Here is a 110,825-nt window from a genome sequence, read left to right as displayed (position 1 = left end):
TCGAAATAGGGCGCCAGTTCGATCCGTTCCAGCTTCAGCGACAGCGAGTCGCGGTGCGCGTTGGTGATCAGCGCCACGCGCTTGCCGGCCCGGCGCAGGGCGGCGAGGAAGGTATCGGCGTGCGGACGCAGCGAGATCAGGTGCGCCACCTCATGCTTGAGTTCGCGGATCGACAGGTCCAGTTCCCGGCTCCAGAAATCCAGGCAGTACCAGTTGAGCTGGCCGGCGTGTTCGCGGAACAGCGGCTCGAGCACGGCGTCGGCTTCGGCGCGACTCAGGCCGTTGCGTTCGGCATAGCGCTGGGGCAGGTGTTCCAGCCAGAAGTGGTTGTCGAAGTGCAGGTCGAGCAGGGTGCCGTCCATGTCGAGCAGCACGGTGTCGATGGCGGACCAGGGCAGGGTGGGCATGGCGGCTCTTGTCGCGGTTCGTCGCGATCGATGCGGAAATCTGTCGCTTCCCATCAATCTCCGACAGGGATAATCGGAAAAGCCGGGGTATGATAACCCGCCGGCTTCGCCAAGGAGTTATCCACATGCGTCAGAAACCCACCGTACTCGCCAGCGAGATCGTCGCGAAGAGCCGACTGTTCGCTGTCGAGGAGTTGCAACTGCGCTTCAGCAATGGCGTCGAGCGCACCTACGAGCGTCTGGTCGGCAAGGGCCAGGGCTACGGTGCGGTGATGGTGGTGGCCATGCTCGATGCCGAGCACGCGGTGCTGGTGGAGGAATATTGCGCCGGGGTCGACGAATACCAGTTGTCGCTGCCCAAGGGCCTGGTCGAGCCGGGCGAGGACATCCTCGCGGCGGCCAACCGCGAACTCAAGGAAGAAGCGGGCTACGGGGCCCGGCAACTGGAGCACATCACCGAACTGTCGCTGTCGCCGGGCTACATGAGCCAGCGCATCCAGGTGGTGCTGGCGCGCGATCTCTACGAGGAGCGCCTGCCGGGCGACGAGCCGGAGCCGATGGGCGTCGATCGCATCAGCCTGCGCGAACTCTCGAGCCTGGCCCAGCACGCCCAGTTCAGCGAAGGCCGCGCCCTGGCCGCGCTGTACCTGGTGCGCGACCTGCTCACCCAGCGCGGCGAGTACCAGGCATGAGGCCGGTGCCTTGGGGCGAATTGGTGGCGCTGGTGCGGCGCGCCGGCGAGGCGATCCTGCCGCACTGGCGCGCCGACGTGGCGGTGCGCTCGAAGGCCGACGAATCGCCGGTGACTGCCGCCGACCTGGCCGCGCACCATATATTGGAGGCGGGATTGCGGGCGCTGGCGCCGGACATTCCGGTGCTTTCCGAAGAGGATTGCGAGATACCGCTGAGCGAGCGCGGCCACTGGCGGCGCTGGTGGCTGGTGGACCCGCTGGACGGCACCAAGGAGTTCATCTCCGGTAGCGAGGAGTTCACCGTCAACGTGGCCCTGGTCGAGGATGGCCGGGTGCTGTTCGGCCTGGTCGGCGTGCCGGTGAGCGGCCGCTGCTACTACGGTGGCGCCGGTCTTGGTGCCTGGCGCGAGGAGGCCGATGGCCGCGCGCAACCGATCAGTGTGCGCCTGGAGCCCGAGGAGGCCTTCACCGTGGTGGCCAGCAAGCGCCACGGCAGCCCGGCCCAGGAGCGCCTGCTGGATGGCTTGAGCGAGCGCTTCGGCGACCTGCGGCGAGCCAGCATCGGCAGTTCGCTGAAGTTCTGCCTGCTGGCCGAGGGCGCTGCCGACTGCTATCCGCGCCTGACGCCAACCTCGCAATGGGACACGGCCGCCGCCCAGGGTGTGCTGGAAGGCGCCGGCGGCGAGGTGCTCGACCTGCATGGCGCGCCATTCACCTACGAGCCGCGCGAGGACTACCTCAACGGCTCATTCCTGGCCCTGCCGCGCGCTGCCGAGTGGCGCAACGAGCTGATCCAACTGGCGCGCGCGCTGCACTGAAACGAAAGAGCTGGTCGAACCCTAATGCTGTTTTCTGATCTGTTTTCTGGTCTCTATGGGAGATTACGATGTTTTGCCCGCTCGGGCTGACAGAAAACATGCAAATAGCCCGCAGCAGATGACTGACAGCGGGATTCGGTAGTGGCTCACCAAATATTCACTTTGGTGAACGGCATGACCGCATGAGCGGGGCTTTTCGTTGAGCTGTCGGCCGGTGCCGATAGGGGTGGCGCCTGAGTAAGTTCCTGTGTGATTTTTTCCGAAGCCTGGGGAGGATCATGGGCTCCATGAAAACTCCATCGTAATCGCACACGGGGAGAGCATGTAGAGCGTAGAGTTCTCGCGTTTGCGGGAGGGCACTATGCCAACATATCCATCGATCTATCGTTTTCGTGTTTTAGCTGCGGCTGTGATGGCGAGCGTATCGATTTATCTATTCTCAGCTTCGTTGGGCATGGATGTTTTAAAAAGTTATGAGGTGTTGGCAGATATCTATCCTGAGAATATGAATGACTATGCTTCAAGACTGACCGCTGAAGAGAAATTTCAGGATGAGCTGCTCCGGCAGCTTACCGATAAGATCTATCTGGAGCGGTATTCGATTTGTGCGCTTATTTTGGCGCTCGCTATATTCTTCCTGCCATCTCCGGTAGTCGTGAGGAGAAGTCGTGTGCTTTTGGTTTTTCTCTATTTGGCGACTCCAGCTTCCATTGTGCTTTCAGAAGTTTTAGCAACCTCTTTGAGTCTGGATAGAATGCTGTATCCAACGTGGAGGGACAATATAGTAGTTTCCTGGTTTATCTCTTGCGCGGTCGCCTTTGCCGTCTGTTTTATGCTCCTGCCGTTGCTGATTCTAGGTTGGCGGAGAACCTCTGGAGGACTGATATTTCGCAGTAAGACCACACAGGTGTTGAGTGGAATTCTTCTTGCGGTTTGGCTGGTAGGATTTGCCTGCTCTTTTTTCAGTGGGGATTATGAGGCAATGCTTCCCCTATGGCTGGGGTTCGTATTTTTTTACTATGTACTTTCCTCCAGCGATGAGAAAACACCTGTCAATAAATAGGTGTTTCGAGGGCTATTAGAACGGATATCCAGTGCCTGATAACTCAATGGGAGCTTCACCGTGGAACTTGATGTCAAAATTGGCCGATCCGTGCTTTTTCAGCTCCGTCAGGAACCTCGTCGCTGTTTGTTCATCCATGGGACGCTGGAAGTCCAGATCGGCATCGTACCCGTGAACTTCCAGCGGCTGTCGGTGAAACGCTGGAACTGGCCATCACCTGATCCAGCGCATCCAGATAGGCTCGCCGAGTGGCGCAGCGAGCTGATCCAACTGGCGCGCGCTGCACTGAAACGAAAAGGCCCGGTCTTCTAGCCGGGCCTTTGCCGTTGTGGCGGCGCTCAGTCGAGCATGTCGCTGAAACGCGCGTCCTTCTTGTATACCAGCGGCTGGCTGAAGCCGGGCACCGTCACCTGTTCGGCGCTGACCTCGATGGCGTGCTCGTCGATCAGGTCCTGGCCGAAGTTGTAGATGATCTCCAGGTCGCCCTGCAGCGCGCGCTGGTCGTAGGCGCGGGCGGCGGCGCGGGTCTGCTCGCGCTTCTCGACGTAGGCGGCGAAGGCCGCTTGGCCATGGCGCTTGCGCAGCATCTTCTCGGCGATTCGCGGCGACAGCACCACGCCGCTGGCGTTGTTGCCGCCGAAGCCCTTGGAGTTGATGAAGCACACCTCCAGCGGCTTGTCCTGGCGCATGTCGCGATTGGAGATGCTCAGGCGCTGCTGATGGACGTCGTCGGCGACCTTGTCGATGGTCTTGATCCCAGGGAGGATGCCGTACTTGAAGGTGCCTAGGGCGGAGATCAGCTGGTCGGCGCTGGCGGTGGCCAGGGAGTGGCCGACGTAGGCCTTCACCGCGGTGACCGGCCAGCCGTCGATGCCGAAGGCGCTGGCCACGCGGTCGAGGATTTCCGATTCGGTGACCCGGTTGGCCGGCGTGCTGGAGCCGTGAGCGTGGACGAAGCTGGCGTGGCGCACGGTGTCCAGGCCGACGATCTGCACCGCGCTGGCCACCGCCTTGGCTACCGTCAGGTAGTTGCCCGGGCCGGGGGCGGAGATGGACTTCTTGAAACCGTCGGCGTTGATGAACACGTCGGTCACCGCGCCGTGGATATCCGCGCCCAGGCGCAGGGCCAGTTCGTCGTCCATCAGCACTACGTATTGGCTGGACTCGGCCAGGGTGAAGCCGCAGTTCTCGCCGAACGGCCGGCTGGCGCGGCGGAAGTCCACGTCGTCGCGGCCTTCGATCAGGCGCAGGCCTTCTTCGGTGGCCAGTGCGCCCATGGCGCTGTAGCCCTCGATGCACTCCGGCAGGATCGGCGCCTCGCTGTTGCCGACGATGACCACCCGGGCCTGGCCGCTGGTGATGACGTCGATACCCTTCTGCAGGTTGTAGAGGAAGGTGGCGCAGGCGCCTGTGATGCTGCCGGTCATGCCGACGCTGCCGAGCACGTAGGCATTGATGAAATCGGTGGGCATGCTGTTGAAGCCCAGCGGCAGTTGCTTGGCCGAGACCCGGTGGCCCTTCAGGCGGGATTGCATCAGGCCGCCGAAACCGTTGTCGTCGAGCTGGCTCATGATGCTGCCGGAGAACACCGCGATCTCGTCGGGCTGGACGTTGTCGACGATGGTCTTCCAGTCGATGCCGGTGGAGCGGATCGCGTCGGTCGCGGCGACCACCGACATCTGCAGGCCGCGCGGGTGGAAGCGCGAGTTGTACAGCTCGCCCGGTTCGAAACCGGTGGGCAGCTGGCCAGCGGACTTCACCGTCAGCGCACGGTAGCTGTCGACCTTGAACTCGCAGCGCTCGTGGATGCTCACCAGTACCTCGCCATCCTCCGCGGGAGCGATCGACCAGTTGGCCGGCAGCGGCTCGGGCAGTTGCTTGGGCGAGGCCTTGAAGGTCAGCGCCTGGCCTTCGGCAGGGGACAGCTCGAGGACCTTGTGCCAGTGGACTGCATCCGGGTCGAGGTACTGCGGTTCGATGCGTCGCACCAGGGTAGAGGCGAAGATGCGTTCGGCGTAGCGCCGCTCGATGTCCTCCGGGGACATCGGCGTGCCGTCTTCGGCCAGGTAGCGGCCGCCTTCGGCCTTGACCAGTTTCATCATGACCGCCAGGCCGGCTAGGGTTTCCTGGCGCGCCTGCGGGTCCATCGATTCGATGACCATGCGACGGAAGCCGTGGTGGAAGGAACTACGGCCTGCTGCGTTGTAGCCACCGAAACCAACAATGACCGGTAGTCGAGACATCACTCAGAAACTCCTTCGAATAGTCGTTCGCGTGCCGGGCTGCTGCCTGGTCCGGAGCGGGAAGCGCGTGGCGGCGATGGCGGCCTTTCCCGTCGGCGAGGCGAGCTTCACGGACCCGGGCACGAGCCAGTGGCCGTTGAAATGATCAGGGTGACTATGCTGACGTGAATCATGACTATCGAGTCACGTATTTTCCTACTGAATACCGCGTTGCGTGGGCTTTCCACAAGTGCTGGCGGTCTGCCGTGGGGGGATTGACGCCCATGGCCGGGCTGTTGGCAGAGGTGGTGCGTGGGCGAGTGTTGCGGGACTTGCTTGAAAGTCCGCGCGCAGAGGCGCGGCGCCGGGGCGTCCGCGGAGGCGGCGGATGACGCGTGGCGTTATCCGCCCTTCGCCCGATGCCGGCGGAGGAGAATGAAGAAGGGCCGCGAAGCGGCCCTGGGGGGGTATCAGCGGTACTCGATGCCCGCCTTGCGCGTGCTGACCCGTGTTCCCGCCTTGCCCTCGGTGATCGCGACGATGTCCGCGAGCGAACCGATCACCGCGTCCTTGCCGGTGGCGCGGGCGAACTCGATGGCGGCCTGGACCTTCGGTCCCATGGAGCCGGCGGCGAAGCCGAGGCGCTCCAGTTCGTCCGGGTGGGCCTGGGCGATGGCCTTCTGGGTCGGCTTGCCCCAGTCGACGTAGGCCGCGTCGACGTCGGTGGCGATGATCAGGATGTCGGCCACCAGCTCCTGGGCCAGCAGCGAGGAGCAGAGGTCCTTGTCGATCACCGCCTCGACGCCGCTGAGCTTCTTCCCGGCCTCGTCGTACATGGTCGGGATACCGCCGCCGCCAGCGCAGATGACGATGGTGCCTTTCTCCAGCAGCCACTTCACCGGGCGGATCTCGAAGATCCGCTTCGGCCGCGGGCTGGGCACCACGCGGCGGAACTTGTCGCCGTCCGGGGCGATGCTCCAGCCCTTCTCGGCGGCCAGGCGCTCGGCTTCTTCCCTGGAGTAGACCGGGCCGATCGGCTTGGTCGGGTTCTGGAACGCCGGATCCTTACCGTCCACCTCGACCTGGGTGAGGATGGTGGCGAACGGCACTTCGAACGGCAGCAGGTTGCCCATCTCCTGTTCGATCATGTAGCCGATCATGCCCTCGGTTTCCGCGCCGAGGACGTCCAGCGGGTAGGGCGAGACCTGGTCGTAGGCGGCCCCCTGGAGGGCCAGCAGGCCGACCTGGGGGCCGTTGCCGTGGGCGATCACCAGCTCGTTGCCGGGCGCCACCTTGGCGATCTGTTCGGCGGCGATCCGCACGTTTTCCCGCTGGTTGTCCGCGGTCATGGGTTCGCCACGGCGTAGCAGGGCATTACCGCCCAATGCGACGACGATACGCATATCGGTTACCTCCGGAAGGCGGCTGCGCCCGGCCGCGTGGGCCGGGGCGCAGGAGCGCGGTCAGATGTCGGCGAGGGTCGAGACGAGGATCGCCTTGATGGTGTGCATGCGGTTCTCGGCCTGCTCGAAGGCGATGTTGTAGGGCGACTCGAAGACGTCCTCGGTCACCTCGATGCCGTTGGCCAGGTTCGGATACTGCTCGGCGATCTGCTTGCCGACCTTGGTCTCGCTGTTGTGGAACGCCGGCAGGCAGTGCATGAACTTGGCCCGCGGGTTGCCGGTGGCCTTCATGATCTCCATGTTGACCTGGTAGGGCAGCAGTTCCTTGATCCGCTCGCCCCAGGCTTCCACCGGCTCGCCCATCGACACCCAGACGTCGGTGTGGACGAAGTCCACGCCCTTCACGGCTTCCTTCGGATCCTCGGTGAGGGTCAGCTTGGCGCCGCTTTCCTCGGCGAATTTCTTGCACTGGGCGACGAACTCGTCGTGCGGCCAGAGCGCCTTCGGTGCGGCGATGCGTACGTCCATGCCGAGCTTGGCGCCGATCAGCAGCAGGGAGTTGCCCATGTTGTTGCGCGCGTCGCCCAGGTAGGCGTAGCTGATGTCGTGCAGCGGCTTGTCGCTATGCTCGCGCATGGTCAGCACGTCGGCGAGCATCTGGGTCGGGTGGTATTCGTCGGTCAGGCCGTTGAACACCGGAACGCCGGCGAACTTCGCGAGTTCCTCGACGATTTCCTGCTTGAAGCCGCGGTACTCGATGGCGTCGTACATCCGGCCGAGGACCCGCGCGGTGTCCTTCATGCTCTCCTTGTGGCCGATCTGCGAGGAGTTCGGGTCGATGTAGGTGACGTTGGCGCCCTGGTCGTAGGCGGCCACCTCGAAGGCGCAGCGGGTGCGGGTGGAGGTCTTCTCGAAGATCAGGGCGATGTTCTTGCGTTGCAGGTGCTGCTGCTCGGTGCCGGTGTACTTGGCGCGCTTGAGGTCGCGGGACAGGTCGAGCAGGTAACGCAGCTCGCGGGTGCTGTGGTGCATCAGGCTGAGCAGGTTACGGTTGTGCATGTTGAAAGCCATGATTGATCTCCTTGTGGGAAGTCGGTGGGCGGCGCCCCTCCTGGGGACGCCGCCGTTCAGCTCGAGAGAGGGTTGTCTGTCAGTAGTCGATCGGGTCGCGGACGATCGGGCAGGTCATGCAGTGGCCGCCGCCGCGACCGCGACCCAGTTCGCTGGCGCTGATGGTGATGACCTCGACGCCGGCCTTGCGCAGCAGGGTGTTGGTGTAGGTGTTGCGGTCGTAGCCGACCACCACGCCCGGCTCCAGGCAGACCACGTTGTTACCGTCGTCCCATTGCTCGCGCTCGGCGGCGAAGCTGTTGCCGCCGGTCTCGACCACGCGCAGCTTCTTCAGGCCGAGGGATTCGGCGACCACTTCGAGGAAGGTTTTCTCCTCGCGACGGATGCTCATGCCGTAGGGGCTGCTCGGATCGGGGCGCAGGCTGAAGGGCACGATTTCCTTGACCACTTCCGGGAAGACCGTGACCAGGTCGCGGTCGCAGAAGCTGAACACGGTGTCCAGGTGCATCGCGGCGCGGGACTTCGGCAGGCCGGCGACGATCACCCGCTCGGCGGCGCCCTTGGCGAACAGCGACTGGGCGACCTGACCGATGGCCTGGCGCGAGGAGCGCTCGCCCATGCCGATCAGGACCACGCCGTTGCCGATCGGCATCACGTCGCCGCCTTCCAGGGTCGAGGAGCCGTGGTCCTTGTCCGGGTCGCCGTACCAGATCTCGAACTCGGCGTTGGCGAACTCGGGGTGGAACTTGTAGATGGCGGTGGTCAGCAGGGTTTCCTGTCGTCGCGCCGGCCAGTACATCGGGTTCAGGGTCACGCCGCCGTAGATCCAGCAAGTGGTGTCGCGGGTGAACTGGGTGTTCGGCAACGGCGGCAGCAGGAAGCTGGAATGGCCCAGGTACTCGCGGTACATCTTGAGGATGTTGGCGCCTTCGCTGGCGGGCAGGTCGTCAGCGGCGACGCCGCCGATCAGGTACTCGGCCAGCTTGCGCGGCTCCAGGCTCTCCAGCCAGGAGCGCAGCTCGCTGGTCAGGCCCAGGCCGACGCTGTCGGCGGTGATCTTGCGATCGAGGATCCACTTCAGCGCTTCCGGGTTCTGGATGGTCTCGGTCAGCAGGTTGTGCATCTCGAGGACGTCGATGCCGCGCTCGCGCATCTTGGTGACGAAGTCGAAGTGGTCGCGCTTGGCCTGGTTCACCCAGATCACGTCGTCGAACAGCAACTCGTCGCAGTTGCTCGGGGTCAGGCGCTGGTGGGCGAGTCCGGGCGAGCAGACCATCACTTTGCGCAGTTTGCCGGCTTCGGAGTGGACGCCAAGTTTGGTTTTTTCCGTGCTCATTTCACGTCTCCAGTGGAGTAATCAGAGGGTGAGGAAACCGTCGTAGAGGCCGTAGGCAGCCACCAGGGCGCCAATGACGACTGCGGCGAAGATCAGTTTTTCGATTCCGGTGAAGATCGGCTGGCCGACCTCGTGCTTGGCCTTGGCGAAGAGGATCGCGCCGGGCGCATACAGCAGGGCGGACAGCAGCAGGTACTTCAGGCCACCGGCGTAGAGCAGCCAGACCGCGTAGACCACGGCGATGCCGGCGATGACCAGGTCCTTGCTGCGTTCGCGGGCATCGTTCTCGTAGGTCTCGCCCTTCAGGGTCAGCAGCAGGCCATAGGCGGCGGACCAGAAGTACGGGATCAGGATCATCGAGGTGGCCAGGAGCAGCATCTTGGTGTACGGGTCCATTCCGTCCGGGTCGCCCGAGGTGAAGAACACCACCACCAGGAACACCTGTACGCAGATGTTGGTCAGCCACAGGGCGTTGGCCGGCACCTGGTTGGCGTTCTCGCGGCGCAGGAACTCCGGCATGGTGTGGTCCTTGGCCGCGGCGAACATGATCTCGGCGCACAGCAGCACCCAGGAGAGCAGCGCGCCCAGCAGCGAGATCAGCAGGCCGACGCTGATCAGCACGGCGCCCCAGTGGCCGACCACATGCTCGAGTACCAGCGCCATCGACGGGTTCTGCAGCTTGGCCAGTTCCGGCTGGGTCATCACGCCCATGGACAGCACGTTGACCAGCACCAGCAGGAGCAGGACGGTGATGAAGCCGATCACGGTGGCCTTGCCGACGTCGGAACGTTTTTCCGCGCGGGAGGAGAAGATGCTCGCGCCCTCGATGCCGATGAACACCCAGACGGTGACCAGCATCATGTTGCGCACCTGGTTCATCACGCTGCCCAGGTCCGGGTTGCTCTTGCCCCAGATGTCGGCGGTGAAGATGTCCAGCTTGAAGGCGAACAGGCAGATCAGGATGAACAGGAACAGCGGGACGATCTTGGCCACGGTGGTGACGGTGTTGATGAACGCCGCTTCCTTGATCCCGCGCAGCACCAGGAAGTGCAGGGCCCAGAGCAGGACCGAGGCGCAGACGATCGCGGCGACGGTGTCGCCCTTGCCGAAGATCGGGAAGAAGTAGCCGAGGGTGCTGAACAACAGGACGAAGTAGCCGACGTTGCCCAGCCAGGCGCTGATCCAGTAGCCCCAGGCCGAGGAGAAACCCATGTAGTCGCCGAAGCCGGCCTTGGCGTAGGCGTACACGCCGCCGTCGAGTTCGGGCTTGCGGTTGGCGAGGGTCTGGAAGACGAAAGCGAGGGTGAGCATGCCGACGGCGGTGATCGCCCATCCGATCAGGACGGCGCCGACGTCGGCGCTGGCTGCCATGTTTTGCGGAAGGGAGAAGATGCCCCCTCCGATCATCGAGCCGACAACCAGAGCCGTTAGCGCTCCTAGTCGGAGTTTTTGGCTGGATTCTTGGGACATTTTCGGAATCTCCCTATAGGAATTGAGAGTGAAGCCATTAGGCGGCAGCGGCTATTGTTGAATGCTGATCCACGTCAATAGCTTCCTACTCAAAGTAATTAGATGACGCATTCCTGTAAGTCGCGAGTGCCAAAGATAGAAGAGGAATCTAAGACCTGCCCGCAATCGGGCGGTTTTTTCATGTGATAAGGGAAGTCTTGCCATCCGCTACGGGGAAAGCTTGAAATTGCTCGAAATCGGGCTATAAGCCGCGGATCAAGCCGGATCGTTGATGCCGATCAATGAATTTCGCGAGACGGTATTCTGACTTTTGGAGGGGGGCTCGCCAGCTTGTTGGCGGTCCGCCGAAAAACCGCCACGGTTTGCCAGAGAAGTGTTTCAGTATTTCGGTGTAGGTGCTTTTTTATTTATAAGTAAAAATAATTTTCCGCTCTCATCAAAGAACGAAAAAGCACAAGGACAGAAATGAAGAAGCCCGGCGTTCGCCGGGCTTCTTCATTTGGGCTTCAGGGTATGAAGACCGCTGGGGGGACGGGATCGCCGCCCACCCGCCGCGCGTGCTGGCGCACGTCGGCACAGGGGGAAGGGGCCGCCATCCGGTTCGTGGCCGAAGGGCGCGGTTCGCCGGGCGAACCGAAAGCCGGTGCCAGGGGCACTGCGAGCGATTGAGCAAGCGGCGTGCCAGCCATCGACAGGTGGCCCGGCCCGTCAACTGCGGGACACGGGCCTGCGGCATGAGCGGATTTTTGCCGAAGGCCCGAGCGCAGGGCGGGGTTTTCCGCCGTCGTTACCGTTCCGTCAGCTCATCCCCAGCCAGTTCGGCAATGCCATGGATACCGCCGGGATGTAGGTCACGATGATCAGGAACACCAGCAGGATCATCAGCCACGGCAGCGCCGCGCGGATGGTCGCGCCCAGCGGCATGCCGGTGACCGCCGAGGTGACGAACAGGTTGAGGCCGACCGGCGGGGTGATCAGGCCGATCTCCATGTTCACCACCATGATGATGCCGAGGTGGATCGGATCGATACCCAGCTCCATGGCGATGGGGAAGAAGATCGGTGCCAGGATCAGGATGATCGCCGAGGGCTCCATGAAGTTGCCGGCGATCAGCAGCACGATGTTCACCACCAGCAGGAACATCCACGGCGACAGCCCGAGGTCGGTGACCCAGGCGGCGATACTCTGCGGAATCTGCTCGGTGGTCAGCACATGGGCGAAGAGCATGGCGTTGGCGATGATGAACATCAGCATGATGGTCAGCTTGCCGGACTCCAGCAGCACCTTCGGGCACTCTTTCAGGCGCATGTCCTTGTACACGAACAGCGCCACGAACGCCGAGTACACGGCCGCGACGGCGGCAGCCTCGGTTGGGGTGAAGGCGCCCGAATAGATGCCGCCGAGAATGATCACCATCAGCAGCAGGCCCCAGAGCGCCTTGCGCGCGCTGGCGATCCATTCGCGAAGGCTGACTCTCGGCATGGCTGGCAGCTTCTTGACCCGGGCGACGATGTAGATCACCACCATCAGGATCAGGCCCAGCAATAGTCCGGGGACCACGCCGGCCATGAACAGCTTGCCGACCGAGGTTTCGGTCGCCGCGGCATAGACCACCATGACGATCGACGGTGGGATGAGGATGCCCAGGGTGCCGGCGTTGCAGACGATCCCGGCGCCGAACGCCTGTGGGTAGCCCGAACGGACCATGCCGGCGATGGCGATCGAGCCGACCGCCGCCACCGTCGCCGGCGAGGAACCGGACAGCGCGGCGAAGAGCATGCAGGCGAGCACCGCGGCGATCGCAAGGCCGCCGCGAATATGCCCGACGCAGGCGTTGGCGAAGTCGATCAGGCGCCGCGCCACCCCGCCGGTGGTCATGAACGCGCCGGAGAGCAGGAAGAACGGGATCGCCAGCAGGGTGTAGTGCTCGGAGGTCTCGAACAGCTTGATCGCCAGCGAGCGTACCGAGTCCGGGCTGAACAGGAGGATCGTCAGCGCACCGGAGAGCCCCAGGGAGACGGCGATCGGCACGCCGATGAACATCAGCAGGAACAGCAGCAGGAAGAGGAACAGGATGGTCATGCTTTCGGCTCCTCGTGCTCGGTCAGCTTCAGCGCGTCGGCGGCCTCGTCGGCCAGGCCCAGGCCGGTCTGACGGTTGCGCAGGATGCGCACGAGGATCTCGGCGAAACGGATGAACACCAGGGCGAAACCGACCGGCACGATCAGGCCGATGTGCCATTGGCGGATGCCGAAGTGGTCGAGGTCCTCGGCGCCGATGCCGGCGATGAACAGGGTCTTCACCCAGTCGTAGCTGGCCACGCAGAGCAGGCCGGCGTAGCCGAGGCAGGCCAGGCAGGCGATCACGCCGAGGACCCGCTGTACCGGCCGCGAAGCCAGCTTCACCAGCACGTCCACGCCGAGGTGCCCGGCGGTGCGTACGCCGTAGGCGATGCCGAGGAAGATCAGCCAGGCGAACAGGGCCTTGGTCAGGGCGTTGCTCCAGGTCATCTCCTGGGCCAGGCTGAGGATGGCGTCGCCGATGGCGAGCAGCGTCTCGTTGCCGCCCTCCCAGAGGTCGGCGAGATCGTAGAACAGCGTGTAGAGGTTATTGAGGACTACATAAACGAAGGTAACCAGCGTCATGGCGGCGAGGAGGAAGGCGATCAGGCCTTCCTCCAGGCGCGCCCAGACGCGCGCGAGCGCGTGCATGGGCTTTCCCTCTTCTTCTTATTGAGCCTGGTTGGCGGCTTCGGCGGCCTTGATCAGGTCGGCGCCGATCTCACCTTCGAACTTCTTCCACACCGGCTGCATGGCCTTGCGCCATTCGGCCCGCTGTTCGGGAGTGAGTTCGATGATCTCGCTGGTCTTGGCCTCGACGATGCGCTGCTTGTCGCCCTGGTTGAGCGCCTCGGCCTGCTTGTTCACCTCCACGGTCACCTCGTCCATGGTCTTGGCCAGAACGCCGCGCACGTCTTCCGGCAGGCCGTTCCAGAACTTGGTGTTGGTGATCACCATGTAGTCCAGCACGCCGTGGTCGGATTCGGTGATGTACTTCTGCACTTCGTGCATCTTCTGCGAGTAGATGTTCGACCAGGGGTTCTCGGTACCGTTGACCACGCCGGTCTGCAGGCCCTGGTAGACCTCGGCGAAGCTCATCTTGCGCGGGTTGGCGCGCACCGCCTTGAACTGTTCCTCGAGCACCTTGGAGGCCTGCACGCGGAACTTCAGGCCGCGGGCGTCCTTCGGCTCGCGCAGGGGCTTGTTGGCGGACAGTTGCTTCATCCCGTTGTGCCAGTAGCCGAGGCCGGTGATGCCCTTGTCCTGCATCGAGGTCAGCAGCTCCTTGCCCTGCGGGCTCTGCTGGAAGCGGTCGACCGCCTGGATGTTGTCGAACAGGAACGGCAGGTCGAAGATCTGCAGTTTCTTGGTGTACTGCTCGAACTTGGCCAGCGACGGCGCGATGATCTGCACGTCGCCCAGCAGCAGGGCCTCCATTTCCTTGCCGTCGCCGAACAGCGACGAGTTCGGGTAGACCTCCACCTTGACCTTGCCCGGCAGGCGTTCCTCCACCAGTTTCTTGAACAGCAGCGCGCCCTGGCCCTTGGGCGTGTGCTCGGCGACGACGTGGGAGAACTTGATGATGATCGGGTCGGCCGCCTGGACGATTCCGGCGACGGTCAGGGAAAGTGCGCAGACGAGCGCCTTCGCGGTGTGCTTGAGCATGAGACTTCCTCTTTGTTCTTGTCTGTCTTTTATGAAGAGGACAGATGTCCTCTCGGCGTGGCCGAACAAGGGAAGTCTAGGCAGCGCAGCGGCAGATGCTGCGTGAATCGGAAAAGCGCCTGGTCTTCTGCTTGTTGGAACGCTCGGGAAGCAGTGAGCAAGCCCTGTGCCAGTCGGGCAAGGGCGTGCAGGGGAGATGCTGCGGGCGCGAATGGCGAACGGCTGGCGGTATTCCGCCATTCATTCGCCATCATCTGGCGGATTCTCGCCAGGCGTGTTGAACGGCAGGCCGTGCTTGCGCAGCTTGTCGTGCAGGGTCTTGCGCGGGATACCGAGGGCCTCGGCGACGCTGCGCAGCGAATTGTGCGGGCGTTCCAGCTCGGCGGCGATCAGCGAGCGTTCGAAGGCCTCGACCTTGGCGCTGAGGTTGTGCGGCTCGTCGGCGGCGTCGGGCAGGACTCCGTCGTCCAGGCTCAGGCCGAGGCCCAGGGCGAAGCGCTCTGCGGCGTTCTGCAATTCGCGCACGTTGCCCGGCCAGTCGTAGGCCAGCAGCCGCGCCGACTGGCCGGCGTCCAGTTCGCGTGGCGTCAGGCCATGGCGCATGGCGCCGGCTTCGGCGAAATGGCGGAACAGCAGCGGGATGTCCTCGCCGCGCTCGCGCAGCGGTGGGATGCGCAAGCTGGCGACGTTGAGGCGGTAATAGAGGTCGGCGCGGAAGCGGCCCTGGTCGGCGGCCTGGCGCAGGTCTTCCTTGGTTGCCGCGATGATGCGGATATCCAGCGGGATCAGCTGGTTGGAGCCGAGCCGCTCGACTACCCGTTCCTGCAGCAGGCGCAACAGCTTGACCTGCACGTCCAGGCTCATGCTCTCGATCTCGTCGAGGAACAGGGTGCCGCCATTGGCGTACTCGAACTTGCCGATGCGGCGCTTCTGCGCGCCGGTGAAGGCGCCGGCCTCGTGGCCGAACAGTTCGCTTTCCACCACCGATTCGGCGAGAGCGCCGGCGTTGATCGCGACGAACGGTCCGTCGCGTCGGCTCGACAGGTCATGCAGGGCCCGCGCGACCACCTCCTTGCCGGCGCCGGTTTCGCCAAGGACCAGCACGTCGGCCTGGATCGCCGCCAGCGAGCCGACCTGCTCGCGCAGGCGCTGCATGCCGGCCGAGCGTCCGATCAGGCGCCCATGCAGTTCGTGGCGTTCGGCCAGGGCCAGGCGCAGGGTGCGGTTCTCCAGGACCAGCCGGCGCACCTCCAGGGCGCGGCGCACGCTGTCGAGCAGGGCGTCGCTGGGAAAGGGCTTTTCCAGGAAGTCGTAGGCGCCGCCGCGCATGGCCTGGACCGCCAGCGGCACGTCGCCGTGGCCGGTGATCAGGATCACCGGCAGGTCGGCGTCCTGTTCGTGCAATTGGCGGAGCAGTTCCATGCCATCGATGCCGGGCATGCGGATGTCGCTGACCACCACCCCGGGCCAGTCCTTGCACTGCGCGGTATCCAGCTGGCGCGCGTCGTCCAGGGTCGCGACCTTGAGCCCGGCGAGGTCGAGCGTCTGGCGCAGGGCCTGGCGCAGGTGCGGATCGTCGTCGATCAGCAGGACCTGGGTCTGGGCATCGAATGGCGCGAAGGGACTCATGCGCGGGTTTCCTCCTGGGGCATGGCGGCGACGCCGGGAACTCCCGGCAGCAAGTGCAGGCGCACCACGGCGCCGCCTTCGAGATGGTTGCCCATTTCCAGGCGGCCGCCGAGGGCGCGCAATAGGTTATCGCAGATGGCCAGGCCGAGGCCGAGCCCTTTGGCGGTGGTCTTGGTGGTGAAGAAGGGTTCGTGGGCGTGGGCCAGGGCGTCCTCGGAAAACCCCGGGCCGTTGTCGCGCAGGGTCAGGATCACGCCGTGCTGGTCCTGGCTGGCGATCACCCACAGGCGCCGTGGCGGAGCTTTCTCGGCGAGCGCGTCGAGGGCATTGGTGAGCAGGTTGCCGAGGATCTGCCGCAAGCGGGTCTCGCCGGCCTGGACCCACAGCGGGGCGTCCGGCACGTCGCGCAGCAGTTCGACGTTCATCGCCCGCCGCCGACTGGCGAGCATCGACAGGGCGTCCTCGATCGCCGGCTGCAGCTGCACGTTCTCCGGCGCCCGGCGCGCACCGCGAGCATAGGCCTTGAGGTGGGCGATGATCGAGGCCATGCGGGTGGTGAGGTCGCTGATCTGCTCGAGATTGCCGCGGGCGTCTTCGGTGCGCTGGTGGTCGAGCAGCACCCGGGCGTTGTCGGCGTAGCTGCGGATCGCCGCCAGCGGCTGGTTGAGTTCGTGGCTGATGCTCGCCGACATGGTGCCGAGGGCCGTGAGCTTGCCGGCCTGGACCACTTCGTCCTGGGCGCGCATCAGCTCGCGCTGGGCCTGCTCGCGTTCGTGGACTTCCTGCTGCAACTGCGCGTTGGCGTTCTCCAGCTCGCGGGTGCGTTCCAGTACGCGCTCTTCCAACTGGCGCTTGGCCTCGGCCTCGAGAGCGATGCGGTCCAGGTAGTGACGGCGGCTGAGGGTCAGCAGGGTAAGCAGCAGGAGCAGGGCGAGCAGGGTCGCGCCGCCGATCAGCAGGACGCTGCGCACCGGCCGTTCGATGAGTGTGCGGGGGGCGTAGATGCTCACCGTCCAGCCGGTTTCCGGTAGCGTCCGGCTCTGGCTGAGCCAGGCGCTCTGCTGCAGGCGCAGGGGCTTCGGGTCCTGCACCGGGTAGGGGATGTTGGCGTGGATCTCGTCGCGCTCCGCCGCGCTCAGCGGCCGACTGGCATGGAAGCGCCAATCCTCGCGCGAGGAGAGGATCACCACGCCGTAGTTGTCTATCACCAGCAGTTGCTCCGGGGAATTGCCCCAGAGCCGTTCGATGTGTTCGAGATCGACCTTCACCACCAGCACGCCGATGATCCGCGAGCCTTCCTTCACCGCACTGGCGAAGTAGTAGCCGCGCTTGATCGAGGTGGTGCCCAGGCCGAAGAAGCGCGCCAGGCGGCCCTGCATGGCCTCGCGATAATAGGGGCGGAAGGCGAAGTTGCGGTGGACGAAACTGTCCGCCTGGGCCCAGTTGGAGGCGACCTGGGTGGTGCCGTCCGGTTGCAGCAGGTAGATCACGTCGGCGCCGGTGCGTCGGCGGATGTCGGCCAGCGCCTCGTTGGCGATCTTCTGCAGCAACGGGTCGCCAGGTTGTTGCAGGGCCTGGCGCAGCACCGGCAGGCCGCCGAGGATCTGCGGCAGTTCTTCGTAGCGGCGCAGCGTACCGAGCAGATTGGCGACGTAGAGGTCGAGCGTCTGGCGGTTCTGCTCGGCCAACTGCTCGCTGTAGTAGCGCTCGGCGAAATATTGCAGGGGCCAGAGCAGCGGCGCGAGAAGCAGGGCGAGGATGACCAGCGAGCGCCAGCGATGGAAATAGGCTTTCAAGACGAACGAACCTGCCGTGGCTGCGAGTATCCGGGGCATCCCGGACGGGATGCCCTAAATTATCACGCCTTGCGCCGAGGCCGGTCGCTCCCTGCCGTTCAGGGGAAGCAGTCGGCGTCGGCGAATGCCTTGCCCTGGCGGTCCTTCTCCGAAAGCAGGGGGGCATCCTGCAGCGGCCAGTCGATCTTCAGCTCGGGATCGTTCCAGACGATGCAGCGTTCGTGTTCCGGCGCCCAGAAGTCGGTGGTCTTGTAGAGGAACTCGGCGTATTCGCTGAGCACCACGAAGCCGTGCGCGAAGCCGGCCGGAATCCACATCTGGCGCTTGTTCTCCGCGCTCAGGCGTTCGCCTACCCACTGGCCGAAGGTCGGCGAGCCGCGACGCAGGTCGACGGCCACGTCGAATACCTCGCCGAGGGTGGCGCGCACCAGTTTTCCCTGGGCTTGCCGGATCTGGTAGTGCAGGCCGCGGAGGACGCCACGGGCGGAACGCGAATGGTTGTCCTGGACGAAGCTGACCGGATGACCGCAGGCCTCCTCGAAGGCGCGCTGGTTGTAGCTTTCGAAGAAGAATCCGCGATCGTCGCCGAACACCCGGGGTTCGAAGAGGATGACGTCGGGGATTGCCAGGCGGGTCGCTTTCATCAGTACACGGTCTCGGTCAGCAGGCGCTTGAGGTATTGGCCGTAGCCGTTCTTGGCCAGCGGCGCGGCGAGTTTTTCCAGTTGCGCGGCGTCGATCCACTTCTGCCGGTAGGCGATCTCTTCCGGGCAGGCCACCTTGAGTCCCTGGCGGTTCTCCAGGGTGGCGATGAACTGGCCGGCCTCGAGCAGCGAATCGTGGGTGCCGGTATCCAGCCAGGCGTAGCCGCGGCCCATGATCTCCACGCTGAGCTGGCCGCGCTCCAGGTAGGCGCGGTTGACGTCGGTGATCTCCAGCTCGCCGCGCGGCGAAGGCTTCAGGTCCCTCGCGATGTCCACCACCTGCTGGTCGTAGAAATACAGGCCGGTGACCGCGTAGTTCGACTTCGGCTTCAGTGGCTTCTCTTCCAGGCTGATGGCCTTGCCGCCCTGGTCGAACTCGACCACGCCGTAGCGCTCCGGGTCCAGCACGTGGTAGGCGAAGACGCTGGCGCCGGTCTGGCGCTGCGAAGCGCTGCCGAGCAACTCGTGGAAGTCGTGGCCGTAATAGAGGTTGTCGCCCAGGACCAGCGCGCTGAGGTCGTTGCCGATGAACGACTCGCCGATCAGGAAGGCCTGGGCCAGGCCGTCCGGCGACGGTTGCACGGCATATTGCAGGTCCAGGCCCCAGTTCGAACCGTCGCCCAGCAACTGCTGGAAGCGTGGGGTGTCCTGTGGGGTCGAGATGATCAGTATCTCGCGGATGCCCGCCAGCATCAGGGTACTGAGCGGGTAGTAGATCATCGGCTTGTCGTACACCGGCAGCAGCTGCTTGGAGATGGCCAGCGTTGCTGGGTGCAGGCGGGTGCCCGAGCCTCCGGCGAGGATGATGCCCTTGCGTTTCATAGTGGTCCCTGCTCGCTCAGTTCCTGGATCATGCGTCCGGCATGGTAGCGCCAGTCGGGCAGTACCAGGCCGAAGACCTGTTGCAGCTTGTGGTTGTCGAGGCGCGAATTGGCCGGGCGCTTCGCCGGCACCGGGTAATCCTCGGTGGTGATCGGCAGGACCCGCTGCGGCGTCGCCTGCAACTCCCAGCCCCGCTCCAGCGCCTGTTCGATGACGAAGCGCGCATAGAGGTGCCAGGACGTCTCGCCGCTGGCGACCAGGTGGTAGGTGCCGCTGGCCCGTGCTGCCAGCTCGGCATCCCAGCGCAGACGCTGCAGGGCCTGGGCGGTGACGTCGGCGATCAGCTCGGCGCTGGTCGGCGCGCCGAACTGGTCGGCCACGACCTTGAGTTCGTCGCGTTGCCCGGCCAGGCGCAGCATGGTCTTGGCGAAGTTCCCGCCGCGCGCGGCGTAGACCCAACTGGTGCGGAAGATCAGGTGGCGGCAGCCGCTGGCGCGGATGGCCTGCTCGCCTTCCAGCTTGGTCTGCCCGTAGACGCTCAGCGGGCCGGTCGGCGCGTCCTCGGCGAAAGGCGCGCTGCCCGCGCCGTCGAACACGTAGTCGGTGGAGTAATGCACCAGCCAGGCGCCGCAGGCCGCGGCCTCCTCGGCCAGTACCGCGACGGCGCGGGCATTGATCAGGCGGGCGTTGTCGGCATCGCTCTCGGCCTTGTCCACCGCGGTGTAGGCGCCGGCGTTGACGATGAACTGCGGCCGCTCGGCGCGAACCAGTCGCGCCAGGCCTTCGGGGTCGGCGAGATCGGCGCGCCGGCGGTCGCAGACCAGCAGTTCGCCCAGCGGCGCCAGGGCGCGCTGCAGCTCCCAGCCGACCTGGCCGTTGGCGCCGAGGAGAAGGATCCGGTTCATGCGTACTGCTTACCCACCCACTCGCGGTAGGCACCGCTGGTTACGTTGGCCACCCAGTCCTGGTTGTCCAGGTACCAGCGCACGGTCTTGCGGATGCCGGTCTCGAAGGTTTCCGCCGGCTTCCAGCCCAGCTCGCGCTCCAGGCGCGTGGCATCGATGGCGTAGCGGCGATCATGGCCCGGACGATCCTTGACGAAGGTGATCTGCTCGCGATAGCTGCGGCCGTCGGCGCGCGGCTGCTCCTGGTCGAGGATGGCGCAGAGGGTCTCGACCACGTCGAGGTTGGCCTTTTCGTTCCAGCCGCCGACATTGTAGGTCTCGCCCAGTTGCCCGGCTTCGAGGACCCGGCGGATGGCGCTGCAATGGTCCTTGACGTAGAGCCAGTCGCGGATCTGCTGGCCGTCGCCGTAGATCGGCAGCGGCTTGCCGGCCAGGGCGTTGTGGATCACCAGTGGGATGAGCTTTTCCGGGAAGTGGTAGGGGCCGTAGTTGTTCGAGCAGTTGGTGGTCAGCACCGGCAGCCCGTAGGTGTGGTGATAGGCCCGCACCAGGTGGTCGGAGGCCGCCTTGGACGCCGAGTAGGGACTGTTCGGCTCGTAGCGGTTGTTCTCGGTGAAGGCCGGATCGCTCGGTGCCAGCGAGCCATAGACTTCGTCGGTGGAGACGTGGAGGAAGCGGAATGCCGCCTTCGCTTCCGGCTCCAGCGCGCCCCAGTAGGCGCGCACTTCTTCCAGCAGGCGGAAGGTGCCGACGATGTTGGTCTGGATGAAGTCCTCGGGGCCGTGGATCGAGCGGTCCACATGGGATTCCGCGGCGAAGTTGAGGATCGCCCGCGGCTGGTGCTCGGCGAGCAGGCGGGCTACCAGCTGGCTATCGCCGATATCGCCGGCGACGAAGGTGTGCCGGGCGTCGCCGTCGAGGCTGGCGAGGTTCTGCCGGTTGCCGGCGTAGGTGAGCTTGTCGAGGCTGACCACCGGCTCGTCATGCAGGGCCAGCCAGTCGAGCACGAAATTGGCGCCGATGAAGCCGGCGCTGCCGGTCACGAGAATCGTCATGAGTCATACCTTGTTCAAGCAGTGGTTGTCCGTAGGGCTGCTTCGACACGTCCCGCCAAGGTGTACCAATCGATCGTGAAGACGACGATTAGTACGGGAAAAATGGCGATCCTGCCAACCCCAGATCTGGTAGGTGCATCTGACCCGGCATTCTATTCGAAGTGCCATCACTGGGTAGAAAGGAAGCAGGATAAAACAAAAAGCCCCGCGCGAGGCGGGGCTTTTCGGGATTCATGGTGCCGGCACCAGGAGTCGAACCCGGGACCTACTGATTACAAGTCAGTTGCTCTACCAGCTGAGCTATACCGGCGAAGAGGGCGACATTATAGCCAGCCGCCGCCAGGAGTAAACCACTGATTTTCCTGCCCGAATGCCGTTCGTCCTCAGTGCCCGGAGGCGGCCGCGCCGGGCTTGGCGCCGAACGGCGGGCGGGCCAGCCAGATGATCACCAGCAGGGCGAGGAACAGCCAGCCGAGCATGGTGAAGTAGTCGATGGTGGACATCATGTAGGCCTGGCTCTGCACCATCCGGTCGAGCAGCGCCGCGTTCGCCTGGGTGTTGCCGCCGAGCTGGGCGAGGGTTTCGTGGGTGGCCGGGTCGTAGAGGCTGATGTTTTCGCTGAGGTAGGCGTGGTGTTGGGTGGCGCGGCGGTTCCAGATCCAGGTGGTCAGCGAGGCGGCGAAGCTGCCGCCGAGGGTGCGCAGGAAGGTGGCCAGGCCGGAGCCGTCGGCGATCTGGTCGGGGGGCAGGTCGGAGAGCAGGATGCTCAGGATCGGCATGAAGAAGAACGCCACGCCGAGCCCCATGATCAACTGCACGATGGCGATGTGCTGGTAGTCGACCTCGGTGGTGAAGTTGGCGCGCATGAAGCAGGTGATGGCCATCGCCAGGAACGACAGGCCGGCGAGCATGCGCAGGTCGAAATGGTTGGCGTAGCGGCCGACCAGCGGCGAGAGGAACACCGGGAGGATGCCGATTGGCGCGGCGGCCAGCCCGGCCCAGGTGGCGGTGTAGCCCATCTGGGTCTGTAGCCATTGCGGGAGCAGCAGGTTGATGCCGAAGAACGCGGCATAGCCCAGCACCAGCGCCAGGGTGCCGGCGGCGAAGTTGCGGTGGGCGAACAGGCGCAGGTTGACGATCGGATGGCGGTCGGTGAATTCCCAGATGATGAAGAAGGCCAGGGCGATCGCCGCGATCAGCGCGCCGCCGACGATGAAGTTCGACTCGAACCAGTCCAGGTCGTTGCCCTTGTCGAGGACGATCTGCAGGGCGCCGACGCCGATCACCAGGGCGATCAGGCCGACGTAGTCCATCGGCGCCTTCTTGATCACCACCGGGCGTGCCTTCAGTTGCTGGTAGACGACGAAAGCGGCGAACAGGCCGACCGGCACGTTGATGAAGAAAATCCACGGCCAGCTGTAGTCGTCGGTGATCCAGCCGCCGAGGATCGGCCCGGCGATCGGCGCCACCACCGTGACCATCGCCAGCAGGGCCAGGGCCATGCCGCGCTTCGCCGGTGGGTAGATGGAGATCAGCAGGGTCTGGGTGATCGGATACAGCGGCCCGGCGACGAAGCCCTGCAAGGCGCGGAAGCCGACCAGAGAAGGCATCGACTGGGCGATGCCGCAGAGGAACGAGGCGAGTACGAACAGCAGCGCGGCGGCGATGAACAGGCGCACCTCGCCGACCCGCCGGGCCAGCCAGCCGGTCAGCGGCAGGGCGATGGCGTTGCTCACGGCGAACGAGGTGATCACCCAGGTGCCCTGTTCCGAACTCACCCCGAGGTTACCGGAGATGGTCGGCAGGGCGACGTTGGCGATGGTGGTGTCGAGCACCTGCATGAAAGTCGCCAGGGACAGGCCGATGGTCGCCATCACCAGGCTGGGCGGGGAGAAGCTGCTGCTTTCGCTCATGCTGGCGGGCTCAACGCTGGGCGGTCTTGCCGTGGTCTTCGGCGAGGTTGGCTTCGATCAGGCGTTCGATCAGCTTGTCGGCCGAGGCCAGTTGCTGCTGGTAGACATCGGTGGAGAACAGCGCTTCGCGCGGTGGCTGCTGGGCCAGGGCCGGGCCGCTCTGGTCGTGCAGGTCGACCTTGACGTCCATCGACAGGCCGATGCGCAGCGGATGCTTCTGCAATTCTTGCGGATCGATATGGATGCGCACCGGCACCCGCTGGACGATCTTGATCCAGTTGCCGGTGGCGTTCTGCGCCGGCAGCAGGGAGAACGCGCTGCCGGTTCCCACGCCGAGGCTGTCGACGGTGCCGCTGTAGCGCACGTCGCTGCCGTAGAGGTCGGAGCGGATCTCCACCGGCTGGCCGATACGCATGTGCTTGAGCTGGGTTTCCTTGAAGTTGGCGTCGATCCAGATCTGGTCCAGCGGGACCACGGCCATCAGCGCAGTGCCCGGTTGCACGCGCTGGCCGACCTGTACGCTGCGCTTGGCGACGTAGCCGGTGACCGGCGCGACGATGGTCGAGCGGGCGTCGTCCAGGTAGGCCTGGCGCAGTTGCGCGGCGGCGGCCTTGATGTCCGGATGGGAGGTGATCTGGGTGTCGTCGACCAGCGCGCGATTGGTGTTCAACTGCTGTTCCGAGCTGGTCAGCGAGGCTTTCGCGCTGTCCAGGGCGTCGCGGGCGTGGGCCAGTTCCTCTTGGGAAATGGCGCCGTCGTCTGCGAGGTTCTTGCGCCGCTTGTAGTCGGCCTCGGCCTTGGCCAGCGCGACCTTGCGGGTGGCGACCTCGGCGCGATAGCCGTCGACGTTGCTGAACAGCCCGCGCACCTGGCGCACGGTGTGGGCCAGGTTGGCCTCGGCGCGTTGGAGGGCGATGTCGGCGTCGCTGGGATCGAACCTGACCAGTTCCTGGCCCTTGCGCACCAGGTCGCCGTCGTCGGCGCCGATGCTGACCACGGTGCCGACGATCTGCGGGGTGATCTGTACCACGTTGCCGTTGATGTAGGCGTCGTCGGTGTCCTCGTGCCAGCGGCCGTAGAAGAACTCCCAGGCCACGCTGGCCAGGGTGGCGAGGACGATCACGGCGAGCAGGATCAGCAACCAGCGCTTGCGCTTCGGGTTGCCGGCGGGGGTTTCGCTGTTGGCGGTAGTCATGGTGGGTGCCTCGTTCATTCTGCCGGCGCTTTCGCGGTAGCGAGCGCAGCGGAGCGGGAATCGGGTTGGAAACCGCCGCCCAGGGCCTGGACCAACTGGACGGAAAGATCGATCTGCTGGCTCTCCAGGCTGGCCAGCTGGCGTTCGGCGACCAGCAGTTGCTGTTGCACGCTGAGGGCGTCGAGGTAGCTGCCGACGCCTTCGCCGTAGCGACGCATGGCCAGGTCGAAGTTGGACCTGGCGATATCGCGGGCCTGGCGCTGGTCGATCACCTGCTGCTCCAGGGAGCGCAACTTGCCGAGGTTATCGCTGACCTCGCCGAGGGCCTGGACCAGCGTCTTGTTGTACTGGCCGACGGCCAGGTCGTAGTCGGCGTCGCGTTCGGCCAGGTTGGCGCGGCGGCGGCCACCGTCGAAGATCGGCAGGGAGATCGCCGGCGCCACCTGGAAGAAGCGGCTCGGCGCCTGCAACACGTCGCTGGTGTGCAGGGCGGCGAGGCCGGCCATCGCGCCGAGATTGAGGTTGGGATAGAACTCGGTCTTTGCCGAGTCGATGTTGCGGCGCGCCGCCTCGACCCGCCAGCGCGCGGCAACGATGTCGGCGCGGCGGCCGAGCAGCTCCGCCGGGAGCACCGAGGGCAAGCTCAGGCTGGCCGGGTTCAGCGGTTGCGGGCGCTGCAGTTCGAGACCGCGATCGGGCCCCTTGCCCAGCAGCACGGCGAGGGCGATGCGGGCGCTGGCGATGTCCTGCTCGGCGGCGCTGAGCTGCTGGCGGGCGGTGGCCAGCTGGGTCTGCGTCTGTTGCAGCTGGACCTTGCTGTCGAGTCCGGCGCTCATGCGCTTCTGGCTCAGCTCGGTCATGCGCTGCGAGCGTTTCAGTTCTTCCTCGGCGAGATCGCGCACGGTAAAGGCGTGGGCGAGGTCGCTGTAGGCGCGGGCGATGCTCGCCGAGAGGCCGATGCGCGCGGCCTGGCTGTCGATCCGGGCGGCATTGGCCTGGCCGAGGGCGGCTTCCCAGGCGGCGCGCTCGCCGCCCCAGAGGTCGAAGTCGTAGTTGAAGCCGAGCGACAGGTACTTGATCGCCGAATAGCGGCCGCCGAGCGGTGCCGGGGCCACGCTGGTCGGCGCGCGGATGCCGGAGTAGCTGGCCTTGGCGTCCAGCGTCGGCTGGCGCGCGGCATCTTGCGCCTGGGCCGTTGCCGCCGCCTGGCGCGCACGCGCCTCGGCGATCTGCAGGTCGGGGGTGCCTTGCAGGGCTTCGCCGATCAGTTGGTCGAGCTGCCGGTCGCCGAGCCCGGTCCACCAGTCCTGGCGCGGCCAGGCCGCTGGCGAAAGGGCTACGCCGTCCAGGCTCCTGCCCGCCTGGAGGGCGCCTGCCGGTTGCAGTCGGGCGTTCGGTTCCAGGCCTTCGGAAGTGACGCAGCCGGCGGCCAGCACTATCGCCGAGGCCAGCGCCAATCGCTGCGGCCAGGGATGGAGAAGAGGGAACGGCATGGATCAGGACTCCTGCAGGCTGGCCCTAGGGCAGCCGGCGTGTAGCAGAACCTTGGTCAGCAGATGGGTCAGCGTCTGCAATTCTTCCGTGCTCAGGCAGGCGACCAGCTCGTTCATCGCCGCCGAGGCGATCAGCGGAAGCTGCTCCTGGACCTTCCGTCCCGCTTCGCTGAGATCCAGGCGCAGGCAACGGCGGTCTTCGGGACAGCGGCCGCGCAGCAGCAGCCCTTTTTTCTCCAGGCGCGCCAGCATGCGCGTCATCGAGCCGCTGTCCACCGACAGCTCGCGACACAGTTCGACCGGACTGTTGGCGCGGTTGAGACCGACGAAGATCAGCACCTTGAACTGGGCGGCGGTGATGTCCAGCGCGGCGAGGTGCTTCTCGAGGATGCGGTCCTTGGTCGCGGCACTGACGCCGATGAGCTGGCCAATGGAGCCCTTGAAGGGAAAGTCGGAGGCGCTGTAGTGACCCATGGTGGAGGGGATCGCTGTCTAGGCAGGGAAAGTGTTTCAAAATAATACTGCCTAGGCAGCGATTAACAAGAGCTCAACCGTTGCAATAAAAGAACAATCCGTTCCTTCGAACGTCATACGATGCCGTTTTGCAACTATTGCCGGTGCCGAAGTCCACTTTCGGATTAACCGGAAAGCCAGGCTTATGCACAAGCGGGCAAGGGATAGGAAGGAAACGCTCTAAGAGTCGCTGCGGTTATTTCGGTTGTTAACAAGATATTGTTTTATATGGATTTTATTTTTTCTGTTCATTTTTTGAACAGCATTGGCCGCCCCTGGATACGGGCCCCTCGGCAGATGTTTCCCAGAACTTGTCACCAGACTTATCCACAGGTTGTGTGGGCAACCATCCGGAACACCCGTATCAGCTGCGCTCCGCAAGGATCAGCAGGTTTCGCGGAGACAGGGAGGTCGGACAGAACTCGCCCAGGCGGACGCTATAGCCCTGTTCGACCAGATACAGGCAGCGGTCCAGCAGCAGCCAGAGTTCCAGCGGGCGGCGGAACAGGGCGCGCACCAGTTCCAGGTTGCGGACCATCGCCAGGCGCTTCCAGCCGGCCGCTTCCAGCGCCTGCCAGTCGCGCGCGGCCGGTTCGGGAAGTCCCTTGAGGGCGGCGAGTTCGCGACAGTAGTCGGCGTATGGACGTTCCAGCCAGGCCACCGGAAGGGAAGGCACGCTGAGGTACTGGTCGATTCCGCGTAGCTCGCGCTGCAGCAGGTCGAAACCCAGGCGCCGGGCCATCGACTGGTCGCGCTGGCGACGGACCCGTTGGCTGGCGGTGACTGTCTCGCTCAGGGGCAGGCGCAGGTCGTCGAGCGATAGCGCGAGCAGCGATTGGCCTGCCGCTTGCGAGAGCGGCTGGTAGAAAGGCCCCGGAATGCGGTTGTAGCAGCATGGCGCCACCGCCAGTTGGCGACAGCCGGCCTGGCTGGCCAGGCGCAGCAGGCGCAGGTGCAGTTCGCCGCAAGCGTGCAGGGCCACTGGCGTATGCCCGGGAAGCAGGCGCTCGGCGCAGTCCGCGGCCAGCACATCCTGGCGGAGGTGGTGGGCGGAGAGCTCCAGGCGGTCGCTCAGGCGCTGTCCGTCGGCGACCAGCGCGGGATCGTGTTCGAGGCAGGTCAGCGGTTGCCCCGCATGGGCCAGCAGGCGGCCCAGATGGCCCTTGCCGGAGCACCAGTCGAGCCAGTGGACGACCGGCCGGGCGAACTGCAGGCGCCCGGCGAACAGGCTGATCTGCTGCCACTTGCGTCCCGGTACGTCGACATTGAAGCGGTTCGGTGCCTGCGGGCGTTCCGCCAATGGCAGTTCGCCGACCGCGCCCAGCGCCGCGGCCTGGGCGGCGAGCTGTGGATAAGGCGCGGGCGCGGCCAGGCGGGTGGGCTGGTTGTGCTCCGCGTCGGCCTGTTCGAGGCTGCGCCCGCGCAGCCAGGACGCCAGCTCGGCGTGTTCGGCTTCCCACGCCAGGGTCGGTTCGCTGAACGGGCGGGGTCGCCAGAGCCGCTGGTGTTCGAGGAGGAACGCGTCCAGCGCGAGGAAGCGCTGCGACAGGGCGTCGCCAGTGAGGAACGGGAAGGTTTCGGACACGATGCAAGCGGCAGCGGGAAAACGGGGAGGCGATTATAGCCGCCCCGCAGGCATCGGAAAGCGCCCGCTCAGCGGCCCTGGGTGGCGTCGACCCGCAACCAGCGTTCGATCAGGCGGAAGATCCGCGTCAGCACGATGGTGATCACCAGGTACAGCGCGCCGGCCAGGCAGAAGAACAGCATCGATTCGTAGGTGCGGGCGATGATGGTCCGGGCCATGCCCATGATGTCGAACAGGGTCACGGTGTAGACCACCGCGCTGGCCTTGAGCATCAGGATCACTTCGTTGCTGTAGGCCGGCAGGCCGATGCGCACCGCGCGCGGCAGGATGATGTGCCAGAGCGCCTGGCGCCGCGACATGCCGAGGGCGCGGGCGGCCTCCACCTCGCCGACCGGCACCGAGTGGATCGCGCCGCGGAGGATCTCGGCGATATAGGCGGCGGTGTGCAGGGTCATGGTCAGCAGCGCGCACCAGTACGGATCGCGCAGGTAGGGCCAGAAGGCGCTCTTGCGCACTTCCTCGAACTGCGCCAGGCCGTAGTAGACGATGAACAGTTGCAGCAGCAGCGGCGTGCCGCGGAAGAAGAAGATGTAGGCGTACGGCACCGCGCGCACGTACCAGTGCCGCGAGGCGCGGGCGATGCCCAGCGGCAGGGCCAGGGCGAGCCCGGCGACCACCGCGATCGCCAGCAGCTCCAGGGTCAGCGCCGCGCCCTGGAGCATCTTCGGCATCCACTTGAGGATCAGCTCCCACTCGCTCATAGCTCGTTCCTCACGAAACCACGGCCGGCGCGACGTTCGAGGAAGTGCAGGGCGACCATGATGACGACCGTGAGGCTCAGGTAGATGGCGGCCGCGGTCATGTAGAAGGTGAAGGGTTCCTTGGTCGCGTTGGAGGCGACCTGCGCCTTGCGCATGATCTCGTCGAGGGTGATCAGCGACACCAGCGCGGTGTCCTTCAGCAGGATCAGGTACAGGTTGCCGAGGCCGGGCAGGGCGACCCGCCAGATCTGCGGCAGGACGATGCGCCAGAAGATCCGTCCGGGCGACAGGCCGAGCGCCTGGCCGGCCTCGCGATGGCCGCGCGGAAAGGACAACAGCGCGCCGCGGAACACCTCGGTGGCGTAGGCGCCGAAGCACAGGCCGAGGGCCAGGGTGCCGGCGGCGAACGGCGAGAGCGCTAGGTCCGGCTTGCCGAAAAGGTCGCCGAGGGCGTTCAGGCCGCTCACCGTGCCGAAATAGATCATCAGTACCCAGAGCGTTTCCGGCACGCCACGGACGATGGTGGTGTAGGTGCCGCCGAGGAAGCGCAGGGCCGCGTACTTCGAAGTCTTCGCGATGGCGCCGAGGAGGCCGAGCAACAGCCCCACGCAGACCGCCGCCAGCGACAGCTTGAGGGTCATCCAGGTACCGGCGAGCAGTTGCTCGCCGAACCCATGCAGGTCGAGAATCATGAGAAGTCAGGCCTGAAGGCGGCCACCGCCGGGACGCGCCCGGCGGTAGCCTGGCTTGGCATCAATAGATGCTGAAGGGGAAGTACTTGTCGTTGATCTTCTTGTAGGTACCGTCGGCGACGATTTCCTTCAGCGCGGCGTTGAGCTTCTCGCGCAGCGGGTCGCCCTTGCGCACGGCGATACCGATCTTGTCGTTGTCGAACACCGGTTCGCCCTTGAACTCGAACTCCTTGCCGGCGTCGCTCTTCAGCCAGTCGTACTGCACGAACTTGTCGGCCAGCACGCCGTCCAGGCGCCCCGAGGAGAGGTCGAGGTAGGCGTTCTCCTGGGTGTCGTAGAGCTTGATGGTGACCACGTCGGCCATGTTGTCTTCCAGCCAGGTGCCGGCGATGGTGGCGCGCTGGGCGCCGATCACCTTGCCCTTCAGGGAGTCCTTGTCGGTCTTGAAGTCGACGCTCTTCGGCGCGACGAACTGCAGCTTGTTGGTGTAGTAGGGATCGGTGAAGTCGACCGCCTGCTTGCGCTCGTCGGTGATCGACATGGACGCGACGATGAAGTCGAACTTCTTGGCGTTCAACGCCGGGATGATGCCGTCCCAGTCGGAGGTCACCACCTCGCACTCGGTCTTCATCTTGGCGCACAGCGCCTTGCCGATGTCGAGGTCGAAGCCGACCGCCTGGCCGCTGGCATCGATGCCGTTGAAGGGCGGGTAGGCGCCTTCGGTGCCGATGCGCAGCTTGTCGGCGGCGCTGGCGTCGAGGGCGAAGGCCAGGGTTGCAGCGGCGGCCAGCAGGATCTTCTTATAGTTCTTCATGCGGTGTTGCTCCGTTAGCGGTGGCTGGACATGAACTGTTTGCAGCGCGCCGACTGGGGGTTTTCGAAAACCTGTTGCGGCGTTCCCTGCTCTTCTACCAGGCCCTGGTGGAGGAATACCACCTCGCTGGAAACCTGGCGGGCGAAGCTCATTTCGTGGGTGACCAGCAGCATGGTCCGGCCCTCTTCGGCGAGCGCACGGATCACGTTAAGCACTTCCTGTACCATTTCCGGGTCGAGCGCCGAGGTGGGCTCGTCGAACAGGATCACCTTGGGTTGCATGGCCAGGGTCCGGGCGATGGCCGCGCGCTGCTGCTGGCCGCCGGAAAGTTGCGCGGGATAGCTGTGGCGCTTGTCGGCGATGCCGACCTTGGCCAGTAGGCCCTCGGCGATCTCGATCGCTTCGGCCTTGCTCTTGCCCAGTACGCGACGTGGCGCCTCGATCACGTTGTCGAGGATGCTCATGTGCGGCCACAGGTTGAAATTCTGGAAGACGAAACCGAGTTCGCTGCGCAGCCGGTTGATCTGCTGGCTGTCGGCGGCGACCAGGTCGCCGTTCTTGCTCTTCTTCAGGCGCAGCTCTTCGCCGGAGACCAGGATCTGGCCCTGGTGCGGGTTCTCCAGCAGGTTGATGCAGCGCAGGAAGGTGGATTTGCCCGAGCCGGACGATCCGAGGATGGAGATCACGTCGCCGTCGCGGGCGGTGAGGGAGATGCCCTTGAGCACTTCGAGGTCGCCGTAGCGCTTGTGCAGGTTACGGATTTCCAGTGCGGGGGTGGCCTCGGCCATGGATTTTCCTCTTGTTATTCGGATTGGAAGGGCCTTCCTGGCGAAGGCAAGCTAGCACAGCGCTTCAACCGGAGCCAAGCAGGCTGCGTGCCTCTGGAGCGGGGTTGGCGGCATCTTGTCGCATCGCTGCAGTGCGCTGTCGCGTAGGAACAAAACTGTCGGCTTTCGAAGAAAACTCCTGGCGAACCCTGACCTGAGGCAGAGCCTGGAGGTCGGTGCGCGCCCCGTTCCTGAGCACGCAGGACCGCCTATGGAGCCGCCGGCGGCTGCTCCGCGCACGGCTCCGCCAGCACCTTGGCGGCGGCCAGCGGCGGCGGTGGGGTGATGCCCATCGACACATAGATGCTGGTGAAGGTGTCCATGCCGATCTGTGCCGGTTTCACCCATTCCACCGGAACGTAGAGCAGGCCGCCGCCCACCGGGATCGGCGCGGTCGGCACCAGGATCGCGTAGTGCGCGCGGCCGTCCAGTTCCACCGCTTCGGGGTTGGGCATCAGCGCCAGCACGGCGGCGCCGTCGCCGCCGAAGAAACACCACACCGGACTCATCGCGGCGATGTCGGCGTCCTGCTTCTTGTCCAGCAGGCCGACGAAACGGTCGGCCAGGTTGTACAGGTTGCCGATCAGCGGGGTGCGCCGCAGGGTCAGGTCGAACAGGTTGGCCAGCGGCCGCTTCAGGCCTAGCTGTACGCCGAGGCCAAGCAGGTAGATGGCTACCAGCAGTAGCGCGGTACCGAGCAGGTAGGCCAGTGGCGAATCGCCGGCGAGCGGCTGGCCGATGGCGGCGAAGCCGCGACCGATCAGGCTGGATGGACCGACGAAGCGGTTCAGCAAGCTGACCACCCAGGCCAGCAAGGCCAGGGTGAGTACCAGCGGCAGCATCACCAGCAGGCCGGCGAGCCAGGTGGTGAGCAGGGAGTTGAAGCTTTTCTTCAGCATCGATCGGGGGTCCGGACAAGGTCCGCCTAGTCTATCGGCACTGCCTGGCTCACGCTCGGCCGTTCGCCGGGATGGGCGAAAGATCCGCCGCGGCGATTCGTCATTCCTTGTAGGCTGTGCGAGTCGCGTTCATTCCAGCAGGCCTTCACGGAGGGCGTATGGCGGAGAGAAAGACCCTGTTGCTGACCGGGGCGAGCCGCGGTATCGGGCATGCCACGGTGAAGTACTTCAATGCCGCGGGTTGGCGGGTGTTCACCGCGTCGCGGCAGAGCTGGGCCAGCGAATGTCCCTGGGCGGACGGCGAGGAAAACCACATCCACCTGGATCTGGAGGACATTCCCGGCGTCGAGGCCAGCCTGGAACTGATCCGCGAGAAGCTCGGCGACGGCCGGCTCCACGCGCTGGTGGACAATGCCGGCATCTCGCCCAAGGGCGAAGGCGGCGAGCGCCTCGGTGTGCTGGAAACCGACTACGCCACCTGGCTGCGGGTGTTCAACGTCAACCTGTTCTCCACCGCGCTGCTGGCGCGCGGCCTGTTCGCCGAGCTGAAGGCGGCGCAGGGAACGGTGATCAACGTGACCTCCATCGCCGGCTCGAAGGTGCATCCATTCGCCGGGGTGGCCTACGCCACTTCCAAGGCGGCGTTGTCCGCGCTGACCCGCGAGATGGCCCACGACTTCGGCCCGCATGGGGTGCGGGTGAACGCCATCGCGCCGGGGGAGATCGACACCTCGATCCTGTCGCCGGGCACCGAGGAGATCGTCGAGCGCAGCATCCCGCTGCACCGCCTCGGCCGGCCGGAGGAGATCGCTTCGCTGATCTACTTCCTCTGCACCAGCGGCGCATCCTACGTGAATGGCGCGGAAATCCACGTCAACGGCGGGCAGCACGTCTAGGCGAACGGCGGAAAGCAAAAAGGCCCACCCGGAGGTGAGCCTTTTCGTCGTATTCATGGTGCCAGGGACGGAATCGAACTGTGGGCTACAGTCCGTGTATTTACGGGGTTTCCCTGGTTTGTGTTTTAGGCTACTCCCCCAAATATACCCCCAAAACGAAAAGTACCCCGAGGTTCTGCATCGATTTACTCCCCTTTGTTCCCGACAATTCCCCTTTGTTCCCGGAGCATCCGTGGTTAATATCTGGCTATTACTGTTCGGATAACCAGTGCCGGCAGAGCGTTTGGCCAGCCTAGCCCGACGGGGCGAAGAGCAGGTCCCCCACCTGCCAGGCTGGCCGATCCGTTCGATGGGGAGCACTTGGGGGAGGCATGTAATTGGAAAAGGCATATCGATTTTTCCCGTGGTTGTCGATTGAGCAAGCTTCTAGGTGGCTAAGGCAGTTAACAGGAACTGAGTTGGATATATTTGAGACTCTTCAGCTTTGTGAGTTTGGGGAGTGTCCTGTCTACCTCAATTGTGAAGGTTGGCGCGGAACTTTAATAAACTATGAGGAGAGTGATTCCATAAGTGTTGCTGGGGTGGGGTATTCTCGCGTGTGCAATCCGTCTCAGCTTTATAATGACAGTTCGGTCGAGTTGATTGGCGATATTTCTGATTTGTCTTGTGTTAGAACTCTTCATGGGTGTCGCTGGTGCTTGGAAGAGTACGATGAATCGAGAGGGCCCGAGGTTAGGCCCGCAGACATCGAGACGTTGGCGCGTAAGATGAACGCTTCGCTTCCCCTCATGTCGAACCACCCAGTGGCCCGGTCATCCGAGGATCTAATTAGAAGTCGTGTTGAGTCAGTTGGCCTAAATACTATTGCTCGTGTAGTTGGTGTGGATGCGCCTGTACTGTATGGAAGATACGGAAATGATATAGCTCTAATTGGGAGATTGCTTGAACTTTTAAAGTTGAGGGTGGTGGGTGAGGAGCTTGTGGTCACTGGTCCAGTGGACTCTCCTGTAACGGGCGGAGAGGACGTCCCCTTAGCTGGCAGTTCTTCTGAACCAGGAATTGCCTTTCCCTATGCCACCAGAGAGCTCAAGGCCATGCACGCTGCTGCTATGAAGTACTGGGCAGACTATACGCCAGATAAGAGGCAGCCGACCCAGAAGGAGATCGGGATTGAAATTGGAGAGTTATTAGATCTTTCGCTTCAGTCAAATAATGAGCCGGCGCGTAAAGCAATAGTATTGGCATCAGCTATCAAGCCCGACTCGATATCGGGCGATTGACCCTAATGGGTGACAGTGTGAGATGACACTATGTCGCCCATAGCTGTCACCCCCACCCTCACCTTTACCGTGCAGCCATCGTTTCCAATCACGCCCAAGGAGGCGCAGACGATGGCAAGCACCACCAGCAGTACCCAACCCATCCGCCGCTTTATCAAGCGCCAGGCCGTGGAAGAGATCACCGGCCTTTCGTGCTCCGAGATATATCGCCGTATCGCAGCCGGGACTTTCCCCGCACAAGTCATCCTTGGTCCGAAGTCCGTTGTTTGGATCGAGTCCGAAGTTATGGACTGGTGTGACGCTCGCGTAGCTGAAAGCCGAGGGGAGGTCGCATGACGCTTGCAATCCCTCCATGCTGGCGCTATGGTTTGCCCGTCACGGTAAATCCCGTGGCCGGGTTTGGCGACCCGATGTCCTTGGCGCATAAGCGCCCCAACCGACAGCAGGCGCTTTTTTTGTGCCTGCCGCTCCGTGTCATGGCGGCTGTGCGTGGGAGACCTTCGGGTCTGCCGGGTACCAAGGCCCCGGTTCGCCAACCTGCGCACAGCTGCCTCCATTACTCGTTTGGCGACGGGTCGAGGCAGCTCCATTTCAGCCTTGGAGCTAACCCCATGACCACCCGTAATCCGTCCAAAGCACGCGTCGCCGCCCACCGGGCAATGGCCCTTGCTGCCCTGCGCAGCAATTCCTCCCTTGCCGTTCGACTCAACCGCTACAACCACCACCGCGCTATCCAGCGCTCCCTCGAAGCCCAGTCCAACGCCTGCGCCTGGCTGGAGAACCTAGAGGGCGATGCCTGGGCCGATGCCTGCGAAGAGATCGCTGCTGCTCTGAAGACCAAGGAGGTGTCCCATGCGTAACCTGGTGACGCTCTCCGACTCCATCGGCGGCAACCTGACCGGCGCGGGCTTCGCCCTGGAAACCATCGCCAACCTGCTTGGTGCCGACGGTTCCGAGCACTTCCTCAACAAGGACCACATCAACGGTCTGGTCCATGCGGTCCTGACGATCTCGGTCTACGTCAAAGACGCTGGTTACAGCCTGTGTGAGGCAGCCGAGATTGCCCAGGAAGGGGGTGCCCAATGAGCGCTCATGACAAGTTGGCCATGGTTGCCGAGGAAGCCATCGAGCAGGTCCGCTATAGCCGGGAGCAGGCCCGCTGGCTGGATGCGGTGGTCAAGTCGATTCACGACGTGCTGGAGGGTGGCCGGGCTGATGTGGGAGTGAGGATCTCCCGGGCTCAGGACCTGGCCAGCTTGGCCAGCTACCTGGCCTTCGACTTGCACAACTACTCCGACGTTCGGGTCTCTGATCTGCAGGCTCAGCTCGACGCTGCGGGAGGTGCCCAGTGATTCGGTACTACTGCATCCAGGCCCGCGACAAGACAGCATTCCCCTACGGCAAGGCCGGCCCGATCCGCACCCTGGTTGAGGCAAGCCGGGCCCTGCGCATGCTGCGGCGCGAGCACCCCGGCCAGGCGCTGGAAATCTACGAGTGCGTCTGGTTCCTCGGCGTGGGCGAGTTGGAGTGGGACGAGCGATTCGCCCCCAAGCGAGGTAAGCGCAAAGCCCCAGCGCCCAGGCGCGCATCTAGGGCGGCGGTTCAGACTCTCGCCCTCTTCCCCGGCCTGACCAGCACCGCCCAGGAGGCCTAACCATGACCACTGTCCAGCAGCGCCGCGAGGCGCTGACGGGATCGGCTTGCCCGGAGAACGCCGCCCAGCCGGTCGAACTGTTCTACGTCCATTACCCCGAGGTCAGCCGTGCGCTCCTCGGCCCGTTCCTCTCCCACGCTGATGCCGAGTGTGGTCGGCACCTGATGCGCAGCGCTGGCGCGGTTGTCAGGTCCGCGCTGGTCGATGAGGTGAGCGAGTCCACTCGCTGGCATGCATGGAACAACGGTGAGGTCTGCCGCACCTTCTGCCAGAGGCAAGGGGGTGGTCAATGACCCCCATCGATAAGCTGCTGCCACGCCTGGACAAGGTGAAGGCGGACGGCAAAAGCCGCTGGAAAGCCTGCTGTCCGGCCCACGACGACAAGTCACCCAGCCTGCGCGTCACCGAGACCGAGGACGGTACGGTCCTGCTCAAGTGCTGGGTTGGCTGCACGGCTGCCGAGATCGTGGCGGCGGTCGGCTTGCAGATGGCTGACCTGTTCCCGGGCGAGAAGCGCCAACGCACCGGCCCCAGCCGTGAAGCCATCCAGCATGAGCGAGCGGTGTACCTGATCGGCAAGAACCTACTCGAGCAAGGCAAGGAAATAGCCGCCGAAGACCTGGCGCGCTTCCACCTGGCAAAGCAGCGGTTGGGGGTCAAATGACAGCTCAAGACCGCTTTGCAGACCAATGGGCCACCGTTGACCAAGTGGCTGATGCGCTCAAGAGACTGGAGGAGGATGCTGGCGCCCTGTACGAGACCACCATCCTCGGCCAGCTCAAGAAGATGCGCGCCAAGGACCCCGCTGCCTTTGCCCGGCTGCGCGCCCAGGTCAAGGACGCCAAGGTGCTAAGCATGGCCGAGTTCGATCGCTTAACCGCCTGCGTGGACGACGACGCCGGGCCCGCTAACGCCAGCATCTTCGAAGAGGTGGAGCCGTGGCCGGAGCCGGTGGATGGTGCAGACCTGCTCGATGACGTGACCCATGCCCTGGCCCGGCACGTGATCGCGGACAAGGAAACGCTGCGGGCTGCCGCGTTGTGGGCTGCCTTCACCTGGCTGGTGGACGTGGTGCAGGTGGCGCCCATCGCCAACATCACTGCGCCGGAAAAGCGCTGTGGCAAGTCTATCTTGCTCACCGCCCTGGGCAAGTTGGCCAACCGTCCCTTGCAGGTGTCGAACATTGCCCCCGCTGCGCTGTATCGCTCCATCGAGCTGTGGGCACCGACACTACTGATAGACGAGGTAGACGCCTTCCTGGCCGCCCACGAAGACGCCCGCGGCATCCTCAATGCCGGCTTCACGCGAGACAGCGCCATCGTCATTCGCTGCGTCGGAGACGATCACATGCCCACCGCATTCAACGTGTGGGGCGCCAAGGCGCTGTGCGGTATCGGCAAGATCGCCGACACCCTGGCCGACCGCAGCGTGCCATTGCGTCTGCGGCGACGTACCGCTGGTGAAAACGTGGAGAGCCTGCGCCACTCCGACCCCGCCTTGTGGGAGTCGCTGCGTTCGCGCCTGGCCCGCTTCGCGCTCGATAGCGCCGAGGCCATCGGCAAGGCAAGGCCGGCCCCCATCCCTGGCCTGAACGACCGCGCCAACGACGCTTGGGAGCCTCTGCTGGCCATTGCCGACCTAGCCGGCGACCACTGGCCGAAGTCGGCCCGCAACGCTGCCATCGCCCTGCACGGGCTGGAAGGTGAATCTCCTAGCATCGGTGCCGAGCTGCTGGCAGACGTAAAGGCGGTGTTCGAGGCGAAGAGCGCCAGCAAGGTATTCAGTGCCGATCTGCTCGAGGCACTGGTTGCCGATGAGGAGGCGCCCTGGGCGACCTGGAACCGAGGCAAGCCGATGTCACCCCGGCAACTGTCGGCCAAGCTGGCGGAGTTCGGCATCAAGTCGAAGGACATCCGCATCGGCTCCACCAACAAGAAAGGGTACGACCGTGCCGACTTCTCCGACGCCTTCGGACGCTACCTTTCCCCCGAACCCTCCCTTCCATCCGCGACAGCGCGACACGCCTACTCCCACGCGACCTCCAGAGATTTTAAATCCGCGACACCACCCCTCTCTGTCGCGGATAAAAAAACCTCGCAGCCCAGTAACGACGCAGGCTGTCACGGTGTCGCGGATAAAACACCCCCTCCCAGGAAAGAGGTCGAGAGGCCGGAACCGATCTGGGACGAGAGCGATGCGGAGGCACTGTGATGGGCGCTGCTATCGACTTCCTCCGCGAACGTGGCTTGACCGCCAAGGCACAGGGGAAGCGCATCATCGTCTCCCCTGCATCAAAGCTCACCGATGACGTGCGTAAGTACGTCAAAGCACACCGCCTCGAACTGCTCGCCGAACTGGCCGCCAACGATGGCATCGAGCGTCGGGCGCACTGGCGGGTATGCCTCCCTGATTGCCGTCCCTTCGTCATGGTTGGCGAGCCCTGCACTCATGCCGAAGCGCTGGCGCACGCGCAGGGGATATGGCCTGACGCCGAGGTAGGACCATGAGCATCGACGATGAGATTCGCGCTCACCTTGAGTACTTGGGCATGGCGCCCCTGCTGGACGGACTGATACCGGAGTCGCCGCCGAGTTGCAGGGATACGCACCGTCCTAATCGCCGACAACCAGACCGCATGGGGTAGCTACAGGGCTGATACGGAGCTTCCGCCCCTCTGAACCGCTATTACCGATGGAGGAACACCGCGAACCGGGCCTAGCGCGCCAGCATTCACCACAACCTTTGAACACTGGAGAACCCAGCATGAGCGGCAACAACGAACTGAACCAACTGCAACAACAGCGCCAGGATCTCATTGAGGAGCGGGAGCGTCTGGAGGCAGACCTACCCCGCCTGGAAAACGCCCTTGAGCAAGCTCCCACTGGCTGGCACCTGGGCAACATGGTAGGCAGTGAAGAGAAGCAAGCGGCTCGCGACGCCCTGTCCAACACCAGGGCTAGCATTGACTCGATTGACCATAACCTCCGTCAACTCGACATCCGCATTGCCTACGCCAAAAAGTTAGCTGGCGCTGATGAGCGGATCGCCCTGGCGACAGAGCAAGAGAAGGCTGCTGCGGTACGTATCGCCAGCATCACCGAAAGCCTGGAGCGGGTGCGCGGCCATCTGGAGCAGATACAGGGCAACACCGAGCAGTCGCTCCAGCAGGCCAAGGACGTCGAGGTAGCGGCAGCCCAGGAAATGGCCAGGGCCACGGCGAGCGGTGACAAGAAGGCCGCCAAAGCCGCCCAGGCGAAGATAGACGCGGCCGGCACTGCGGCAAAGGCGGCGCGCGCATCAGCAGAGGCCAATGCCCCACTGGTTGCAGCTCTAGAGGAGGAGGCTGCGGGTCTGGCCGAACAACTGGCCGAGGCGCACCAAGCAGAACAAGCGGCACAGGTGGAGCACAGGGACGCGACATGTATTCGCCTGGGTGCTGAATGGGACCGCGCTGCTGCCGCCTTGGCCAAGATCGGTGCCCAACTCGTGGCGCAAGGCATGCGAGATCACCTGGGAGGCCTGAAGCTGCCGACGTTTGCGCCTGACACCCAGGCGATAACCCTGGCGGATCTGTCTACCTGACTGACGCCGTACCCCGCCGGCACCTTCCCGGCGGGGGCTTCTTCGATCACCTTATCTGCGGCACCATGCGAACTGAAACCAACACCGAACCATAAGGAAAAGAGATGATCCGTGACAAACAGAAAGCGTTCGTCATCCTCGAGGGGCTCCGCGCCTACGAGTTCTACAAACCTGTCGATCTCCGCGGGCTCAAGGGTAGCTACTCGAAGGAGGAGTTGCTGGGGAAAATGCCGGACGACGAGTTCGAGCACTATCTCAAACTACTCGAGGGAGAGGGCTTCATTCGCTCCACGGAAGCCGCACCAGACGGTAAGCAGGTGTTCCATTTGACCTGGAAAGGCCACGACTTGGCCAAGGAGCTTGAGGACTATTACGAAAATGAGGATGAAGACACAGATGGCTAACCCGTAAGGGCAAGCCCATGGACTGGAACCAAGCGGGCGAGTGACGTGCTACCCGAAAAGCACCGGGGGCCCCTGAAGCGTGGTCCTTGGAGAGGGTAATTCGAACCTCGGTCTCGCTCTACATATGAAATTTTTCGGGGGTTGGTTGTTGTTTAGTCGTAGCGCTGTAACCCACGTCGTTGCTGGCTTTCGTCGATTCAATACAACAACCAAGGGGTAGGCGCTTCCGGTTCTCGCTAGCAGCCATGCTTTCAGGAGAAACCGGAACTGGCAGTTGCCGAGAAACCTCTCATGTAGACCTCAAGTTATCCGTACGAACTGGACGGCTAGGGTCCTTTGAAGAGCGCGAGCGGGCCGCTCCGCAGTTACATACCCGGCTATCCGGAGATGTTCCAACAGAGATGATCCCTCCAGTTCCGGATGCACTCGCCATTGGCTGAAGCCCTGACTTGCAGCCGGTTGGTTTGAACAAGGTGTGCAATGGCACATACTTGACCACCTGATTGCATTCGACTTGCCCCATCATTTGCATCGGATCAGACCATCACACTGCGTGGCCATAACCAGCAGAGAACGGCGAGATAGGTCATTGGCTTAGCTCCGTTTCCTCCTGCTTGAAAATGCGAAAGCCGCGCGCCTGATAGTTTCCAAGTGCAGCCGGATGGTCAAATGTACAGGTATGCACCCATACCCGCGTTGTACCAGGCCATTGCCATGCTGATTCGATGGCATGGCTCAACAGCGCACCGCCGAAGCCGTGCCCTAGAAACTGAGATGCCAGCCCGAAGTAACGGATTTCGGTGTTGCAGCCGTCAGGCCGGTACAGTTCGTAGTAGCCAGCGATTGCCCCGCGGTGATAGGCGACCCAGGTCCGATGGCAGTCCTGCTCGACAAGTGCCTGCCAATCGGTATCGCTCCAGGCATCCAGATCTCCCCATTCCCAGGGCGTTCCAACCAGTTCGTAGAGAAACCGATTCAATGCTGCCTGAGGCACTTCACATTCGATGATCTGAAGATCGTGCGGCTGTGGCTTTGCTCTCAGCGCGGCAGCCGAGGTCATTTCCAAGTAGTAAGTGGTGTAACTCCGGTCCATCAGTAGATTCCCCATATGCCCTGGAGGCTGTTGGGCAAGCATGCTCGCAGCCGCCCCTCTCCGTCATCACCCATTCAAACCTGCTCCCAGCCGGTTTTACCTCGCAGGGGCCGAACCAACGACGGTGGACGATACTGCACCGCTTGCTGAAGTCTCGAACCGAGTCCACGGCGGTTTGATGCCGGATTGTCCAGCAACAGCAAAAGGGGGTCGCGTCTCGCTATGCCCTTGGGGTCGAAGAACGCTACCCCAGTAAAACCGGCAAATCGCCGGTTTGGACCTGCGCACCAGTCGGACGCCGCACGTACGCTTGTCCCCGCGCGCTCAAGTCCTCCAGATTTGGGTATTACGAAACTTTCGTAATAATCATGTCCTCAATTTTGAGGCCATGCTGAGCCCGCAGAATTGCCCGGCCTCTGGCGAGCTGGTCGCTCCCGATGTGGGCGTGATGGTGATCCGTCACGGACCTGTCACAGAGTGACAGGCAATGCCTCGGCTGGGCCGGGTCATCGACTTGGCTGAGGCCTTGCGCTTGGCCGACAGCCCGCAGTTGCCACTCCAGCATCTGGTCCAGTCGACCACCTTCGAGGCTGCCGGATCAGCCGTCAGCCGGGCGATCACCTCGGGCAGCACAGCGACCAGGCCGGAGAGCGTAAGGGCCGGATAGTTGCCCACCTTGCGCCAGGCCTCGCCGACCACCATGAACCACTACCGCCGGCGAGGAGTCGGCGCCCGACGTCATGGAGGACTGGATGACCGGCACCGAGGTGGCGCGCTCGCGCGGGATCTGCGAGTTGTCGAAGGGAGGCAACCAGGCGATCGAGACGCGCCGTATCCCGCTGTTCCAGAAGGATGATGGGGTACCGGGCCTGGTGCAGCCTGGAATGCTGGTCGAGGTGAGGGACGAACAGGCGACGTGGCGCGGTCTCTGCCTGGCCACCGATATCTCGGCCGAGGGGGTAGGGGCTAGCCGCGTGTGGCAGACCCTGCGCATCGAGCGCCACTATCCGGGAGGTTCCTGATGGCGACGGTCAACCCCTGGCGTCGGTTCATCGGGCTCTTACCGGGCGGCGCGCGCACGGTGGGGGAGGTGATCGACGTCGACGAGGGCGCCGGCACCTGCCGCGTCCGCCTGCGAAACAACGTCGTGATCGCGGCCCGGGGCACGGCAGTGCCGGCCGGGCAGATGGCGTTCATCAGCGATGGCCTGGTGACCGGGCCGGCGCCGCAGCTACCCCAGTTCGATATCGAGGTTTGACTGAGCCGAGCCGACCAGCATGCTTGCAAGCTGGTCGTACCCGGCATTGGAAAACTCATCTGGGTTATGCGGCAAGGCTCAGATTCAGCGAGAACTGTATTTCAACAGATCGACCAAGGCTTCCCGGATCTATTCTATTACTTATCTTCTATAGCGCTAGACTGTGCTCCTTCGAAGCCGCTTAACCAATGTGGTTCATCAAGGGAGTATTTGGTTACAGTAAATCCGTCAGGGAACTCTTTGAACCCTGGGAGCTTTAGGTATTTGGGGATCTCTGAGTTTGCCCTATCCTCTGTGCTGAATACTCCTAGAAGCTTATAGCTTTCACTTTCAGAGTCTCCGTATGTATGGTGGAGTATGAATACGTTATCCATCAGTGCCTCCATTTCTTCAGGAGTTTGATTACTTGGGGTCTATGAACGATCTGTCACCCCACTTTTTGATCTGGTTGTATTCAGAGCCTGGTCCGTCTTTCCAGTTACCTTTGCCATATTTTTGATCCATGATGCGTTTGGCAAAGTCTTTCCCTGATTCGCCTTGATATGGCCTATCCCCTTTTGCCCAGCTTGGAACGTCTTTAGCTCCTGCCTTTCCTGAAACTCCTGGCTTGTTGACTTTCCAAGGACCTTTGGGGCCAAGTGGAGGCGCAATTCCCAAGACTGGGGTCTGTACTTCGTAGGTCCAAAGGCAATCGGAGGCTTTAAACACACGGAAGCCATAGACCATATTCCCCCATAGCCATCTATCAATGCTACTGTTCACAGATTCCTGATAAGCAAGAGCATCTGCTCGTGCCGCAGCCTCTGTTGCAAACATATCCCCTGGAGCCAGTCCTAGTGGATCTGAAAGTCCGAGTGGATTTCCCTCTACATATCCATATGTATTTAATCCTCCTACCAACCCAATCGGATCACTCTCCACATACCGCCCAGTCTCTGGATCATAGTCGCGGAAGTAGTTGTAATGCAGCCCGCTCTCCGCATCGTAGTACTGCCCGGGGAAGCGCAGGTTGACCTGGGTGCTGCCCTGGCTCAGCGCTTCGCCGCGGCCGAAGGCGTCGGACTGCCACTGCCAGGCGATCTGGCCGCTGGCGTCGGTGGCCAGGCGCGGGGTGTCGAGGTGGTCGCCATGGAGGTAGAGCAGGGTCGGGTTGCCGACCTTGCCCTGGGCGTCGTAGTCGGCGTCGATGGTGGCCAGCGGCAGGCTGTCCAGCCACAGGTAATACTGGGCTCGCAGTTTCCGGCCGCTGCCGTCGTGTTCGGCTTCGCCGAGCAACTGGCCGTCGGGACCGTAGAGGTAGGTGGTGACGCTCTCGGCGGTGAGCTTGACGATGCGTTGGCCGAGGGCGTTGTAGCGGTATTCGGCGACCTGCTGGCCGTCGCGGCTGACGCTTTGCAGGCGGCCCTGGGCGTCGTAGGCCAGTTTGCGCGCGGCGCGGTCCTGGGTGAGGTTGCCGGCGGCGTCGCTCGTCACCGCTTGCGCGCCGATGGCGGTCAATCGGTTACTGTCGGGCGCGTACTGGTAGTCCTGGCTGCTGGAGGTGCCGCCTGAGGCGGGGTTGTCGCTGCGTTGGGTGCGGTTGCCGACCGCGTCGTAGGCATAGCTGCGCCCGCCCTGGACGCCGCGTTCCTCGGTCAGGCGGTCCAGCGGGTCGTACTGGTAGTCCAGGGTGCCCCAGAGGCTGTGGCGGTGCTGCTGGATATTGCCATTGGCATCGTGCTGATAGTCGCTCTGCCAGGGGCCGACCTTCTGCCGCAGCAGTTGGTAGTCCTGGTCATACTCGCGGCTGAGGGCGATGCCGTTGCCCCAGGTCAGGCGCAGCAGCGGGCCGAAGGGCAGGTAGGCGATCTGCCCGACCAGGGTGCTCGGCGCCTTGTCGCCCACTGCCAGGGTCACGCTGGCGACCTGGCCGCCGGCGTTGCGCGGGTAGCCGATGGCGAGGCCGGAGGGGTAGCCGATCTCCAGCAGTTGGTTGGCCGCGTCGTAGCGGTAGGTCACGCGGTCGAGCAGGGTCTGCTGGTCGAGGCGGATGCTGCGCACCTGCTCGACCAGGTTGCCGCGCTCGTCGTAGCGGTACACCAGGCTGTCGCGAGCGCCTTCGATGGAGCCCAGGCGGCCGATGCCCTGGTTGCCGTCGGCGGTGAGGTCGTAGCGGTACTGTACGTCGAGGCTCGGGTCGCTCGGCGAGCGGCGCTCGATCAGGCGATTGAGGGCGTCGTAGCGATACTCGGTGACCGTACCGCGAGCGTCGGTGCGGCGGATGACGTTACCGGCGGCGTCGTGCTCGAAGGTGGTGGTGCCGCTGTCCGGGCTGACCAGTCGGGTCAGGTTGCCGAGCCCGTCGTATTCGTAGCGGGCGGTGACGCCGCGCGGGTCCTTGACCTCGGTGAGGTTGTCCTGGGCGTCGTAGGCGAGTTGGGTCTTGCCGCCGAGGGGATCGCTCTGGCCGACCAGCCGGTCGAGGGCGTCGAAGGCCTGGCTGTGGGCGAACTGGCGCGGGTTGGTTTCGCCGACCGGATTGTCGTTGAGGTCGTAGGCGAAGCTGCGTGTCTGGCCGCCGGCGCCGACCGCGCGGAGTAGCCGGCCAAGCTCGTCGTAGGCCCATTGCTGCTGGCGCACCAGGCTGCCGCTGGCGTCCTTGATGCGCTGGGCGGTGCGATTGCCCTTGGTGTCGACGTCGTATTCGAGGCGTTCGCCGAGGTTGTTGCCGATCGCCACCAGGCGCCGTGCGTCGTCGTATTCGTAGCTCAGCCAACTGCCGTCGCCACGGGTGACGCGGGTGATCTGGCCGACCGCGTCATAGTCGAAGCGGGTGGTGCTGCCGGCGGTGCTGACGGAGGCCAGCCAGCCGTCGACGCCGGTGTAGGCGAGGCTGCTGGTGACGCCGTTGGCATCGGTGATGCTGCCGGGCTTGCCGCGCTCGTCATAGTCGCCGAGGCGGGTGACCTGGCCGAGGGCGTTGGTCACCTGGGTCAGGTTGCCGCGACTGTCGTAGGCATAGAGGGTGACGTCCTGCACATCGGTGCGCGGACCGTCGGCGCGCTCGATCAGGCCGAGGGCGTTGTAGCTGTAGCTCCAGGCGCGCTCGGCCGCCTGCGCGGGCAGGGCGAGGGCGCAGGCCAGGGCGAGGGCGCCGAGGCGGGGAAAGTATGGGGGGATGCGCATGGGTGTCGTCCTTGTCAGCGGGTGGTGACGGTCTCGCCGGTCTTGCGTCCCTCGGCGTCGTACTGGTAACGGGTGATCCGACCGGGCTCGCTGACCTGCACCGGGAGGAACAGGGTCGGGTGCCAGTCGGTTGTGATGGTGCGCGCCTGCGCAGTGCCGGCGGCCTCGGTGCGCGAGGTCTCCAGGCCACGGGCGTTGTACTGGTAGGTGGTCAGGTTGCCGTTGTTGTCGCGTTTGCTGGTGAGCAGACCCTGGTCATCGTAGGTGAAGGTGGAGTTGCTGCTGGGGCAGTTGGGAGAAGGTTCGCCTTCGATGGCGACGATGCGCTTGATGCCCTGGATCACCTGGAAGCGGTAGGTGGCCTGCTTGCCGTATTCGTTGGTGACGGTGGTGGAGCCGTCATCGTTGTAGGCGAGGGTGACCTTTTCGGCACCGTTGGCATGTTCGCTGGAGATGGCGCGGCCTTGGTTGTCGTAGGCCCAGGTGGCGAAGCGGCGATTATTGTTATCCTGGATGCCTGTAAGTAGTTTTATGTTCCTCGGGTCGTCATAGAGGTACTGTGTTTTCGTGCTGTATTGCCCATCTGTTCGTGTTACCGAAGTGAGTCGCTGTTCCTTGTCGTATGTGTACTCAATGGATATACCCCCTGTCTGAGCGCGAAGGAGTTGATGGTTGGTTCCCTCCGAGAGAACGAGCTTGTTGCCATGCTCGTCGCTAATCGTAAGACTAGCGCCTCGCTCTACACGATACTTTCGACCCTCCTTGGTCGTGAGCCTGGCGAGTTTTCCATACGGGTCAAACTCTATAATTTCGTTGAGCTCCGAGGTATAGAAAAATCTTCCTGCTAGTCGACTAAGCTTTCCCAGATCCGTGAGGGAAGTTAGATCTCTCCCGGCCCCAGTGAACTCCGAGACCTTTCCGTCTTCGCGGTAAAGTAGGTAGCTATCATCCTTGCGTGTTATGCGCGCAGAGAACGAATGACGCCATAATCCGTCCAGGCCATTGTAGTGTCGGGAAAGCGGAATCGGGGTTATTAAGTCATGCTCGACCTGATATTTGTTGCCATTGGTGATGTTGACCGGGTTTCCTGCGCAACCCTCCGGCGGCGGAGCCCCCTTGTCGGGGCCATTTTTATCTGGAAGCTTACAGCCAGCGTCATCCATTTCGTAACCGGGGCGACAATCGCAACTTCCCGTCTCGCTATTAAGCTCAGCTCCCAACGGACAACTATCGCCGATCAAGACGGCATCAGTCGAATAACTGTTAACACCTATATGGACAATGCATTGCACCCACCTGTCGTTAACCCTATTCATGGTCTTTCTGTACTCAGGAGACCAAGTATCAAAGTAGGACTGACATGCTGCTGCATAGGATGAAAAGAAGGCATACGGCCTACTACCAAAGGTAATCTTCCATTGATAAAGTTCAGCATTAGCGCCCCGAGCAAAGGACAGCATGAACATTAAACACGCTACAGAAAGTAGCCTCCCCTGAGCTAATAGAATTGCCTTAGTCCTCATTTATCCTTTCTCCTGGGCCACAAAAAGCTTCGTTTCCTGCCACTTCCGGTTCGCAGTGAAGCCCCCCCTCGATTATCTACCCGGCTTACTATTCCTATTCGCCCCAAATCCAGTGCCGATCATAGCCGGCAGTCGAGTTTCGTATAGATGTTCACTGTATTCCGTGAGCCAGTCTTAAGAACCTACGGTTTCTACGCAACTTGCAGTCCGTGATCCAGGCGGGAGCAAGTGCCGCGATCAAAGAGACCAAGCCAGGCACCCGCATCGACGTCGGACGAGGCGGCCCCCATGGAGGGCAAACCTCCAGCGGAGGACGGACACCTTCGCCACTGGCTGAAGCGTCGAACCGGCGGAACGCCCGCCTGCATCCTGCCCAAGGGCCTGCGCAATCCGCAGCCCCTTTTGGACACACTGCCCGATTTGTGTAGTGCTTGGCCGCTGCCCCACCAATGGTGGATGAGTATGCTCAAAACTGAGCACACCCGGTTGCTGGCACCGGGGATTGATACCGGATCATCCGGCAACAGATTGAGGTCCGATAATCGGACTCCCCGGGATACCCTGAAAGCTTTGGGCGTCTGCCCCCAGTGAGGAATACCTGTCACGGAGACAGATTTCAACGAATGATCGGCGACGCTTCGGCAAATGGGGGGCTGCCCCGTTGGCCCCGGGGTCGAGAAACACTACTTCGGCAAAACCGCTAAATCCGCCGTTTTGGATCTCCTGCAATGCAGGTAAAGCCTCCGGCATCTCGCCCAGGCAAAAGGACGCAAAACGTTGTTTTGACTGCGGACGAATTTCGTCGGAACAACCAGCCGAACGCCATGCGTACGCTTGGCCCGCGCGCCCCTGATTCGGGGTATTACGAGAATTTCGTAAAACCCTCACGCCGGACGGCTGAAGCCACCACGACGAAATTCGCTGGCGCAAATGGGATGATTTTGTGCGTCCGCTTTTCGGACGCGCACATGATCATGCCCTCAATTTTGCGGAGATGATCGAGCGACCGTGCCCGCAATTTTGAGGAGACGGTCAGCCCCCGCAGAATTGCGGCCTCTGGCGGGACGTCCGCGGAGTTTCCACTTCGGATGCGGACAGGTCACGCTCCTGTCACAGGGGCAGGTCATGCACCTGAACGCGTTTCAGAGGCATTGCCTGAACACTGCCTAGGCCATGCCCGGCGCATGCCTGGGCATCAACGTTGGCTAACGGTGGACTAACGTTGATCGCGTTACCGGGAAGGGTCGCATTTCAAGTGCGCCCCCTTGGCGCAACCAGCGATGGCTCCGAACTGAGCCAGGGGCTAACGCTGCGTTATCTCGCAACCACCAATGGGGAAGTGAGAAAATCCCACCTTGCCGGACCAATCGACAGGGGATCGCTAAGGGATCGCTCCCCGATACCAGCACAGTTCTGTGCCCGTCGTGTGCCGGACATCCTCCCGTCACATGCCGGGAATTTTTCCTGCATGTTCCGGTCAGGGTCTGCAATGATTTTGCACTCCCCTCCAGCCAGAGTCTGGAAGGTTTCTGGCCCCTCCTGATCGGCGGAAGATTCCGCCTATCTCCAGCACCTCATTCGCCTGAATGCGATCTGCCGGCACGTTTACGCCTGGCGCTTGAGACTCAGCACGTTGGCGCCCGAGCACAGCGCGTCGATAGAGTCGGCCCAAGCCTGCATCATGCCCCGGCGCTGTTCGAGGTAGGTGGCGTGGTTGTATGTGCCCCGTATCTCGTCCTTGTCGCCGTGTGCAAGCTGACGCTCGATCCAGTCCCGGTTATAGCCTCGGCTGTTCAGCTCGGTGCTGAGTAGATGGCGGAAGCCGTGGCCGGTCTGTCGGCCCCCGTAACCCACCAGACGCAGTGCCTTGTTGATGGTGTTCTCGCTCATGGGGCGCTCCGCGTTCTGCTGGCCGGGGAATAGCAAGGAATAGCTGCCGGTGAGTTCATGGAGCTGGCGCAGGATGGTCACGGCCTGGCGAGGCAGGGGGACGACATGCGAGCGGCGGGCTTTCATCCTGGCGGCTGGGATGGTCCAGGTGGCTGTATCGAGGTCGAACTCGCACCAGGGCGCGGCGCGCAGTTCTCCAGGGCGCACAGCGGTGAGCATCAGCAGGCGAATGGCCGAGCGGGTGAGGGTGTGCAGCTTGGCGGTTGCCAGCTTCTCCAGCAGCTCTGGCAGTTCGGCGAACGGGAGGTGCGGATGGTGGCGGGCTGCCTTAGCTGGCGCTGCCACCACGTCTAGGTCAGTGGCCGGGTTGCTCTCTACCACGCCCTTGGCCAGTGCGTATCGGTAAATCTGATGGAGCCACTGCCTGATCTTGCCGGCCGCGTTCAAGGTACCGCGCGCCTCGACCTTGCGCACCAGGTCCACTAGGTCGGGACGTGTGATGGCGGCAATGGGGCGCGAGCCGATGCCGGGAATAAGGTCGTTCTCTAAGTACAGCTTGGCCTTGTAGGCCGTACTCTCCGCCCAGCGTGGGGCATTGTATGCGTACCACTCCCGCGCCAGCGTCTCGAAAGTCAGCTCGCTGACCTTCTTCGCTTGCTTGGAAGCCTTCTTCTGCTCGCCGGGGTCTTCGCCCTGGGCCAGTTGCTGGCGCGCCTCATCGCGGCGCTGGCGGGCCTGCTGGAGGGTGACGGTCGGGTAGGCGCCGAACGCGAGCCCTTTCTCTTTCCCGCCCACTCGGTACTTAAGGCGCCAGAGCTTCGAACCATTGGGGTTGACCAGCAGATACAGGCCCTGAGCATCGCTTAGCTTGTAGGGCTTTTCCTTTGGCTTGGCGGTTTTGATGGCGCTGTCAGTCAGCGGCATGGTTGCTGCCCTCCGGGGTGACCGCCAGGAAGGCGCGTACGGCTGCGGTTTGCTCAGGAGTGAGGCGCAGCATCTGGCGGGGTGTTTCGATGGTCAGGGCGCCATCAAGGGCCATTACCAGGCGGAAGGCATTGGCACGTGCGCGCTGGGTGATGCGCTCGGCGCGCTCCGCCTTGCGTTTGGCGCTGGGGTCGACGCCGGCCTTGATCAGTGCGCGTGCATCGTCACGAGCGCGACACGCCTGCTCCAGGGTGACGGAGGGGAATGCGCCGAGAGAGAGCTTGTTTTCCTTGCCGGCGAATCGGTACTTGATGCGCCAGAGCTTGGAGCCCTGGGGCGTGACCTCTAGGTAGAGCCCATGCCCGATGGTGATCCTGTAGGGCTTTGATTGTGGGGGTAGCGCTGAAAGCGCCGCAGCGTCTGGGATTGTGCTCATTCTGGGGGAATCGTTTATGACCGAACCGGTGGTTCCACCAGATATACCCCCAGACTGTTGGGCTTACAAGGGTGCTTACGGGAATCATAGGCAACAAAAAACCGGCTCAGAGGCCGGTTTCTTGGGGGTTTCGGGTGGTTTGGGGACCACCTGAAAATGTTAGGTGGTGCCCAGGGACGGAATCGAACCGCCGACACGGGGATTTTCAATCCCCTGCTCTACCAACTGAGCTACCTGGGCAACGGGGCGCAATTAAACGGGTTTAGCGCGGCAGTGTCAACACCGGCGAAGAAATTTTTTTTGTTTTTTAACGCCTTACGATCCCCTCGCGGTTTCCGCCGGACTGCCGTGCCTCAGTTCCAGGCCTGGCGTTCCTCGTCGCGCAGCTCCACCGGCAGGCTCCGGCCTTCCTCGGCGGAGCGTCGTGCCAACTCCAGCAGGGCCATCAGCGCGCAGGCCTGTTGCGCCGACACCGGGTTGCGCGACTGACCGCGGATGGCGGCGGCCAGCGCCTGGTAGTAGCGGCTCTGGTCGCCAGCCGGGGTGACCAGCGACTGGCGCAGGCCCTGGCCGTCGATATGCTGCAACAGGTCGGGATCGCGGCCCCAGCCGGCGGAACCGGGGTGCAGTCCCTGCAGCAGTTGCGCTTCCTGGATGTCGGCGCCGGCCTTTAGCAGGCTGCCGTGGTCGCCGTGCACATTGAAGCGTGGCGCCGGATTGGCAGCGAGCATGCTGGCGCGCAGCGCCACCTGGCAGTGCGGATAGTCGAGCAGGACCTCGAACCAGTCGTCGGTCAGCGCGCCCTCGCGCAGCCGGCGCAGGTGTCCGTGCATACGCTGCGGTATGCCGAACAGGCACAGTGCCTGGTCGAGCAGGTGCGGGCCGAGGTCGAACCACAGCCCGGAGCCGGGCAGGTCGTGTTCGCGCCAGCGGTCGCGGACCTGCGGACGGAAGCGCTCGATGGCCGACTCGAAGTAGCGCACCGGGCCGATGCTGCCGGCCTGCAGGGCGGCCTCCACGGCGAGGAAGTCGCTGTCGAAGCGCCGGTTCTGGAACACCGAGAGGACCTGGCCAGGCCGTTCGCGGGCGAGGTCGGCGAGGCGCCGGGCTTCGGCCAGGGTGACGGTGAACGGCTTGTCCACCACCACGTGCTTGCCGGCGCGCAAGGCCCGTTCGGCGAGGCTGGCGTGGGTGGCATTGGGCGAGGCGATGACCACCAGGTCGATGTCGGCGGCCTCGATGGCCTCATCCGGATCGGCGCTGACCCGGGCTTCGGGCAGGTCGGCGTGCACCCGCCCAGGGTCGCGGGAGACCACGTGCTCCAGGCACAACGCCGGTACCGCGCGGATCAGCGGGGCGTGGAAGGTCTTGCCGGCGAAGCCGTAGCCGATCAGCGCGGTGCGGATCGGAGGCAGGCCAGAGAGGGATGGGGTCATGGCGGCCTCCGTCGGGCGGGGTGGGGCTCAGGCGGATGGCGGCACGTAGCCGTCGGCCTTGGCGTAGTCCTCGCCGGAGAGGAACTTGTCCATCTCCTGCTGGAGGAACTTGCGGTCCTCGGCGTTCATCATGTTCAGGCGACGCTCGTTGATCAGCATGGTCTGGTGCTTCTGCCACTCGTCCCAGGCCTTGCGCGACACGTTGTTGTAGATGTCCTCGCCCTTCGCGCCAGGATACGGCGGGCGGTCGAGGCCGGGCAGCTCTTCGTGGTACTTGCGGCACATCACGGTGCGGCTCATGGTCGTTCTCCTGCAGTTGCCGCCGGGCCCGCGGGCCCGGCATTCACGCGGTCGTGCCGCGTCCGAGTTCCTGTTCTGCGCGCTTGAGCAGCTTCTTCACCGGAGCGGCGAGGCCCAGGCGCGGCGGGGTGGCGAGGTTATACCAGAGCCAGTCGCCCTCGGCCACGGCGCGCGGAGCGCCTTCCACCGCCACCAGCCAGGGCTCGATGGCGAGCTGGAAATGACTGAAGGTATGGGTCAGGCCGCTCAGTTCGCGGCGCTCGCCGAGGGCCAGGGAATGGCGCGCGGCGAGCGGTTCGAGGCCGTCGAGGTCGTCCAGTTCGGGGAGGCTCCAGAGCCCGCCCCAGAGTCCGCTGGAAGGCCGCCGGTAGAGCAGTATGGCGCCGTCGCGGTTGGCCAGGATCGGCATCAGCGTGCGCTTCTGCGGCAACGCCTTGCGCGGCTTGGGCTGCGGATAATCGGCTTCGCGGCCGAGCAGGTGCGCGCGGCAGCCGGAGACCAGCGGGCAAAGCAGGCAACTGGGCTTGCTGCGCGTGCAGAGGGTGGCGCCGAGGTCCATCATCGCCTGGGTGTAGTGGTTGACCCGTGCGTGCGGGGTGAAGCGCTCGGCGGCTTCCCACAGCGCCCTGGCCACCTTCGGTTCGCCGGGATAGCCGTCCTGCGCCAGGTAGCGCGCCAGTACGCGCTTGACGTTGCCGTCGAGGATCGGTGCGCGCAGGCCCATCGACAGGCTGGCGATGGCTCCAGCGGTGGAGCGGCCGATGCCGGGCAGTTCGGCGAGTTGCTCGACGTCGCGGGGGAACTCCCCGGCATGCCGCTCGACCACGATCTGCGCGGTCTTGTGCAGGTTGCGCGCACGGCTGTAGTAGCCGAGCCCGGTCCACAGGTGCAGGACTTCGTCCTCGGCCGCCGCGGCCAGTGCCTCGACGTCGGGCAACGCTGCCATGAAACGGTCGAAGTAACCGAGCACGGTGCTGACCTGGGTCTGTTGCAGCATGATTTCCGAGACCCACACCCGGTAGGGGGTGATGCCCTGCTGCCAGGGCAGGTCCTTGCGACCGTGACGGTCGTACCAGTCGAGGACCGCGCCGTTGAAGCCTTCAGGTGTCATTTGCGGTTGAACAGCCCTTTGAGTGCGTCTTTCAGCTCCGGACTGACCTTGTCGCCGAGCTTCTCTTCGAGTTTTTCGTTGAGGCGATTGCCGGCCAGTTTCGCGGCGACCTTGCCCAGGCCTTCCTTGTCCAGGCGGCAGGCCTTGGCGCCGAGTTCCAGCGGGCCGCGGCAGAGCAGAGGCCATTCGATGCCGGCGTAGCGCTGGTTGACCTGGCAGGCCGGGTCCGGCATGTCGCTCTTATCGCCCTGGATCTCCACGCCGATGCGATAGTCCATGCCCAGCACGCGCAGGTCGATATCGCCGTGGCCGCTGACCGCCAGGCCGGGAATGGCGACCTTCAGGTCAGGGTTGCTGGCCACGCCGTTGGTGAAGTTCAGGCTGCCCTTGAGCTCGCGGAAAGGCGTGTCCTTGCCGCCGTGGGTACCGGCAAGGGCCTTGCGGTTGAGGGTAGCGATGCCCTGGCAGAGCTGTTGCTCCAGGTTGGCGTCGAGCAGCACGCCGTTGATCAGGCTGAAGCGTGCGCTGCCGTTGAGATGGTCGATCCAGGACTTCTCGCTGTTGCCGCTGGTGCGGATGTCGGCGTCGAGGTCGAGCAGCCCCTTCACCGGCGGTTTCTTGCCCTGGGCTTCGAGCAGGCGCTCCACCGGCACGTTGGCGATGTGCTTGGTGGCGGTCAACACGGCGCTGTCCTGGCGTACGTCGAGGTTGGCCTTGGCGTTGAAGCGGCCGTTGTACAGCCCGCCGCGCATGTCGTCGAGGCTGATCACGCCGCCCTGGCCACGCAGCTTCAGGCTGGCGTCGTCGATTGGCAGCTTCTCGACGGTCAGCCGACCGAAGTTCAGCGCCACGTCCAGGTCGAGCTTGCGCAGGGTCGCCATGGGCAGCAACGGCGCGTCGCTCCAGGCCTGCCTGGTCGGTTTTTCCGGTAGCGGCGTGTTGCCCTGGGCGGCACTGGCCACGGTGGCGTCGACTTCCGCCTTGCGCGTGGCGCTGGCGGCATCCTGGGCCTGCTTGGCCTTGGCCGGCAGGTAGCGGTCGAGGTCGAGCTTGTCGCCCTTGAGCTGGGCGCGCAGCGATTGCCTGGCGAAATCGGCGATGCCGAAGCGGCCGCTGAAGGCGGTGTCGTCCAGGCCCAGCTTGAGGTCTTCGAGATTCAGGCTGTTGCGGCTGCCGGCCAGGCGGGTGTTCAGCTCGAACTTGCCGAGGGTGTTGGCGTCGGCCATGGCCGGCAGGGTCACACCGATGCCGGCGAGGAACTCGCGCAGGTTCATCGGCGCGATCGACAGGCCGCCGCTGAACTTGGCGTCCTTGTCCAGCTCGCGGGCCTTCAGTTCGCCGAGGGCGCGCAACTGGTTGACGCTCAGCTTCAGACCGTTCCACTCGGCGATCTGCGCCGACTGGTCGAGCAGCAACTGGCCCTGGGCGGAGAAGGTGGCGGTCTTGCCTTGCAGCGGCTCGCCCGAGGCCTCGCCGGAGAGCCTGGCGTCTTCCAGTTGGTAGCGCCTGAGCGCGGTGTCGAAGCGCAGGTTGCCGGTCAGCTCGGTCTTGACCCGCACCACCGGCTGGTTGGTGCCGAGGTAGGCGTTGAGCTTCAGCGGAATGCTGCTGCCTTCGCGAATGGCGCCGGTACTCAGCTCGATGCCCTCGACGTTGTACTGCTTGCCGCTGGCTTCGTCGGTGTAGGTGACGCGGGCGTTGTTGACGTTGAGGCTGTCGATGTCGAGCTTGATCGGGGTGCGCGGGCTGTCGTTCTGCGGCGCCTGCTCGGGTGCCTGCGCCTGGGCGCCCTTGCCGTCCGCTGCCGGCGGGGTGGCGGAAGGAGCGGACGGGGCCTGGGGCTGGGCCGGCTTGCCGATGTTTTCCCAGTTGCCCTTGCCCTGCTTGTCGCGGACCAGGTCCAGGCTCAGGCCTTCGACGCGGATCGCGCTCATCTGCACGTCCTTGCGCAGCAGCGGCAGGACCCGCACCGACAGGCCGAGCATCTGCAGGTCGGCGAACGGCTTGGTCGGCGTGGCGGTACTGGCGATGCTGGTGTCGTGCAGCTCCAGGCCCAGCCAGGGGAACAGGCTCCAGCCGATGTCGCCCTTCAGGTCCAGCTCTAGGTTGGCCTTGTCGCGGGCGATCTGGCGGATTTCGTCCTTGTAGTCATTGGGATCGAACAGGTGGGTCAGGGCGAAGCCCAGGGCCACGACGAGCAGTAAGAGTCCCAGGAAGAACAGCCCCAGGACCTTGCCGAATGCTTTCATGGACGAATCCTTTGTGCTGGCAGCGGTGAATGTGCGGGCGAGTATAACAACGCCGTTTTGCCAGGCCGACCCTGCGCGCGGCGAAACCTCGTCTCAGAGTGCGCGGGCGACCCGTTCGGCGAGCGCCAGGCTGGCGGTGAGGCCGGGCGACTCGATGCCGAACAGGTTGACCAGGCCGGGCAGGCCGTGTTCGGCAGGGGTTTGGATGATGAAGTCGGCGGCGGGTTCCCCCGGCCCGCCGAGCTTGGGCCGGATGCCGGCGTAGCCGGCGGCCAGGCGCCGAGGGTCGATGCCGGGGAAGTAGCGCGAGATGGCCTGGGCGAAGGCGGGGCCGAGGGATTCGTCGACGCGGTAGTCGAGGTTGTCCACGTAATTCACGTCGGGACCGAAGCGCAACTGGCCGCCGAGGTCGAGGGTGGCGTGGATGCCGAGCCCTGTGGTGCGCGCCTCGGGCATCGGGTAGACCAGGTGGCGGAACGGCGAGCGGCCGCTGTAGGAGAAATAGCGCCCCTGGCACAGGTGCAGCGCCGGCACCAGGCGCGGATCGAGGCCTTCGGTGCGTTGCGCCAGCGCCTGGGCGAACAGGCCGCCGGCATTGATCACCCAGCCCGCGCGCAACCGGAACGCTTCGCCGACGCTCTGTCCTTCGGCGCGCCAGCCGCCGGCGTGGCGCTCCAGGCGGTCGACCCGGGTGTCCAGCGCCAGTTGTGCGCCGTGGCGCTCGGCGACGGCCTGCAGCGATTGTAGGTAGGCGTGGCTGTCGATGATTCCCGTGCTCGGCGAGAGCAGGGCGGCGACCCCGCGGACCTGGGGCTCCAGCGCGCGCAGTTTGGCGCCGTCCAGTGGCATCAGGTCGTCGACCCCGCAGGCGCGGGCGTTGGCCGCCAGGGCCTGGAGCTTCTCGCGCTCGTTTTCCTCCACCGCCACCAGCAGCTTGCCGATGCGCCGGTGGCCGACGCCGTGGCGGGCGCACCAGGCGTACAGGCGTTCGCGGCCTTCCAGGCAGAGATCGGCCTTGAGCGAGCCGGGCGGGTAGTAGAGGCCGGCGTGGATCACTTCGGAATTGCGACTGGAGGTGTGGCTACCGACCAGCCGTTCGCGCTCCGCCACCAGTACGCCGTGGCCGGCTTCGGCCAGGCGCGCGGCGCAGGCCAGGCCGAGGGCGCCGGCGCCGACTACCAGTACGTCGACGTCGTTCATGCGTCGCTGGCTGCGCGCTGCAGCTCGGCGACGATCGCTGCCCGCGCCTGCGGGCTGTTCTTCCAGCAACTGGAGCCGGTCAGGGCCGCGCCTTGGGCGAGGATACTTGCGGCATCGCTGTCGCGCAGCCGGACGAAACTGTCCAGGCCCATCTGTTCCAGGCGTTGCAGCACGGTCGGGCCGACTCCCTTGAGGGCGAGCAGGGCGGTGCGTTCGGCGGTGGAAAAGGACATGGCGAAGCTCCTTGGCTGGGACCGCCGCCGAGCATATCAGAGGCTGTCCAGCGGCAGCCCGTGGCGCGCGGCGAGGGCGAGGGATTCCAGGTGCCCGTCCGGGGCGACCAGGCGCAGCGGCTTGCCGGCTTCGGCAGCCAGGCGCCGGGCCTCGTCGAGGAGGCGTCGGCCGACCCCGCGGCCGCGGGTGATGCCGCGCACGCAAAGGTGCGACAGCTGCCAGGCGTCGCCGCCGCGCCGCAGCAGGGCGGCACCCAGCAGGCGGTCGTTGAAGCGCCCGGCGATCAGCTCGCCGGCGGCCAGCCCGGCCGCGACCAGCGCCGCGCCGTCGGCATGCGGGGCGAACAGCCAGTCCGGTGCGTCGGCGTAGATCTTCGCCAGGTCCAGGCGATCCTGGGCGCTGGGTTGGGCGAGGGTTTCGACGATCACGGGCATGCGGCTCTCCGCGGCGGGATGGAAGGAGCGCAGTGTAAGGCCTGGCCCGCCGCCCGTGGGGCGATTCGCGCCGACGGTCGCGGCTGGCAGCGCCAGCCCGGGCCTGCCTATAATGCTGGCCCTCTTATAATTACGTGCAGTGTTAGCTGTGGAGCTGGTGATGGCCGAACGCAAGGCATCCGTCGCGCGCGACACCCTGGAGACCCAGATCAAGGTCTCCATCGACCTGGATGGGACCGGCAAGGCCCGGTTCGATACCGGGGTTCCCTTCCTCGACCACATGATGGACCAGATCGCCCGCCACGGCCTGATCGACCTGGACATCGAGTGCAAGGGCGACCTGCATATCGACGATCACCACACCGTCGAGGACATCGGCATCACCCTCGGCCAGGCCTTCGCCAAGGCCATCGGCGACAAGAAGGGCATCCGCCGCTACGGCCACGCCTACGTGCCCCTCGACGAGGCGCTGTCGCGGGTGGTCATCGACTTCTCCGGGCGGCCCGGCCTGCAGATGCACGTTCCCTTTACCCGTGCCAGCGTCGGCGGCTTCGACGTCGACCTGTTCATGGAATTCTTCCAGGGCTTCGTCAACCACGCCCAGGTGACCCTGCACATCGACAACCTGCGCGGGCACAACACCCACCACCAGATCGAGACCGTGTTCAAGGCCTTCGGCCGCGCGCTGCGCATGGCCATCGAGCTGGACGAGCGGATGGCCGGGCAGATGCCGTCGACCAAAGGGTGCCTGTGATGCAGACGGTAGCCGTGATCGACTACGGCATGGGCAACCTGCACTCGGTGGCCAAGGCCCTCGAGCACGTCGGTGCCGGCCGGGTGCTGGTGAGCAGCGACGCGGCGGTGATCCGCGAGGCCGACCGGGTGGTGTTCCCCGGGGTTGGCGCGATCCGCGACTGCATGGCCGAGATCCGCCGCCTGGGCTTCGACGCCCTGGTCCGCGAGGTCAGCCAGGACCGCCCGTTCCTCGGCATCTGCGTCGGCATGCAGGCATTGCTGGAGCGCAGCGAGGAGAACGACGGGGTCGACTGCATCGGTCTGTTCCCCGGCCAGGTGCGCTTCTTCGGCAAGGACCTGCACGAAGCCGGCGAGCACCTGAAGGTGCCGCACATGGGCTGGAACCAGGTGAGCCAGGCGGTGGAGCACCCGCTGTGGCACGAGATTCCCGACCAGGCGCGCTTCTACTTCGTGCACAGCTACTACATCGAGGCCGGCAATCCGCGCCAGGTGGTGGGGCACGGGCACTACGGCGTCGATTTCGCCGCCGCGCTGGCCGAAGGCTCGCGTTTCGCCGTGCAGTTCCACCCGGAAAAGAGCCATACCCACGGCCTGCAACTGCTGCAGAACTTCGTGGCCTGGGACGGGCGCTGGTAGGCCATGGCCAGGGCGAAGAGCAAGACGCCGATCCTCCAGCTGGACGCCGCGCAGACCCAGGACGCGGTACTGGCGATCAAGCGCTTCATGGAGGACCGCTTCGAACTGGAGCTGGGCTCCTTCGAAGCCGAGGAACTGCTCGATTTCTTCGCCCGCGAGTTCGCCCCGTACTTCTACAACAAGGCCATCCTCGACGTGCAGTCGTACCTGAAGGAACGGTTCGAAAGCATCGAGAGTGATGTCTGGGCGCTGGAAAAGAGTTGAGTTTCCGCGTGCCTGCCCACCGAATACAGACTTGAACAGGGTTCACCGATGCTGATCATTCCCGCGATCGACTTGAAAGACGGCGCCTGCGTGCGTCTGCGCCAGGGCCTGATGGAAGACGCCACGGTCTTCTCCGACGATCCGGTGGCGATGGCCGCCAAATGGGTCGATGGCGGTTGCCGCCGCTTGCACCTGGTGGACCTGAACGGCGCTTTCGAAGGCAAGCCGGTCAACGGCGAGGTGGTCACCGCCATCGCCCGTCGCTACCCGGACCTGCCGATCCAGATCGGTGGCGGCATCCGCTCGCTGGAAACCATCGAGCATTACGTTCGCGCCGGCGTCAGCTACGTCATCATCGGCACCAAGGCGGTCAAGCAGCCTGAGTTCGTCGGCGAGGCCTGCCGCGCCTTCCCGGGCAAGGTCATCGTCGGCCTGGATGCCAAGGACGGTTTCGTCGCCACCGACGGCTGGGCCGAGGTCAGCGAAGTCCAGGTGATCGACCTGGCTCGTCGCTTCGAGGCCGACGGGGTGTCCGCCATTGTCTACACGGATATTTCCAAGGACGGCATGATGCAGGGCTGCAACGTCGAGGCTACCGCCGCGCTGGCCAATGCCACGCGGATCCCGGTGATCGCCTCCGGCGGCATCCACAATCTCGGCGACATCCAGAAGCTGCTGGACGCCCGCACCCCGGGGATCATCGGCGCCATCACCGGCCGGGCGATCTACGAAGGCACCCTGGACGTGGCCGAAGCCCAGGCGCTGTGCGACAACTTCAAGGCCTGAGGCGAACCGCATGGCACTGGCAAAACGCATCATCCCCTGCCTCGACGTGGACAATGGTCGAGTGGTCAAGGGCGTCAAGTTCGAGAACATCCGCGACGCCGGCGACCCGGTCGAGATCGCCCGCCGTTACGACGAGCAGGGTGCCGACGAGATCACTTTCCTCGATATCACCGCCAGCGTCGACGGGCGCGACACCACCCTGCATACCGTCGAGCGCATGGCCAGCCAGGTGTTCATTCCGCTGACCGTGGGCGGCGGCGTACGCAGCGTGCAGGACATCCGCAACCTGTTGAATGCCGGCGCGGACAAGGTCTCGATCAACACCGCCGCGGTGTTCAACCCCGAGTTCGTCGGTGAGGCCGCCGACCGCTTCGGCTCGCAGTGCATCGTGGTCGCCATCGATGCGAAGAAGGTTTCCGCCCCGGGCGAGGCGCCGCGCTGGGAAATCTTCACCCATGGCGGGCGCAAGCCCACCGGGCTGGATGCCGTGCTCTGGGCGAAGAAGATGGAAGACCTGGGCGCCGGCGAGATTCTCCTGACCAGCATGGACCAGGACGGCGTGAAGAGCGGTTACGACCTGGGCGTGACCCGCGCCATCAGCGAGGCGGTGAGCGTACCGGTGATCGCTTCCGGCGGCGTTGGCAACCTGGAGCACCTGGCCGCCGGCATCCTCGAGGGCAAGGCCGACGCGGTGCTCGCGGCGAGCATCTTCCACTTCGGCGAGTACACCGTGCCGGAAGCCAAGGCCTACCTCGCCAGCCGCGGTATCGTGGTGCGCTGAGGCACGTTGCGCCGCAGCGCACAGGGCCGGTGATCGGCTAGCCATTCCTGAGCGCGAGTCGACACTCGCGCGGCTTTCTTTCAGGTACAGTCACGCCCCCCGCATCAGGTGCCGCTAGAGCGCCGATGCCCTGCCATAACGACAAACATTGCGACCGACAGGGAGTCCTCCATGTCCATCTTCCGTCTGGCTCTCGGCTGCGTCGGCAGCCTGGCCCTGCTATGCGCTAGCGCCCTGGCGCGCGCCGAAACCCTGGTCCTGCTGACCGAGAACCTGGTGCCGTTCAACATGGCGGTGAACGGCGGCAACTACGCCAAGAACGATGGCATCAGCGGCATCAGCACCGATACCGTGCGCGCCGCCTGCGAGCGCGCGCAGATCGAGTGCCAGCTGATCCTGCGTTTCCCCTGGGACCGGGTCTACCAGCAGGCGCTGAGCGAGCCCGGCTATGGCGTGTTTTCCACCGCCCGTACGCCGGAGCGCGAGGACAAGTTCAAGTGGGTCGGCCCGCTGGCGGTCAACGACTGGGTACTGATGGCCCGCGGCGACAGCAGCATCCACCTGAACAGCCTGGAAGACGCCGCGCGCTATCGCATCGGCGGCTACAAGAACGACGCCATCAGCCAGCACCTGGTCGACCGCGGCCTGCAGGTGCAATTGGCGCTGCGCGACAACGAGAACGTCGACAAGCTGGCCAGCGGGCAGATCGATCTCTGGGTCACCGCCGATCCGAGCGGGCGCTACGTCGCCCAGCGCGAGGGCCTCAAGGAGGTGAAGGTGGTCCAGCGTTTCCATACCGCCGAGCTGTTCCTGGCACTGAACAAGGACACCCCGGACGAGCTGGTGCAGAAGTTGCAAACGGCGGTCGACGCGCTGCGCAGCGAAGGCTTGTTGAAGCAGATCCGCGAGCGCTACTGACGCCTCGCCGGCGATGCTGGCAAAAGGCTGGCCTGGCGGCGCGGCGCTGGTTATTCTGCCTCGCTCCAGGCCCCTGACAGGATGACAACAATGCAAAGAAGCCTGCTCTTCGCGCTGCTCGCAACCCTGCTGTTGGTCGGCGGCGCGCGCGCCGAAACCGATCCCGACTACAGCATGGTCCTGCTCACGGAGAACTTCCCGCCGTACAACATGGCGATCAACGGCAAGAACTTCGCCCAGGAAGACAACATCGACGGCATCGCCGTGGATATCGTCCGCGAGATGTTCAAGCGCGCCGGCATCAAGTACAGCCTGACCCTGCGTTTCCCCTGGGACCGCATCTACAAGCTGGCGCTGGAGAAGCCCGGCTACGGGGTGTTCGTCACCGCCCGCCTGGCCGAGCGCGAGGACAAGTTCAAGTGGGTCGGTCCGATCGGCCCGGACGACTGGGTGCTGCTGGCCAAGGGCGACAGCCCGATCACCCTGGGCAGCCTGGACGAGGCGAAGAAATACCGGATCGGCGCCTACAAGGGCGATGCCATCGCCGAGTTCCTCGGCAAGAACGGTTTCGAGGCCGACCTGGCGCTACGCGACCAGGAAAACGCGCAGAAGCTGGTCAAGGGCCAGATCGACCTCTGGGCCAGCGGCGATCCCGCCGGGCGCTACCTGGCCAAGCAGGAAGGCGTGACCGGCCTGAAGACGGTGCTGCGCTTCAACAGCGACCAGCTGTACCTGGCGCTCAACCGCGAGACTCCCGACGAAGTGGTACAGAAGCTCCAGGCAGCCCTGGACGGCATGCGCAAGGAAGGCTTCGTCGAGGACATCCTCAACAGCTATCTCTGATTCGCTCCGTCCGGCCAACAGGGGGCCGGGCGGGGAAACGCCTTTGCCGGCCCCGCCGGCAATGCCATGGAAGGCCGACGAGCCAGGTATTTCGTCCTGACGCAGGGATGCCGCTAGCCAATAACGATAACCAAGCGAGCGGTGTGACCATGCTGAAAGTCCTGATCCAGACCCTGATCCTGGGGGTGTTGCTGGGGGCCTCCGCGGCCCGTGCCGAATTGCCCGCCGACTACAAGGTGGTGCTGCTGACCGAGAACTTCCCGCCCTTCAACATGGCGGTGGATGACAAGAACTTCGCCCGCGACGATGGCATCGACGGCATCAGTGCCGACATCGTCCGGGAGATGTTCAGGCGCGCCGGCATCGGCTATTCCCTGAGCCTGCGCTTCCCCTGGGACCGCCTGTACCGGTTGACCCTGGACAAGCCCGGCTACGGGCTGTTCTCCATGACCTACACCCCCGAGCGGGTGCCGCAGTTCAAGTGGGTCGGCCCGCTGGCCGACACCAGTTGGGTGTTGCTGGCGCCGGCCGGCAGCAAGATCGCCGTGAAGAATCTCAAGGACGCCGCCCGCTACAAGCTCGGCGCCTACAAGAACGACGCGGTCAGCCAGCACCTGGAAGCCCAGGGCATCCCGGTGATCAACGCCCTGCGCGACCAGGAAAACGTGAAGAAGCTTACCGGCGGGCAGATCGACCTGTGGGCCACCACCGATCCGGTCGGTCGCTACCTGGCCAAGCAGGAAGGCGTGTCCGGCCTGCAGACGGTGCTGCGTTTCAACGAGGCCAAGCTCTACCTGGCGTTGAACAAGGACACTCCGGACGAGGTGGTGGAGCGCCTGCAAAAGGCCCTGGAGCAGATGCGCCAGGAAGGCTTCGTCGACGAAGCCGTCGCCAACTACCTCTGAACCTGGCGGGCGCCCCTCCGTCGGCGCGGCGAGGGGGCGCTCAGTCCAGGTCGTAGGCCTGGACGCCGAGGTCGCGGCTGTCGTACCAGTTGCCGCGGGCCCAGAACACCCGGTCGTGCGCCTCGTCGAAACCGAGCACGCCGAGGTAGCCGGCGATGTCCAGGCGGCGCCAGGATGAGCCCCAGTCGTCCGAGTAGTACACCGCGTTGGCGGAGACGCTCGCCGGCTCTTCGTCGGGATACAGCCACAGCGGCACTTCGTAGTGGTTCATGGTGTTGGCCAGCAGCACATTCCTGCCCATGTAGAACTCGCGCAGCCCGGAACTGGACGGCAGGGGCCAGAACGGGCTGGGCAGCTTGCCGGTGATCTTCCATTCGAGCGCTTCGCGATCGAGCTCGGCGATCAGCGAGCGCGATTCGTCCGGGTGGTCGAGCACTGCGATCACCCGACCGTCCATGTTCTGTTCCAGGCGCTCGACGGCCACGCCGTCGGTGCGCCGGATCGCGCCCATCTGCCAGCGTCCGCCCTCGCGGCGCAGTTCGGCCTGGGTGGTGACCAATACCGAGCTGGTCAGGTAGCGCCCTTCGGGCGGGCCATAGCGGAAGGTCTGGCTTACCCAGATCGCGGCGCGCTCCGCGTCCAGTTGGGCGACGTGTGCCTTGATCTGCCCGTGCTTGCCGTTGTAATCGCCCCAGCTGACGCCGTTCGGCGCCAACTCGCGGGCGTAGGCGAGGTCGACCAGCAGCGGCGCGGAGGTGGCGATCGACTCGACGCTGGCGCCGCGGTCGGGCGAATAGAACAGCCCGCTCGGCTGGCCGGGTTCCCGGCCGCCATCGGCACCGCCGTATTCGAAATCACCCCAGACCCAGACTTCGTCCTTGCCGTGGAAGCGCGGTGCGAGAGCCCAGCCCAGTCGATTCGCCTCGGCCATGAAGCCTTCCTCGAGCCGCCGCCAGCTCTTGCCCTGGTCGTCGCTGCGCAGCACCACTGTCTGCTCGCGCTGACCGTTGTCCTTGCCCGGGCGCCGCAGGCCGGTGAGCAGGAAGACGCTGGAACCGTCCGGCGTGACTTCCAGGCAGGCGGTCTCGCCGAGCCGCGCCACTTCGTGGAACACGCCGTCCGCGCCCAGGCGCGAGACATAGGTGGTTTCCGGATCGCCGCCGGATAGCAGCATGCCGTTGAGGAAGTTGAAGAGGTGGGGTTCGGACTCTTCTTCCCTGGGCTGGGCGGCCGCCACCAGGTCCAGGTCGATGACGCCCTCGGGCAGTGCCTGCTCGTCGCGGCCGACCTCGCGCCGGCCTACCAGCCAGGTGCCGGCGGGCGTCGCCCGCACGCCGGTGCAGAATTGCTCCATGGCGCGCTGGTCGATGTTCTCGACCTTGCCGACGGTGCTCTCGCCGGGGCTGGCGCCGCCTATCTCGAACTTGGCGCTGGTGAGGATCCAGATGAAACCGAGGGGAATCGCGCCAGCGACCAGCAGGGCGGCGGCGAGCAGGGGCATGGGAGGGGAAGGGCGGGCCATCGGTGCGTCCGTGCAGGAATGACGAGGGCGTCACCTTAACCGCTGCCGCGACGCCGGTAAACCCGGGTTCAGTGCGGCGCCTGGCGTGGGTTGACGTTGCGGTTGCCGCGCTCGCCGATGAGCATCTGCGGCGGTACCAGCTCGATGCCCTGGGCGCGCAGCTTCGGCAGCTCCCGCGCCAGCACGTCGAGGGTGGCCTTGTGCGGGTGGCCGATGAGCAACGCCGAACCCTGCTTGCGGGCCAGGGCGACGCCGGCCTGCAGTTGTGCGGAGACCGCTTCCGGTGTGGCTTCGTTGTCGAGAAACACATCGCGCGAGACGCTCGCCAGGCCGATCCGCTGCGCCTCGCTGGCGGCCACGGTGGCGGCGCTGGTGCGGCTGTCGACCAGGTACAGGCCGCGACGCTGGAGTTCCTCGGCGAGCCAGGCCATCGCCGGGCGCACCGCGGTCATGCGGCTGCCCTCGTGGTTGTTCAGGCCCTGCACGAACGGCACCTTGGCCAGCGCCGCGTCCAGCCGCCGCGCACGCTCTTCCTGGGTCAGCTCCGGCCGCCAGGCGTAGGGACCGCCGGCTGGGTCCATCGGCATGTGCAGGATCACCGTGCGCCCGCGCTGGTGCGCCTCGCGGGCCAGTTCGGCGGCATGCGGGGTTTCCGGGATGATCGCCAGGGTTACGCCGGGGGGCAGGTCGAGGACCCGGCGGTCGCGCGCCAGGTTCTGCCCGAGGTCATCGATGACCACGGTCAGCAGCGGCGGGCGCTGGTAGGGGACGGGGTCCTGGCGGGCCTGGGCCTGGTTGAACAGCAGGCACAGGCCCAGCAGGGCAACGCGGAACGCCGACATCAGTTGCCGCGGGTGACGCTCAGGCCTTTCAGCAGGCTAAGGGCCTGGCTGAGCTGGTAGTCGGAATCCTGCGGGCGCTCGCTCGGCGCGGCACGCTTGCCGGTGGGGCGGTCGGCGCCGCCGTTGCCGTTGGCCAGGTGGCCCTGCAGGTCGGCTTCCTTGAAGCCCTCGAAGCTGCTCCGCTCCTGGGTCACCTTGGCGCGTCCGACCTCGATGTCCGGAACGATGCCCTGGGCCTGGATGGAGCGCCCGTTGGGGGTGTAGTAGAGCGCGGTGGTGAGCTTCAGGGCGCGGTCGTTGTTCAGCGGCAGCACGGTCTGCACCGAGCCCTTGCCGAAGCTGTCGGTGCCCATCAGGATCGCGCGCTTCTGGTCCTGCAGGGCACCGGCGACGATTTCCGCCGCCGAGGCGCTGCCACCGTTGATCAGCACCACCAGCGGAACCTTGTCGCTGGGATCGGCCGGGTCGGCGCTGAAGCGCAGCTCGGAGTTGGCGATGCGGCCCTTGGTGTAGACGATCAGGCCCTTGGTGAGGAAGGCGTCGGCTACCTCGACGGCGGACTGCAGCACGCCGCCGGGGTTGTTGCGCAGGTCCAGGACCAGGCCCTTGAGACGGCCCTTGTTGTCCTTGCGCAGCTGGTTCAGCGCCTTGACCACTTCCTCGCCGGTGTTGACCTGGAACTGGGTGATGCGCAGGTAGGCGTAGCCGGGTTCTAGGACCTGGCTCTTGACGCTCTTGACCTTGATGATGGCGCGCTTGAGTTCGACGTCGAACGGTCTGCCGCCATCGCGGACGATGGTCAGGGTGATCGGGGAGCCGGCCTTGCCGCGCATGCTGTCGACCGCTTCGGTCATCGACTGGCCCTTGGTCGGCTTGCCATCGATCTGCACGATCAGGTCGCCGGGCTGGATGCCGGCGCGGGCCGCGGGGGTGTCGTCGATCGGCGAGACCACCTTGATGAAGCCGTCTTCGCTGCCGACCTCGATGCCCAGGCCGCCGAACTCGCCGCTGGTGCTTTCCTGCAGCTCGGCGAAGTCCTCCGGGCCGAGGTAGGCGGAGTGCGGGTCGAGGTTGCTGAGCATGCCCTTGATGGCGTTCTCCAGCAGGGTCTTGTCGTCCACTGGCTCGACATAGGCGGCCTTCACCCGGTCGAGAACCTCGGCGAAGGTACGCAGCTCGTCGAGGGGCAGCGGGGCACTGCTACCGTTGGCCAGTGGCGCGGCGTCGGCCGGGGCGTCGGCAGCCTGGGCCGCGCCCGCGCCGAGCAGCAGGGCCAGCGCCAGGGTGGTGGGACGGAAGCAATGCAGCATGTTCAGCTCCTAATCACGAGTTCGGCGCCTATCCCTGCGCGCGGCACCAGGTAGTAGGGTCCGCCGGGCGGCCCTGATGGCGAATGGCGAAGTACACGGCCGGGCTACTCTGGCCGCCGCTGGTTCCAACGGTGGCGATCGGGTCGCCGGCCTTCACGGTGTCGCCGGCGTCTTTCAGCAGGCTTTGATTATGGCCATAAAGGCTGAGGTAGCCGCCACCGTGGTCGAGGATGACCAACAGGCCGGCTCCGCGCAACCAGTCGGCGAATACCACGCGTCCGCCGTGCACCGCGCGGACGGTGCTGCCGGCGCTCGCCGAAATCAGTACGCCGTCCCATTTCGCCCGCGGATCGTCGCCGCGCTGGCTGCCGAAGCGCGCCACGACGCGGCCATTCACCGGCCACGGCAGCTTGCCGCGGGCCGAGCCGAACGCGCCGCCGTAGACCGCGCCAGTGCTTGAGACCAGCGGGCCCGGCGCAGGTTCGCGCGGCGGGCTGGTGACTCGTCCGGGGGCGGCCTGCTGCTGACGCGCACGCTCGCGTTCGGCGGCCAGCGCGCGCTGGCGCTCGCGCTCCGCCGCGGCGGCGGCTTCGCGGGCCTGGCGGGCCAGGGTTTCCTCGATGGTCCGCAGTACCTTGGCCAGCTCGGCCTGGTCCTGTTGGCGGGACTTGAGCTTCTGGTCGCGTTCGCGGTAGTCGCTGTTCAGCTTGGCCAGGGCTTGCTGGCGCTCCTTGCGGGTCGCTGCCAGCGCCTCGCGGCGGCTGTCCAGCTCGCCTTGCTTGCTCAGTTGTTCGGCTTTCTGCGCAGAGATGTCCTGCTCGACGTTGGCCAACTGGCGGAGGGTTTCGTTGAAGCTGGCGAGCTGTTCGAGACGGGCTTTGTTGATGTAGTCGTAGTAGGTGAGGGTGCGGCTGAATTTTTCCGGGTGTTCCTGGTTCAGCAGCAGCTTCAGGTATTCCTCGCGTCCGCTCTGGTAGGCAGCGCGGGCCTGGATGGCGAGGAGGCGCTGTTGCTCAATGCGCGCGTCCTGGAGTTTTTTTTTCTCCCCATCCAGCCGTTTCAGCTCGGCTTCGCTCTTGTCCAGCTCGTCCTGCAGGGCCTTGATCTGTTTTTCCAGGTCGCCCATCTCGGTCTCGGTGGACTTCAGCTGCTTCTGCACGCCGCTCTTTTCCTGCTGGATGCCGTCCAGCAGCTTCTTCAGCTCGCCGATGTCCTTCTGCGTCTGTTCCAGCTGGCGTTGGGTGTCGGCGCGCTCGTCGGCGAAGGCCGGAGCGAGACAGGCGAGGGATAGCAGGAGAGGAAGGAGGCGGAGCATGGGGTGGCGGGCACCTGGGAATTGGACCGGCCTAGTATGCCCGTGGCCGCCGTTAAAAAAAACGCCCCGCACCGCGCGCTGTGGGGCGCTTCCACGTATTTCAGCCGGATGGCAGCGGCTGATGTCGTCGACGACGAAGGTCACGGGCATCAGGCGGGTCTGTAGAGCGGGTAGGTGAACAGCAGCAGATGCGTCAGGTTCAGCCCGAAGTGGAACAGCGTCGCCACCCACAGGCGGCCGCTCCACAGCCAGGCCAGCCCGTAGATCAGCCCGGCGAGGCCGGCGAACAGCATCAGCAGCGGGCCGCCGGCGAAGTGCGCCAGGCCGAACAGCGCCGAGGCTAGCGCCAGGGCGGGCCAGGGGCCCAGCCATTGGCCCAGGCGTTGCTGCAGGTAGCCGCGGAACAGCGCTTCCTCGGCAAGGGAAACGAAGAACAGGTTGGCCAGGACGAACTGCCAGAGCCAGGCCGGCGCGTGGAGTTCCGGCCGCAGCAGGCCGACGCCGACAGCCAGCAGAAGCAGCGCCGGCACCGCCGCCACGAGCAGCAGCCAGTGCCAGGGGCGGCCGGGAGCGCGGGCTTCGTCGCGGAACAGGCTCGGCAGGCAGGCCAGTAGCAGGAACGGCACCAGTGCCTTGTCGAAGTTGAAGTACATGGTGAACGGCAGGCTCTGCGGGCCGACCACCGCCTTGTCCAGGACCTTGGGGTTGGCGAAGCCGGGTAGCAGGTGCAGGAACAGGCCCACCGCGCCGGCGACCAGCAGCAGCTCCAGGCCCAGGGCCCAGGCGCGGCGTGCCGCCAGGCGCCGGCGCAACAGGGCGAGGACGCCCAGTACAGCCAGGGCGGCGACCGCAGGCGGAGCGAGAACTCCGTCGTAGAAGGCGAGGCAGCAGGTCGCGAGCAGCAAGGCGAGAGCCAGCAGGCGCTGGAAGGACAGGGCGAGGAGCGAGGTGGCGAGGAGGAACCACATCGGCGGAAATCCTTGTAGGGCAGATGGAAAAGACAGCGCGGGCAAGGCTAGCACGGGCCTCGGCGACGTAGCGGGAGGCAGGGGGGGAAGACGCGGAAAATGAAAACCGCGGCACACGTCTCGAGGTCGCGTGGCCAGGCCTGTCGGCCGATCGGCAGCGTTAAAGCGGGGAAGGTGACGTCGTGGAAACGGGGCGCGGCGCCCGGCCCGCTACGGCGGATAACGTCGCAGGCGTTCTCCGCCGATGGCCTGCAGAAGCGGCGGATAACCGCGACGCGGTTATCCGCCCTGCGCGGGAGTTCGTCGTTCGCGGATCAGCCGAGGATGACGATGCTGCGACCGGTCATTTCCGCCGGCTGCTCCAGCCCCATGAGGGTCAGCATGGTCGGCGCCACGTCGGCCAGCACGCCGCCTTCGCGGATGCTCAGCTTGCGCTTGCCGACGTAGACGAAGGGCACCGGTTCGCAGGTGTGCGCGGTGTGCGCCTGGCCGGTGGACTCGTCTTCCATCTGCTCGACATTGCCGTGGTCGGCGGTGATCAGGGCTTCGCCGCCGACCTTGTCCAGCGCCTCGACGATGCGCCCCATGCAGGTGTCCAGGCACTCCACGGCCTTGACCGCGGCCTCGAACACGCCGGTGTGGCCGACCATGTCGCCGTTGGCGTAGTTGACCACGATCACATCGTAGCGTTGTTGCTCGATGGCCTCGACGATACGGTCGGTGACTTCCGGCGCGCTCATCTCGGGCTGCAGGTCGTAGGTGGCGACCTTCGGCGAGGGGATCAGGATGCGCTCCTCGCCTTCGTAGGGTTCCTCGCGGCCGCCGGAGAAGAAGAAGGTCACGTGGGCGTACTTCTCGGTCTCGGCGATGCGCAGCTGGGTCTTGCCATGCTTGGCCAGGTATTCGCCGAGGACGTTGGTCAGCGGCTCCGGCGGGAAGGCACAGGGCGCCGGGATGCTCGCCGCGTACTGGGTCAGCATGACGAAACCTGCCAGTTGCGGGGCTCGTTCGCGGGGGAACTCATTGAATGCCGGCTCGACGAAGGCGCGGCTCAGCTCGCGGGCGCGGTCGGCGCGGAAGTTCATGAAGATCACCGCGTCGCCATCCTCGACCCGCACCGCTTCGGCGCCGGCCGGGACCACCGCGGTGGCCTTGACGAATTCGTCGCTCTCGCCGCGGGCGTAGGCGGCCTCGAGGGCTGCCACCGAGGAGTCGGCGGTGAACTCGGCCTTGCCGTCGACGATCAGTTCATAGGCGGCCTGGACGCGGTCCCAGCGGTTGTCGCGGTCCATCGCGAAATAGCGGCCGATGATCGAGGCGATGCGGCCCTTGCCGAGCCCGGCGAAGGTGGCGTCGAGACGCTCCAGCGACGGTTGCGCGCTTTTCGGCGGGGTATCGCGGCCATCCAGGAAGGCATGCAGGTAGATCTTGCCGGCGCCGCGCCTGGCGGCCATCTGCGCCATCGCCACCAGGTGGTCTTCATGGCTGTGTACGCCGCCCGGAGAGAGCAGGCCGAGGATGTGCACCGCCTTGTCGGCGGCGACGGCCTTGTCGACCGCCCCGGCGATCACCGGGTTTTCGAAGAATTCGCCGTCGCGGATGGCCTTGGTGACGCGGGTGAAGTCCTGGTACACCACGCGGCCTGCGCCGAGGTTCATGTGGCCGACCTCGGAGTTGCCCATCTGGCCGTCGGGCAGGCCGACGTCCATGCCGGAGCCGGAGATCAGGCCGTGCGGCTGGGTCGCCAGGAGGCGATCCCAGACCGGCTTCTTCGCGGCGTAGATGGCGTTGTAGTCAGGGCTTTCGCTGTGGCCGAAGCCGTCCAGGATGATCAGGACCAGGGGTTTGGGCGTGGCAGTCATATGTCCGGCTCTATTTCCGCGGGGTTCAGAAACTGACCAAATTTAGTGGGAACATTGTCGTTCAAGACGTAGGAAGAGGCTGATTGATTAAACCGATGACGCCGATCCGCAACCGAATGCCGCTATCCTCGCTCCCTCTGTCCTGCCCGAGCCGTGCCCGGGCCGGAACTGGCCAGCTTCACAGAAAAGGACCGGCATTCTAACCGTGAAGTTTCCCGCGACGCCATTTCCTGGAGCCGAGCGGGGCGCCGCCCGGCGGGTTCCCCCCTGGCCGGCGCGGTCTGTATACTGGCCGGCATTTTTACGCCCTGGATATCCGTCACCATGCAATTCGTTTCCCGTCTGATCGAGTTCGCCACCAACCACTACCTGCTGGTCGCGGCGCTGCTGGTCCTGCTGGTCCTGCTGTTGCTGCACGAGCTGCGCAAGGGCGGCAAGAGCCTGTCGACCCGCGAGCTGACCGCGCTGGTCAATGCCGACCAGGCGGTGGTCCTGGATATCCGTCCGGCCAAGGAGTTCGCCAGCGGGCACATCGTCGACGCGCTGAACATCCCGGCCGACAAGCTGAACAGCCGCATGACCGAGCTGGAAAAGTACAAGGGCAAGACCATCATCCTGGTCGACGCCATGGGCCAGCACTCCGGTACCTGGGGCGGCGTCCTGAAGAAGGCCGGCTTCAACGCCGCCAAGCTGTCCGGCGGGATCGGCAGCTGGCGCGGCGACAACCTGCCGCTGGTGAAGTGACATGCCGCCCGTCGTGATCTACACCACCGCCTGGTGTCCGTACTGCATCCGCGCCAAGCAGCTGCTGCAACGCAAGGGCGTGGACTTCCAGGAGATCGCCTGCGACGGCAAGCCCGAACTGCGCGCCGAGCTGGCACGCAAGGCGGGATCGACCACCGTGCCGCAGATCTGGATCGGCGAGACCCATGTCGGCGGCTGCGACGACCTTCATGCACTGGAGCGCGCCGGCAAGCTGGACGCGCTGCTGTCTGCCTGAAACCATTCATGAATTGACCCAAGGGAAGGCCCGAAAATGACCGAGCAAGCTACCAACGGCGCTGCCGACGAGCAGCAACCCCAGTTCTCCCTGCAGCGCATCTACCTGCGCGACCTGTCGTTCGAGTCGCCGAAGTCCCCGGAAATCTTCCGCCAGGAATGGAACCCGTCCATCAGCCTGGACCTGAACACCCGCCAGAAGCAGCTGGACGGCGACTTCTACGAAGTGGTCCTGACCGTATCGGTGACCGTGAAGAACGGCGAGGACACCACTGCCTTCATCGCCGAAGTGCAGCAGGCCGGCATCTTCCTGATCAAGAACCTCGATCCGTCGAGCATGAGCCATACCCTCGGCGCGTTCTGCCCGAACATCCTCTTCCCGTACGCTCGCGAAGCCCTGGACAACCTGGTGGTACGCGGTTCGTTCCCGGCGCTGATGCTGTCGCCGGTGAACTTCGACGCTCTCTACGCCCAGGAAATCGCCCGCATGCAGGCCTCCGGCGAAATCCCGACGCCGTCGGTCCAGTAAGCCCAGCGCTTGCGAGAAAGCCCGCCTTGCGCGGGCTTTTTCATGCCTGCCGGCCGGCTCAGTCCATGGCGAAGCCGAGCTGGCGCCAGGCTTCGTAGACGGTCACCGCCACCGTGTTGGACAGGTTCAGGCTACGGCAGCCTTCGCGCATCGGCAGGCGCAGGCGCCGATCGGTTGGCAGGGCGTTGCGCACGTCCTCCGGCAGTCCGCGGCTTTCCGGGCCGAAGAGGAAGGCATCGCCGCGCTGGTAGGCCACTTCGTGGAAGGCCCGCGACCCCTTGGTGGTGAAGGCGAACAGGCGTGGCTGGCCGAGGGCCTCGAGGCAGCTCTGCAGATCCGGGTAGCGGCGTACGCTGGCGTATTCGTGGTAGTCGAGGCCGGCACGGCGCAAGCGCTTGTCGTCCAGTTCGAAACCGAGCGGCTCGATCAGGTGCAGACTGCATCCGGCGTTGGCGCAGAGCCTGATAATGTTGCCGGTATTCGGAGGAATCTCCGGTTGAAACAGGATGACGTGGAACATGCAGGGCTCCGGAGCAGATAACGGGCGGCATTCTACCTCCGCCATCGACGATCTGCGGCGCCAGCGCTGGAAAGTCTGGGGTGCGCTGGTGCTTGCCGGGTTGTTGTTCGGGCTGATGCTCGGCAGGTTGTTCGGCCCCGCTTCGCTGCCGACGTCTGCGCCGCAACTGCTGGCGGTCGGGGAGAGCGAGCAGGGCCTGGTCCTGCGCTTCGATCGCCAGGCTGCGGTTACGGCGGCACGGGTGGAGGGTGCCCTGACGTTGCGCATCGTCGCCCGGGGCGCGGCGCAGCAGGGAGACGGGCGATGGTTGGGCCAGCCGTTGCGCTGGCGCGTCCGCGAGGAGGGAAAGGCGCTGCTGTTGAGCCTGGTCTCGACCCGCCCCTTGCAGGGGCGCTGGCAGTGGTCGGAGGACGGCGAGGGCTGGCGCCTGGTCGTCGAACTGCAGGAGCGCGACGGCCGGGAATAAAAGGGGGAATTCTCAGCCTGCCTGTACCGAGGTCCCCAAACGGGAGGGCGGAGGCGCGGATCGCTGCGCTGCCGCCGGGCATAAAAGAGGGGAGTTCTCAGCCTGCCTGTACCGAGGTCCCCGAAACGGGTGTGGCGGTTGCGCGCGGATGCTGCGTCTGCCGCCGGGTGTAAAAGAGGGGATTCCCCAGCCTGCCTGTACCGAGGCCCCCGAAATCTTCGTTATCTGCTCCAATGCAGGGGCTGTGCCAATTCTCATGAGACGCTGGCGGCGCGCTCGCTTTCCTGAAGGGTTGTGGATAAGTCTGTGGGCGAGCTGGTGATGAATGCCTCTGGAAGCCCGTGGATCAAGGGCTTGGCGGCATCCCAGGGGTTTGTGGGAAGTCGATTGCGGAAAAATGACGGAGCGGGCTTTTCCGCCAGCGATTGATGCCGATTTGTCGCCTGCTGGTGCACGCTGCCCAAAATCCGGGCAAGGGCCGCTGCCCCGCCGAACCGGCGGATAACCGCGATGCGGTTATTCGCCCTACGCCACGGTTTGATCGACGGTGCCGGGCGGGCGCTCTGCCGAGGCTGGGGCTGTGCTGCGGACGGTAGGGCGAATAACGCCAGCGGCGTTATCCGCCGCGGCCCTGCATAACCGGCGGATAACCGCGATGCGGTTATTCGCCCTACGCCACGGTTTGATCGACGGTGCCGGGCGGGCGCTCTGCCGAGGCTGGGGCTGTGTTGCGGACGGTAGGGCGAATAACGCCATAGGCGTTATCCGCCGCGGCCCTGCACAATCGGCGGATAACCGCGATGCGGTTATTCGCCCTACGCCATGGTTTGACCGGTGGTGCCGGGCGGGCGCTCTGCCGAGGCCGGGGCGGCGTCTCGCTTGGCAGGGGCGCGCGACGGACCATGAAAAACGGAGCCCGAAGGCCCCGTTGGGTCGCTCATGGGAGCAGTGGCGCTTCAGTCGTCGCCTTCGTCGTCGGCTCCATCGACGTTCATCCCCAGCTCCTTGATCTTGCGGGTCAGGGTATTGCGGCCCCAGCCGAGCAGCACGGCGGCATCGCGGCGGCGGCCGGCGGTGTGCTTGAGGGCGGTTTCTATCATGATCCGTTCGAAGGCCGGCACGGCGCTGTCCAGCAGGTTCGACTGGCCGCGGCCCAGCGCCTGGTCGGCCCACTGGCGCAGGGCCTGTTCCCAGTTCGCCGCCGGCGCGCTGTCCTGCGGCTGGGTCAGCAGCTCCGGCGGCAGGTCGTCGATGTGCACCTCGCGGCCGGAGGCCATCACGGTGATCCAGCGGCAGGTGTTCTCCAGTTGTCGGACGTTGCCCGGCCAGCCGAGGTTCTTCAGGTACTCCTCGGTTTCCGCCTTCAGCAGCTTGGGTTCCACCGCCAGCTCCTGGGCGGCGCGGCTGAGGAAGTGCCGGGCCAGCGCCGGGATGTCCTCGCGGCGGTCGGCCAGCCGCGGGATGTGGATGCGGATCACGTTCAGGCGATGGAACAGGTCCTCGCGGAACTTGCCGTCGCGCACCAGGCTTTCCAGGTTCTGGTGGGTGGCGGCGATGATCCTCACGTCGACCTTCACCGGCGTGTGCCCGCCGACCCGGTAGAACTCGCCGTCGGCCAGGACGCGCAGCAGGCGGGTCTGGGTGTCGGCCGGCATGTCGCCGATCTCGTCGAGGAACAGGGTGCCGCCATCGGCCTGCTCGAAGCGTCCGCGGCGCTGGGCGGCGGCCCCGGTGAAGGCGCCCTTCTCATGGCCGAACAGCTCGGACTCCATCAGGTCCTTGGGGATCGCCGCCATGTTCAGCGCGATGAATGGCGAGGCTGCGCGCGGGCTGTGGCGATGCAGGGCATGGGCGACCAGCTCCTTGCCGGTACCCGATTCGCCGTTGATCAGCACGGTGATGTTGGAATGGCTGAGGCGGCCGATGGCGCGGAATACCTCCTGCATCGCCGGCGCCTCGCCGATGATCTCCGGCGTGCGCGCCTGGTTCGCCGGCAGCTCCAGGCCCTGCTGCTCCTGGGCGTGCTGGTTGGCGCGCTTGACCAGGGAGACCGCCTCGTCGACGTCGAACGGCTTGGGCAGGTATTCGAAGGCGCCGCCCTGGTAGGAGGCCACCGCGCTGTCGAGGTCGGAATGCGCGGTCATGATGATCACCGGCAGGCGCGGATGCAGTTCGCGGATCTGCGCCAGCAGGTCGAGGCCGCTGGCGCCGGGCATGCGGATATCGGAGATGATCACGTCCGGCTGCTGCCGGCCGAGGCGGCCGATCACGCTGTCGGCGCTGTCGAAGCTCACCGTGGTCATGCCTTCCTGTTGCAGGGCCTTTTCCAGTACCCAGCGGATGGAGCGGTCGTCGTCGACGATCCAGACGGTCTCTGATCGGCTCATGGTCAATGCACTCCTTGTTCCAGGGGCAGGAACAGACTGAACACGGTATGGCCGGGGTGGCTCTCGCATTCAATCAGCCCCTGGTGCTGGCTGATGATGTTCTGGGCGATGGCCAGGCCGAGTCCGGTACCGTCCGGACGGCCGCTGACCATGGGGTAGAAGATGGTTTCCTGGAGCTCGGCCGGAATGCCCGGGCCGTTGTCGATGATCTCCACCTTGCACACCAGGCGGTGACGCGTGTGGCCGATGGTGAACTGGCGCAGGGTACGGCTGCGCAGGGTGATGCGACCGAGGCGCAGGTCGTTCTGCCCGGCGATCGCCTGCATGGCGTTGCGTACCATGTTGAGCACGGCCTGGATCATTTGCTCGCGGTCGAGCAGCAGGTCGGGGATGCTCGGGTCGTAGTCGCGGACCAGGGTGATGCTGCCCTGGCTCTCCGCTTCCACCAGGCTGCTGACCCGCTCCAGCACTTCATGGATGTTGGTCGGCGCCAGGTTCGGCAGTTTGTTCGAGCCGAGCATGCGGTCCACCAGGTTCCGCAACCGGTCGGCTTCTTCGATGATGACGTTGGTGTAGTCCTTCAGCGACTCTTCCGGCAGCTCGCGGGATAGTAGTTGCGCTGCGCCGCGGATGCCGCCGAGCGGGTTCTTGATCTCGTGGGCGAGCCCGCGCACCAGCAGCTTGGTGGTCTCCTGTTTGGACAGCTGTGCTTCTTCGCGGGTGATCCGCATCAGCCGGTCGCGCGGATGGACCTCGAGCAGCAGCAGCGTCTCGTTGCGGTTGAGGATGGGCGTCACCGCATAGTCGACCGTGATGCTGACGCCGGTGATAGAGGTCAGGGTCGCTTCGCGCTTGGTGAACGGATGCGCCTGTTCCACCGCCTGGCGCAGCGAGTTCAAGGCTTCCGGCGATTCGGTGAACAGCTCGCTGATGAATTGCCCGTGGCTGCGCTGGCCGCTCACGGCCAGGAGCATCTCCGCTGCCGGGTTCATGTACTCCAGGCGCAGTTCGCCGTTGAGCAGGATCACCGCGGTGGTCAGGTTGTCGAGCAACAGTCGGTGCAGGGTATCGGTCGGCATGGCGGGCAGCTGTTCCAAGGTTGGGCAGGAAAATGCAAAAAGCAAACCAGGCGCCGAAAAGGCGCGTTTTTTCTGCCGAGGCGCTGGCTAGAGGTGCGCCGGGAAGGTTTTCGGCGACGAGCGGTGACCCGAAATGGGGACAGTATAGAAAGTGGTGCGGGTAATCGCACCAATCTGGTGCGTTGACGTGGCCGGCGGCGTTTTCGCCAGGAGAGTCGGGAAAAAAACCGGAAAATCCCGCCCACGGCGGAGTGGGCAGGGGAAGTTCGGCTAGCGCTCGCTCGGCTGTACCGCGCTGACCAGCGGCGTATCGACCTCCGGCAGGGGTTGGCCGGCGATGCTCACTCGATGCAGGTGGAAGGGCTGGCTCGGGGTGCTTTCGACGGTCATGCCGTCGCCATCGATGATTTCCACTGCGACCTGGTGGGTGCCGCGATCGAGGTTCTTCAACGGGAACACCGGGCTGCGTCCCGGCGCTCCGGCAGGCTTGCCGTCGAGCAGCAGGCGATAGCGATGGCCGGGCAGCAGCGCCGGCTCGCTGGTGACGGTGACGATGACGTCGCCGCTGTTGGCGCGCAGGGTTGCGTCCGGTTCGGGGAAGAGGATGCGCAGTAGCTGGTAGGCCGGCGGCTTCACCTCCAGCGGCGCGGCGGGCGGACGATAGCGTATGCCCGGTGGTGCCACGCTGTTGCCCGGTGCCAGTTCGACGCGTTGGGCCTTGCGCCCGCTGGGCGGCTGGTCGGTGTAGACGCGGTTGCCCTCGGCGTCGATGTAGGTGTAGACCCCCGCTTGCGCGGCGCAGGCCAGGCACAGCAGGAGGGCGCCGAGAATGCGCGGGATCATCGCTTCTTCCCGAGGTGCACGCGCTGCACGGTGAAGGTCACCGGCGGGCTGGATTGCAGCACCCGTTCGCCGTTGAGTACCTGTACCGCGAGGCTGTGGTCGCCGCGGTCGATCTCGTGCAGGGTGAAGCGGGTGCCGCCGCTGGGCGTGCCGTAGGGTTTGCCGTCCAGCACCAGTTGCAACTGGTGGCCGCTGTGCAGGGCCGGGCGGATGCTGACGCTGACGTTGAAGGTGCCGTTGTTGGCGCGCAGCGCCTCTTCCGTGGGGAGGTCGCTGAGGGCAAGGATCTCGTAGGCGGCAGCCTCGCTATCGGCGGCCGGGGCATTGCCCGCGGAGGACTTTTCCGGCGTGTCGATTCCTACGGTATTGGTCGGCTGCAGTTCGACGGTCTGCGCCTGCACCCCGTCTGGCGGCTGGTTGGTGAATACCTTGTTGCCGTTGGCGTCGGTGTATTGGTAGATCTGCGCCATGGCCGGCAGGGCGGCGGCCAGGAGCAGGCAGCTGGTGATCAGGCGCATGGACGGTCTCCGGGTGAACCTGCCAAGCGTTGCACCGCATCGGCGCGCTGGCAAGCCGTGCATTGTGCGGCATGCGGGTATTCGAAGGTGTGCGCTGGGGCACGTTGGCGGTCGCTGTGCCCCGCCGCGCGGCTGCGTTCGTCTCAGCCGGCACTGGCGGGGCGAACCCTCGTTGCGCCAGAGTGTCTGTGCTTGCGCCGCCGGCCGGCGGCCCCGTTCGAAACGGCGGGTGTCCGGCTTGTATGATGCGGCTGTTTCGGTTTCTCACCTTGGGGACTGCCTTTCTCGTGCCGATCTTCGCCCGCTTCACCCTTCGCTCCCGCGTCCTGGCGGCCCTGCTGCTGTGCCTCTGCGCGGCCCTGTTCTACTCGCCGCCGGGCGCCGCGGCGCTGCCGAACCCGTTGGCGGGGAGTTCCTCCGGTGGCGAGAAGGTCAGCGATGCGCAGTTGGAACAATCGCTGAACCAGGTCATCCAGACCCTGGAGAACGACAGGCAGCGCGCCGACCTGCTGAAAAAGCTGAAACAGCTGCGCGACGTGACCAAGAAAGGCAAGGAAAGCGAGGGTGGGGTGCTGGGGCTGATCGGCGATACCCTGACCAGCCTGGAAAAGCAGTTCCAGGGCGCGAACAGCCCGGTCGCGTTATGGGGCAACCAGTTCCAGCTGGCGCGTGCCGAACTCGAGGAGCGCTTTCCCAGTTGGCGCGACCTGCCGGCGATGGTCTTCGATTTTTCGGTGGTGATCCTCCTCTGGGCCTGCCTGGCCAGCGCGCTGCTCTGGCTCAGCCGGCGCATGCGCGAGCGCTTCGGCCTGTCGGCGGAGTTGCCGCAGCATCCGAAGACCCGCGACCTGCTGCTGTTTTCCCTGCGCAAGCTGGGGCCCTGGCTGGTGGCCTTCCTCATCACCCTGTACCTGTCGGTGGTGCTGCCGGACTCCCTGAGCAAGACCCTGGCGATGGTCATGGCCTATGTGCTGGTTTGCGGCACGCTGTTCTCCGCGCTGTGCGTGATTTCCCTCTCGCTGCTCAGTGGCCCGCACCGCCAGCGCGCCCTGGATATCCTGCGGCGCCAGGCGTTCCGCCCGTTGTGGCTGATCGGCAGCCTCGCCGCGCTGGGCGAGGTCGCCCACGATCCGCGGCTGATCGCCGGCCTCGGCGAGCACACCTCGATCTGCCTGAGTACCCTGGCCAACGCCAGCGCCGCGCTGTTCACCGCGCTATTCGTGATGCGTTTCCGCCGGCCGATCGCCCACCTGATCCGCAACCAGCCGCTGGAGCGCCGCCTCAAGCGCCGTAGCCTGCACGACCTGGTGCAACTGGTCGGCTCGCTGTGGTTCGTGCCGGTGCTGGTGCTGGTGGGGATTTCCCTGTTCGCCACCTTCGTTTCCGCCGGCGACAGCAGTTCGGCGTTGCGCCGGGCGCTGGTCTGCGCGGTGCTGGCGGTGGTGGCGATGACCGTGATCGGGCTGATCCGCCGCCGTTCCAGTCGGGTCGGCGCCGGCCCGCGCCGCAGCGCGCCGTACATCGAGCAGTTGCAAAGCTTCGGCTACACCCTGCTGCACATCTTCGTGGTGCTGTTCTTCATCGAGGTCGCCTTGCGCGTCTGGGGCATGTCGCTGATTCGCTATGCGGAAGGCGAGGGCGAGCAGATCAGCATGAAGGTGGTCAGCTTCGGCACCACCCTGCTGGTCGCCTGGCTGATCTGGATCCTCACCGATACCGCGATCCAGCACAGCCTCGGCCTGGGCGGCAAGAGCCGGCCGAACACCCGCGCGCTGACCATGCTGCCGCTGATCCGCAACGTGCTGTTCGCCACCATCGCGGTGATCGCCCTGATCGTCGCCCTGGCCAACATGGGCATGAACGTCACCCCGCTGCTGGCCGGTGCCGGCGTGATCGGCCTGGCCATCGGCTTCGGTGCGCAGTCGCTGGTGGCGGACCTGATCACCGGCCTGTTCATCATCATCGAGGACTCGCTGTCGATCGACGACTACGTCGACGTCGGCGGCCACCTTGGCACGGTCGAGGGCCTGACTATCCGTACCGTGCGCCTGCGCGACCTGGACGGCGTGGTGCATACCATCCCGTTCAGCGAGATCAAGAGCATCAAGAACTACTCGCGCCAGTTCGGCTACGCGATGTTCCGCTGGCCGGTGCCGGCGAGCATGCCGATCGACGACGCGGTGGCGCTGGTGCGCGAGGTCGCGATGGAGCTGCGCAGCGACCCGGCGGTCTACCGCAACCTGTGGTCGCCGATGGAATTGCAGGGCGTGGAGAGTTTCGACAACGGCCAGGCGATCCTGCGCTTCCGCTTCAAGACCGCGCCGATCAAGCAGTGGGAGGTCCAGCGGGCGTTCAACCTGCGCCTGCGTCGGCGCCTCGACCAGGCCGGCCTCGAACTGTCCATGCCGCGTCTCAACGTACAGTTGAGCCGGGCGCCCAAGGCGAAATCCGCGGAACCGGACGAGCAGGGAACGCCGGCGGACGGCGGCATCTAGCGCGACAGGATGACCCGGCAGATGCGGCGCATGTCGCGGTCGTCGATGCCGTCGCACTGCCACGGCGCACGCGATACCACGGCCCGGCACTGGCGGCGCATGTCGCGGCTGTCGATGTCGTCGCAGCGCTTGCGGTCGCCGCGGACGATGGCGCGGCACTGGCGGCGCGTGTCGCCGTCGCGGATGTCGTCGCAGTCGTAGCGCTGTCCCGGCGCCAGCAGCGCGCCGCAGTAACGCCGCAGGTCGCGGCTGTCGATGTCGCCGCAATCCCCGCTGTCGCCGCGTTCCAGTGCGTTGCACATGCGCCGCAGGTCGCGGTCGTGGATATCGCGGCATTCGGTGGCGGCCTGGGCGGGCAGGCTGAGGATGGCGGCAAGCAGGAGCCAGAGAGAGTGACGCATGGACGGTCCTTATCCTTGGGGCGGGGAGCGCGGCAAGTCTAACCGAACGGCGCGGCGAACTTTGCGTTTCTCCATGGGCCGGCCCATAAAAAAGGCCTCCCGAAGGAGGCCTCAAGAGGGTGACTCGTTGTTATAGGAAAGGGTGGATCAGACGCTGTAGTACAGGTCGTATTCCAGCGGGTGCACGAAGGTGCGCACCTTGATCTCTTCTTCGCTCTTCAGCTCGATGTAGGCATCGATGAACTCGTCGGTGAACACGCCGCCCTTGGTCAGGAACGCGCGGCCCTTGTCGAGTTCTTCCAGCGCCTCTTTCAGGCTGCCGCAAACCTGCGGGATTTCCTTCGCCTCTTCCGGCGGCAGGTCGTACAGGTTCTTGTCGGCGGCATCGCCGGGGTGGATCTTGTTCTGGATGCCGTCCAGGCCGGCCATCAGCAGCGCGGCGAAGGCCAGGTAGGGGTTGGCTGCCGGGTCCGGGAAGCGCGCTTCGATACGGCGGGCCTTCGGGCTGGATACGTAGGGGATACGGATCGAGGCGGAACGGTTGCGCGCCGAGTAGGCCAGCATCACCGGAGCTTCGAAGCCCGGGACCAGGCGCTTGTAGGAGTTGGTCGAGGGGTTGGTGAAGCCGTTCAGGGCCTTGCCGTGCTTGATGATGCCGCCGATGAAGTACAGGGCGGTCTCGGACAGGCCGGCATAGCCTTCGCCGGCGAAGGTGTTCTTGCCGTCCTTGGAGATCGACATGTGCACGTGCATGCCCGAGCCGTTGTCGCCGTACAGCGGCTTCGGCATGAAGGTCACGGTCTTGCCGTAGGCGTCGGCGACGTTGTGCACGCAGTACTTCAGGGTCTGCACTTCGTCGGCCTTGGCGACCAGGGTGTTGAACTTCACGCCGATCTCGTTCTGGCCGGCGGTTGCCACTTCGTGGTGGTGGACTTCGACCACCAGGCCCATTTCTTCCAGGGCGTTGCACATGGCGGTGCGGATTTCATGGTCGTGGTCGACCGGCGGTACCGGGAAGTAGCCGCCCTTCACGCCCGGGCGATGGCCCTTGTTGCCGGACTCGATGTCGGCGTCGGTGTTCCAGGAAGCCTGCTCGGAGAAGATCTTGAACATCGAGCCGGAGATGTCGGACTTGAACTTCACTTCGTCGAAGATGAAGAACTCCGGCTCCGGGCCGACGAACACGGTGTCGCCGATGCCGGTGGACTTCAGGTACTCCTCGGCGCGCTTGGCGATGTTGCGCGGGTCGCGCTCGTAGCCTTGCATGGTGCTCGGCTCGATGATGTCGCAGACCAGGATCAGGGTCGGCTCTTCGGTGAACGGATCGAGGACGGCGGTGCTGTCGTCCGGCATCAGGATCATGTCGGAGGCTTCGATGCCTTTCCAGCCGGCGATGGAGGAGCCGTCGAACATCTTGCCGGCTTCGAAGAACTCATCGTCCAGCGCGTCGCGAGCCGGCATGGTGACGTGTTGCTGCTTGCCCTTGGTATCGGTGAAGCGCAGGTCTACCCACTTCACGTCATGGTCTTTGATCAGTTGGTGCGACTTGTACGACATGCTGTCCTCCAGGAGGGATTAGAGCTGGGAGCTTTTTCTGTGCCCCAGTATCGGGTGATGCCGGCCGGAATACTCCGCCAGGGCAACCTGCCTCACAAGTGAGCAAGTTGCGTGCCAGTGCCCGGAATCGGGCAGGGCCCCATGTTTGGCGGGGCCAGGTCTTCTTCAGGGTAGCTGGGCGGCCTTCGGGTGCACCGTTATGGTGCTCCATGTTGGTGCATCATTCCATTTTGGTGCAGCAAAAATAACTGTGCATATTTCTGCTCAATACGTGAGCAATTTCAGATATAATTCCGCCCCTTTTTTTCCGTCGCCCCGCGCGTTCGCGTCCCTCGCATGAAACTCATCGTCAAGACCTTCCAGGAAATCACCATCAAGAGCCGGCCGGTGCGCAAGCGCTTCATCCGGCAGTTGGCGAAGAACATCCGCGCGGTGCTGCGCGACCTGGACCCGGAGCTGAAGGTCGAGGGCGAGTGGGACAACCTTGAGGTAGAGACCGCCGTGGTCGACGCCAAGGCCAGGCGCGAGATGATCGAGCGCCTGACCTGCACCCCGGGCATCGGTCATTTCCTCGAGGTCCACGAGTATCCGCTGGGCGATTTCGACGACATCCTCGCCAAGTGCAAGGCGCATTTCGGCGACCAGTTGGCCGGCAAGACCTTCGCCGTGCGCTGCAAGCGCGCCGGCAAGCACGCGTTCACCTCGATGGAGGTGGAACGTTACGTCGGCAGCGGCCTGCGCCGCGAATGCGGGGCTGCCGGGATCGACCTGAAGCAGCCGGAAGTCGAGGTGCGGATGGAAATCCGCCTCGACCGCCTGTTCGTCATCCATCGCCAGCATCCGGGCCTGGGCGGCTATCCGCTGGGCGCGCTGGAGCAGGTGCTGGTGCTGATGTCCGGCGGCTTCGACTCGACCGTGGCGGCCTACCAGATGATGCGCCGCGGGATGATCAGCCACTTCGTGTTCTTCAACCTCGGCGGGCGCGCCCACGAATTGGGGGTGATGGAAGTCGCCCACTACCTGTGGGAGAAGTACGGCCGCTCGCAGCGCGTGCTGTTCGTCAGCGTGCCGTTCGAGGAAGTGGTCGGCGAGATCCTCACCAAGGTCGACGACAGCTATATGGGCGTGACCCTCAAGCGCATGATGCTGCGCGCCGCCAGCCGCGTGGCCGAGCGCCTGGAGCTGGACGCGCTGGTGACCGGCGAGGCGATCTCCCAGGTGTCCAGCCAGACCCTGCCGAACCTCTCGGTGATCGACCGGGTTACCGACACCCTGGTGCTGCGCCCGCTGATCGTCAGCCACAAGCAGGACATCATCGACACCGCCCGGCAGATCGGCACCGCCGAGTTCGCCCGGCACATGCCGGAATACTGCGGGGTGATCTCGGTGAACCCGACCACCCAGGCCAAGCCCTACCGCGTCGAGCACGAAGAGTCGAAATTCGACATGGCGGTGCTCGAGCGCGCCCTGGAGCGCGCCACCCAGCGCACCGTCGACCGGGTGATCGACGAACTCGGCCAGGACCTGCAGGTGGAAGAGGTCGGCGAGGTGCTGCCCGGTCAGATTGTCATCGATATCCGCCATCCTGATGCCCAGGAAGACGAACCCCTGGCCCTGGAAGGCGTCGAAGTCCAGGCGCTGCCGTTCTACGCGATCAACAGCCGCTTCAAGGAACTGGACGCCAACCGCCAGTACCTCCTGTATTGCGACAAAGGGGTGATGAGCCGCCTGCATGCCCATCATCTGCTCAACGAGGGGCACACCAATGTGCGTGTTTATCGTCCGGCTTAAGCAGCCGGGCTTGTTCGGCGGCAGCATCCGCCACCGTCCTCCCGACACGTCCGCCGCCTAGGCCGATGCCCGCCCTTCGGCGTGCCGGCCGGACCGGGGCAGCGTCCGCCTGCTGCCCGCCCCTTAATTGAAGAAGCCTGTCGTGTCGGGCGCCGCCCTGTCCGACCCCACCACCGCCGCGAAGCCGCGCTTCGGGCGTTAAACGAGACAAGACTTGTGATCGAAAATCTGCGCAACATCGCCATCATCGCCCACGTCGACCATGGCAAGACCACCCTGGTGGACAAGCTGCTGAAGCTGTCCGGCACCCTCGACCGCAAAGAAGCGGAAAGCGAGCGGGTGATGGACTCCAACGACCAGGAAAAAGAGCGTGGCATCACCATCCTGGCGAAGAACACCGCGATCAAGTGGAACGGCTACAACATCAACATCGTCGACACCCCCGGTCACGCCGACTTCGGCGGCGAGGTGGAGCGCGTGATGTCGATGGTCGACTCCGTGCTGCTGGTGGTCGACGCCCAGGACGGCCCCATGCCGCAGACCCGCTTCGTGACCCAGAAGGCCTTCAAGGCCGGCCTGCGTCCGATCGTGGTGGTGAACAAGATCGACCGCCCGGGCGCGCGTCCGGATTGGGTCATCGACCAGATCTTCGACCTGTTCGACAACCTCGGCGCCACCGACGAGCAACTCGACTTCCCGATCGTCTACGCCAGCGCCCTGAACGGCATCGCCGGCCTCGACCACGAGAAGATGGACGACAACATGGACGCGCTGTTCCAGGCGATCATCGACCACGTCCCGGCCCCGGTGGTGGACACCGAGGGTCCGTTCCAGATGCAGATCTCGCAGCTGGACTACAACAGCTTCCTCGGCGTGATCGGTATCGGCCGCATCACCCGCGGCAAGGTCAAGTCCAACACCCCGGTGGTGGCCATCAGCGACGACGGCAGCAAGCGCAACGGCCGCATCCTGAAGATCATGGGCCACCACGGCCTGCAGCGCGTCGAGGTGGCCGAGGCGGAAGCCGGCGACATCGTCTGCGTCAGCGGCATGGAGGAGCTGTTCATCTCCGATACCCTGTGCGACCCGCAGAACGTCGAGGCGCTGCCGCCGCTGACCGTCGACCAGCCGACCGTGAGCATGACCTTCCAGGTCAACGATTCGCCGTTCGCCGGCCGCGAAGGCAAGTTCGTCACCAGCCGCAACATCAAGGAGCGCCTGGAGAAGGAACTGCTGCATAACGTGGCGCTGCGCGTCGAGCCGGGCGACAGCCCGGAGAAGTTCAAGGTTTCCGGCCGTGGCGAACTGCACCTGTCGGTACTGATCGAGACCATGCGCCGCGAAGGCTTCGAGCTGGCCGTGGGCCGCCCGGAAGTGGTGATCATCGAGAAGGACGGCGAGAAGCAGGAGCCCTACGAGAACGTCACCATCGACATCGAGGAGCAGCACCAGGGCTCGGTGATGGAGCAGATGGGCCTGCGCAAGGGCGACCTGAGCAACATGATTCCCGACGGCAAGGGCCGCGTGCGCCTGGAGTACACCATTCCGGCGCGCGGCCTGATCGGCTTCCGCAACAACTTCCTGACCCTGACCTCGGGCACCGGCATCCTGACCTCGACCTTCAGCCACTACGGTCCGATCAAGGCCGGCGAAGTCAGCAACCGCCAGAACGGCGTACTGGTCTCCATGGCCACCGGCACCGCGCTGACCTACTCGCTGGAGACCCTGCAGAGCCGCGGCAAGCTGTTCCTCGGCCCGGGCGACGAAATCTACGAAGGCCAGTTGGCCGGCATCAACAGCCGTGACAACGACCTGGTGATCAACCCGACCAAGGGCAAGAAGCTCGACAACATGCGCGCTTCCGGCAAGGACGAAGTCATCGCCCTGGTTCCGCCGATCCGCTTCACCCTCGAGCAGGCGCTGGAGTTCATCGCCGACGACGAGCTGGTGGAAGTGACGCCGAAGTCGATCCGCCTGCGCAAGAAGATGCTCAACGAGAACGACCGCAAGCGCTACGAGCGCAGCAAGGTCTAAACCGTTGCCGTACCGGCGCGCCGCAACGGCGTGCCTCACGGCCGGCAGGCAGGGCAGGGGTGCCCGGCCTGCCGGCCGTTTTGCTATGCGCCGGGCGCTTTCCGGCGTGGCTTGATGGCCCCCGCGGCAGCGGCCCGCAGCAGGCGGCGGAACGTCGGGCAGTCCATGTGTTCGCGCGCCGGACAGGCCGCGGCATGCCGCAGGCCGTCGCGCATGGCGGCGAGGCGGCGGATCGTCCGGTCCAGTTCGTCGGCCTTGGCCGCCAGCGCCGCGCGGTCGATCCGCAACGCGCCGTCGGCTGCGCCCATGCCGGCAATCTCGTCCAGCGACAACCCGGCGGCGCGGCCCAGCCCGATCAGCGCCAGCCGCTCCAGCACGCCTGCATCGAACAGCCGGCGCAGGCCGTGCCGGCCGCTGGAGGCAATCAGTCCCTTTTCCTCGTAGTAGCGCAGGGTCGAGGCCGGTACCCCGGATCGTCGCGCGACCTCGCCTATGTCCAGTTGCCGCATGCCCTTGACCTCAAGTCGACTTGAAGTGGAAGACTAGCGTTTCGGCACCTGGGCCGTGACGAAATACAGACGAGGTGAACCTCATGTGGGACGAACGCTATGCCGCCGAAGAGTATGTCTACGGAACCGAACCCAACGCTTTCCTGAAGGAACATGCGCAGCGGCTGGCCGGGCCGGTGTTGAGCGTCGCCGAGGGCGAGGGGCGCAACGCGGTGTTCCTCGCTTCGCTGGGGCTGGAGGTGCTTGGCGTGGATGGCTCCGCCGTTGGCCTGGCCAAGGCGCGCCGGCTGGCCGAGGCGAAAGGCGTGTCGATCGACACCCTGGTGGTCGACCTGGCGGACTACGAACCGCCGGCAGCGGCGTTCGGCGCGGTGGTGTCGATCTTCGCGCACCTGCCCAGTCGCGTGCGCGGCAGACTCAACCGCCTGCTGGAGCGTTCGCTGCGACCGGGCGGTCTCTTCCTGCTGGAGGCCTATCGGCCGGAACAGCTCGGCCGCGGCACCGGCGGCCCGGCGGACGTCGACATGCTGGTGAGCCGCGCGGCGCTGGAGGCGGAGCTGCCGGATTGCGAGGTGCTGCTGGCGCGGGAAATCGAGCGCGAGGTGGTCGAGGGCCGTTTCCACACCGGCGCGGCCTGTGTGGTCCAGTTCATCGCCAGGAAGAGGTAGCTCGCCACGGGGCGGGCGTCGGAATGCGTCGAATCTCTGGAATGCGGGCTGTATACTCCCGGCGCGGGTTCCGCTCTGGCAGGATGGCCAGGGCAGGTATCAGTGGATCGTGGTACCTCTTGATCAAGGATTCGACGCATGCAATGGATTTTCATGCTGGTGGGCCTGATCCTCGGCGGCTTCGCCGGGGAATCGCTGGTCGGCGCCCTCCTCGGCGGCCTTTCCGGCCTGGCCCTGGGACAGGCAGTCTCGCTGCAAAACCTGGCGCAACAGAACGAGCGCCTGCGCAAGCAGATGAGCGAATTCGCCGAACGCTTCGAGCGCGGCACCGAGGTCATCCACCAGCGCTTGCTGCGCGTGGAGCGCCAGGCGCAGGACCTTCCCGAAAGCGTTCCCGAGCCGGCCGCCGGCATCGACCAGCCGCTCGCAGACACGCCTCCCGCTCCTTCCGCCGAGGTTGCCCCGCCGCTGGACTGGGACATCGAGCTGCCGGCCGTCGAGGCTGCGCCGCCTCCGCCTCGTCCCCCCGAGTCCGTCCAGCCCATCGAGCGTCAGCCGGCGTTCCAGCCTGACGCCCAGCCAGCGCCGCGCCGTGCCGCCCCTCCAGCGCCTCCACGCGAACCCTCGCTGGTCGAGCGTGGCTTCGCCGCGGCCAAGGGCTGGCTGTTCGGCGGCAACACGGTATTGCGCATCGGCGTGGTGCTGCTGTTCATCGGCCTGGCCTTCCTCCTGCGCTACGCCTCGGAACGGGTGGCGGTGCCGGTGGAGTACCGCTACGCCGGGGTGGCGCTGGCAGCGATGGCGCTGCTCGGCGTCGGCTGGTGGTTGCGCGAGCGGCGCGCCGCCTACGGCCTGATCCTGCAAGGCACCGGTATCGCGGTGCTGTACCTGACCATCTTCGCCGCCATGCGCCTGCATCCGCTGATCTCTCCCGGCGCGGCGCTGGCCCTGCTGGTGGTGGTGACGATCTGCTCGGCGATCCTCGCCGTGCTGCAGAACGCCATGGGCCTGGCGGTGGTGGCGGCGCTCGGCGGCTTCGCCGCGCCGATCCTGACCTCCACCGGCAGCGGCAACCATGTAGCGCTGTTCAGCTACTTCGCCCTGCTCAACGCCGGCATCTTCGCCATCGCCTGGTTCCGCGCCTGGCGGCCGCTCAACCTGGTCGGCTTCGTCGGCACCTTCGGCATCGGTTTCGCCTGGGGACTGCGCTCCTATACACCGGAGCTGTTCGCCAGCACCGAGCCGTTCCTGGCCCTGTTCTTCCTGATGTACGTCGGGATCGGCCTGCTCTTCGCCCGCCGCAAGCTGCTGGAGGCCGCGCAGGCGCCTGCCGAGCGCGGCGAACTGCTGCGCTGGTCGGCGCGACAGGCCGACTACATCGACGCCACCGTGCTGTTCGGCCCGCCACTGGTGGGGTTCGGCCTGCAATGCGCGGTGATCGGCCACATCGATTTTGGCATGGCCTTCAGCGCCCTGGCCCTGGGCCTCTTCTACATGGTCCTGGCGCGGGCGCTGCGTGGCCATGCTTCGGCCGGACGCACCAGCCTGCTGGTGGAAATCTGCCTGGCGCTGGGGGTGGTCTTCGGCACCCTGGCCATTCCGCTCGGCCTGGACGCGCGCTGGACCTCGGCCGCCTGGGCGGTCGAGGGCGCCGGCATCTACTGGCTCGGCCTGCACCAGCAACGCCGCCTGGCGCGGATCTTCGCTCTGCTGTTGCAGGGCGGTGCGGCGTTGGCCTACCTGAATGGCGTGCGGCCGGGTGAGACGACGTTGCTGGAGGGTTCGCCGCTGGGCGCGCTGATGCTCGGTGCGGCGGCGCTGTTCAGCTTCTGGCAGCTGCGTCGCGCGCCGGCGAAAGCGCTGGCCGACTGGGAGCCGGCCTGCCGGCCGTTGCTGGCAGCCGCCGGCCTGGCCTTCCTCTACCTGGTCGCACCGCTCTGCCTGGCCGTCGACGGCACCGCCATCGCCTGGGCCGTGGCCGGCCTGGCGAGCTTGTTCGCCGGCTTGCGCCTGGGCTCGCGTACCTTCCTGTTCTGCGCCTTCGCCGTGCAACTGCTGGGCGGTGCGCTGTTCCTCCTGCATTTGCAGGGCGGCGATGGCCAGGGTGGGGTATTCGACTCGGGCTGGCGTGGCTTGATGACCGCCTCGCTGATTGGCCTGGCGCTGATCGGCGGCATGCTGCTGGCGGCGCGCGACCCGCTGGTGAAGGACGACAGTCGGCTGCTCATGGGCTTGAGCCTGGTGCTGCTGGCCGGTCTGGCGTTCGTCAACCTGGCAGTGCTGTTCGTCCTGCCTTGGCGCAGCGCCAGCGCGGTATGGGCCGGTAGCGGGCTGCTGATCATCTGGCTGAGCCTGGTGCTGCGCCAGCGCCTGAGCTTCTACTTCGGCCTCGCCTTGCAGGTAGTGGGCGGCCTGGCGTTCCTCCTCGCCGGGCCGTCGCTGTTCGGCTCGCTGAGCGGCGAAGGCCTGCGGCCCCTGGCCCATTCCGGGTTCTGGACGCCGGCAGTGCTGGCCCTGGCGGCGCTGGTCGGCGCCTGGCGGCTGCGCCGCGCCGGCGAGCGCGAGCGGGCGCTGGGTATAGGTACCCTCGGCCTGGCCGAGCTGTCGCACCTGCTGCTGCTCTGGGGAGCCGGCTGGTGGGCGCTGACCGCGCTGTGCGAAACCGTCCGCTTCGTGCCTTATGGCCTGCGCGAGCATGCGTTGCTGCTGGTGGCCGCGGCGACAGTGGCGTCGTGGATGCTGCTGGCGCTGCGCGAGCGCTGGCGCGAACTGGCCCTGCTGTGCCTGGCGCTGGTCCCGGTGGCGCTGTTGGCCCTGGCCAGTGCCTGGCGTTTCGATTACCAGCCGTTCGGCGAATTCGGCTGGCTGGCCTGGCCGCTGCTGTTCGCCACGCACCTGCTGTCGCTGCGACGCCTTGCCCCGTTGCTGCCGGCGAAGGCCCTGAGCGTCGCCCATGTGCTCGGTTGCTGGCTGTTGCTAGGGGTGCTGGCGCTGGAGCTGCGCTACCTGTTCGCCCTGCTCGCCGAACAGTACAACGCCTGGCGTTGGCTGGGCTGGGCGCTGGTCCCGAGCGCCTACCTGCTGCTGGTGGCTGGCGGGCGGAGCCTGCCCTGGCCGCTGCGCGACTTCCCGCGGGAGTATCGGCTGCTCGCCGCTGCGCCGGTGGCGCTGTTGCTGCTCGGCTGGTTCTGGAGCGCCAACCTGCTCAGCGACGGCGCCGCCGAGCCGCTGCCTTACCTGCCGCTGGCCAACCCGCTGGAACTGGGGCTGCTGATCGTGCTGTTCGCCCTCTACCGCTGGAGCGACGCCAGCCTGGCCTCGCTCGTCGATGGCAATGCCAGCGCGCGCCTGGGGCGCCAGGCGTTGGCCGGCGCCTCGCTGTTCGCCCTGCTGACCCTGGCGGTGTGCCGCGCCGCGCACCACCTGGCCGGCGTGCCGTTCCAGGCCGAGGCGCTGGCCGCGTCGATGCTGGTGCAGGCGGGGCTGTCGCTGGTCTGGACGCTCTGCGCGCTGGGCCTGACCATCGCCGGTACCCGTCTCGGCCGGCGCGACCTGTGGATGGTCGGCGCGGCGCTGGTCGGCGTCGTGGTGGTCAAGCTGTTCTTCGTCGAGCTGGGCAACAGCGGCAGCCTGGAGCGAATCATCTCCTTCATCGGGGTCGGCGTCCTGTTGCTGGTCGTCGGCTACTTCTCACCCTTGCCTCCGCGTCGTGCCGAGGTCGCATCGGAGGCCGAGCAGCCATGACGCGCTCCTTTTCGTTCAGAACCGCCGGCCTGCTCCTGCTGGGCGCCTGCCTGTCCCTGCCGCTGTCGGCGAAGGAGTCTGCCGAAGGTTTCAGCCGCCAGGTGGCGCTGTCGCTGCAGGGCGAAGGTCCCTGGTATCGCCTGAGCATCCCGATGAGCGTGCAGTTGTCGGCTGCCCATGCCGACCTGCGCGACCTGCGGGTCTTCGATGCCGAGGGCGAGGCCTTGCCCTACGCCCTGATGGCCGGCAGCGAGCGCCAGGCCAGCACGTCGCATGAGGCCGAGGTGCGGCTGTTCCCGTTGCGAGGCACGTCCGCCGCCGACGCGACGCAGCCGAACCTGCGGGTGCAGCGCAACACCAGCGGCACCATAGTCGAGGTGCTGACGGAAAACGCCGGGCCGGCTGCCGAGACTTTGCGCGGCTGGCTGATCGACGCGAGCGCGGTGACGTTTCCCCTGGAGCGCCTGCGGCTGGACTGGAGCAGCCCGGAGGAGGGCTTCCAGCGCTTCTCCGTGGAAGCCAGCGACGACCTCGAGCATTGGCAGGCCTGGGGTGACGGACAGATCGCCCGCTTGACCTTCAACGGCGAACGCATCGATGTCAGCGAGGTCAAGCTTCCCGGCCGCCAGGCCCGCTACCTGCGTCTGGCCTGGCCGGCCGGGGCAACCGCGGCAGACCTCCATGGCGCCCGCCTGCAAGGCAGCACGCGGAGCACCGAGCCGGCGCCGATGATCTGGTCCGAGCCGCTGGCCGGGCGCCAGGCAGGGGACGGCGAGTACCGCTGGCAGTTGCCGCTGGCGTTGCCGTTGCAGCGGGTGCGGGTGTCCCTGGAGCAGGCGCTGACCCACACCATCGTCCCGGTGGAACTGTCCGGCCGTGATCGTACGGAGAACGCTTCGCCGCGCCGGGAGGCCGCCTGGAGCAGCCTGGCACGCGGGGTTCTCTACCGGCTGCCGATCGACGGCCGCAACGTACAGCAGAACGAGCTGGAACTGCCGGGCTGGGCGGTGCACGAGCTGCGTCTGCAGGTGGACCAACGAGGTACCGGCCTGGGCCCGGAGGTCCCGTCCCTGAGTGTCGGCCTGCCGGCCAGCGAACTGGTGTTCCTGGTGCGCGGCAGCCCGCCGTACCGGCTGGCGTTCGGCAAGCCCGGCGCGCAGTCGGCGGCGCTGCCGCTCGGCGTACTGATTCCCGGCTATACCGAGAGCAAGCGCGCCACCCTGGGTAGCGCCAGCCTGGGCGAACCGCTGGAGGTGGCCATGGCGGCCGCGGCGCCGGCACCGGGTAGCGACTGGAAGAAGATCGGCCTGTGGGCGGTACTTCTGCTGGGGGTCGCTCTGCTGGTAATAATGGCAATGAGCCTGCTGCGTTCCTCGCCGAACAAGCCATGAGCCGGTTCCGCGCTATGCTGTTCGGCTGAGGAGGCTTTACGACGGGCCCCGGGGCGCATGCCGACGACGCGGCGGCCCGACAATAAAAACAAATCACGGAGTAAGAGAATGATCAGAATGGCGCTCAAGCCACTGGTAGCGGCCTGCCTGCTGGCTTCGCTGTCCACCGCCCCGCAGGCTGCTCCTTCGCCCTATTCGACGCTGGTGGTGTTCGGCGACAGCCTCAGCGATGCCGGGCAGTTCCCCGATCCTGCCGGCCCCGCCGGAAGCACCTCGCGTTTCACCAACCGGGTCGGCCCGACCTACCAGAACGGCAGCGGCGAGATCTTCGGACCGACCGCGCCCATGCTGCTCGGCAATCAGCTCGGCATCGCCCCGGGCGACCTGGCTGCCTCGACCTCGCCGGTCAACGCCCAGCAGGGCATCGCCGACGGCAACAACTGGGCGGTGGGCGGCTACCGGACCGATCAGATCTACGACTCGATCACCGCGGCCAACGGCTCGCTGATCGAGCGCGACAATACCCTCCTGCGCAGCCGCGATGGCTACCTGGTGGACCGTGCCCGCCAGGGCCTGGGTGCCGATCCGAACGCGTTGTACTACATCACCGGCGGCGGCAACGACTTCCTCCAGGGGCGCATCCTCAACGACGTCCAGGCACAACAGGCCGCCGGTCGCCTGGTGGATAGCGTGCAGGCCCTGCAGCAGGCCGGCGCGCGCTACATCGTGGTCTGGCTGTTGCCCGACCTGGGCCTGACCCCGGCTACCTTCGGTGGTCCCTTGCAGCCTTTCGCCAGCCAACTCAGCGGCACGTTCAACGCCGAGCTGACCGCCCAGTTGAGCCAGGCCGGCGCCAACGTCATTCCGTTGAACATCCCGCTGCTGCTCAAGGAAGGCATGGCCAACCCGGCTTCCTTCGGCCTGGCCGCCGACCAGAACCTGATCGGCACCTGTTTCAGCGGCAACGGCTGCACCATGAACCCGACCTACGGGATCAACGGCAGCACGCCCGACCCGAGCAAATTGCTGTTCAACGACAGCGTGCACCCGACCATCACCGGCCAGCGCCTGATCGCCGACTACACCTATTCGCTGCTGTCGGCGCCCTGGGAGCTGACCCTGCTGCCGGAAATGGCCCACGGCACCCTGCGTGCCTACCAGGATGAACTGCGCAGCCAGTGGCAGGCGGACTGGGAGAACTGGCAGAACGTCGGCCAGTGGCGCGGCTTCGTCGGCGGCGGTGGCCAGCGCCTGGACTTCGACTCCCAGGACAGCGCCGCCAGCGGCGACGGCAACGGCTACAACCTGACCCTTGGCGGCAGCTACCGCATCGACGAGGCCTGGCGGGCCGGGGTCGCCGCCGGCTTCTACCGGCAGAAGCTGGAAGCCGGCGCCAAGGATTCCGACTACCGGATGAACAGCTACATGGCCAGCGCCTTCGTGCAGTACCAGGAAAACCGCTGGTGGGCTGACGCGGCGCTGACCGGCGGCTACCTCGACTACGACGACCTGAAGCGCAAGTTCGCCCTGGGCGGCGGCGAGCGCAGCGAGAAAGGCGACACCAACGGCCACCTGTGGGCGTTCAGCGCGCGCCTGGGCTATGACATCGCCCAGCAGGCCGACAGTCCCTGGCACCTGTCGCCGTTCGTCAGCGCCGACTACGCGCGGGTCGAGGTCGACGGCTATTCCGAGAAGGGCGCCAGCGCCACCGCGCTCGACTACGACGATCAGAAGCGCAGCTCGAAGCGCCTGGGCGCCGGCCTGCAAGGCAAGTACGCGTTCGGCGGCGATACCCAGCTGTTCGCCGAGTACGCCCACGAGCGTGAGTACGAGGACGACACCCAGGACCTGACCATGTCCCTCAACAGCCTGCCGGGCAATCGCTTCACCCTCGAAGGCTACACCCCGCAGGACCATCTCAACCGCGTCTCACTCGGCTTCAGCCAGAAGCTGGCGCCGGAGCTGTCGCTGCGCGGCGGCTACAACTGGCGCAAGGGCGAGGACGATACCCAGCAGAGCGTCAGCCTGGCGCTGAGCCTGGACTTCTGAAACGGCGGCCGGCGCCCGGGCGGCGCCGGTCGCGTTTCCCGTCGACGGAACGATCGGCGCGCGCCGGCATCAAGAGAGTAGTACCCCGCTGTTACTCGCCGCCCGGTCGACCGCCATACACTGCCGATCCGTTTCGTTCGAGGGAATCGCCCGATGAGTTTCAACACCGAAGTACAGCCCGGCATCTGCATGGAGCCGGACGCCATTACCCAGGAATACGTGTTCAACCACACCATGTTGCGGGTCAAGGATCCGAAGCGCTCGCTCGACTTCTACTCGCGGGTGCTCGGCATGCGCCTGCTGCGTCGCCTGGATTTCGAGGAAGGCCGCTTCTCCCTGTATTTCCTCGCCATGACCCGTGGCGAAGAGGTGCCCGACGCGCTCGACGAACGCCAGCGCTACACCTTCGGACGCCAGTCGGTCCTCGAACTGACCCACAACTGGGACAGCGAGAGCGACGACAGCCAGTACCACAACGGCAACCAGGACCCGCGCGGGTTCGGCCACATCTGCTTCTCGGTGCCCGACCTGGTGGCGGCCTGCGAGCGTTTCGAGACGCTCGGGGTGAACTTCGTCAAGCCGCTGGACCGAGGCATGAAGAACGTGGCCTTCATCAGCGATCCCGACGGCTACTGGGTGGAAATCGTCCAGGCCAGCCTGAACGGCGAGATGGGACGCGGCTGACGACCGTCGATCGGTTGCGCGCCGCGGAAATGAACCGCGCCACCGCCGCCGATCTCCAACCGGCGGTTGCGCGGAGTCAAGCGTGACCGCCAATTCCGCGTTAAACTGCGCGGGTTTTTTCCTCTCTCCGGAGCCATCCATGTCCCGCGTTACCCTGAGCCGCTATCTGATCGAGCAGACCCGCAGCCACAACACCCCGGCCGACCTGCGCTTCCTCATCGAGGTCGTGGCGCGTGCCTGCAAGGAAATCAGCCATGCGGTGTCCAAGGGCGCGCTGGGCGGCGTACTCGGCAGCATGGGCACCGAGAACGTGCAGGGCGAGGTGCAGAAGAAGCTGGACGTGATGTCCAACGAGATCCTGCTGGAAGCCAACGAATGGGCCGGCAACCTGGCCGGCATGGCCTCCGAGGAGATGGACCACCCCTACCAGATTCCGGGGCGCTATCCGAAAGGCGCCTACCTGTTGGTCTTCGACCCGCTGGACGGCTCCAGCAACATCGACGTCAACGTCTCGGTCGGCACCATCTTCTCGGTGCTGCGCTGCCCCAACGAGTACCTGAACCAGAACGATACCCTGCGCGAGGAAGCCTTCCTCCAGCCGGGCACCACCCAGGTCGCCGCCGGCTACGCCATCTACGGCCCGCAGACCATGCTGATGCTGACCCTCGGCAACGGCGTCAAGGGCTTCACCCTGGATCGCGAGCTGGGCAGCTTCGTCCTCACCCACGACAACATCAGCGTGCCGGAAAGCACCGCCGAGTTCGCCATCAACATGTCCAACCAGCGCCACTGGGAAGCGCCGGTGAAACGCTACGTGGAAGAACTGCTGGCCGGCAAGGAAGGCCCGCTGGGCAAGAACTACAACATGCGCTGGATCGCCTCGATGGTCGCCGACGTCCACCGCATCCTGACCCGTGGTGGCGTCTTCATGTACCCGCGCGACGCCCGCGAGCCGGAGAAGCCCGGCAAGCTGCGCCTGATGTACGAAGCCAACCCGATGTCGTTCATCATCGAGCAGGCCGGCGGCGCCGCCACCAACGGCACCCAGCGCATCCTCGACATCAAGCCGGAGAACCTGCACCAGCGTGTCGCGGTGTTCCTCGGCTCGAAGCAGGAAGTCGAGCGCATCACCGGCTACCACGCGGAGTAGGCCGATGAGCGCGCCCTGGGAGACCCTGCTCGACTGGTGGTTCGGCACCTCCAGCGATGCCGCCGAGGTGGTTGCCCAGCGCAACGGCCTGTGGTTCGGCAAGAACGTCTGCCAGGACGCCGATGCCGGCGGCCGTTTCGGCGACCTGGTGAACCAGGCGCTGGACGGCGGCTTGCAGGAGTGGACGGCCGAGGCCGATGGCTGGCTGGCGTTGATCCTGTTGCTCGACCAGTTGCCGCGGATGATCTACCGCGACACGCCGCGCGCCTACGCCGGCGACGCCCGGGCGCAACGGGTGGTGCGCGAGGGCCTGGAGAAAGGCTTCGACCGCCAGTTGCCGCCGGTGCGCCGGGTGTTCGCCTACCTGGTCCTGGAGCACGCCGAGGACCTGCCCAGCCAGGAGCGGGCGGTAGCCTGCTTCCGCGACCTGCGCGATCAGGTCGGCGGCAGTGCGCGCCAGCCCTTCGATGACTTCTACGACTATGCCGAGCGGCATCATGCGGTAGTCGCCCGTTTCGGCCGCTTCCCCCATCGCAACGCCATTCTCGGCCGCCCTTCCAGCGAGGAGGAGACGGCGTTCCTCAGGGAACCCGGTTCGCGTTTCTGACTCCAAGGCTTCGGATTTCCCCCGCGTATGCCAAGCTGTAGGGCAGCGCTTCCCCCGAACAAGGAGTTCCTCATGGCGTCGTTCCGTACCCTGGCCGTGGTCGCTTTCTGCGTCGTCCTGGCTGCCTGCAGCAAGATCAACCAGGAAAACTATTCCAAGCTCAAGGCCGGCATGAGCAAGGCCGAGGTCGAGGCGATCCTCGGCAAGCCCACCGAGTGCTCCGGCGCGCTGGGCATGTCCAGCTGCACCTGGGGCGACGAGAAGGCTTTCATCAGCGTGCAGTACGCGGCCGACAAGGCGCTGCTCTTCTCCGGCCAGGGGCTCAAGTGATCGGTCTGCCGATCCGGGTGCTCTGCACCCTGTGGCTGGGCTTGTTGCTGGTCGGTTGCGCGGGCTCGCCGAAGAATCCGCCGGCCACCGAGCAGGTCGACCTCCAGCGCTACCAGGGCACCTGGTACGAACTGGCGCGCTTGCCGATGTTCTTCCAGCGCAACTGCGCGCAATCGGAGGCGCATTACCGCTTGCAGGAAGACCAGAGCATCCAGGTGATCAATCGCTGCCTGACCCTGGATGGCGACTGGGAGCAGGTGGAGGGGCGGGCGGTCGCCCAGCAGCCGGGTCGCACCGACAAGTTGTGGGTGCGCTTCGACAACTGGTTCGCCAATCTCTTCCCCAACGTGGCGCGCGGCGACTATTGGGTGCTAGCGGTGGACGACGACTACCGTACCGCGCTGGTGGGCAATCCGAACCGTGAATACCTGTGGCTGCTGTCGCGTACCCCGCAGGTTTCGCAGCAGACCCGCGAACGTCTGCTGGAAGAAGCGCGCAGCCGCGGTTATGCGGTGGACGAGCTGATCTGGCGGGTACCCGACGGCCAGTTGAAGCGGAGCCAGTGAAGGAACGCCCCGCCGGGGCGTTTTTTCTTTCCAGCGCCGTTCACGCCTGGCGGCTGGCGTGGGAAGTATCGGCTTTTAGCGCCCGACGGCTCGAACGAGTGGGGCGGATAAGCGCAACGCGGTTGTCCGCCGCTGTGCAGGGTCAGTCGAGCAGTTCCCCCAGCACCTGGACGAATGCCCGTGCGCTGCGTTCTTCCCCGGCATGCCGGCCGTCGCGCACCACCCATCTGCCGGCCACCATCACGTCGCGCACCTGGCGGTCGCCGCCGGCGAACAGCCAGCGGTTGAGCAGGGCGTCGCCCTCGGCGCTGGCCAGGTAGGGGTCGTTGCCGTCGAGCACCAGCAGGTCGGCGCGGCGGCCCACGGCGAGGCTACCGATCGGCTGCCCAAGGGCCTGGGCGCCGCCAGCCAGCGCAGCGTCGTAGAGCGTGCGGCCGATCATCGGCTGGTCGTCGCAGTACAGCCGGTTGCGTTTCCGGTCGCGCAGGCGCTGGCCGTATTCCAGCCAGCGGAGTTCCTCGACCACGCTGAGCGAGACGTGGCTGTCCGAGCCGATGCCCAGGCGCCCGCCCTGGGCGAGGAAGTCCGTCGCCGGGAAGATGCCGTCGCCGAGGTTGGCCTCGGTGCTCAGGCACAGGCCGGCCACCGCGCCGCTACGCGCCATCGCCGCCACCTCGGCGGGGTCGGCGTGGGTCGCATGGACCAGGCACCAGCGCTGGTCGACCGCGACGTTCTCGTACAGCCATTGCAACGGCCGGCGTCCGCTCCAGGCCAGGCAGTCATCGACTTCCTTCTGCTGTTCGGCGATATGGATGTGGACCGGCAGGTCGCCGTGGCCGGCGGCGAGGACCGTGGCGATCTGCTGCGGAGTCACCGCGCGCAGGGAGTGGAAGCACAGGCCCAGGGAGTGGCCTGCCGCGTCCAGCGGCGCGCGCAGGCGCTGGAGCAGTTCCAGGTAGGCCTCGCTGCCATTGATGAAGCGCCGCTGGCCCTCGCTGGCCGGCTGGCCGCCGAAGCCTGCGTGGCTGTAAAGCACGGGAAGCAGGGTCAGGCCGATGCCGGCGGCGCTGGCGGCGCGGGAGATGCGCAGGGAAAGTTCGGCGGGGTCGGCGTAGGAGCGGCCGTCGAGGTCGTGATGGACGTAGTGGAATTCCGCCACCGCCGTGTAGCCGGCCTTGAGCATCTCGATATAGAGCTGGCGGGCGATGACCTCGATCTGTTCCGGCGACAGCCGAGCGACCATCCGGTACATCAGCTCGCGCCAGGTCCAGAAACTGTCGTTGGGATTGCCGGCGACTTCGGCGAGCCCGGCCATGGCGCGCTGGAACGCGTGCGAATGGAGGTTGGGCATCCCCGGCAGCACGGCGCCGCCGAGGCGTTCGGCGCCGTCGGCGTTGGCGTCGGGACGAATCTCGGCGAGGACTCCGTCCGCGGAAATCTCGAAACGGACATTTCGCGCCCAGCCTTCCGGCAGCAACGCACGTTCAGCGAAAATTGCGGACATAATCAGCTCACACGCAGTCTGTTTTATTTGTATATACATATACAGACGATTAAGCGGTGCGTAAACTCACTTCATCGACGCCTCGACAAGGAGTCTCTCCGTGACGTCCTCTTCTTCCGATCGTTCCCCGCTGGCCTCGCAACTCGGCGAGGTACCGGCGCCGCTCTACGCGCGGGTCAAGCAGATGATCGTCAGCCAGATCCAGTCGGGCGCCTGGCCGCCGCACCACCGGGTGCCCTCCGAGAGCGAACTGGTCAGCCAGCTCGGCTTCAGTCGCATGACCATCAATCGCGCCCTGCGCGAACTGACCAGCGACGGCCTGCTGGTGCGCATGCAGGGGGTCGGTACCTTCGTCGCCGAGCCCAAGGGCCAGTCGGCACTGTTCGAGGTGCACAATATCGCCGACGAGATCGCGGCCCGCGGGCATCGCCATCGTTGCCAGGTGATCACCCTCGGCGAGGAGGTCGCCGGCCCCGAGCGCGCCCTGGCACTGGACGTGCGCGAAGGCCAGCGGGTGTTCCACTCGCTGATCGTGCACTACGAGAACGATATCCCGGTGCAGATCGAGGACCGCTACGTGAACGCCGCGGTGGCGCCGGACTACCTCAAGCAGGATTTCACCCGGCAAACGCCCTATGCCTACCTGACCCAGGTGGCGCCGCTCACCGAGGGCGAGCATGTGGTCGAGGCGATCCTCGCCGAGCCGGCCGAGTGCAAGCTGTTGCAGATCGAACGCGGCGAGCCGTGCCTGCTGATCCGCCGCCGCACCTGGTCCGGGCGTGTCGCGGTGACCGCCGCGCGGCTGCTGCACCCGGGTTCCCGCCACCGTCTGGAAGGACGCTTCAGCTCATGAGCGAATTCCGCATCCTGCGCGCCGTCGACTACCCGAGAATGCCGTGGAAGAACGGCGCCGGCTCCACCGAGGAGATCGCCCGCGACGGCGGCGACGGCCTGGACGGCTTCGGCTGGCGCCTGTCGATCGCCGATGTCGGCGAGTCCGGCGGCTTCTCCCGCTTCGCCGGTTACCAGCGGATCATCAGCGTGCTGGAGGGCGGCGGCATGCGCCTGCGGGTGGATGGCGCGGAATCCGCGCCGCTACGCGCGCGGCAGGCCTTCGCCTTTTCCGGCGACAGCGAGGTGCACTGCACCCTGCTCGATGGAGCTATCCGCGACTTCAACCTGATCTATGCGCCCCGGCGCCATCGCGCGCGCCTGCAATGGCTGCGGGTCGAGGGCGAGCTGGACTGGCACGGCACGGCGAGCACGCTGCTGCTGTTCGCCCAGCAGGGCGGGGTAGCGATTTCCTTGCAAGGGCAACCTCGCGGGCAACTGGCTGCCCACGACTGCCTGTGCGCCGAGGGACTGCAGGGCTTGCAGCATTGGCGCCTGACGGCCCACGAGCCGGCGTGGGTCTGTGCGGTGGAACTCGATTCGCTGTGATTTGCCGGCGCCGCCAGGAAAAAGCGTCTACACCGAAAGGGTAGGCGCTTTTGTCTATCAAAAGAACCAAACGTTATTAATCCAATATTTTTAATGCCTATATAGTTCCGCATGCCGTCCGACTCCAACCGGGAGACCCGCATGCCCCCGCTTCGCCAGATCCTCGCCGTCCTCGCCCTGGGCGCCAGCCTCGCCAGCCAGACCGCCGTCGCGGCGGAATGCCCGTACCCGGGCAAAGTGGTGTTCGCCGGGCTGAACTGGGAAAGCGGCATGTTCACCACCGACCTGTTGCGCTACGTACTGGAAAAAGGCTACGGCTGCGAGACCGACGCGCTGCCGGGCAATACCGTGACCATGGAAAACGCCCTGCGCCAGAACGATATCCAGGTCACCGGAGAGCAATGGGCCGGGCGTAGCCCGGTGTGGCGCGCGGCGGAGGAGGCGGGCGAGGTGTTCTCCGTCGGCGAGACGGTGAAGGGCGCCACCGAGGGCTGGTGGGTGCCGGAGTACCTGGTCAAGGGCGACCCACAACGAGGCATCGAGGCGAAGGCGCCGGAGTTGAGGTCGGTCGCCGACCTGCCGCGCTACAAGGCGCTGTTCCGCGATCCCGAGGAGCCCGCCAAGGGGCGTTTCTACAACTGCCCGACCGGCTGGACCTGCGAGATCGTCAACAGCCAGAAGCTCAAGGCCTACAGGTTGCAGGACAGCTACACGAACTTCCGCACCGGCACCGGCCCGGCGCTGGATGCGGCGATCAGTGCGGCCTTCCGGCGCGGTGAGCCGGTGCTTTTCTACTATTGGTCGCCGACTCCGTTGATGGGCCGTTTCAAGCTGGTGCAACTGGAAGAGCCGCCGTTCAGCGAGAAGGCCTGGGCCACCCTGTCCGATCCGAAGAACCCCGACCCCATCGGTTCCCGCTCGTTGCCGGCGAAGATCACCATTGGCGTTTCCCGCGATTTCCATGACAAGGCGCCGGCGTTGGTCGAGCTGTTCCGCAAGGTCGAGATCCCCTTGCCGCTGTTCAACGAGCTGCTCGCCGACATGGCGCAGAATCATCGCGAGGTCGGCGAGGTGCGTGCGCAGTTCCTTCGCCAGCATCGCGAAATCTGGAGCCACTGGGTGCCGGCCGAAGTCGCCACGCGCCTCGATACCTCCCTGAAGTAAGCCTCGCCAGCCTTCATGGCGCACTACCTGAGCGGGCGTCAGCGCACCCTGGTGCGGCGGCTCCAGGATACCTTCCAGGCGCGCAGCGAATGGCCGACCTGGCTGCTGGTCGCCTGCCTGTACGGCGGTTGGGCACTGCTCGCCAGCCAGTATCGGCATTGGGGCTGGCCGGTGCTGGCGGGGCTGGTGCCGTTTGCCTCCCTCTACATGTCGTTGCAGCATGAGCTGATCCATGGCCACCCGACCCGCTGGCCGAGGTTCAACGCCGTGCTCGGCTATCTGCCGCTGGCCGTCTGGTATCCCTATCCGCTGTACCGTGACAGCCACTTGCGGCACCACCTCGACGAGCAACTGACCTACCCGGGGCTGGACCCCGAGAGTCGCTACGTCAGTCTGTCCGAGTGGCCGCGCCTGGGCTCCTGGCGGCGGCGCTGGCTCTGCCTGGACAAGACCCTGCTCGGTCGCGCCACCCTCGGCCCGTTGCTGGCCCTGGCGGCGATGGCGCGCCTGGAAGGTTCGCGGTTGCGCCAGGGAGAGGGCGCCGCCTGGCGCCTGTGGGGCCTGCATGCCGTGCTGCTGGGCGGGTTGCTGGCCGGGCTTTGGCGCTGGGCGGGCATCCCGCCCTGGCTGTACCTGCCGGCGGTGGCCTATCCGGCCCTCGGTCTGAGCATGCTGCGCTCTTTCTACGAGCACCGTCCGGCCCGCGAGCCGGCGCAGCGCAGTGTGCTGGTCGAGGCGGGGTGGCCGTGGCGGCTGCTGTTCCTCAACAACAACCTGCATCTGGTCCACCACGATCTGCCGGGCCTGCCCTGGTACCTGCTGCCGCGCGTGTATAACGCAAGCCGCCGTGCCTACCGGCGACGCAGTGGCGATTTCCACCTGCCCGGCTATGGTCGTCTATGGCGGCGCCACGGTTGGCGGCCGGTGGATGCGCCGGTGCATCCCGAGCATTGAAGGCAGGCGGACGAGAGCATGATCGATACCCCGGTGGTGGCGGCGCTGGACATGTATGTCGAGCCGGACTGCGTCAGGCAAGCCGGCGCAACCTTCATCGGCGAGGTCTGCCGGCGCCTGGGCGTGCGCCGTTACGCGCCGGCCGCCGCCGATCTGGCGGTGCAGTGGCGACAGCCTAACCTGCTGTTCGCGCAGACCTGCGGCTATCCGCTGATGACCCAGTTGCGCGGCCAGGTGGCGGTGCTCGCGGTGCCCAGCTACGACTTGCCCGATTGCGCTCCCGGCGAGCATTGCAGTCTGTTCGTCGCCGCCGAAGGACAGGCGCGCCAGCGCCTCGGCGACTTCCGCAATACCCGCCTGGCGCTCAACGACCGCGACTCCAACAGCGGCATGAACCTGCTGCGCCATGCGCTGGCGCCGCTGGGGCGAGACTCGGCGTTCTTCGCCGAAGTGCGCATCAGCGGCGGCCACCTGCGCAGCCTTGCGATGGTGGCGGCGGGTGAGGTCGAGCTGACCTCGGTGGATGCAGTGACCTTCGGCTACCTGCAACGCCACGCACCGGAGCGCCTGGCCGGCCTGCGCGTGCTCGGGCGCAGCGCGCCGAGCCCGGCCTTGCCGCTGATCACCTCGCTGCACTGGAGTGCGGCGCAACGCCGCGAACTGTTCGAAGCGCTGAACCTGACGCTGATCGAGTGCCCGCACCTGGCCGCGACACTGGCGCTGAAAAGCTTCCTCCCGGCCGGCGAGGAGCATTACCGGATTCTCCTCGACTACGAGCGTCAGGCGCAGGGCTGGGGTTACCCGCAATTGCGCTGAACGGTGTTACCGAAGGCCCCAAACCGGTGCGCGCACGCTTCGATCACGTGCACCCAGGGCCGTTCCGGCAGGCTCCTTCTCCCGGGGGAGAGGCTACCTTCGCTAATTCTTAACTACATAAAAATCAACGGGTTGAATGAAATTCACGGGAATGTGGAGATATCGCCGGAGGGCGTGGCGGCAGAATTGGCCCTTCCTTTGCTTATACTTGTATGTACAAGCATAGATGTGTTCGGTAGACCCAGCCCGACCTCTGCTTCGTCCCCGAATTCAGGCGCACCCTCGCGGGTCGCCGCCCGTTGAACGCCACGCCCAGGAGCCTGCCGTGACCACCCCGAGCAAATTCCGCGATATTGAAATCCGCGCCCCGCGCGGCACTACGCTGACCGCCAAGAGCTGGCTGACCGAAGCGCCGCTGCGCATGCTGATGAACAACCTCGACCCGGAGGTCGCGGAGAACCCCAGGGAACTGGTGGTTTACGGCGGCATCGGCCGTGCCGCGCGCAACTGGGAGTGCTACGACAGGATCGTCGAGACCCTCAAGCAACTGAACGACGACGAGACCCTGCTGGTACAATCCGGCAAGCCGGTCGGCGTGTTCAAGACCCACGCCAACGCGCCGCGGGTGCTGATCGCCAACTCCAACCTGGTGCCGCACTGGGCGACCTGGGAACACTTCAACGAACTGGACGCCAAGGGCCTGGCGATGTACGGCCAGATGACCGCCGGTTCGTGGATCTACATCGGCAGCCAGGGCATCGTCCAGGGCACCTACGAAACCTTCGTCGAGGCTGGCCGCCAGCATTACGACGGCAATCTCAAGGGCCGCTGGGTGCTTACCGCCGGCCTTGGCGGCATGGGCGGCGCCCAGCCGCTGGCGGCGACCCTGGCCGGCGCCTGTTCGCTGAACATCGAGTGCCAGCAGAGCCGCATCGACTTCCGCCTGCGCAGTCGCTACGTCGACGAGCAGGCCAAGGACCTGGACGACGCCCTGGCGCGGATCCAGCGCTACACCGCCGAAGGCAAGGCCATCTCCATCGCCCTGCTGGGCAATGCCGCCGAGATCCTTCCGGAACTGGTTCGCCGCGGCGTACGCCCGGACATGGTCACCGACCAGACCAGCGCCCACGATCCGCTCAACGGCTACCTGCCGGCCGGCTGGAGCTGGGAAGAGTACCGCGACCGCGCGCAGACCGACCCGGCCGCCGTGGTCAAGGCCGCCAAGCAGTCCATGGCGGTACACGTGCGGGCCATGCTGGCGTTCCAGCAGCAGGGCGTGCCGACCTTCGACTATGGCAACAACATCCGCCAGATGGCCAAGGAAGAGGGGGTGGCCAATGCCTTCGATTTCCCCGGCTTCGTCCCGGCCTACATCCGCCCGCTGTTCTGTCGCGGCTTCGGTCCGTTCCGCTGGGCCGCGCTGTCGGGCGACCCGCAGGACATCTACAAGACCGACGCCAAGGTCAAGCAACTGATCCCCGACGATGCCCACCTGCACCGTTGGCTGGACATGGCCCGCGAGCGCATCAGCTTCCAGGGCCTGCCGGCGCGCATCTGCTGGGTTGGCCTGGGGCTGCGCGCCAAGCTCGGCCTGGCCTTCAACGAGATGGTGCGCAGCGGCGAGCTGTCCGCGCCGATCGTCATCGGCCGCGACCACCTCGACTCCGGCTCGGTGGCCAGCCCCAACCGCGAGACCGAGGCCATGCAGGACGGCTCCGACGCGGTGTCCGACTGGCCGCTGCTGAACGCCCTGCTGAATACCGCCAGCGGCGCCACCTGGGTCTCGCTGCACCACGGCGGCGGCGTGGGCATGGGCTTCTCCCAGCACTCCGGGATGGTGATCGTCTGCGACGGTAGCGACGAGGCCGCCGAACGCATCGCCCGCGTGCTGACCAACGACCCGGGGACCGGGGTGATGCGGCACGCCGACGCCGGCTACCAGGTCGCCATCGATTGCGCGAAGGAGCAGGGCCTGAACCTGCCGATGATCACCGCCCAGCGCTGACCTCGGAAACCGCCTCCACGCCGGCGGGGCGTGGGGGCGGCCGCCCACTGTCCCGACCAGGCCACAACAAGAATGGCGGCGCGCGAGCCGCAGCGGAGTACAGCAGCATGACCCAGGGCAGCGACAGCAAGCCACTGATCGAACGGCGCTCGATCGACTACATCCCGGCGAACGAGCGTCACGGTCGCCTCTACAGCCAGTTCACCCTCTGGCTGGGGGCTAATCTACAAATCACCGCCATCGTCACCGGCGCCCTCGCCGTGGTCCTCGGCGGCGACGTGTTCTGGTCGCTGGTCGGCCTGCTCATCGGCCAGCTCCTCGGCGGTGCGGTGATGGCCCTGCACGCCGCGCAGGGGCCGCGCCTGGGGCTGCCGCAGATGATTTCCAGCCGGGTGCAGTTCGGCGTCTACGGCGCCTGCATCCCGATCGCCCTGGTGTGCCTGATGTACCTGGGCTTCACCGCCACCGGCACGGTGCTTTCCGGCCAGGCCATCGGCCAGCTCACCGGGCTCAGCGACAGCGCCGGGATCTTCATCTTCGCCGCCTTCATCGTCCTGGTGACGGTGCTCGGCTATCGCGTCATCCACATCATCGGGCGGATCGCCAGCGTCCTCGGCATCATCGCCTTCGTCTACCTGTTCAGCCGCCTGATGCTGCTCAGCGACATCGGCGATCTGCTCGCCATCCGCCACTTCAGCTGGGCCTCGTTCCTCCTCGCGGTGTCGCTGGCGGCGTCCTGGCAGATCGCCTTCGGCCCCTACGTGGCCGACTATTCACGCTACCTGCCGGCGTCCACCTCGTCGTGGAAGACCTTCCTCGCCGTCGGCCTCGGCTCGGTGCTCGGCGCCCAGGCCTCGATGGTCCTCGGGGTGTTCTCCGCAGCCCTGGCCAACGGTCAGTTCGCCGGCCGCGAGGTGGCCTACATCGTCGGCCTGGGCAGCAGCGGGACCGTCGCCGCGCTGCTCTACTTCAGTATCGCCTTCGGCAAGGTGACCATTTCCACGCTGAACTCCTACGGAAGCTTCATGTGCATCGCGACCATCATCAGCAGCGTACGCGGTCAACTGGAGATCACCCGCGTGCAACGCCTGTTCTTCGTCCTCGCGATCGTCGGCGCCTCGACGCTCATCGCGCTGCTCGGCCAGCACTCGTTCCTCGCTGCGTTCAAGTCCTTCATCCTGTTCCTGCTGACCTTCTTCACCCCGTGGAGCGCGGTGAACCTGGTCGACTACTACTTCATCACCCGCGAGCGCTATGACGTGCCCGCGCTGGCCGACCCCGACGGCCGCTACGGTCGCTGGAACCTGCCGGGAATCGCCGTCTATACCCTCGGCGTGCTGGTGCAGATGCCGTTCCTGGCGACCACGCTGTACACCGGACCGATGGTCGAGCACCTCGGCGGCGTGGATATCTCCTGGATCATCGGCTTGCTGGTGCCGGCGGTCCTCTACTACCTGGTGGCGCGGCGCAAGGCCACGCGCCAGGCCCCGGCGCGAATGATCCTGCCGGCCGATCCCGGCGCCTTCGAACGTCCCGCGCACGGGGCCTGAGACGAATTTCCAGGGCGGCGCGGCCGCCTTCAATCCCATGAAACGCCGCTGGCGGACGGCGCTGCCGAGCCCGCCGAACCGAACAAGGAGCCTTCGATGAGCCTGCATCTGAAACCCGGCCAGCTGACCCTGGCCGACCTGCGCCAAGCCTACCTGGCCCCCGTGCGCCTGAGCCTGGATCCCAGCGCCGACGCGCCGGTCGCCGCCAGCGTCGCCTGTGTCGAGAACATCATCGCCGAGGGCCGCACCGCCTACGGCATCAATACCGGTTTCGGCCTGCTGGCCTCGACGCGGATCTCCCCGGCCGACCTGGAGAAGCTCCAGCGCTCCATCGTCCTGTCCCATGCCGCCGGCGTCGGCGAGGCGCTGGACGACGCCATGGTGCGGCTGGTCATGCTGCTCAAGGTGAACAGCCTGGCTCGCGGGTTCTCCGGCATCCGCCGCAAGGTGATCGACGCGCTGATCGCGCTGATCAACGCCGAGGTCTATCCGCACATCCCGCTGAAAGGCTCGGTGGGCGCCTCCGGCGACCTGGCGCCGCTGGCGCACATGTCGCTGGTGCTGATCGGCGAAAGCCGGGCGCGCCATCGCGGTGAGTGGCTGCCGGCCGCCGAAGCGCTGGCGGTGGCCGGGCTGGAGCCGCTGACCCTGGCGGCGAAGGAAGGCCTGGCCCTGCTCAATGGCACCCAGGTATCGACCGCCTACGCGCTGCGCGGGTTGTTCGAGGCCGAGGACCTGTTCGCCGCCGCCACCGTCTGCGGCGGGCTCAGCGTCGAGGCCATGCTCGGTTCGCGGGCGCCGTTCGATGCGCGCATCCACGCCGCGCGCGGCCAGCGTGGGCAGATCGACGTGGCCGCGGCCTATCGCGACCTGCTCACCGCCAGCAGCGAGGTGGCGCGTTCCCATGAGAAGTGCGACAAGGTCCAGGACCCCTATTCGCTGCGTTGCCAGCCGCAGGTGATGGGCGCCTGCCTGACCCAGATGCGCCAGGCCGCCGAGGTGCTGGAGATCGAAGCCAACGCGGTTTCCGACAACCCGCTGGTATTCGCCGCCGAGGGCGACGTGATCTCCGGCGGCAACTTCCACGCCGAACCGGTGGCGATGGCCGCCGACAACCTGGCCCTGGCGCTGGCCGAGATCGGTTCGCTGTCGGAACGGCGCATCTCGCTGATGATGGACATGCACATGTCGCAGTTGCCGCCGTTCCTGGTGGCCAACGGCGGGGTCAACTCCGGCTTCATGATCGCCCAGGTCACCGCCGCCGCGCTGGCCAGCGACAACAAGGCCCTGGCCCATCCGGCCAGCGTCGACAGCCTGCCGACCTCGGCCAACCAGGAAGACCACGTGTCGATGGCGCCGAACGCCGGCAAACGGCTCTGGGCGATGGCCGAGAACGTCCGCGGGATTCTCGCCGTGGAATGGCTGGGCGCCTGCCAGGGCCTGGACTTCCGTGAGGGCCTGAAGAGTTCGCCGAAGCTGGAGCAGGCTCGCCGCCTGCTGCGCGACAAGGTGCCGTACTACCAGGAGGATCGCTTCTTCGCCCCTGACATCGAGGCCGCGAGCCAGTTGCTCGCCAGCGGTTGCCTGAACGCGCTGCTGCCGGCCCGGCTGTTGCCGAGCCTTTGATACCCGCCCCCGGCCGCTCGGCCGGGGCGCTCCAGCAAGAACAACAACAGGAGAGCCGAGGGATGACGCACGACACGGGGCTTCGGCGCGGGCTGAACGCCCGTCATATTCGTTTCATGGCACTGGGGTCGGCGATCGGCACCGGCCTGTTCTACGGTTCCGCATCGGCCATCCAGATGGCCGGGCCGGCGGTGCTGCTGGCCTACCTGGTCGCCGGCGCGGCGGTGTACATGGTGATGCGCGCGCTCGGCGAGATGGCGGTGCACGAGCCGGTGTCCGGCTCGTTCGGCCATTACGCCAGCAGCTATCTCGGCCCCCTGGCCGGGTTCGTCACCGGCTGGACCTACGCTTTCGAGATGATCATCGTCTGCCTCGCCGATGTCACCGCGTTCGGCATCTACATGGGGTTCTGGTTTCCCGACGTGCCGCGCTGGATCTGGGTACTGTCCATCGTGCTGTTCATCGGCGGGCTGAACCTCTGCCATGTCAAGGTCTTCGGCGAGCTGGAGTTCTGGCTGTCGCTGGTCAAGGTCGGCGCCATCGTCGCGATGATCCTCGCCGGGCTCGGCATCATGTTCTTCGGCTTCAGCCTGGGCGGCGCGGCGACGTCCGCCACCGGCGTGCACAACCTGTGGCAGCACGGCGGCTTCCTGCCCAACGGCTGGGCCGGGCTGGTCGCCTCGCTGTCGGTGGTGGTGTTCGCCTTCGGCGGCATCGAGATCATCGGCATCACCGCCGGCGAGGCACAGGACCCGCAGCGGGTGATCCCGCAGGCGATCAATGCGGTGCCGCTGCGCATCCTGCTGTTCTACGTGCTGACCCTGTTCGTGCTGATGGCGATCTTCCCCTGGCAGCAGATCGGCAGCAACGGCAGTCCCTTCGTGCAGATCTTCGACGGCCTGGGGATCGAGTCGGCCGCGGCGATCCTCAATGTCGTGGTGATCACCGCGGCGATCTCGGCGATCAACAGCGACATCTTCGGCGCCGGTCGCATGCTCTACGGCATGGCCCGCCAGGGCCAGGCGCCGGTCGGCTTCTCGCGGGTGTCGCGGCACGGCGTGCCGTGGATGACCGTGCTGCTGATGGCGGTGGCCCTGCTGCTCGGCGTGGCGCTGAACTACCTGATCCCGCAGAGCGTATTCCTGCTGATCGCTTCCATCGCCACCTTCGCCACCGTGTGGGTCTGGCTGATGATCCTCCTGGCCCAGGTCGGCATGCGCCGGCGCATGGGGCCGCGCCAGGTCGCCGCGCTGAAGTTCCCGGTGCCGCTGTGGCCATTCGCGCCGGCGGCGGCGATCGTATTCATGCTGTTCATCTTCGTGGTGCTCGGCTATTTCCCGGACACCCGCCCGGCCCTGTGGGTCGGGGCTATCTGGATCGCCGTGCTGGTGATCGCCTACCGGCGCTGGGTCAGGCCGAAGGGCGATGCCGCGCATGGCGTGCTTCAGGCCCAGGGAGGGCTGTGACGGAACCGACGGCGGCCTGAGCCGCCGGCCAATAACAACGATCGAGGCCGTTCCCCCGGGCGCGGCCCGCAGGTTTTCCAACTGCCTTTCCCAATCGTGCATCTGGAGCGTCGAACCATGCGATACAAGAAGTCGATGTTGAGTGTTCTCTGTGCCCTCGGCCTGCTCGCCGCCGCGGCGGGCGCCCAGGCAGAAGGTTGGTGCGAGTCCGGCAAGGCGGTGAAATTCGCCGGGCTGAACTGGGAGAGCGGGACCCTGCTCACCGAGCTGATGCAGTTCGTCCTGGCCAAGGGCTACGGCTGTACCACCGACAGCCTGCCGGGCAACTCGATCACCATGGAGCAGGCGCTGAGCACCAATGACATCCAGGTCTTCGCCGAGGAGTGGATCGGCCGCA

107 protein-coding genes and 2 tRNA genes (2 of these 109 only partly in view) are annotated in these 110,825 nt (G+C 65.7%); 53 read left to right on the top strand and 56 right to left on the bottom strand.

Annotated elements, in window-relative coordinates:
- A protein-coding gene (gene yrfG, locus VQ065_RS29735) for a GMP/IMP nucleotidase (protein WP_003096208.1) crosses the window boundary here: on the bottom strand, positions 1-407 show its 5' portion. The gene continues 259 nt to the left of window position 1, outside the view; 407 of the gene's 666 nt are visible here — the first part of the coding sequence; its start codon is at positions 405-407; its stop codon lies beyond the left edge, outside the window.
- 125 nt (positions 408-532) lie between these two features.
- Here yrfG and nudE point away from each other — a divergent pair, with 125 nt between their 5' ends.
- The 4 genes from nudE (at position 533) to VQ065_RS29715 (ending at position 3,292) form a co-directional block, all read left to right on the top strand.
- Positions 533-1,099: an ADP compounds hydrolase NudE gene (gene nudE / locus VQ065_RS29730; RefSeq protein WP_003096206.1), complete on the top strand. Its 567-nt coding sequence runs from the start codon at positions 533-535 to the stop codon at positions 1,097-1,099.
- Positions 1,096-1,917: a 3'(2'),5'-bisphosphate nucleotidase CysQ gene (gene cysQ / locus VQ065_RS29725; RefSeq protein ID WP_015503807.1), complete on the top strand. Its 822-nt coding sequence runs from the start codon at positions 1,096-1,098 to the stop codon at positions 1,915-1,917. The genes nudE and cysQ overlap by 4 nt, the downstream gene beginning before the upstream one ends.
- Before the next feature lie 361 nt (positions 1,918-2,278).
- Complete coding sequence (locus VQ065_RS29720) at positions 2,279-2,980, top strand: hypothetical protein (protein WP_023098869.1); 702 nt, start codon at positions 2,279-2,281, stop codon at positions 2,978-2,980.
- Between the two features lie 60 nt (positions 2,981-3,040).
- A complete protein-coding gene (locus tag VQ065_RS29715) occupies positions 3,041-3,292 on the top strand; it encodes a hypothetical protein (protein WP_223193920.1) in 252 nt (83 codons plus the stop codon).
- 26 nt (positions 3,293-3,318) lie between these two features.
- Here VQ065_RS29715 and fabY read toward each other — a convergent pair whose 3' ends face one another.
- From fabY to VQ065_RS29590, 25 genes are all read right to left on the bottom strand, one after another.
- A complete protein-coding gene (gene fabY / locus VQ065_RS29710) occupies positions 3,319-5,223 on the bottom strand; it encodes a beta-ketoacyl-ACP synthase FabY (protein ID WP_003096201.1) in 1,905 nt (634 codons plus the stop codon).
- Between the two features lie 449 nt (positions 5,224-5,672).
- Positions 5,673-6,605: a carbamate kinase gene (gene arcC / locus VQ065_RS29705; protein ID WP_003096199.1), complete on the bottom strand. Its 933-nt coding sequence runs from the start codon at positions 6,603-6,605 to the stop codon at positions 5,673-5,675.
- 60 nt (positions 6,606-6,665) lie between these two features.
- Positions 6,666-7,676 carry an ornithine carbamoyltransferase gene (locus tag VQ065_RS29700; protein ID WP_003096197.1) on the bottom strand — a complete coding sequence of 337 codons (1,011 nt, stop codon included), beginning with the start codon at positions 7,674-7,676 and terminating at the stop codon, positions 6,666-6,668.
- Positions 7,677-7,755: 79 nt separating this feature from the next.
- Positions 7,756-9,012 (bottom strand): arginine deiminase, encoded by a 1,257-nt coding sequence (gene arcA / locus VQ065_RS29695; RefSeq protein ID WP_003096196.1) that lies wholly within the window; start codon positions 9,010-9,012, stop codon positions 7,756-7,758.
- A 21-nt stretch (positions 9,013-9,033) separates the two neighbouring features.
- The gene (arcD, locus tag VQ065_RS29690) at positions 9,034-10,482 is read right to left on the bottom strand and encodes an arginine-ornithine antiporter (protein WP_003141893.1); all 1,449 of its coding nucleotides are present in this window, start codon (positions 10,480-10,482) and stop codon (positions 9,034-9,036) included.
- Positions 10,483-11,280: 798 nt separating this feature from the next.
- Entirely contained in the window at positions 11,281-12,564 is a 1,284-nt protein-coding gene (dctM, locus tag VQ065_RS29685; protein WP_003096192.1) for a C4-dicarboxylate TRAP transporter large permease protein DctM, read from the bottom strand.
- A complete protein-coding gene (dctQ, locus tag VQ065_RS29680) occupies positions 12,561-13,193 on the bottom strand; it encodes a C4-dicarboxylate TRAP transporter small permease protein DctQ (protein ID WP_003096191.1) in 633 nt (210 codons plus the stop codon). The genes dctM and dctQ overlap by 4 nt, the downstream gene beginning before the upstream one ends.
- Positions 13,194-13,211: 18 nt before the next feature.
- Entirely contained in the window at positions 13,212-14,207 is a 996-nt protein-coding gene (dctP, locus tag VQ065_RS29675) for a C4-dicarboxylate TRAP substrate-binding protein DctP (RefSeq protein WP_003096189.1), read from the bottom strand.
- Positions 14,208-14,447: 240 nt separating this feature from the next.
- Entirely contained in the window at positions 14,448-15,836 is a 1,389-nt protein-coding gene (dctD, locus tag VQ065_RS29670; RefSeq protein WP_003096187.1) for a two-component system response regulator DctD, read from the bottom strand.
- Positions 15,833-17,671 carry a two-component system sensor histidine kinase DctB gene (gene dctB, locus VQ065_RS29665; RefSeq protein ID WP_003141891.1) on the bottom strand — a complete coding sequence of 613 codons (1,839 nt, stop codon included), beginning with the start codon at positions 17,669-17,671 and terminating at the stop codon, positions 15,833-15,835. The genes dctD and dctB overlap by 4 nt, the downstream gene beginning before the upstream one ends.
- Before the next feature lie 59 nt (positions 17,672-17,730).
- Positions 17,731-18,276 (bottom strand): dTDP-4-dehydrorhamnose 3,5-epimerase, encoded by a 546-nt coding sequence (gene rfbC / locus VQ065_RS29660; RefSeq protein WP_003096184.1) that lies wholly within the window; start codon positions 18,274-18,276, stop codon positions 17,731-17,733.
- Positions 18,276-19,157, bottom strand: a complete 882-nt coding sequence (gene rfbA, locus VQ065_RS29655) for a glucose-1-phosphate thymidylyltransferase RfbA (RefSeq protein ID WP_003096181.1) — start codon at positions 19,155-19,157, stop codon at positions 18,276-18,278. The genes rfbC and rfbA overlap by 1 nt, the downstream gene beginning before the upstream one ends.
- Complete coding sequence (rfbD, locus tag VQ065_RS29650; RefSeq protein ID WP_003096180.1) at positions 19,154-20,062, bottom strand: dTDP-4-dehydrorhamnose reductase; 909 nt, start codon at positions 20,060-20,062, stop codon at positions 19,154-19,156. Before rfbD ends, rfbA begins: the two co-directional genes overlap by 4 nt.
- The gene (gene rfbB, locus VQ065_RS29645) at positions 20,059-21,117 is read right to left on the bottom strand and encodes a dTDP-glucose 4,6-dehydratase (protein ID WP_003096179.1); all 1,059 of its coding nucleotides are present in this window, start codon (positions 21,115-21,117) and stop codon (positions 20,059-20,061) included. The genes rfbD and rfbB overlap by 4 nt, the downstream gene beginning before the upstream one ends.
- A 234-nt stretch (positions 21,118-21,351) precedes the next feature.
- Positions 21,352-21,427, bottom strand: a tRNA-Thr gene (locus tag VQ065_RS29640).
- A gap of 73 nt (positions 21,428-21,500) precedes the next feature.
- Positions 21,501-23,030, bottom strand: coding sequence for a DHA2 family efflux MFS transporter permease subunit (locus tag VQ065_RS29635; protein WP_003096173.1), 1,530 nt, complete (start codon positions 23,028-23,030; stop codon positions 21,501-21,503).
- Positions 23,031-23,040: 10 nt separating this feature from the next.
- Positions 23,041-24,225, bottom strand: a complete 1,185-nt coding sequence (locus VQ065_RS29630; RefSeq protein ID WP_003096171.1) for an HlyD family secretion protein — start codon at positions 24,223-24,225, stop codon at positions 23,041-23,043.
- 14 nt (positions 24,226-24,239) lie between these two features.
- Positions 24,240-25,718, bottom strand: a complete 1,479-nt coding sequence (locus tag VQ065_RS29625) for an efflux transporter outer membrane subunit (RefSeq protein ID WP_003118019.1) — start codon at positions 25,716-25,718, stop codon at positions 24,240-24,242.
- Positions 25,719-25,721: 3 nt separating this feature from the next.
- Positions 25,722-26,192 carry a MarR family winged helix-turn-helix transcriptional regulator gene (locus VQ065_RS29620; RefSeq protein WP_003110596.1) on the bottom strand — a complete coding sequence of 157 codons (471 nt, stop codon included), beginning with the start codon at positions 26,190-26,192 and terminating at the stop codon, positions 25,722-25,724.
- Between the two features lie 403 nt (positions 26,193-26,595).
- Positions 26,596-27,816, bottom strand: coding sequence for a methyltransferase (locus VQ065_RS29615; protein WP_003096165.1), 1,221 nt, complete (start codon positions 27,814-27,816; stop codon positions 26,596-26,598).
- A 68-nt stretch (positions 27,817-27,884) separates the two neighbouring features.
- Entirely contained in the window at positions 27,885-28,577 is a 693-nt protein-coding gene (locus VQ065_RS29610; RefSeq protein ID WP_003096163.1) for an ABC transporter permease, read from the bottom strand.
- A complete protein-coding gene (locus tag VQ065_RS29605) occupies positions 28,574-29,269 on the bottom strand; it encodes an ABC transporter permease (RefSeq protein ID WP_003096160.1) in 696 nt (231 codons plus the stop codon). Before VQ065_RS29605 ends, VQ065_RS29610 begins: the two co-directional genes overlap by 4 nt.
- Positions 29,270-29,330: 61 nt before the next feature.
- Complete coding sequence (locus VQ065_RS29600; protein WP_003096156.1) at positions 29,331-30,083, bottom strand: ABC transporter substrate-binding protein; 753 nt, start codon at positions 30,081-30,083, stop codon at positions 29,331-29,333.
- 14 nt (positions 30,084-30,097) lie between these two features.
- Positions 30,098-30,871 carry an ABC transporter ATP-binding protein gene (locus tag VQ065_RS29595; RefSeq protein WP_003096153.1) on the bottom strand — a complete coding sequence of 258 codons (774 nt, stop codon included), beginning with the start codon at positions 30,869-30,871 and terminating at the stop codon, positions 30,098-30,100.
- Between the two features lie 248 nt (positions 30,872-31,119).
- The gene (locus VQ065_RS29590) at positions 31,120-31,809 is read right to left on the bottom strand and encodes a DUF502 domain-containing protein (RefSeq protein ID WP_003096151.1); all 690 of its coding nucleotides are present in this window, start codon (positions 31,807-31,809) and stop codon (positions 31,120-31,122) included.
- A gap of 158 nt (positions 31,810-31,967) precedes the next feature.
- Here VQ065_RS29590 and VQ065_RS29585 point away from each other — a divergent pair, with 158 nt between their 5' ends.
- The 13 genes from VQ065_RS29585 (at position 31,968) to VQ065_RS29525 (ending at position 39,625) form a co-directional block, all read left to right on the top strand.
- Complete coding sequence (locus VQ065_RS29585; RefSeq protein WP_003096148.1) at positions 31,968-32,705, top strand: SDR family NAD(P)-dependent oxidoreductase; 738 nt, start codon at positions 31,968-31,970, stop codon at positions 32,703-32,705.
- Between the two features lie 767 nt (positions 32,706-33,472).
- Positions 33,473-33,985 (top strand): hypothetical protein, encoded by a 513-nt coding sequence (locus VQ065_RS29580; RefSeq protein WP_123822971.1) that lies wholly within the window; start codon positions 33,473-33,475, stop codon positions 33,983-33,985.
- Positions 33,986-34,096: 111 nt separating this feature from the next.
- Positions 34,097-34,321 (top strand): helix-turn-helix transcriptional regulator, encoded by a 225-nt coding sequence (locus tag VQ065_RS29575; protein ID WP_023098867.1) that lies wholly within the window; start codon positions 34,097-34,099, stop codon positions 34,319-34,321.
- Between the two features lie 275 nt (positions 34,322-34,596).
- A complete protein-coding gene (locus VQ065_RS29570) occupies positions 34,597-34,845 on the top strand; it encodes a hypothetical protein (RefSeq protein ID WP_015649790.1) in 249 nt (82 codons plus the stop codon).
- On the top strand, positions 34,838-35,071 hold the full coding sequence (locus VQ065_RS29565) for a hypothetical protein (RefSeq protein ID WP_003096141.1): 234 nt from the start codon (positions 34,838-34,840) through the stop codon (positions 35,069-35,071). Before VQ065_RS29570 ends, VQ065_RS29565 begins: the two co-directional genes overlap by 8 nt.
- Positions 35,068-35,337: a hypothetical protein gene (locus VQ065_RS29560; RefSeq protein ID WP_003096138.1), complete on the top strand. Its 270-nt coding sequence runs from the start codon at positions 35,068-35,070 to the stop codon at positions 35,335-35,337. The genes VQ065_RS29565 and VQ065_RS29560 overlap by 4 nt, the downstream gene beginning before the upstream one ends.
- Entirely contained in the window at positions 35,334-35,639 is a 306-nt protein-coding gene (locus tag VQ065_RS29555; protein ID WP_003096135.1) for a hypothetical protein, read from the top strand. Before VQ065_RS29560 ends, VQ065_RS29555 begins: the two co-directional genes overlap by 4 nt.
- 2 nt (positions 35,640-35,641) lie before the next feature.
- A complete protein-coding gene (locus VQ065_RS29550; protein WP_003096133.1) occupies positions 35,642-35,932 on the top strand; it encodes a hypothetical protein in 291 nt (96 codons plus the stop codon).
- On the top strand, positions 35,929-36,303 hold the full coding sequence (locus VQ065_RS29545; protein WP_003096131.1) for a hypothetical protein: 375 nt from the start codon (positions 35,929-35,931) through the stop codon (positions 36,301-36,303). The genes VQ065_RS29550 and VQ065_RS29545 overlap by 4 nt, the downstream gene beginning before the upstream one ends.
- Entirely contained in the window at positions 36,300-37,850 is a 1,551-nt protein-coding gene (locus tag VQ065_RS29540; protein WP_014604112.1) for a DUF3631 domain-containing protein, read from the top strand. Before VQ065_RS29545 ends, VQ065_RS29540 begins: the two co-directional genes overlap by 4 nt.
- Positions 37,850-38,146, top strand: a complete 297-nt coding sequence (locus VQ065_RS29535) for a hypothetical protein (RefSeq protein WP_003096128.1) — start codon at positions 37,850-37,852, stop codon at positions 38,144-38,146. Before VQ065_RS29540 ends, VQ065_RS29535 begins: the two co-directional genes overlap by 1 nt.
- A 256-nt stretch (positions 38,147-38,402) precedes the next feature.
- Complete coding sequence (locus tag VQ065_RS29530; protein WP_003096126.1) at positions 38,403-39,221, top strand: hypothetical protein; 819 nt, start codon at positions 38,403-38,405, stop codon at positions 39,219-39,221.
- Between the two features lie 104 nt (positions 39,222-39,325).
- The gene (locus tag VQ065_RS29525) at positions 39,326-39,625 is read left to right on the top strand and encodes a hypothetical protein (RefSeq protein WP_003096124.1); all 300 of its coding nucleotides are present in this window, start codon (positions 39,326-39,328) and stop codon (positions 39,623-39,625) included.
- 586 nt (positions 39,626-40,211) lie between these two features.
- Here the strand turns inward: VQ065_RS29525 and VQ065_RS29520 are convergent.
- The gene (locus VQ065_RS29520; RefSeq protein ID WP_003096122.1) at positions 40,212-40,718 is read right to left on the bottom strand and encodes a GNAT family N-acetyltransferase; all 507 of its coding nucleotides are present in this window, start codon (positions 40,716-40,718) and stop codon (positions 40,212-40,214) included.
- Between the two features lie 459 nt (positions 40,719-41,177).
- Positions 41,178-41,420: a hypothetical protein gene (locus tag VQ065_RS29515; RefSeq protein ID WP_003096120.1), complete on the bottom strand. Its 243-nt coding sequence runs from the start codon at positions 41,418-41,420 to the stop codon at positions 41,178-41,180.
- A 50-nt stretch (positions 41,421-41,470) separates the two neighbouring features.
- Between VQ065_RS29515 and VQ065_RS29510 the strand changes: the two genes are divergently transcribed.
- Positions 41,471-41,740 carry a hypothetical protein gene (locus tag VQ065_RS29510; RefSeq protein ID WP_003096118.1) on the top strand — a complete coding sequence of 90 codons (270 nt, stop codon included), beginning with the start codon at positions 41,471-41,473 and terminating at the stop codon, positions 41,738-41,740.
- Positions 41,740-41,976 carry a hypothetical protein gene (locus VQ065_RS29505; RefSeq protein ID WP_003096116.1) on the top strand — a complete coding sequence of 79 codons (237 nt, stop codon included), beginning with the start codon at positions 41,740-41,742 and terminating at the stop codon, positions 41,974-41,976. Before VQ065_RS29510 ends, VQ065_RS29505 begins: the two co-directional genes overlap by 1 nt.
- 137 nt (positions 41,977-42,113) lie before the next feature.
- On the opposite strand, the gene VQ065_RS29500 is transcribed toward VQ065_RS29505, so the two are convergent.
- The 13 genes from VQ065_RS29500 to VQ065_RS29440 form a co-directional block, all read right to left on the bottom strand.
- Positions 42,114-42,350 (bottom strand): DUF7336 domain-containing protein, encoded by a 237-nt coding sequence (locus tag VQ065_RS29500; protein ID WP_071534600.1) that lies wholly within the window; start codon positions 42,348-42,350, stop codon positions 42,114-42,116.
- Positions 42,351-42,378: 28 nt separating this feature from the next.
- Positions 42,379-45,141, bottom strand: a complete 2,763-nt coding sequence (locus VQ065_RS29495; protein ID WP_023098866.1) for an RHS repeat domain-containing protein — start codon at positions 45,139-45,141, stop codon at positions 42,379-42,381.
- Between the two features lie 14 nt (positions 45,142-45,155).
- Positions 45,156-46,304 carry a DUF6531 domain-containing protein gene (locus VQ065_RS29490; RefSeq protein WP_023098865.1) on the bottom strand — a complete coding sequence of 383 codons (1,149 nt, stop codon included), beginning with the start codon at positions 46,302-46,304 and terminating at the stop codon, positions 45,156-45,158.
- A gap of 1,965 nt (positions 46,305-48,269) precedes the next feature.
- Positions 48,270-49,478, bottom strand: a complete 1,209-nt coding sequence (locus tag VQ065_RS29485) for a tyrosine-type recombinase/integrase (protein ID WP_003096105.1) — start codon at positions 49,476-49,478, stop codon at positions 48,270-48,272.
- Positions 49,465-49,914 (bottom strand): Arm DNA-binding domain-containing protein, encoded by a 450-nt coding sequence (locus VQ065_RS29480; protein WP_003096103.1) that lies wholly within the window; start codon positions 49,912-49,914, stop codon positions 49,465-49,467. Before VQ065_RS29480 ends, VQ065_RS29485 begins: the two co-directional genes overlap by 14 nt.
- A gap of 164 nt (positions 49,915-50,078) precedes the next feature.
- Positions 50,079-50,154: transfer RNA gene (locus VQ065_RS29475), tRNA-Phe, on the bottom strand.
- Positions 50,155-50,267: 113 nt separating this feature from the next.
- Positions 50,268-51,350, bottom strand: coding sequence for an oxidoreductase (locus tag VQ065_RS29470; RefSeq protein WP_003096102.1), 1,083 nt, complete (start codon positions 51,348-51,350; stop codon positions 50,268-50,270).
- Between the two features lie 27 nt (positions 51,351-51,377).
- Complete coding sequence (locus VQ065_RS29465; protein ID WP_003096100.1) at positions 51,378-51,650, bottom strand: oxidative damage protection protein; 273 nt, start codon at positions 51,648-51,650, stop codon at positions 51,378-51,380.
- A gap of 43 nt (positions 51,651-51,693) precedes the next feature.
- Complete coding sequence (gene mutY, locus VQ065_RS29460) at positions 51,694-52,761, bottom strand: A/G-specific adenine glycosylase (RefSeq protein ID WP_003096098.1); 1,068 nt, start codon at positions 52,759-52,761, stop codon at positions 51,694-51,696.
- Positions 52,758-55,010, bottom strand: coding sequence for an AsmA family protein (locus VQ065_RS29455; protein ID WP_003096096.1), 2,253 nt, complete (start codon positions 55,008-55,010; stop codon positions 52,758-52,760). Before VQ065_RS29455 ends, mutY begins: the two co-directional genes overlap by 4 nt.
- Before the next feature lie 93 nt (positions 55,011-55,103).
- Positions 55,104-56,210 carry an NAD(P)/FAD-dependent oxidoreductase gene (locus VQ065_RS29450; RefSeq protein WP_003096094.1) on the bottom strand — a complete coding sequence of 369 codons (1,107 nt, stop codon included), beginning with the start codon at positions 56,208-56,210 and terminating at the stop codon, positions 55,104-55,106.
- Positions 56,207-56,443, bottom strand: coding sequence for a hypothetical protein (locus tag VQ065_RS29445; protein WP_003096092.1), 237 nt, complete (start codon positions 56,441-56,443; stop codon positions 56,207-56,209). Before VQ065_RS29445 ends, VQ065_RS29450 begins: the two co-directional genes overlap by 4 nt.
- Before the next feature lie 36 nt (positions 56,444-56,479).
- The gene (locus tag VQ065_RS29440) at positions 56,480-56,878 is read right to left on the bottom strand and encodes an acetyl-CoA sensor PanZ family protein (protein ID WP_009878269.1); all 399 of its coding nucleotides are present in this window, start codon (positions 56,876-56,878) and stop codon (positions 56,480-56,482) included.
- 160 nt (positions 56,879-57,038) lie between these two features.
- Between VQ065_RS29440 and hisB the strand changes: the two genes are divergently transcribed.
- From hisB to VQ065_RS29400, 8 genes are all read left to right on the top strand, one after another.
- Positions 57,039-57,632 carry an imidazoleglycerol-phosphate dehydratase HisB gene (gene hisB / locus VQ065_RS29435; RefSeq protein ID WP_003096088.1) on the top strand — a complete coding sequence of 198 codons (594 nt, stop codon included), beginning with the start codon at positions 57,039-57,041 and terminating at the stop codon, positions 57,630-57,632.
- On the top strand, positions 57,632-58,270 hold the full coding sequence (gene hisH / locus VQ065_RS29430) for an imidazole glycerol phosphate synthase subunit HisH (protein ID WP_003096087.1): 639 nt from the start codon (positions 57,632-57,634) through the stop codon (positions 58,268-58,270). The genes hisB and hisH overlap by 1 nt, the downstream gene beginning before the upstream one ends.
- A 3-nt stretch (positions 58,271-58,273) precedes the next feature.
- On the top strand, positions 58,274-58,534 hold the full coding sequence (locus VQ065_RS29425) for a DUF2164 domain-containing protein (RefSeq protein ID WP_003096084.1): 261 nt from the start codon (positions 58,274-58,276) through the stop codon (positions 58,532-58,534).
- 48 nt (positions 58,535-58,582) lie between these two features.
- A complete protein-coding gene (hisA, locus tag VQ065_RS29420) occupies positions 58,583-59,320 on the top strand; it encodes a 1-(5-phosphoribosyl)-5-[(5-phosphoribosylamino)methylideneamino]imidazole-4-carboxamide isomerase (RefSeq protein WP_003106336.1) in 738 nt (245 codons plus the stop codon).
- A 10-nt stretch (positions 59,321-59,330) separates the two neighbouring features.
- Positions 59,331-60,101, top strand: a complete 771-nt coding sequence (gene hisF, locus VQ065_RS29415) for an imidazole glycerol phosphate synthase subunit HisF (protein WP_014603501.1) — start codon at positions 59,331-59,333, stop codon at positions 60,099-60,101.
- Between the two features lie 171 nt (positions 60,102-60,272).
- Positions 60,273-61,019 carry a substrate-binding periplasmic protein gene (locus VQ065_RS29410; protein WP_003111636.1) on the top strand — a complete coding sequence of 249 codons (747 nt, stop codon included), beginning with the start codon at positions 60,273-60,275 and terminating at the stop codon, positions 61,017-61,019.
- A 90-nt stretch (positions 61,020-61,109) separates the two neighbouring features.
- Positions 61,110-61,862: a substrate-binding periplasmic protein gene (locus VQ065_RS29405; RefSeq protein WP_003106330.1), complete on the top strand. Its 753-nt coding sequence runs from the start codon at positions 61,110-61,112 to the stop codon at positions 61,860-61,862.
- A gap of 149 nt (positions 61,863-62,011) precedes the next feature.
- Complete coding sequence (locus VQ065_RS29400) at positions 62,012-62,767, top strand: substrate-binding periplasmic protein (RefSeq protein ID WP_003096075.1); 756 nt, start codon at positions 62,012-62,014, stop codon at positions 62,765-62,767.
- A 40-nt stretch (positions 62,768-62,807) separates the two neighbouring features.
- Here the strand turns inward: VQ065_RS29400 and VQ065_RS29395 are convergent, their stop codons facing one another.
- From VQ065_RS29395 to gpmM, 6 genes are all read right to left on the bottom strand, one after another.
- Positions 62,808-64,289: a hypothetical protein gene (locus tag VQ065_RS29395; RefSeq protein ID WP_021263277.1), complete on the bottom strand. Its 1,482-nt coding sequence runs from the start codon at positions 64,287-64,289 to the stop codon at positions 62,808-62,810.
- Positions 64,290-64,357: 68 nt separating this feature from the next.
- Positions 64,358-65,131: a divergent polysaccharide deacetylase family protein gene (locus VQ065_RS29390; RefSeq protein WP_003096069.1), complete on the bottom strand. Its 774-nt coding sequence runs from the start codon at positions 65,129-65,131 to the stop codon at positions 64,358-64,360.
- The gene (cptA, locus tag VQ065_RS29385) at positions 65,131-66,441 is read right to left on the bottom strand and encodes a proteolytic complex protein CptA (protein WP_003096067.1); all 1,311 of its coding nucleotides are present in this window, start codon (positions 66,439-66,441) and stop codon (positions 65,131-65,133) included. The genes VQ065_RS29390 and cptA overlap by 1 nt, the downstream gene beginning before the upstream one ends.
- Positions 66,442-66,469: 28 nt before the next feature.
- Positions 66,470-67,756 carry a murein hydrolase activator EnvC family protein gene (locus VQ065_RS29380; RefSeq protein WP_003123645.1) on the bottom strand — a complete coding sequence of 429 codons (1,287 nt, stop codon included), beginning with the start codon at positions 67,754-67,756 and terminating at the stop codon, positions 66,470-66,472.
- A 149-nt stretch (positions 67,757-67,905) separates the two neighbouring features.
- Complete coding sequence (locus VQ065_RS29375; RefSeq protein ID WP_003096062.1) at positions 67,906-68,724, bottom strand: CPBP family intramembrane glutamic endopeptidase; 819 nt, start codon at positions 68,722-68,724, stop codon at positions 67,906-67,908.
- 314 nt (positions 68,725-69,038) lie between these two features.
- The gene (gene gpmM, locus VQ065_RS29370) at positions 69,039-70,586 is read right to left on the bottom strand and encodes a 2,3-bisphosphoglycerate-independent phosphoglycerate mutase (RefSeq protein WP_003096060.1); all 1,548 of its coding nucleotides are present in this window, start codon (positions 70,584-70,586) and stop codon (positions 69,039-69,041) included.
- A gap of 324 nt (positions 70,587-70,910) precedes the next feature.
- Here gpmM and VQ065_RS29365 point away from each other — a divergent pair, with 324 nt between their 5' ends.
- Genes VQ065_RS29365 through secB form a run of 3 tightly spaced genes read left to right on the top strand, consistent with a single transcriptional unit; the run spans position 70,911 to position 72,114 of the window.
- Positions 70,911-71,330 carry a rhodanese-like domain-containing protein gene (locus VQ065_RS29365; RefSeq protein ID WP_003096058.1) on the top strand — a complete coding sequence of 140 codons (420 nt, stop codon included), beginning with the start codon at positions 70,911-70,913 and terminating at the stop codon, positions 71,328-71,330.
- Position 71,331: 1 nt separating this feature from the next.
- Complete coding sequence (grxC, locus tag VQ065_RS29360) at positions 71,332-71,586, top strand: glutaredoxin 3 (RefSeq protein WP_003096057.1); 255 nt, start codon at positions 71,332-71,334, stop codon at positions 71,584-71,586.
- Between the two features lie 36 nt (positions 71,587-71,622).
- Entirely contained in the window at positions 71,623-72,114 is a 492-nt protein-coding gene (gene secB, locus VQ065_RS29355; protein ID WP_003096050.1) for a protein-export chaperone SecB, read from the top strand.
- Between the two features lie 58 nt (positions 72,115-72,172).
- Here the strand turns inward: secB and trmL are convergent, their stop codons facing one another.
- Positions 72,173-72,634, bottom strand: coding sequence for a tRNA (uridine(34)/cytosine(34)/5-carboxymethylaminomethyluridine(34)-2'-O)-methyltransferase TrmL (gene trmL / locus VQ065_RS29350; protein ID WP_003096047.1), 462 nt, complete (start codon positions 72,632-72,634; stop codon positions 72,173-72,175).
- Between trmL and VQ065_RS29345 the strand changes: the two genes are divergently transcribed.
- Positions 72,633-73,100, top strand: a complete 468-nt coding sequence (locus VQ065_RS29345; protein WP_003096038.1) for a hypothetical protein — start codon at positions 72,633-72,635, stop codon at positions 73,098-73,100. The two genes, trmL and VQ065_RS29345, sit on opposite strands and share 2 nt — an antisense overlap.
- Positions 73,101-74,056: 956 nt before the next feature.
- On the opposite strand, the gene ntrC is transcribed toward VQ065_RS29345, so the two are convergent.
- The 4 genes from ntrC to VQ065_RS29325 all read right to left on the bottom strand — a co-directional run bounded on the left by ntrC (position 74,057) and on the right by VQ065_RS29325 (position 77,927).
- Entirely contained in the window at positions 74,057-75,487 is a 1,431-nt protein-coding gene (ntrC, locus tag VQ065_RS29340; RefSeq protein ID WP_003104661.1) for a two-component system response regulator NtrC, read from the bottom strand.
- Between the two features lie 2 nt (positions 75,488-75,489).
- Positions 75,490-76,566, bottom strand: coding sequence for a two-component system sensor histidine kinase NtrB (ntrB, locus tag VQ065_RS29335; protein ID WP_003096033.1), 1,077 nt, complete (start codon positions 76,564-76,566; stop codon positions 75,490-75,492).
- Positions 76,567-76,836: 270 nt separating this feature from the next.
- Positions 76,837-77,409: a DUF4124 domain-containing protein gene (locus VQ065_RS29330; RefSeq protein ID WP_003096027.1), complete on the bottom strand. Its 573-nt coding sequence runs from the start codon at positions 77,407-77,409 to the stop codon at positions 76,837-76,839.
- Entirely contained in the window at positions 77,406-77,927 is a 522-nt protein-coding gene (locus tag VQ065_RS29325; RefSeq protein ID WP_003096024.1) for a DUF4124 domain-containing protein, read from the bottom strand. The genes VQ065_RS29330 and VQ065_RS29325 overlap by 4 nt, the downstream gene beginning before the upstream one ends.
- A gap of 287 nt (positions 77,928-78,214) precedes the next feature.
- Between VQ065_RS29325 and VQ065_RS29320 the strand changes: the two genes are divergently transcribed.
- Complete coding sequence (locus VQ065_RS29320) at positions 78,215-80,422, top strand: mechanosensitive ion channel family protein (RefSeq protein WP_003096022.1); 2,208 nt, start codon at positions 78,215-78,217, stop codon at positions 80,420-80,422.
- On the opposite strand, the gene VQ065_RS29315 is transcribed toward VQ065_RS29320, so the two are convergent.
- Both VQ065_RS29315 and glnA read right to left on the bottom strand, forming a co-directional pair.
- Entirely contained in the window at positions 80,419-80,823 is a 405-nt protein-coding gene (locus VQ065_RS29315) for a hypothetical protein (protein ID WP_003096019.1), read from the bottom strand. The genes VQ065_RS29320 and VQ065_RS29315 overlap by 4 nt on opposite strands.
- A gap of 147 nt (positions 80,824-80,970) precedes the next feature.
- Positions 80,971-82,380: a glutamate--ammonia ligase gene (gene glnA, locus VQ065_RS29310; protein ID WP_003096016.1), complete on the bottom strand. Its 1,410-nt coding sequence runs from the start codon at positions 82,378-82,380 to the stop codon at positions 80,971-80,973.
- Positions 82,381-82,716: 336 nt separating this feature from the next.
- Here glnA and thiI point away from each other — a divergent pair, with 336 nt between their 5' ends.
- A complete protein-coding gene (gene thiI, locus VQ065_RS29305) occupies positions 82,717-84,171 on the top strand; it encodes a tRNA uracil 4-sulfurtransferase ThiI (RefSeq protein WP_003096011.1) in 1,455 nt (484 codons plus the stop codon).
- A gap of 216 nt (positions 84,172-84,387) precedes the next feature.
- Positions 84,388-86,205: a translational GTPase TypA gene (gene typA / locus VQ065_RS29300; RefSeq protein ID WP_003096009.1), complete on the top strand. Its 1,818-nt coding sequence runs from the start codon at positions 84,388-84,390 to the stop codon at positions 86,203-86,205.
- Between the two features lie 83 nt (positions 86,206-86,288).
- Here typA and VQ065_RS29295 read toward each other — a convergent pair whose 3' ends face one another.
- Positions 86,289-86,714: a helix-turn-helix domain-containing protein gene (locus VQ065_RS29295; RefSeq protein ID WP_003114472.1), complete on the bottom strand. Its 426-nt coding sequence runs from the start codon at positions 86,712-86,714 to the stop codon at positions 86,289-86,291.
- An 83-nt stretch (positions 86,715-86,797) separates the two neighbouring features.
- Here VQ065_RS29295 and VQ065_RS29290 point away from each other — a divergent pair, with 83 nt between their 5' ends.
- From VQ065_RS29290 to VQ065_RS29250, 9 genes are all read left to right on the top strand, one after another.
- Positions 86,798-87,382 carry an SAM-dependent methyltransferase gene (locus tag VQ065_RS29290; RefSeq protein WP_003096006.1) on the top strand — a complete coding sequence of 195 codons (585 nt, stop codon included), beginning with the start codon at positions 86,798-86,800 and terminating at the stop codon, positions 87,380-87,382.
- A gap of 138 nt (positions 87,383-87,520) precedes the next feature.
- Positions 87,521-91,126 (top strand): DUF2339 domain-containing protein, encoded by a 3,606-nt coding sequence (locus VQ065_RS29285; protein ID WP_014603502.1) that lies wholly within the window; start codon positions 87,521-87,523, stop codon positions 91,124-91,126.
- Positions 91,123-92,517, top strand: a complete 1,395-nt coding sequence (locus tag VQ065_RS29280) for a DUF3999 domain-containing protein (protein ID WP_003095998.1) — start codon at positions 91,123-91,125, stop codon at positions 92,515-92,517. Before VQ065_RS29285 ends, VQ065_RS29280 begins: the two co-directional genes overlap by 4 nt.
- Before the next feature lie 108 nt (positions 92,518-92,625).
- The gene (estA, locus tag VQ065_RS29275; RefSeq protein WP_003095996.1) at positions 92,626-94,566 is read left to right on the top strand and encodes an esterase EstA; all 1,941 of its coding nucleotides are present in this window, start codon (positions 92,626-92,628) and stop codon (positions 94,564-94,566) included.
- Between the two features lie 153 nt (positions 94,567-94,719).
- Positions 94,720-95,250: a lactoylglutathione lyase gene (gene gloA, locus VQ065_RS29270; RefSeq protein ID WP_003095993.1), complete on the top strand. Its 531-nt coding sequence runs from the start codon at positions 94,720-94,722 to the stop codon at positions 95,248-95,250.
- Between the two features lie 139 nt (positions 95,251-95,389).
- Positions 95,390-96,400 carry a class 1 fructose-bisphosphatase gene (locus tag VQ065_RS29265; protein ID WP_003095990.1) on the top strand — a complete coding sequence of 337 codons (1,011 nt, stop codon included), beginning with the start codon at positions 95,390-95,392 and terminating at the stop codon, positions 96,398-96,400.
- 4 nt (positions 96,401-96,404) lie between these two features.
- Positions 96,405-97,007, top strand: coding sequence for a DUF924 family protein (locus VQ065_RS29260; RefSeq protein WP_003095987.1), 603 nt, complete (start codon positions 96,405-96,407; stop codon positions 97,005-97,007).
- 72 nt (positions 97,008-97,079) lie between these two features.
- A complete protein-coding gene (gene bamE / locus VQ065_RS29255) occupies positions 97,080-97,337 on the top strand; it encodes an outer membrane protein assembly factor BamE domain-containing protein (RefSeq protein ID WP_003095983.1) in 258 nt (85 codons plus the stop codon).
- On the top strand, positions 97,334-97,903 hold the full coding sequence (locus VQ065_RS29250; protein WP_003095980.1) for a lipocalin family protein: 570 nt from the start codon (positions 97,334-97,336) through the stop codon (positions 97,901-97,903). The genes bamE and VQ065_RS29250 overlap by 4 nt, the downstream gene beginning before the upstream one ends.
- A 142-nt stretch (positions 97,904-98,045) precedes the next feature.
- Here VQ065_RS29250 and VQ065_RS29245 read toward each other — a convergent pair whose 3' ends face one another.
- Positions 98,046-99,407, bottom strand: a complete 1,362-nt coding sequence (locus VQ065_RS29245) for a formimidoylglutamate deiminase (protein WP_014603504.1) — start codon at positions 99,405-99,407, stop codon at positions 98,046-98,048.
- Between the two features lie 100 nt (positions 99,408-99,507).
- On the opposite strand from VQ065_RS29245, the gene hutC reads away from it, so the two are divergent.
- The 10 genes from hutC to VQ065_RS29195 all read left to right on the top strand — a co-directional run.
- Positions 99,508-100,260: a histidine utilization repressor gene (gene hutC / locus VQ065_RS29240; RefSeq protein WP_003095970.1), complete on the top strand. Its 753-nt coding sequence runs from the start codon at positions 99,508-99,510 to the stop codon at positions 100,258-100,260.
- A complete protein-coding gene (locus VQ065_RS29235) occupies positions 100,257-100,847 on the top strand; it encodes a HutD/Ves family protein (RefSeq protein ID WP_003095969.1) in 591 nt (196 codons plus the stop codon). The genes hutC and VQ065_RS29235 overlap by 4 nt, the downstream gene beginning before the upstream one ends.
- Before the next feature lie 141 nt (positions 100,848-100,988).
- Positions 100,989-102,011, top strand: coding sequence for an ABC transporter substrate-binding protein (locus VQ065_RS29230; RefSeq protein ID WP_003095966.1), 1,023 nt, complete (start codon positions 100,989-100,991; stop codon positions 102,009-102,011).
- Between the two features lie 15 nt (positions 102,012-102,026).
- The gene (locus VQ065_RS29225; protein ID WP_003095963.1) at positions 102,027-102,965 is read left to right on the top strand and encodes a fatty acid desaturase; all 939 of its coding nucleotides are present in this window, start codon (positions 102,027-102,029) and stop codon (positions 102,963-102,965) included.
- An 18-nt stretch (positions 102,966-102,983) separates the two neighbouring features.
- Complete coding sequence (locus VQ065_RS29220) at positions 102,984-103,781, top strand: phosphate/phosphite/phosphonate ABC transporter substrate-binding protein (protein WP_003095961.1); 798 nt, start codon at positions 102,984-102,986, stop codon at positions 103,779-103,781.
- Between the two features lie 325 nt (positions 103,782-104,106).
- Positions 104,107-105,786, top strand: a complete 1,680-nt coding sequence (gene hutU, locus VQ065_RS29215; RefSeq protein WP_340080501.1) for a urocanate hydratase — start codon at positions 104,107-104,109, stop codon at positions 105,784-105,786.
- Positions 105,787-105,893: 107 nt separating this feature from the next.
- The gene (locus tag VQ065_RS29210; protein WP_003095954.1) at positions 105,894-107,336 is read left to right on the top strand and encodes a purine-cytosine permease family protein; all 1,443 of its coding nucleotides are present in this window, start codon (positions 105,894-105,896) and stop codon (positions 107,334-107,336) included.
- 96 nt (positions 107,337-107,432) lie between these two features.
- Positions 107,433-108,962 (top strand): histidine ammonia-lyase, encoded by a 1,530-nt coding sequence (gene hutH / locus VQ065_RS29205; protein WP_003095952.1) that lies wholly within the window; start codon positions 107,433-107,435, stop codon positions 108,960-108,962.
- A gap of 62 nt (positions 108,963-109,024) precedes the next feature.
- Positions 109,025-110,428, top strand: a complete 1,404-nt coding sequence (locus tag VQ065_RS29200) for an amino acid permease (RefSeq protein WP_003095950.1) — start codon at positions 109,025-109,027, stop codon at positions 110,426-110,428.
- Between the two features lie 117 nt (positions 110,429-110,545).
- A protein-coding gene (locus tag VQ065_RS29195; RefSeq protein WP_003095948.1) for an ABC transporter substrate-binding protein crosses the window boundary here: on the top strand, positions 110,546-110,825 show its beginning. Its footprint extends 689 nt past the window's final position; only the first 280 of its 969 coding nucleotides appear in the window; its start codon is at positions 110,546-110,548; its stop codon lies off the right edge, out of view.

Origin of the sequence: Pseudomonas sp. KBN10P06128, assembly GCF_037574945.1 — a bacterium.
In the GTDB taxonomy this organism is placed as follows: domain Bacteria; phylum Pseudomonadota; class Gammaproteobacteria; order Pseudomonadales; family Pseudomonadaceae; genus Pseudomonas; species Pseudomonas aeruginosa.
This window is presented reverse-complemented; position numbering and strand designations above follow the sequence as displayed.

What these genes read in the sequence shown, in the direction of transcription:
- nudE (WP_003096206.1), top strand. Translation starts at nt 533, where the DNA reads ATGCGTCAGAAACCCACCGTACTCGCCAGCGAGATCGTCGCGAAGAGC.
- cysQ (WP_015503807.1), top strand. Translation starts at nt 1,096, where the DNA reads ATGAGGCCGGTGCCTTGGGGCGAATTGGTGGCGCTGGTGCGGCGCGCC.
- VQ065_RS29720 (WP_023098869.1), top strand. Translation starts at nt 2,279, where the DNA reads ATGCCAACATATCCATCGATCTATCGTTTTCGTGTTTTAGCTGCGGCT.
- fabY (WP_003096201.1), bottom strand. Translation starts at nt 5,223, where the DNA reads ATGTCTCGACTACCGGTCATTGTTGGTTTCGGTGGCTACAACGCAGCA.
- arcC (WP_003096199.1), bottom strand. Translation starts at nt 6,605, where the DNA reads ATGCGTATCGTCGTCGCATTGGGCGGTAATGCCCTGCTACGCCGTGGC.
- VQ065_RS29700 (WP_003096197.1), bottom strand. Translation starts at nt 7,676, where the DNA reads ATGGCTTTCAACATGCACAACCGTAACCTGCTCAGCCTGATGCACCAC.
- arcA (WP_003096196.1), bottom strand. Translation starts at nt 9,012, where the DNA reads ATGAGCACGGAAAAAACCAAACTTGGCGTCCACTCCGAAGCCGGCAAA.
- arcD (WP_003141893.1), bottom strand. Translation starts at nt 10,482, where the DNA reads ATGTCCCAAGAATCCAGCCAAAAACTCCGACTAGGAGCGCTAACGGCT.
- dctM (WP_003096192.1), bottom strand. Translation starts at nt 12,564, where the DNA reads ATGACCATCCTGTTCCTCTTCCTGCTGCTGTTCCTGCTGATGTTCATC.
- dctQ (WP_003096191.1), bottom strand. Translation starts at nt 13,193, where the DNA reads ATGCACGCGCTCGCGCGCGTCTGGGCGCGCCTGGAGGAAGGCCTGATC.
- dctP (WP_003096189.1), bottom strand. Translation starts at nt 14,207, where the DNA reads ATGCTCAAGCACACCGCGAAGGCGCTCGTCTGCGCACTTTCCCTGACC.
- dctD (WP_003096187.1), bottom strand. Translation starts at nt 15,836, where the DNA reads ATGAGTCCCTTCGCGCCATTCGATGCCCAGACCCAGGTCCTGCTGATC.
- dctB (WP_003141891.1), bottom strand. Translation starts at nt 17,671, where the DNA reads ATGCCCCGGATACTCGCAGCCACGGCAGGTTCGTTCGTCTTGAAAGCC.
- rfbC (WP_003096184.1), bottom strand. Translation starts at nt 18,276, where the DNA reads ATGAAAGCGACCCGCCTGGCAATCCCCGACGTCATCCTCTTCGAACCC.
- rfbA (WP_003096181.1), bottom strand. Translation starts at nt 19,157, where the DNA reads ATGAAACGCAAGGGCATCATCCTCGCCGGAGGCTCGGGCACCCGCCTG.
- rfbD (WP_003096180.1), bottom strand. Translation starts at nt 20,062, where the DNA reads ATGAACCGGATCCTTCTCCTCGGCGCCAACGGCCAGGTCGGCTGGGAG.
- rfbB (WP_003096179.1), bottom strand. Translation starts at nt 21,117, where the DNA reads ATGACGATTCTCGTGACCGGCAGCGCCGGCTTCATCGGCGCCAATTTC.
- VQ065_RS29635 (WP_003096173.1), bottom strand. Translation starts at nt 23,030, where the DNA reads ATGAGCGAAAGCAGCAGCTTCTCCCCGCCCAGCCTGGTGATGGCGACC.
- VQ065_RS29630 (WP_003096171.1), bottom strand. Translation starts at nt 24,225, where the DNA reads ATGACTACCGCCAACAGCGAAACCCCCGCCGGCAACCCGAAGCGCAAG.
- VQ065_RS29625 (WP_003118019.1), bottom strand. Translation starts at nt 25,718, where the DNA reads ATGCCGTTCCCTCTTCTCCATCCCTGGCCGCAGCGATTGGCGCTGGCC.
- VQ065_RS29620 (WP_003110596.1), bottom strand. Translation starts at nt 26,192, where the DNA reads ATGGGTCACTACAGCGCCTCCGACTTTCCCTTCAAGGGCTCCATTGGC.
- VQ065_RS29610 (WP_003096163.1), bottom strand. Translation starts at nt 28,577, where the DNA reads ATGAGCGAGTGGGAGCTGATCCTCAAGTGGATGCCGAAGATGCTCCAG.
- VQ065_RS29605 (WP_003096160.1), bottom strand. Translation starts at nt 29,269, where the DNA reads ATGATTCTCGACCTGCATGGGTTCGGCGAGCAACTGCTCGCCGGTACC.
- VQ065_RS29600 (WP_003096156.1), bottom strand. Translation starts at nt 30,083, where the DNA reads ATGAAGAACTATAAGAAGATCCTGCTGGCCGCCGCTGCAACCCTGGCC.
- VQ065_RS29595 (WP_003096153.1), bottom strand. Translation starts at nt 30,871, where the DNA reads ATGGCCGAGGCCACCCCCGCACTGGAAATCCGTAACCTGCACAAGCGC.
- VQ065_RS29590 (WP_003096151.1), bottom strand. Translation starts at nt 31,809, where the DNA reads ATGCTGAAGAAAAGCTTCAACTCCCTGCTCACCACCTGGCTCGCCGGC.
- VQ065_RS29585 (WP_003096148.1), top strand. Translation starts at nt 31,968, where the DNA reads ATGGCGGAGAGAAAGACCCTGTTGCTGACCGGGGCGAGCCGCGGTATC.
- VQ065_RS29580 (WP_123822971.1), top strand. Translation starts at nt 33,473, where the DNA reads ATGAACGCTTCGCTTCCCCTCATGTCGAACCACCCAGTGGCCCGGTCA.
- VQ065_RS29575 (WP_023098867.1), top strand. Translation starts at nt 34,097, where the DNA reads ATGGCAAGCACCACCAGCAGTACCCAACCCATCCGCCGCTTTATCAAG.
- VQ065_RS29570 (WP_015649790.1), top strand. Translation starts at nt 34,597, where the DNA reads ATGACCACCCGTAATCCGTCCAAAGCACGCGTCGCCGCCCACCGGGCA.
- VQ065_RS29565 (WP_003096141.1), top strand. Translation starts at nt 34,838, where the DNA reads ATGCGTAACCTGGTGACGCTCTCCGACTCCATCGGCGGCAACCTGACC.
- VQ065_RS29560 (WP_003096138.1), top strand. Translation starts at nt 35,068, where the DNA reads ATGAGCGCTCATGACAAGTTGGCCATGGTTGCCGAGGAAGCCATCGAG.
- VQ065_RS29550 (WP_003096133.1), top strand. Translation starts at nt 35,642, where the DNA reads ATGACCACTGTCCAGCAGCGCCGCGAGGCGCTGACGGGATCGGCTTGC.
- VQ065_RS29545 (WP_003096131.1), top strand. Translation starts at nt 35,929, where the DNA reads ATGACCCCCATCGATAAGCTGCTGCCACGCCTGGACAAGGTGAAGGCG.
- VQ065_RS29540 (WP_014604112.1), top strand. Translation starts at nt 36,300, where the DNA reads ATGACAGCTCAAGACCGCTTTGCAGACCAATGGGCCACCGTTGACCAA.
- VQ065_RS29535 (WP_003096128.1), top strand. Translation starts at nt 37,850, where the DNA reads ATGGGCGCTGCTATCGACTTCCTCCGCGAACGTGGCTTGACCGCCAAG.
- VQ065_RS29530 (WP_003096126.1), top strand. Translation starts at nt 38,403, where the DNA reads ATGAGCGGCAACAACGAACTGAACCAACTGCAACAACAGCGCCAGGAT.
- VQ065_RS29525 (WP_003096124.1), top strand. Translation starts at nt 39,326, where the DNA reads ATGATCCGTGACAAACAGAAAGCGTTCGTCATCCTCGAGGGGCTCCGC.
- VQ065_RS29520 (WP_003096122.1), bottom strand. Translation starts at nt 40,718, where the DNA reads ATGGACCGGAGTTACACCACTTACTACTTGGAAATGACCTCGGCTGCC.
- VQ065_RS29515 (WP_003096120.1), bottom strand. Translation starts at nt 41,420, where the DNA reads ATGGTGGTCGGCGAGGCCTGGCGCAAGGTGGGCAACTATCCGGCCCTT.
- VQ065_RS29510 (WP_003096118.1), top strand. Translation starts at nt 41,471, where the DNA reads ATGACCGGCACCGAGGTGGCGCGCTCGCGCGGGATCTGCGAGTTGTCG.
- VQ065_RS29505 (WP_003096116.1), top strand. Translation starts at nt 41,740, where the DNA reads ATGGCGACGGTCAACCCCTGGCGTCGGTTCATCGGGCTCTTACCGGGC.
- VQ065_RS29500 (WP_071534600.1), bottom strand. Translation starts at nt 42,350, where the DNA reads ATGGATAACGTATTCATACTCCACCATACATACGGAGACTCTGAAAGT.
- VQ065_RS29495 (WP_023098866.1), bottom strand. Translation starts at nt 45,141, where the DNA reads ATGCGCATCCCCCCATACTTTCCCCGCCTCGGCGCCCTCGCCCTGGCC.
- VQ065_RS29490 (WP_023098865.1), bottom strand. Translation starts at nt 46,304, where the DNA reads ATGGATGACGCTGGCTGTAAGCTTCCAGATAAAAATGGCCCCGACAAG.
- VQ065_RS29485 (WP_003096105.1), bottom strand. Translation starts at nt 49,478, where the DNA reads ATGCCGCTGACTGACAGCGCCATCAAAACCGCCAAGCCAAAGGAAAAG.
- VQ065_RS29480 (WP_003096103.1), bottom strand. Translation starts at nt 49,914, where the DNA reads ATGAGCACAATCCCAGACGCTGCGGCGCTTTCAGCGCTACCCCCACAA.
- VQ065_RS29470 (WP_003096102.1), bottom strand. Translation starts at nt 51,350, where the DNA reads ATGACCCCATCCCTCTCTGGCCTGCCTCCGATCCGCACCGCGCTGATC.
- VQ065_RS29465 (WP_003096100.1), bottom strand. Translation starts at nt 51,650, where the DNA reads ATGAGCCGCACCGTGATGTGCCGCAAGTACCACGAAGAGCTGCCCGGC.
- mutY (WP_003096098.1), bottom strand. Translation starts at nt 52,761, where the DNA reads ATGACACCTGAAGGCTTCAACGGCGCGGTCCTCGACTGGTACGACCGT.
- VQ065_RS29455 (WP_003096096.1), bottom strand. Translation starts at nt 55,010, where the DNA reads ATGAAAGCATTCGGCAAGGTCCTGGGGCTGTTCTTCCTGGGACTCTTA.
- VQ065_RS29450 (WP_003096094.1), bottom strand. Translation starts at nt 56,210, where the DNA reads ATGAACGACGTCGACGTACTGGTAGTCGGCGCCGGCGCCCTCGGCCTG.
- VQ065_RS29445 (WP_003096092.1), bottom strand. Translation starts at nt 56,443, where the DNA reads ATGTCCTTTTCCACCGCCGAACGCACCGCCCTGCTCGCCCTCAAGGGA.
- VQ065_RS29440 (WP_009878269.1), bottom strand. Translation starts at nt 56,878, where the DNA reads ATGCCCGTGATCGTCGAAACCCTCGCCCAACCCAGCGCCCAGGATCGC.
- hisB (WP_003096088.1), top strand. Translation starts at nt 57,039, where the DNA reads ATGGCCGAACGCAAGGCATCCGTCGCGCGCGACACCCTGGAGACCCAG.
- hisH (WP_003096087.1), top strand. Translation starts at nt 57,632, where the DNA reads ATGCAGACGGTAGCCGTGATCGACTACGGCATGGGCAACCTGCACTCG.
- VQ065_RS29425 (WP_003096084.1), top strand. Translation starts at nt 58,274, where the DNA reads ATGGCCAGGGCGAAGAGCAAGACGCCGATCCTCCAGCTGGACGCCGCG.
- hisA (WP_003106336.1), top strand. Translation starts at nt 58,583, where the DNA reads ATGCTGATCATTCCCGCGATCGACTTGAAAGACGGCGCCTGCGTGCGT.
- hisF (WP_014603501.1), top strand. Translation starts at nt 59,331, where the DNA reads ATGGCACTGGCAAAACGCATCATCCCCTGCCTCGACGTGGACAATGGT.
- VQ065_RS29410 (WP_003111636.1), top strand. Translation starts at nt 60,273, where the DNA reads ATGTCCATCTTCCGTCTGGCTCTCGGCTGCGTCGGCAGCCTGGCCCTG.
- VQ065_RS29405 (WP_003106330.1), top strand. Translation starts at nt 61,110, where the DNA reads ATGCAAAGAAGCCTGCTCTTCGCGCTGCTCGCAACCCTGCTGTTGGTC.
- VQ065_RS29400 (WP_003096075.1), top strand. Translation starts at nt 62,012, where the DNA reads ATGCTGAAAGTCCTGATCCAGACCCTGATCCTGGGGGTGTTGCTGGGG.
- VQ065_RS29395 (WP_021263277.1), bottom strand. Translation starts at nt 64,289, where the DNA reads ATGGCCCGCCCTTCCCCTCCCATGCCCCTGCTCGCCGCCGCCCTGCTG.
- VQ065_RS29390 (WP_003096069.1), bottom strand. Translation starts at nt 65,131, where the DNA reads ATGTCGGCGTTCCGCGTTGCCCTGCTGGGCCTGTGCCTGCTGTTCAAC.
- cptA (WP_003096067.1), bottom strand. Translation starts at nt 66,441, where the DNA reads ATGCTGCATTGCTTCCGTCCCACCACCCTGGCGCTGGCCCTGCTGCTC.
- VQ065_RS29380 (WP_003123645.1), bottom strand. Translation starts at nt 67,756, where the DNA reads ATGCTCCGCCTCCTTCCTCTCCTGCTATCCCTCGCCTGTCTCGCTCCG.
- VQ065_RS29375 (WP_003096062.1), bottom strand. Translation starts at nt 68,724, where the DNA reads ATGTGGTTCCTCCTCGCCACCTCGCTCCTCGCCCTGTCCTTCCAGCGC.
- gpmM (WP_003096060.1), bottom strand. Translation starts at nt 70,586, where the DNA reads ATGACTGCCACGCCCAAACCCCTGGTCCTGATCATCCTGGACGGCTTC.
- VQ065_RS29365 (WP_003096058.1), top strand. Translation starts at nt 70,911, where the DNA reads ATGCAATTCGTTTCCCGTCTGATCGAGTTCGCCACCAACCACTACCTG.
- grxC (WP_003096057.1), top strand. Translation starts at nt 71,332, where the DNA reads ATGCCGCCCGTCGTGATCTACACCACCGCCTGGTGTCCGTACTGCATC.
- secB (WP_003096050.1), top strand. Translation starts at nt 71,623, where the DNA reads ATGACCGAGCAAGCTACCAACGGCGCTGCCGACGAGCAGCAACCCCAG.
- VQ065_RS29345 (WP_003096038.1), top strand. Translation starts at nt 72,633, where the DNA reads ATGCAGGGCTCCGGAGCAGATAACGGGCGGCATTCTACCTCCGCCATC.
- trmL (WP_003096047.1), bottom strand. Translation starts at nt 72,634, where the DNA reads ATGTTCCACGTCATCCTGTTTCAACCGGAGATTCCTCCGAATACCGGC.
- ntrC (WP_003104661.1), bottom strand. Translation starts at nt 75,487, where the DNA reads ATGAGCCGATCAGAGACCGTCTGGATCGTCGACGACGACCGCTCCATC.
- ntrB (WP_003096033.1), bottom strand. Translation starts at nt 76,566, where the DNA reads ATGCCGACCGATACCCTGCACCGACTGTTGCTCGACAACCTGACCACC.
- VQ065_RS29330 (WP_003096027.1), bottom strand. Translation starts at nt 77,409, where the DNA reads ATGATCCCGCGCATTCTCGGCGCCCTCCTGCTGTGCCTGGCCTGCGCC.
- VQ065_RS29325 (WP_003096024.1), bottom strand. Translation starts at nt 77,927, where the DNA reads ATGCGCCTGATCACCAGCTGCCTGCTCCTGGCCGCCGCCCTGCCGGCC.
- VQ065_RS29315 (WP_003096019.1), bottom strand. Translation starts at nt 80,823, where the DNA reads ATGCGTCACTCTCTCTGGCTCCTGCTTGCCGCCATCCTCAGCCTGCCC.
- glnA (WP_003096016.1), bottom strand. Translation starts at nt 82,380, where the DNA reads ATGTCGTACAAGTCGCACCAACTGATCAAAGACCATGACGTGAAGTGG.
- thiI (WP_003096011.1), top strand. Translation starts at nt 82,717, where the DNA reads ATGAAACTCATCGTCAAGACCTTCCAGGAAATCACCATCAAGAGCCGG.
- VQ065_RS29295 (WP_003114472.1), bottom strand. Translation starts at nt 86,714, where the DNA reads ATGCGGCAACTGGACATAGGCGAGGTCGCGCGACGATCCGGGGTACCG.
- VQ065_RS29290 (WP_003096006.1), top strand. Translation starts at nt 86,798, where the DNA reads ATGTGGGACGAACGCTATGCCGCCGAAGAGTATGTCTACGGAACCGAA.
- VQ065_RS29285 (WP_014603502.1), top strand. Translation starts at nt 87,521, where the DNA reads ATGCAATGGATTTTCATGCTGGTGGGCCTGATCCTCGGCGGCTTCGCC.
- VQ065_RS29280 (WP_003095998.1), top strand. Translation starts at nt 91,123, where the DNA reads ATGACGCGCTCCTTTTCGTTCAGAACCGCCGGCCTGCTCCTGCTGGGC.
- estA (WP_003095996.1), top strand. Translation starts at nt 92,626, where the DNA reads ATGATCAGAATGGCGCTCAAGCCACTGGTAGCGGCCTGCCTGCTGGCT.
- gloA (WP_003095993.1), top strand. Translation starts at nt 94,720, where the DNA reads ATGAGTTTCAACACCGAAGTACAGCCCGGCATCTGCATGGAGCCGGAC.
- VQ065_RS29265 (WP_003095990.1), top strand. Translation starts at nt 95,390, where the DNA reads ATGTCCCGCGTTACCCTGAGCCGCTATCTGATCGAGCAGACCCGCAGC.
- VQ065_RS29260 (WP_003095987.1), top strand. Translation starts at nt 96,405, where the DNA reads ATGAGCGCGCCCTGGGAGACCCTGCTCGACTGGTGGTTCGGCACCTCC.
- bamE (WP_003095983.1), top strand. Translation starts at nt 97,080, where the DNA reads ATGGCGTCGTTCCGTACCCTGGCCGTGGTCGCTTTCTGCGTCGTCCTG.
- VQ065_RS29245 (WP_014603504.1), bottom strand. Translation starts at nt 99,407, where the DNA reads ATGTCCGCAATTTTCGCTGAACGTGCGTTGCTGCCGGAAGGCTGGGCG.
- VQ065_RS29235 (WP_003095969.1), top strand. Translation starts at nt 100,257, where the DNA reads ATGAGCGAATTCCGCATCCTGCGCGCCGTCGACTACCCGAGAATGCCG.
- VQ065_RS29230 (WP_003095966.1), top strand. Translation starts at nt 100,989, where the DNA reads ATGCCCCCGCTTCGCCAGATCCTCGCCGTCCTCGCCCTGGGCGCCAGC.
- VQ065_RS29225 (WP_003095963.1), top strand. Translation starts at nt 102,027, where the DNA reads ATGGCGCACTACCTGAGCGGGCGTCAGCGCACCCTGGTGCGGCGGCTC.
- VQ065_RS29220 (WP_003095961.1), top strand. Translation starts at nt 102,984, where the DNA reads ATGATCGATACCCCGGTGGTGGCGGCGCTGGACATGTATGTCGAGCCG.
- VQ065_RS29210 (WP_003095954.1), top strand. Translation starts at nt 105,894, where the DNA reads ATGACCCAGGGCAGCGACAGCAAGCCACTGATCGAACGGCGCTCGATC.
- hutH (WP_003095952.1), top strand. Translation starts at nt 107,433, where the DNA reads ATGAGCCTGCATCTGAAACCCGGCCAGCTGACCCTGGCCGACCTGCGC.
- VQ065_RS29200 (WP_003095950.1), top strand. Translation starts at nt 109,025, where the DNA reads ATGACGCACGACACGGGGCTTCGGCGCGGGCTGAACGCCCGTCATATT.